79 protein-coding genes and 2 pseudogenes are annotated in these 82,626 nt (G+C 70.1%); 37 read left to right on the top strand and 44 right to left on the bottom strand.

Annotation, left to right across the window (positions count from 1 at the left end):
* Window positions 1-890 precede the first annotated feature (890 nt).
* A complete protein-coding gene (locus AB0M67_RS36445) occupies window positions 891-1,136 on the bottom strand; it encodes a hypothetical protein (protein ID WP_365751896.1) in 246 nt (81 codons plus the stop codon).
* A complete protein-coding gene (locus tag AB0M67_RS36440) occupies window positions 1,133-1,579 on the bottom strand; it encodes an ATP-binding protein (protein WP_365751895.1) in 447 nt (148 codons plus the stop codon). The genes AB0M67_RS36445 and AB0M67_RS36440 overlap by 4 nt, the downstream gene beginning before the upstream one ends.
* Before the next feature lie 262 nt (window positions 1,580-1,841).
* On the opposite strand from AB0M67_RS36440, the gene AB0M67_RS36435 reads away from it, so the two are divergent.
* Together AB0M67_RS36435 and AB0M67_RS36430 are read left to right on the top strand one after the other, a co-directional pair.
* The gene (locus AB0M67_RS36435; protein WP_365751894.1) at window positions 1,842-2,732 is read left to right on the top strand and encodes a helix-turn-helix transcriptional regulator; all 891 of its coding nucleotides are present in this window, start codon (window positions 1,842-1,844) and stop codon (window positions 2,730-2,732) included.
* A complete protein-coding gene (locus tag AB0M67_RS36430; RefSeq protein ID WP_365751892.1) occupies window positions 2,729-2,908 on the top strand; it encodes a DUF397 domain-containing protein in 180 nt (59 codons plus the stop codon). The genes AB0M67_RS36435 and AB0M67_RS36430 overlap by 4 nt, the downstream gene beginning before the upstream one ends.
* Window positions 2,909-2,917: 9 nt before the next feature.
* Here AB0M67_RS36430 and AB0M67_RS36425 read toward each other — a convergent pair whose 3' ends face one another.
* Both AB0M67_RS36425 and AB0M67_RS36420 read right to left on the bottom strand, forming a co-directional pair.
* The gene (locus AB0M67_RS36425) at window positions 2,918-3,850 is read right to left on the bottom strand and encodes a serine hydrolase (RefSeq protein ID WP_365751890.1); all 933 of its coding nucleotides are present in this window, start codon (window positions 3,848-3,850) and stop codon (window positions 2,918-2,920) included.
* Window positions 3,851-3,982: 132 nt separating this feature from the next.
* A complete protein-coding gene (locus AB0M67_RS36420; RefSeq protein ID WP_365751889.1) occupies window positions 3,983-5,014 on the bottom strand; it encodes a Bro-N domain-containing protein in 1,032 nt (343 codons plus the stop codon).
* Between the two features lie 143 nt (window positions 5,015-5,157).
* On the opposite strand from AB0M67_RS36420, the gene AB0M67_RS36415 reads away from it, so the two are divergent.
* The gene (locus AB0M67_RS36415) at window positions 5,158-5,841 is read left to right on the top strand and encodes a GntR family transcriptional regulator (RefSeq protein WP_365751888.1); all 684 of its coding nucleotides are present in this window, start codon (window positions 5,158-5,160) and stop codon (window positions 5,839-5,841) included.
* Window positions 5,838-7,139: an MFS transporter gene (locus AB0M67_RS36410; protein ID WP_365751887.1), complete on the top strand. Its 1,302-nt coding sequence runs from the start codon at window positions 5,838-5,840 to the stop codon at window positions 7,137-7,139. The genes AB0M67_RS36415 and AB0M67_RS36410 overlap by 4 nt, the downstream gene beginning before the upstream one ends.
* A 116-nt stretch (window positions 7,140-7,255) precedes the next feature.
* Here the strand turns inward: AB0M67_RS36410 and AB0M67_RS36405 are convergent, their stop codons facing one another.
* Entirely contained in the window at window positions 7,256-8,080 is an 825-nt protein-coding gene (locus tag AB0M67_RS36405; protein ID WP_365751886.1) for a maleylpyruvate isomerase family mycothiol-dependent enzyme, read from the bottom strand.
* A 170-nt stretch (window positions 8,081-8,250) separates the two neighbouring features.
* On the opposite strand from AB0M67_RS36405, the gene AB0M67_RS36400 reads away from it, so the two are divergent.
* Window positions 8,251-9,126 (top strand): carbon-nitrogen family hydrolase, encoded by an 876-nt coding sequence (locus AB0M67_RS36400; RefSeq protein WP_365751885.1) that lies wholly within the window; start codon window positions 8,251-8,253, stop codon window positions 9,124-9,126.
* 76 nt (window positions 9,127-9,202) lie between these two features.
* On the opposite strand, the gene AB0M67_RS36395 is transcribed toward AB0M67_RS36400, so the two are convergent.
* Entirely contained in the window at window positions 9,203-9,697 is a 495-nt protein-coding gene (locus AB0M67_RS36395; protein WP_365751884.1) for an LURP-one-related family protein, read from the bottom strand.
* A gap of 160 nt (window positions 9,698-9,857) precedes the next feature.
* Between AB0M67_RS36395 and AB0M67_RS36390 the strand changes: the two genes are divergently transcribed.
* A complete protein-coding gene (locus tag AB0M67_RS36390; protein ID WP_365751883.1) occupies window positions 9,858-11,720 on the top strand; it encodes an NHL domain-containing thioredoxin family protein in 1,863 nt (620 codons plus the stop codon).
* 64 nt (window positions 11,721-11,784) lie between these two features.
* On the opposite strand, the gene AB0M67_RS36385 is transcribed toward AB0M67_RS36390, so the two are convergent.
* The 3 genes from AB0M67_RS36385 to AB0M67_RS36375 all read right to left on the bottom strand — a co-directional run bounded on the left by AB0M67_RS36385 (window position 11,785) and on the right by AB0M67_RS36375 (window position 15,536).
* On the bottom strand, window positions 11,785-12,012 hold the full coding sequence (locus AB0M67_RS36385; RefSeq protein ID WP_365751882.1) for a DUF6458 family protein: 228 nt from the start codon (window positions 12,010-12,012) through the stop codon (window positions 11,785-11,787).
* Between the two features lie 104 nt (window positions 12,013-12,116).
* Window positions 12,117-13,418 carry a M18 family aminopeptidase gene (locus AB0M67_RS36380; RefSeq protein ID WP_365751881.1) on the bottom strand — a complete coding sequence of 434 codons (1,302 nt, stop codon included), beginning with the start codon at window positions 13,416-13,418 and terminating at the stop codon, window positions 12,117-12,119.
* A 291-nt stretch (window positions 13,419-13,709) separates the two neighbouring features.
* Window positions 13,710-15,536: an acyl-CoA dehydrogenase gene (locus tag AB0M67_RS36375; protein ID WP_365751880.1), complete on the bottom strand. Its 1,827-nt coding sequence runs from the start codon at window positions 15,534-15,536 to the stop codon at window positions 13,710-13,712.
* A gap of 163 nt (window positions 15,537-15,699) precedes the next feature.
* Here AB0M67_RS36375 and AB0M67_RS36370 point away from each other — a divergent pair, with 163 nt between their 5' ends.
* The 3 genes from AB0M67_RS36370 (at window position 15,700) to AB0M67_RS36360 (ending at window position 18,869) form a co-directional block, all read left to right on the top strand.
* Complete coding sequence (locus AB0M67_RS36370) at window positions 15,700-16,188, top strand: SseB family protein (protein ID WP_129772895.1); 489 nt, start codon at window positions 15,700-15,702, stop codon at window positions 16,186-16,188.
* 144 nt (window positions 16,189-16,332) lie between these two features.
* Window positions 16,333-17,286, top strand: coding sequence for a pirin family protein (locus AB0M67_RS36365; RefSeq protein ID WP_365751879.1), 954 nt, complete (start codon window positions 16,333-16,335; stop codon window positions 17,284-17,286).
* Window positions 17,287-17,795: 509 nt separating this feature from the next.
* Window positions 17,796-18,869 (top strand): AI-2E family transporter, encoded by a 1,074-nt coding sequence (locus AB0M67_RS36360; RefSeq protein ID WP_365751901.1) that lies wholly within the window; start codon window positions 17,796-17,798, stop codon window positions 18,867-18,869.
* On the opposite strand, the gene AB0M67_RS36355 is transcribed toward AB0M67_RS36360, so the two are convergent.
* Entirely contained in the window at window positions 18,830-21,034 is a 2,205-nt protein-coding gene (locus AB0M67_RS36355; protein ID WP_365751878.1) for a SpoIIE family protein phosphatase, read from the bottom strand. The two genes, AB0M67_RS36360 and AB0M67_RS36355, sit on opposite strands and share 40 nt — an antisense overlap.
* A 153-nt stretch (window positions 21,035-21,187) precedes the next feature.
* Here AB0M67_RS36355 and aspS point away from each other — a divergent pair, with 153 nt between their 5' ends.
* The 4 genes from aspS (at window position 21,188) to AB0M67_RS36335 (ending at window position 25,407) form a co-directional block, all read left to right on the top strand.
* Complete coding sequence (aspS, locus tag AB0M67_RS36350) at window positions 21,188-22,960, top strand: aspartate--tRNA ligase (RefSeq protein ID WP_365751877.1); 1,773 nt, start codon at window positions 21,188-21,190, stop codon at window positions 22,958-22,960.
* A 210-nt stretch (window positions 22,961-23,170) separates the two neighbouring features.
* The gene (locus AB0M67_RS36345) at window positions 23,171-23,680 is read left to right on the top strand and encodes a SigE family RNA polymerase sigma factor (protein WP_365751876.1); all 510 of its coding nucleotides are present in this window, start codon (window positions 23,171-23,173) and stop codon (window positions 23,678-23,680) included.
* A complete protein-coding gene (locus AB0M67_RS36340; RefSeq protein WP_365751875.1) occupies window positions 23,664-24,578 on the top strand; it encodes a hypothetical protein in 915 nt (304 codons plus the stop codon). Before AB0M67_RS36345 ends, AB0M67_RS36340 begins: the two co-directional genes overlap by 17 nt.
* Before the next feature lie 13 nt (window positions 24,579-24,591).
* Window positions 24,592-25,407: a L,D-transpeptidase family protein gene (locus AB0M67_RS36335; RefSeq protein ID WP_365751874.1), complete on the top strand. Its 816-nt coding sequence runs from the start codon at window positions 24,592-24,594 to the stop codon at window positions 25,405-25,407.
* 110 nt (window positions 25,408-25,517) lie between these two features.
* Here the strand turns inward: AB0M67_RS36335 and metG are convergent, their stop codons facing one another.
* The gene (metG, locus tag AB0M67_RS36330; protein ID WP_365751873.1) at window positions 25,518-27,239 is read right to left on the bottom strand and encodes a methionine--tRNA ligase; all 1,722 of its coding nucleotides are present in this window, start codon (window positions 27,237-27,239) and stop codon (window positions 25,518-25,520) included.
* 247 nt (window positions 27,240-27,486) lie between these two features.
* Between metG and AB0M67_RS36325 the strand changes: the two genes are divergently transcribed.
* Window positions 27,487-28,140 carry a response regulator transcription factor gene (locus AB0M67_RS36325; RefSeq protein WP_351394535.1) on the top strand — a complete coding sequence of 218 codons (654 nt, stop codon included), beginning with the start codon at window positions 27,487-27,489 and terminating at the stop codon, window positions 28,138-28,140.
* 89 nt (window positions 28,141-28,229) lie between these two features.
* A complete protein-coding gene (locus AB0M67_RS36320) occupies window positions 28,230-29,351 on the top strand; it encodes an ATP-binding protein (protein WP_365751872.1) in 1,122 nt (373 codons plus the stop codon).
* Between the two features lie 123 nt (window positions 29,352-29,474).
* On the opposite strand, the gene AB0M67_RS36315 is transcribed toward AB0M67_RS36320, so the two are convergent.
* Window positions 29,475-30,878: a VWA domain-containing protein gene (locus AB0M67_RS36315; RefSeq protein WP_365751871.1), complete on the bottom strand. Its 1,404-nt coding sequence runs from the start codon at window positions 30,876-30,878 to the stop codon at window positions 29,475-29,477.
* Between the two features lie 330 nt (window positions 30,879-31,208).
* On the opposite strand from AB0M67_RS36315, the gene AB0M67_RS36310 reads away from it, so the two are divergent.
* From AB0M67_RS36310 to AB0M67_RS36300, 3 genes are all read left to right on the top strand, one after another.
* Window positions 31,209-33,290, top strand: a complete 2,082-nt coding sequence (locus AB0M67_RS36310) for a PhoX family protein (protein ID WP_365751870.1) — start codon at window positions 31,209-31,211, stop codon at window positions 33,288-33,290.
* 182 nt (window positions 33,291-33,472) lie between these two features.
* Window positions 33,473-33,880 carry an RNA-binding S4 domain-containing protein gene (locus AB0M67_RS36305; RefSeq protein WP_365751869.1) on the top strand — a complete coding sequence of 136 codons (408 nt, stop codon included), beginning with the start codon at window positions 33,473-33,475 and terminating at the stop codon, window positions 33,878-33,880.
* A gap of 102 nt (window positions 33,881-33,982) precedes the next feature.
* Window positions 33,983-34,429: an ATP-binding protein gene (locus AB0M67_RS36300; RefSeq protein ID WP_365751868.1), complete on the top strand. Its 447-nt coding sequence runs from the start codon at window positions 33,983-33,985 to the stop codon at window positions 34,427-34,429.
* Here the strand turns inward: AB0M67_RS36300 and AB0M67_RS36295 are convergent.
* The 4 genes from AB0M67_RS36295 to AB0M67_RS36280 all read right to left on the bottom strand — a co-directional run bounded on the left by AB0M67_RS36295 (window position 34,410) and on the right by AB0M67_RS36280 (window position 38,444).
* A complete protein-coding gene (locus tag AB0M67_RS36295) occupies window positions 34,410-36,491 on the bottom strand; it encodes an FUSC family protein (RefSeq protein WP_365751867.1) in 2,082 nt (693 codons plus the stop codon). The genes AB0M67_RS36300 and AB0M67_RS36295 overlap by 20 nt on opposite strands.
* 24 nt (window positions 36,492-36,515) lie before the next feature.
* On the bottom strand, window positions 36,516-36,785 hold the full coding sequence (locus tag AB0M67_RS36290; RefSeq protein ID WP_365751866.1) for a DUF2630 family protein: 270 nt from the start codon (window positions 36,783-36,785) through the stop codon (window positions 36,516-36,518).
* A gap of 189 nt (window positions 36,786-36,974) precedes the next feature.
* Window positions 36,975-37,424: a hypothetical protein gene (locus tag AB0M67_RS36285; protein WP_365751865.1), complete on the bottom strand. Its 450-nt coding sequence runs from the start codon at window positions 37,422-37,424 to the stop codon at window positions 36,975-36,977.
* Window positions 37,425-37,565: 141 nt separating this feature from the next.
* On the bottom strand, window positions 37,566-38,444 hold the full coding sequence (locus AB0M67_RS36280) for a hypothetical protein (protein ID WP_365751864.1): 879 nt from the start codon (window positions 38,442-38,444) through the stop codon (window positions 37,566-37,568).
* A gap of 167 nt (window positions 38,445-38,611) precedes the next feature.
* On the opposite strand from AB0M67_RS36280, the gene AB0M67_RS36275 reads away from it, so the two are divergent.
* From AB0M67_RS36275 to AB0M67_RS36260, 4 genes are all read left to right on the top strand, one after another.
* Complete coding sequence (locus AB0M67_RS36275; protein WP_365751863.1) at window positions 38,612-39,163, top strand: hypothetical protein; 552 nt, start codon at window positions 38,612-38,614, stop codon at window positions 39,161-39,163.
* 118 nt (window positions 39,164-39,281) lie between these two features.
* Window positions 39,282-39,491, top strand: coding sequence for a ferredoxin (locus AB0M67_RS36270; RefSeq protein ID WP_365751862.1), 210 nt, complete (start codon window positions 39,282-39,284; stop codon window positions 39,489-39,491).
* Window positions 39,481-40,872, top strand: a complete 1,392-nt coding sequence (locus AB0M67_RS36265; RefSeq protein WP_365751861.1) for an FAD-dependent oxidoreductase — start codon at window positions 39,481-39,483, stop codon at window positions 40,870-40,872. Before AB0M67_RS36270 ends, AB0M67_RS36265 begins: the two co-directional genes overlap by 11 nt.
* A gap of 31 nt (window positions 40,873-40,903) precedes the next feature.
* Complete coding sequence (locus AB0M67_RS36260) at window positions 40,904-42,121, top strand: cytochrome P450 (RefSeq protein ID WP_365751860.1); 1,218 nt, start codon at window positions 40,904-40,906, stop codon at window positions 42,119-42,121.
* A gap of 73 nt (window positions 42,122-42,194) precedes the next feature.
* On the opposite strand, the gene AB0M67_RS36255 is transcribed toward AB0M67_RS36260, so the two are convergent.
* Window positions 42,195-43,070: a glycosyltransferase family 2 protein gene (locus AB0M67_RS36255; RefSeq protein WP_249951363.1), complete on the bottom strand. Its 876-nt coding sequence runs from the start codon at window positions 43,068-43,070 to the stop codon at window positions 42,195-42,197.
* Between the two features lie 330 nt (window positions 43,071-43,400).
* On the opposite strand from AB0M67_RS36255, the gene AB0M67_RS36250 reads away from it, so the two are divergent.
* Complete coding sequence (locus tag AB0M67_RS36250; protein ID WP_365751859.1) at window positions 43,401-44,261, top strand: helix-turn-helix transcriptional regulator; 861 nt, start codon at window positions 43,401-43,403, stop codon at window positions 44,259-44,261.
* Window positions 44,262-44,267: 6 nt separating this feature from the next.
* Window positions 44,268-45,053, top strand: coding sequence for an SAM-dependent methyltransferase (locus tag AB0M67_RS36245; RefSeq protein WP_365751858.1), 786 nt, complete (start codon window positions 44,268-44,270; stop codon window positions 45,051-45,053).
* Here AB0M67_RS36245 and AB0M67_RS36240 read toward each other — a convergent pair.
* From AB0M67_RS36240 to AB0M67_RS36200, 9 genes and pseudogenes are all read right to left on the bottom strand, one after another.
* The gene (locus AB0M67_RS36240) at window positions 45,026-45,568 is read right to left on the bottom strand and encodes a molybdopterin-dependent oxidoreductase (protein WP_365751857.1); all 543 of its coding nucleotides are present in this window, start codon (window positions 45,566-45,568) and stop codon (window positions 45,026-45,028) included. The genes AB0M67_RS36245 and AB0M67_RS36240 overlap by 28 nt on opposite strands.
* A gap of 295 nt (window positions 45,569-45,863) precedes the next feature.
* On the bottom strand, window positions 45,864-47,306 hold the full coding sequence (locus AB0M67_RS36235; protein WP_365751856.1) for an SPFH domain-containing protein: 1,443 nt from the start codon (window positions 47,304-47,306) through the stop codon (window positions 45,864-45,866).
* Window positions 47,307-47,475: 169 nt separating this feature from the next.
* Window positions 47,476-47,991, bottom strand: coding sequence for a hypothetical protein (locus tag AB0M67_RS36230; protein ID WP_365751900.1), 516 nt, complete (start codon window positions 47,989-47,991; stop codon window positions 47,476-47,478).
* A gap of 219 nt (window positions 47,992-48,210) precedes the next feature.
* The gene (locus AB0M67_RS36225) at window positions 48,211-49,299 is read right to left on the bottom strand and encodes a helix-turn-helix domain-containing protein (protein ID WP_365751899.1); all 1,089 of its coding nucleotides are present in this window, start codon (window positions 49,297-49,299) and stop codon (window positions 48,211-48,213) included.
* Window positions 49,300-49,386: 87 nt separating this feature from the next.
* Window positions 49,387-50,165: pseudogene (locus tag AB0M67_RS36220) on the bottom strand (Gfo/Idh/MocA family oxidoreductase); the annotation flags it as partial.
* Window positions 50,166-50,601: 436 nt separating this feature from the next.
* Complete coding sequence (locus AB0M67_RS36215) at window positions 50,602-51,825, bottom strand: methyltransferase domain-containing protein (protein WP_365751855.1); 1,224 nt, start codon at window positions 51,823-51,825, stop codon at window positions 50,602-50,604.
* A gap of 689 nt (window positions 51,826-52,514) precedes the next feature.
* Window positions 52,515-52,715, bottom strand: a complete 201-nt coding sequence (locus tag AB0M67_RS36210) for a DUF397 domain-containing protein (protein ID WP_365751854.1) — start codon at window positions 52,713-52,715, stop codon at window positions 52,515-52,517.
* A gap of 49 nt (window positions 52,716-52,764) precedes the next feature.
* Window positions 52,765-52,962 (bottom strand): DUF397 domain-containing protein, encoded by a 198-nt coding sequence (locus tag AB0M67_RS36205; protein WP_365751853.1) that lies wholly within the window; start codon window positions 52,960-52,962, stop codon window positions 52,765-52,767.
* An 11-nt stretch (window positions 52,963-52,973) separates the two neighbouring features.
* Entirely contained in the window at window positions 52,974-53,828 is an 855-nt protein-coding gene (locus AB0M67_RS36200; RefSeq protein ID WP_365751852.1) for a helix-turn-helix transcriptional regulator, read from the bottom strand.
* Between the two features lie 249 nt (window positions 53,829-54,077).
* On the opposite strand from AB0M67_RS36200, the gene AB0M67_RS36195 reads away from it, so the two are divergent.
* Together AB0M67_RS36195 and AB0M67_RS36190 are read left to right on the top strand one after the other, a co-directional pair.
* Complete coding sequence (locus AB0M67_RS36195) at window positions 54,078-54,560, top strand: ATP-binding protein (protein ID WP_365751851.1); 483 nt, start codon at window positions 54,078-54,080, stop codon at window positions 54,558-54,560.
* Complete coding sequence (locus AB0M67_RS36190) at window positions 54,557-54,820, top strand: hypothetical protein (RefSeq protein ID WP_365751850.1); 264 nt, start codon at window positions 54,557-54,559, stop codon at window positions 54,818-54,820. The genes AB0M67_RS36195 and AB0M67_RS36190 overlap by 4 nt, the downstream gene beginning before the upstream one ends.
* 1,078 nt (window positions 54,821-55,898) lie before the next feature.
* Here the strand turns inward: AB0M67_RS36190 and AB0M67_RS36185 are convergent.
* Window positions 55,899-56,765: a GNAT family N-acetyltransferase gene (locus AB0M67_RS36185; protein ID WP_365751849.1), complete on the bottom strand. Its 867-nt coding sequence runs from the start codon at window positions 56,763-56,765 to the stop codon at window positions 55,899-55,901.
* Between the two features lie 109 nt (window positions 56,766-56,874).
* Between AB0M67_RS36185 and AB0M67_RS36180 the strand changes: the two genes are divergently transcribed.
* The gene (locus AB0M67_RS36180; protein ID WP_365751848.1) at window positions 56,875-57,213 is read left to right on the top strand and encodes a cyclic-phosphate processing receiver domain-containing protein; all 339 of its coding nucleotides are present in this window, start codon (window positions 56,875-56,877) and stop codon (window positions 57,211-57,213) included.
* Here AB0M67_RS36180 and AB0M67_RS36175 read toward each other — a convergent pair.
* On the bottom strand, window positions 57,210-57,806 hold the full coding sequence (locus tag AB0M67_RS36175) for a TetR family transcriptional regulator (protein WP_365751847.1): 597 nt from the start codon (window positions 57,804-57,806) through the stop codon (window positions 57,210-57,212). The two genes, AB0M67_RS36180 and AB0M67_RS36175, sit on opposite strands and share 4 nt — an antisense overlap.
* Window positions 57,807-57,923: 117 nt before the next feature.
* Between AB0M67_RS36175 and AB0M67_RS36170 the strand changes: the two genes are divergently transcribed.
* Window positions 57,924-58,589: a nitroreductase gene (locus tag AB0M67_RS36170; RefSeq protein WP_365751898.1), complete on the top strand. Its 666-nt coding sequence runs from the start codon at window positions 57,924-57,926 to the stop codon at window positions 58,587-58,589.
* Between the two features lie 720 nt (window positions 58,590-59,309).
* Here AB0M67_RS36170 and AB0M67_RS36165 read toward each other — a convergent pair.
* From AB0M67_RS36165 to AB0M67_RS36155, 3 genes are all read right to left on the bottom strand, one after another.
* Window positions 59,310-60,041: an SDR family NAD(P)-dependent oxidoreductase gene (locus AB0M67_RS36165; RefSeq protein WP_365751846.1), complete on the bottom strand. Its 732-nt coding sequence runs from the start codon at window positions 60,039-60,041 to the stop codon at window positions 59,310-59,312.
* Between the two features lie 215 nt (window positions 60,042-60,256).
* Window positions 60,257-60,967, bottom strand: a complete 711-nt coding sequence (locus AB0M67_RS36160) for an SDR family NAD(P)-dependent oxidoreductase (protein ID WP_365751845.1) — start codon at window positions 60,965-60,967, stop codon at window positions 60,257-60,259.
* A gap of 130 nt (window positions 60,968-61,097) precedes the next feature.
* On the bottom strand, window positions 61,098-61,937 hold the full coding sequence (locus AB0M67_RS36155; RefSeq protein WP_365751844.1) for a helix-turn-helix transcriptional regulator: 840 nt from the start codon (window positions 61,935-61,937) through the stop codon (window positions 61,098-61,100).
* A gap of 187 nt (window positions 61,938-62,124) precedes the next feature.
* Between AB0M67_RS36155 and AB0M67_RS36150 the strand changes: the two genes are divergently transcribed.
* Entirely contained in the window at window positions 62,125-62,649 is a 525-nt protein-coding gene (locus AB0M67_RS36150; protein WP_365751843.1) for a hypothetical protein, read from the top strand.
* Between the two features lie 112 nt (window positions 62,650-62,761).
* Here the strand turns inward: AB0M67_RS36150 and AB0M67_RS36145 are convergent, their stop codons facing one another.
* Window positions 62,762-63,409 (bottom strand): TetR/AcrR family transcriptional regulator, encoded by a 648-nt coding sequence (locus tag AB0M67_RS36145; RefSeq protein ID WP_365751842.1) that lies wholly within the window; start codon window positions 63,407-63,409, stop codon window positions 62,762-62,764.
* A 218-nt stretch (window positions 63,410-63,627) separates the two neighbouring features.
* Here AB0M67_RS36145 and AB0M67_RS36140 point away from each other — a divergent pair, with 218 nt between their 5' ends.
* On the top strand, window positions 63,628-63,990 hold the full coding sequence (locus tag AB0M67_RS36140; protein ID WP_365751841.1) for a hypothetical protein: 363 nt from the start codon (window positions 63,628-63,630) through the stop codon (window positions 63,988-63,990).
* A 51-nt stretch (window positions 63,991-64,041) separates the two neighbouring features.
* Here the strand turns inward: AB0M67_RS36140 and AB0M67_RS36135 are convergent, their stop codons facing one another.
* From AB0M67_RS36135 to AB0M67_RS36125, 3 genes are all read right to left on the bottom strand, one after another.
* Window positions 64,042-64,683, bottom strand: a complete 642-nt coding sequence (locus tag AB0M67_RS36135) for a GPP34 family phosphoprotein (RefSeq protein ID WP_365751840.1) — start codon at window positions 64,681-64,683, stop codon at window positions 64,042-64,044.
* A 182-nt stretch (window positions 64,684-64,865) separates the two neighbouring features.
* On the bottom strand, window positions 64,866-65,624 hold the full coding sequence (locus AB0M67_RS36130) for an SDR family oxidoreductase (protein WP_365751839.1): 759 nt from the start codon (window positions 65,622-65,624) through the stop codon (window positions 64,866-64,868).
* A 91-nt stretch (window positions 65,625-65,715) separates the two neighbouring features.
* The gene (locus AB0M67_RS36125) at window positions 65,716-67,113 is read right to left on the bottom strand and encodes an NAD(P)/FAD-dependent oxidoreductase (protein WP_365751838.1); all 1,398 of its coding nucleotides are present in this window, start codon (window positions 67,111-67,113) and stop codon (window positions 65,716-65,718) included.
* 225 nt (window positions 67,114-67,338) lie between these two features.
* Here AB0M67_RS36125 and AB0M67_RS36120 point away from each other — a divergent pair, with 225 nt between their 5' ends.
* Window positions 67,339-68,322, top strand: a complete 984-nt coding sequence (locus AB0M67_RS36120) for an iron-siderophore ABC transporter substrate-binding protein (protein WP_365751837.1) — start codon at window positions 67,339-67,341, stop codon at window positions 68,320-68,322.
* On the opposite strand, the gene AB0M67_RS36115 is transcribed toward AB0M67_RS36120, so the two are convergent.
* The 7 genes from AB0M67_RS36115 to AB0M67_RS36085 all read right to left on the bottom strand — a co-directional run bounded on the left by AB0M67_RS36115 (window position 68,319) and on the right by AB0M67_RS36085 (window position 75,420).
* The gene (locus AB0M67_RS36115; RefSeq protein ID WP_365751835.1) at window positions 68,319-69,845 is read right to left on the bottom strand and encodes a SidA/IucD/PvdA family monooxygenase; all 1,527 of its coding nucleotides are present in this window, start codon (window positions 69,843-69,845) and stop codon (window positions 68,319-68,321) included. The two genes, AB0M67_RS36120 and AB0M67_RS36115, sit on opposite strands and share 4 nt — an antisense overlap.
* Window positions 69,842-70,012 carry a hypothetical protein gene (locus AB0M67_RS36110; protein WP_365751834.1) on the bottom strand — a complete coding sequence of 57 codons (171 nt, stop codon included), beginning with the start codon at window positions 70,010-70,012 and terminating at the stop codon, window positions 69,842-69,844. The genes AB0M67_RS36115 and AB0M67_RS36110 overlap by 4 nt, the downstream gene beginning before the upstream one ends.
* Entirely contained in the window at window positions 70,009-71,586 is a 1,578-nt protein-coding gene (locus AB0M67_RS36105; RefSeq protein WP_365751833.1) for a pyridoxal-dependent decarboxylase, read from the bottom strand. The genes AB0M67_RS36110 and AB0M67_RS36105 overlap by 4 nt, the downstream gene beginning before the upstream one ends.
* 200 nt (window positions 71,587-71,786) lie before the next feature.
* A complete protein-coding gene (locus tag AB0M67_RS36100; protein WP_365751832.1) occupies window positions 71,787-73,187 on the bottom strand; it encodes a diaminobutyrate--2-oxoglutarate transaminase in 1,401 nt (466 codons plus the stop codon).
* Window positions 73,188-73,256: 69 nt separating this feature from the next.
* On the bottom strand, window positions 73,257-73,430 hold the full coding sequence (locus AB0M67_RS36095) for a hypothetical protein (RefSeq protein ID WP_365751831.1): 174 nt from the start codon (window positions 73,428-73,430) through the stop codon (window positions 73,257-73,259).
* A 232-nt stretch (window positions 73,431-73,662) separates the two neighbouring features.
* Entirely contained in the window at window positions 73,663-74,703 is a 1,041-nt protein-coding gene (locus AB0M67_RS36090; RefSeq protein WP_365751830.1) for a hypothetical protein, read from the bottom strand.
* A gap of 72 nt (window positions 74,704-74,775) precedes the next feature.
* A complete protein-coding gene (locus AB0M67_RS36085) occupies window positions 74,776-75,420 on the bottom strand; it encodes a GNAT family N-acetyltransferase (protein WP_365751829.1) in 645 nt (214 codons plus the stop codon).
* 186 nt (window positions 75,421-75,606) lie between these two features.
* Between AB0M67_RS36085 and AB0M67_RS36080 the strand changes: the two genes are divergently transcribed.
* The 6 genes and pseudogenes from AB0M67_RS36080 to AB0M67_RS36055 all read left to right on the top strand — a co-directional run.
* The gene (locus tag AB0M67_RS36080) at window positions 75,607-75,972 is read left to right on the top strand and encodes a hypothetical protein (RefSeq protein ID WP_365751828.1); all 366 of its coding nucleotides are present in this window, start codon (window positions 75,607-75,609) and stop codon (window positions 75,970-75,972) included.
* Window positions 75,973-76,191: 219 nt separating this feature from the next.
* Complete coding sequence (locus AB0M67_RS36075) at window positions 76,192-77,274, top strand: LLM class flavin-dependent oxidoreductase (RefSeq protein ID WP_365751827.1); 1,083 nt, start codon at window positions 76,192-76,194, stop codon at window positions 77,272-77,274.
* Between the two features lie 2 nt (window positions 77,275-77,276).
* On the top strand, window positions 77,277-78,098 hold the full coding sequence (locus tag AB0M67_RS36070) for an FMN reductase (protein WP_365751826.1): 822 nt from the start codon (window positions 77,277-77,279) through the stop codon (window positions 78,096-78,098).
* A 59-nt stretch (window positions 78,099-78,157) separates the two neighbouring features.
* On the top strand, window positions 78,158-78,598 hold the full coding sequence (locus AB0M67_RS36065; protein ID WP_365751825.1) for a universal stress protein: 441 nt from the start codon (window positions 78,158-78,160) through the stop codon (window positions 78,596-78,598).
* Between the two features lie 277 nt (window positions 78,599-78,875).
* On the top strand, window positions 78,876-80,798 hold the full coding sequence (locus AB0M67_RS36060) for an ABC transporter ATP-binding protein (protein WP_365751897.1): 1,923 nt from the start codon (window positions 78,876-78,878) through the stop codon (window positions 80,796-80,798).
* Between the two features lie 66 nt (window positions 80,799-80,864).
* Window positions 80,865-80,999, top strand: a pseudogene (locus tag AB0M67_RS36055) (YciI family protein); the annotation flags it as partial.
* On the opposite strand, the gene AB0M67_RS36050 reads toward AB0M67_RS36055, so the two are convergent.
* On the bottom strand, window positions 81,000-81,506 hold the full coding sequence (locus AB0M67_RS36050; RefSeq protein WP_365751824.1) for a DinB family protein: 507 nt from the start codon (window positions 81,504-81,506) through the stop codon (window positions 81,000-81,002).
* A gap of 9 nt (window positions 81,507-81,515) precedes the next feature.
* Window positions 81,516-82,220 (bottom strand): helix-turn-helix domain-containing protein, encoded by a 705-nt coding sequence (locus tag AB0M67_RS36045; RefSeq protein ID WP_365751823.1) that lies wholly within the window; start codon window positions 82,218-82,220, stop codon window positions 81,516-81,518.
* Between the last annotated feature and the right edge of the window lie 406 nt (window positions 82,221-82,626).

Genomic DNA, 82,626 nt, shown 5'->3' with positions numbered 1-82,626 from the left:
GCTGCGCCGATTGCGCTTCGCTTCACCCTGGACACCCAACCCTCCACCGCAAGTGCAGCTTTGAGGGGGGCGGCCCGGGGGGAGGGGTCCCCGGGAAAGCACCCATGTGCTGGGGGCCGGGTCCCGGCCTCGGGTCGGTGGGTGGGGGCGCGGGAGTGGAGTGGGGCGACCCGGCACCGGCTCAGCGTCTGACCCCCGTGGGCGGCTGGGATTCATGCCCCGCTGGTGGGGGTGTGTGGGTGGTGGGGTGGCTGTGACTCCTGAGGTGCTGATTGGGCCGGTCCAAGGAGGTGATGTGTCGTGGGGACGACTTAACCGAACTCAGGACGCATCACCTGCCCGAGGACCTCGGAATGGCCCGCCAAACTGGGACATAGGGGGTGGGTGGCAGGTCCGTCCGCCTCGGCTGACAGGTGCACCCGTCAATGGACTGTCACCAGCGGGGCATGAGTCCCAACACCCCACCCACATCAGCCCGCTGAACCGGAGCCGGGCCGCCCCACTCCACTCCCGCGCCCCCACCCACGACCCGAGGCCGGGACCCGGCCCCCAGCACATGGGTGCTTCCCCGGGGACCCCTCCCCCCGGGCCGCCCCCCTCAAAGCTGCACTTGCGGTGGAGGGTTGGGTGTCAAGGGTGGAGCGCAGCGGAATCGGCGCAGCCGACGCGACGTAGGAGCGCCCTTGACGCCCAACCCGGAACCGCGAAACTCAAAGATCAGGGGCGGCCCCCACCCGCATCCACACCTTCCGGCCCACCCCGACTACCCCTCGGCACGAACCCACACCCGAAGTCGAACCGCCACCAGCGGGGCATGAATCCCAGCCCCTTCCCGACCGTCAGTCGCTTTGCCGGTGCCGGGCCACCCCACTCCACTCCCGCGCCGCTCCTCACCTCCCCCGGCGTCCGCGTGCGTGCCTGCGCGGGAGTTCGGAGGCGCGGAGCGTGATGTGGATCGGTTCCCGGTGGCAGTAACAGGTGTACGTGTACGCCTCTTCGGCGGCTGCCGGGGCCTGGGGTGGCTCGTGCTCGGGGCGCCAGGTCGCCGCGTACAGAATGCCGATGACCAGCACGATGAGGCTGATGGCGAGCGCGACGACGCCCCACAGGGCTCTGTCTGTGACGGGATCGATCACCGCGCGGTGCCCGTCCGTACGTCGAGCTCGGCATAGACGGTCTTGCCGACGCTGCGGGGCTGGGTGCCCCAGCGGTCCGCGAGCTGCGTGACGATGTGCAGTCCCCGGCCGAAGCATTCGTCGTCCTCGGCGATGCGCAGGCTCGGCAGCCGTTCCCCGCGCGGGTCGCTGACCTCGATACGGAGAGTTTTGGGCCGGAGGGTGGTCCGTACCTGGAAGAGACGGTCGCGCAAGCTGCCGTGCAGCAGGGCGTTGGTGGCGAGTTCGCTGACCACCAGGGCGGTGGACCAGGCGAGTTCGGGGTGCCCCCACTCAGTGACAAGCCTCGTGGCGCGCCGCCGCGCGAGGCTGACGCTGCCGGCGGTGGGGGTGTAGTTCAGCCGGTCCTCCTGGAGAACCGGGGAGAACTCGGGTTCGGACGCCTCTTGTTGGGCTGAGGTCATGGACGCGCACCTTTCCGTGTGCGGCGGGTCTGCCCACACGTGGTGCGCATGGCAGTGGCGATGCCGCGGGCTGCTCTGGCGCAGGGCAGGGCGGTGCACTTCCACCAAGTTGGCGCCGCAGTGCGAGCGGTCGAGTGCTGAACGTAACCGCGTCGGTAACTTGAGAGCAAGATTCCTGGGGAATATATTCCCCGGATGGGTGACGGGGGGCAGTTGAAGGGCACGGACTGCAACACTGTTCGCAAGTCAGCAGGAGGGCGATATGGCGACATCCGGAGCGCGCGCGAATGGCAACCGAGCTTCCACGGTGCTTGGCCGCAGGTTGGGTGGCGAGCTACTCGCTCTGCGAGTGGCTGCGGGCAAGACGCAGCAGGAAGCGGCCCAGATACTGAGCGCGACCGCGACGAAGATCGTCAAGATGGAGCGTGGCTGGGTTCCTATGCGGGATCCGGACATCAAGGCGCTGTGTCAACTGTATGAAGTAAAGGACCCCGAGGCCGTCAACCGGATGCTGGAACTGGCGAAGACGGACCGGGAGCGACGCAAAGTGAAAGGGTGGTGGAACGACACTCCCACCATCGCCACCCAAGTCGAGTACATCGAGATGGAGGACGGAGCGCACAGGGTCAGACAGTGGCAACTGGCGCTCATCCCAGGGCTCTTCCAGACACCGGAATACGTTCGCGCAATGTGCGTCGCGGACATGTCCTGGGATGACATCGACCGTATTGAGGACGTGGTCACGGGACGGGCGAAGCGTCAGGAGCGGCTGTACGGTGAGCAACCGCTGCGGATCCACGCGGTGATTTGGGAGGGGGCGCTCCGGCAGTTGATGGGTGGACCGGAGGTGATGAGTCGGCAACTCGCACACCTTTGTGAGCTGGCAGAACTCCCGAATGTTCAGATTCAGGTGCTGCCTTTCCGGGCTGGTGCGCACCCATGCAGCGGTGGCCCCTTCAACATCCTCTCCTTCGGGGAGGATGAGGCTGTGGACGTCGTGCACATGGACGCCCTTGGGTCCACGATCTGGATTGAAAACGCTGAGGAGAGTGCCGTTTTCGCTACGCTCTTCGACCGAGCGGCCAGGGCGAGTCTGTCGCCCTACGACTCCGTCCGGTTCATTAACAGCATTAGCAAAGGATTGAGCAAGTGATGTTGTTTCAGTTCAAGAAGTCGAGCTACAGCGCCGCGTCCAACGACTGCATCGAGGTCGCCCTCAACCTCCCCGGAACCGTCGCCGTCCGTGACTCCAAAGACTCAGCCGGCCCGGTACTGCTCCTCGCCCCCGCCGCATGGGAGGCGTTCCGGGCCGGCCTGCTCAAGTCGTAGGACCCTGGATCAGTCCCGCTGCGCGTCCGCCGGGAGCGTCCGCAGCTTCATCGTCTTCGCGGTCGCCGTCCCGAAGCCGTAGTCCAGCAGCTTCGCCGCGTCCTTGTAGCGGTCGGGGCCGTTCAGGACGACGCCCACGAGGGTCTTGGTGCCACGCGTGGCGGCGAAGACCAGGCAGGGCCCCGCGGCCGTGCCGGTGCCGGTCTTGATGCCGATGGCGCCCTTGTAGGAGCCCAGCAGCTGATTCGTCTGGTACCAGGTGTAGGTGCGCGTGCCGCCGGTGCTGGTCGGCGCCGTGCTCTTGTACGAGGTGGCCTTGACGACCGCGCGGAAGTTGGAGTTCTTCATCGCGTACTGGGCGATCTTGGCGAGGTCGCGCGGGGTGGTGTAGTTGTTCCCGGCCTGCGATATGCCGTCGAAGGAGTCGAACTTGGTGTTCTTGAGCTTGAGTTCGACGGCCTTCGCGTTCATCTTCGCGATGAACGACTTGGTGCGGGCGGCGTTGGTGGAGCCGGTGCCGAAGGTGTCGGCGAGGGCGTAGGCCGCGTCGCAGCCGGAGGGCAGCATCGTGCCGTACAGCAGCTGCCGCACGGTGACCTTGTCGCCGGTCCGCAGATCCGCCGTGCTCGCGCCCTCCTTGGCGACGTAGTCGCGGTAGGCCTGCTTGACGGTCACCTTGCGGTTGAGGTCGACGCCCTTGGTGCTGAGCACCACGGCGGCGGTCATGATCTTCGTCGTGCTCGCCATCTGGCGCCTGGTGTCGGCGGTCTTGCTGTAGACCGTCGCACCGGACGCGTTGTTGAGTACGAACCCGCCCTTGCCGCTGATGGACGGCGCGGTGGCCGCCTGAGCGGGTGAGGCCAGGGCCGAGACGGCCATGAGCGCGCCGGCGGTGAGGGAGATCACGGCGGCTCTGCGCGCGCCCGGGAGGCTGGGTATCAAGAGAAACGCTCCGAATCCGCGAATGCGAGGGAAAGCACCGAGTGGGGCCGTCTTGGGAAAGGGGCCCCAATAGATGACGCACGAGCGGACCGAAGGGATGCACGTGATACGTGAGGGAATCGGTGATTCAGGTCATGAAGGCTCCGGCTCGGATCGCCGTGGTGGGTCGGTACGGCCCCGCAGCACATAGACCGGTGAGCCGTCCGGGGCCCCGCCCCGCGCCTCGATGCACGCGTGCTTCCGCATGAACCGCAGGCACTCGTTCACCCGGCGGACCGACAGGCCCGTCCTGGCCGCGATGGTCTCCAGCGGCTGGCGCGACTCCCCCTCTTCGGCGAGCGCCGGGGCGATGGTGACGGCGACGGCCCAGACGTCCTCCGTCACGGACATCCGCGTCCTCCAGTCGGCGAGGATCGTCTCGGCGGTGGGGCGCGGGGGCTGGGCGGCCGGTGCCGGGGCGGTGGCCGCCGAACGTTCGGTGAGCAGGCCGTCGAGGCGGTCCGCTATCCGCTCCATCGCGCGCGCGGTGGCCTGATGCGCCGCGAGCGCCTCACGCTGAGTGGCGAGCGATTCGCGTCGTAACGCGAGGGATTCACGCTGTACGTACGCGAACTCCTCGTCCATTCGAACGTTCCGCTCTTCGAGACGGACGATCGCGTCGGCGACCTGTTCGGGCAGCGCGTACGACACGGGTGCCGTCGGCCCCGCCACTACCGCCGTCGCCGCCGGACCGGCCGGCTCCGTTCCGGCTTCGGGGAACGTGTAGGAACCCTCCCGCTGGACCGTCAGGATGACCTCGGTGACCCACTCCTTGAACGGTCTGCACGAGACTTTCGTGCACCCGTTGACGAGAAGAATCAGTCCCTTCAGGTCGATGAGTTGCAAGTCTCGACGCCACTCTCTACCTGCGGGAATGCTGAGACTGTGTCCCCCAGTCACAGTCTCAAGAAAGTCTCGATGGCTCTCCGGGACATGGTCGAGAAGTGCCTTTCTCGTCGTCGTGTACCCAAGCTGCTTGCACACGTCCCCCGCCGGGAACCAGTGACTCCCGTCCGGCATCGTCAGCCGCCGGATCCGGAAGCCCGTCGCCCCGTAGACGAAGTCGTTGATGTCGATCGCCTCGCGCTGTGCGGGTCTGTTCGACTGCCCGCTGGGTCCGTTCATACGAACCACCTCCTTGGCGGAACGTAAAGCGGAGCAAATCGAATATGCCAGCGTGCACAGGCAGATTCATCACTCTGGGTGACTCGCGTCCGAATCCCGGACGCGGCATGCTGTTGCACCTGTGTTGTATCTAAGCTGTGCGCATGCCGCCCGCTCCTGCCCCCGCCCCTGCCGCTCCCGACGCCCCCGTGAAGCAACCGCCCGCCGCGGACCGCGTGTACAGCCATATCAAGGAAGCCGTACTCGACCGCCGTTTCGAAGGCGGCACCCTGCTGACCGAAGGTGAGCTGGCCGAAGCCGTCGGGGTGTCTCGTACGCCCGTGCGGGAGGCGTTGCTCAAGCTGGAGGTCGAGGGGCTGATCAAGCTCTATCCGAAAAAGGGCGCCCTCGTGCTCGCCGTCTCCGCGCAGGAGATCGCGGATGTCGTCGAGACCCGGCTGCTGGTCGAGGAGTTCGCGGTACGGAAGGCCGTGCCCGCGTCCGCGCGGTTGATCGCGCGGCTGGAGGAGGTGCTTGAGGAGCAGCGGCGGCTGGCCGAGGACGGGGATCTCGGCGCCGTCGCCGTCGCCGATCGGTGCTTCCACGCCGAGATCGTGCGCCACGCGGGCAACGAGATCCTCTCCAAGCTCTACGACCAGCTCAGGGACCGTCAGTTGCGGATGGGCGTCGCCGTACTCGAAGCGCACCCCGACCGCATCGCCAAGAACATCACCGAGCACACCGAGATGCTCGACGCCATCAGAACCGGCGACGCGGACGGTGCCGCGCAGTGTGTGCGCCGGCATGTCAGCCGGGTCAAGGTGCTGGTCCGGGGTGAGGCCCGGTGAGCGCCGCCTCGGTCAGCCTCCCCGGCGATCCACCCGGCGGGCGCCGTGCCACCTGGATATGGGGCATAGGCGTCGCCGTCTACTTCGTCGCCGTCATCTTCCGCACGAGCCTGGGCGTGGCCGGCCTCGACGCCGCCGACCGCTTCGGGGTCAACGCCTCGGCCCTGTCGACGTTCTCCATACTTCAGCTGCTCGTGTACGCGGGCATGCAGATACCCGTCGGCCTGATGGTCGACCGGCTCGGCACCAAGAAGGTGCTGACCATCGGCGTCGTGCTGTTCACCGTCGGGCAGCTCGGCTTCGCGCTCTCCCCCTCGTACGGCACCGCCCTCGTCTCGCGCGCGCTCCTCGGCTGCGGTGACGCGATGACCTTCATCAGCGTGCTGCGGCTCGGCACCCGCTGGTTCCCCGCCCGGCGCGGGCCGATGATCGCCCAGGTCGCCGCGCTCTTCGGGATGGCGGGCAATCTCGTCTCCACCATCTTCATCTCCCGCACCCTGAACGGTCTCGGCTGGACCACGACCTTCGCGGGCAGCGCGCTCGCCGGGGTCCTCGTCCTCGTACTGCTGCTGCTCTTCCTCAAGGACCACCCGGAGGGCCACGAGCCGCCGCCCGCCGAGCACGCGGGGGCCGCGTACGTACGGAAGCAGATCGCCGAGTCCTGGCGTGAACCCGGTACCCGGCTGGGGATGTGGGTGCACTTCACCACCCAGTTCCCGGCGATGTTCTTCCTGCTGCTGTGGGGGATGCCGTTCCTCGTCGAGGCGCAGGGCCTGTCCCGCGCCGTCGCGGGTGAACTGCTCACTCTGATCGTGCTGTCCAACATGGTCGTCGGGCTGGTCTACGGGCAGGTCATCGCCCGCCATCACGCGGCCAGGGCGCCACTGGCCCTGGGCACCGTCGGGGCGTCGGCGCTGGCCTGGGCGGTGACGATCGTGTACCCCGGCGACCATGCCCCCATGTGGCTGCTGATCACGCTCTGCGCGGTCCTGGGCGCCTGCGGGCCCGCGTCGATGATCGGCTTCGACTTCGCCAGGCCCGCGAACCCGCCGGAGCGTCAGGGCACGGCCTCCGGAATCGTCAACATGGGCGGTTTCACAGCCTCGATGACAACGCTGTTCGCGGTCGGCGTCCTGCTGGACGCGACCGGCGACAACTACCGGATCGCGTTCTCGACCGTCTTCGTTCTCCAGGCGATCGGGATCGCGCAGATCCTGCGGCTGCGGAACCGCACCGCGCGCCGGGAGCGGGAGCGGCTGGTGGCGAGTCGGGTGGAGGCCGTGCACGTACCGGCGTGACGCCTACGGACGTACCCACGTAACGCCTACGGACGCACCCGCGTGACGCGTACGCGCATACCGGCGTGACGCGTACGTACGGGCCGGGCCCGGTACTGCCGCCGTGCCCGGCTCCGCTACGGCGTGACCGCGAACTCCCGCAGAATCGCGTCGGCCAGATCGAGATCACCGTCGACCTTGACGCGATCCGTCACCGCCGCCGGCCGCACCCGTCCGCACGCCAGCCGGAAGTACGTCTCCCAGTCCGTCGCGAGCGTCACCAGGGGGCCGAGCGAGGGGGAGCCGTCCACCGAACCGCGTCCGTCGGCGTTCACCCTGACCGTACGGAGGAACTCCACCGGCCCGCTGACATCGATGACGACCGCCGAGTTCGGCGGCGCGCCCGCCTTCTTGGCGACGACCTTCGGCAGCGCGGCAAGCAGCACATCGCGGGTGACCACCGCGCCCGGTGAGTCCAGGTTGCCGGGCCGGTTCAGCGTGGTGCGCAGATCCTGCTCATGCACCCAGATGTCGAACGCCCGCGCGCGCATGGCGGCTTCGAGGGTCCACTCGGCGCCCAGCGGGGCGCGGACCATGGTGTCGGGGGAGCGGTTCTCGTTCCGCAACTGCCGGTTGCGGCGGATGATCGTGTACTCCAGTTCGGAGGTCATCTCCGGCGCCGTGTGGTGGCGCCGTACGTCGACCTGCATCTCCATGTAGCGGGTGTGGTCGTCCCGTACGTGGTAGAGGTCGCGCGGCAGCGAGTGGATGGGCCGCGGGTCCCCGAGCATCTCGCATTCCAGGCCGATGACATGCGAGACGATGTCTCGTACGGACCAACCGGGGCACGGTGTGCGGCGGTTCCATTCGCCCTCGACGAGCGGCTGCACCAGCTCGGCTATGGCCTCGATGGAGTGGGTCCAGGCATCGGCGTAGTTTTGAAGGCTGGGATGGACGGTCACGGGACCCCTCGGCGGTTCTGCGGTACGCGGGCTGGCTTGCTGGCGGGCGGGCTGCGGGCTGCGTGGGAGGTTTGGCAGCTAAGTTACGCTGCCCGGTGGCACCCCGGCAGTGCTTTCGTGTGACGATCGTAGGCCCGTGTTGACGGCTCGAATGCCAGGACGGTGGTACTGTGCGCGCCTCGCTGCTCCAGATCGCGGTAGATCCATACGAATCAGCCGATTCGCGCCGGCGGCGCGCGGCGGCGATGGTACGGGAACAGCGGGGCGCCGATCTGGTGGTGCTTCCGGAACTCTGGCCGGTCGGGGCCTTCGCGTACGAGTCGTTCGCCGACGAAGCGGAGGCGGTGGACGGCCCCACGTTCCGGGAGATGTCCGAGGCGGCGCGTGACGCGGGCGTCTGGCTGCACGCGGGATCCATCGTCGAGCGAGCCGAAGACGGGCACGCCTCGGGCAAACGCGCCTCGGACGCACACACCCCGGACGGACCCGCCCCGGACGGACCCGCCCCGGAGGGGATCCTCTACAACACCTCGCTCGTCCTCTCCCCCGCCGGTGAGCTCGTCCGTACCTACCGAAAGATCCACCGCTTCGGCTTCGACAAGGGCGAGGCGACGCTGATGGGCGCGGGCGACGAACTGGTCACCGTCCGGCTGCCGGAGACCACCCTCGGCCTCGCCACCTGCTACGACCTGCGCTTCCCCGAACTGTTCCGCGGGCTGGTCGACGCCGGCGCCGAGACGCTCGTCGTCCCGGCCGGCTGGCCCGCCCGCAGGCGCGCCCACTGGACGCTGCTCGCCCGCGCACGCGCCGTGGAGAACCAGGCGTACGTCCTGGCCTGCGCGAGCGCCGGTACGCACGCCGGGGTGGAGCAGTCCGGGCACAGCATCGTGGTGGACCCCTGGGGCGAGGTGCTCGCGGAGGCGGGGACGGACGAGGAGGTCCTGACCGTCGAGCTCGATCCGGCGTCGGTCGCGACGACCCGCGCGCGCTTCCCGGCACTGAAGGACCGTCGGCTGGGGCTGGAGACGCCGACCGTGACCCGATAGGCGCGCGGCCGGGCCCGCGGCCGAAGGAGCCGGGGCTCACCCCGTTCGGATCAGCTGTCGTCCGGTGCCCTCCGGATCAGCTGTCTTCGTGCTCCTTCTCCGCCATCCTGATCACACACACCGCCACGGCGATCAGCAGCGCGTGGTCGGCATCGTCCCGTACGACATTCACGCCGTATGTCTCCCGCATCCGCAGCCGGCGCCGCGAGACATGGGCCAGCAGTTCGCCGTCGTACTCGATCGCGAACTCCAGATCCAGGATCCGCCCGCTCACATCCAGCTCGGTGCCCTCGGCCAGGGAGACCCGGTAGTGATTGCGCAGCAGCGAGAGCCGCTTTCTGCGGATCGTCGCCAGCGTCCGGTCGTCCCGCTCGATGATCATGGCGTCCCGCAGACTGAGCAGTTTCTGGCGCAGGGTGATCAGCACCTGCCCGGAGGGCGCCTTCAGTTCAAGGGTGTCGCGCAGCCGCAGCGCCTTGCCGTCGACGCGGAAGGCCCGCCTGCCCTGTTCGTCCTCGATCCAGTAGTCGTCGCCGATCGCGAAGATCTTGTCGCGCACGAGATATCTCATGGAGGACGGGTACCCGGGGGAGCGGAGGCGGCGGTCGGCGGGCGCGCAGGTGCACGCATACGAGCGCGGGCGCACGCGTACGGCCGTGCGCGGGGTGCGGCCCCCGCGGTTGTGGGGTCCCTGGCCGCCGGGGCGTTTTCGGTGGTGGCACCCTTGTTTCATGACCGACGCGATCCCCGCCCCCGCTTCACCCCCGACCCGCCGCGCCCGGGTCCGTGCCCCCGAGCTGATCGGCAAGGGCGGCTGGCTCAATACCGGTGAGATGTCGTACACCCTCGCCGACCTGCGCGGACGCATCGTCATTCTCGACTTCTGGACGTTCTGCTGCATCAACTGTCTGCATGTCCTCGACGAGCTGCGGGAGCTGGAGGAGAAGCACCGGGACACGGTCGTGATCATCGGTGTCCACTCGCCGAAGTTCGTGCACGAGGCCGAGCACCAGTCCGTCGTCGACGCCGTCGAGCGGTACGGGGTGCACCATCCGGTGCTGGACGATCCCGAGCTGGCGACCTGGAAGCAGTACGCCGTACGCGCCTGGCCGACGCTGGTCGTCATCGATCCCGAGGGCTATGTCGTGGCCCAGCACGCGGGCGAGGGGCATGCGCACGCCATCGCGAGGCTGGTGGAGGAGCTGGAGACCGAGCATGCCGCGAAGGGGACGCTGCGGCGCGGGGACGGTCCGTATGTACCGCCGGAGCCGGTCGCGACCGGTCTGCGCTTCCCCGGCAAGGCGCTGGTGCTGCCCGGCGGGCACTTCCTCGTCTCGGACTCCACGCGTCATCAGCTGGTCGAGCTGGAGGCGGACGGCGAGACGGTCGTCCGGCGGATCGGCAGCGGTGTGCGCGGCTCGGGACCGGACTCCTTCAGCGAACCGCAGGGGCTCGCGCTGCTCCCCGACGGCAAGGTGATCGTCGCGGACACCGTGAACCACACGCTGCGGACGTACGACCCGGTCAGCGGTGCGGTCGAGACCGTCGCCGGGACCGGCAGGCAGTGGTGGCAGGGCTCGCCGACCGAGGGGCCCGCCCTGGAGGTGGATCTCTCCTCGCCGTGGGACGTCGCGTGGTGGGCGGACCGGGTCTGGATCGCGATGGCCGGGGTGCACCAGCTGTGGACGTACGACCCGGCCGCCGGGACGGTCGCGGTCGCGGCCGGTACGACCAATGAGGGGCTGGTGGACGGGCCCGCCGCCGAGGCGTGGTTCGCTCAGCCGTCCGGGCTCGCGGCGGCCGGGGACCGGCTGTGGATCGCCGACTCGGAGACCAGCGCCCTGCGTTACGTGGAGCGGGCGGGAGCCGGGGAGGGCGAGGGCGACGGCGAGGGCGACGGGTTTGTGATCCGTACGGCCGTCGGCTCCGGGCTCTTCGACTTCGGGCACCGCGACGGCGCCGCGGAACAGGCCCTGCTTCAGCACCCGCTGGGCGTCACCGCCCTGCCGGATGGCTCGGTCGCGGTCTCGGACACGTACAACCACGCGCTGCGCCGCTACGACCCGTCGACCGGGGAAGTGACCACGCTGGCAACGGATCTGCGGGAGCCGAGCGACGCGGTGCTCGTCGGCGAGGACATCGTCGTCGTCGAGTCCGCGCGGCACCGGCTGACCCGGCTGCGGCTGCCCGACGAGGCGGTCAAGGTCGAGGCCGTCGCCCACCGCACCCAGCGGGAGGCCACCGAGGTCGCCCCCGGCGCGCTGACGCTGGAGGTCGTCTTCACGGCGCCGACGGGCCAGAAGCTCGACACGCGCTACGGCCCCTCGACCCGGCTGCTGGTCTCCGCCACCCCGCCCGAACTGCTGGCGGAGGGCGCCGGCGCCGGTACGGATCTCCACCGTGAACTGGTGCTGGCCGACGGGGTCACCGAGGGCGTGCTGCATGTCTCCGCGATGGCCGCCTCCTGCGACGACGACCCGGCGAACGAGTACCCGGCCTGTCACGTCCATCAGCAGGACTGGGGCGTGCCCGTCCGTGTCGGCGACACCGGAACGTCCCGGCTCACGCTCGTACTGGCCGGCCTCGGCGCGTAATCCGACGGCATGACCGGGCCGGACGGAGCCCGGAGGGGGAACGGTACGAGAAGGGGCCGCCGGGTCAGAAGCCGCGGCCCCGGTCGTCCCGTTCCACCACGGTCGGGGCGACCGGCGGGACGATGGCCCGCCGACGGCGGGCGATGCTGGTGAAGGTGGCGATACCGATGATGCCGACCACCATCATGATCAGACCGACCAGGTCGAGATTGACGCTCTCCATCTCCCAGTCGGTCGCGAAGGTGAGGATCGCCCCCACCGCGATAAGACCGATGCATCCGCCAATGCCCATGAATCCCGCCTCCTTGCGTGAGTGGTGACTGTCCGGGCCATGGGATGCGCGTACCCCGGTCCGTAACAGCCATGCGGGAGCCGGGAGTTCGGCCCGGCGGACGCTCACCCCTCCAGGAACGCCACCAGGGCGTTCGCCAGCAGATACGGGTCGTCCGCGCCGCACAGCTCGCGCGCGCTGTGCATCGACAGGATCGCCACGCCGATGTCGACGGTCTGGATGCCGTGTCTCGCCGCGGTGATCGGACCGATCGTCGTGCCGCACGGCATCGAGTTGTTGGAGACGAACGACTGCCAGGGCACGCCGGCCTTCTCGCAGGCGGCGGCGAACACGGCCCGGCCGCTGCCGTCCGTCGCGTACCGCATGTTGACGTTGACCTTGAGGATGGGGCCGCCGTTGGCGCGCGGGTGGTGCGTCGGGTCGTGGCGGTCGCTGTAGTTCGGGTGCACGGCGTGGCCGGTGTCGGACGAGAGGCAGACCGTGCCCGCGAAGGCCCGCGCCCGGTCCTCGTACGTACCGCCGCGGGCGAGCACCGAGCGTTCGAGGACGGTGCCGAGCAGCGGTCCGTCCGCGCCGGTGTCCGACTGGGAGCCGTTCTCCTCGTGGTCGAAGGCGGCGAGCACCGGGATGTACGGAAGCGGCTCGGCGGCGGCGGATGTGGCGACCGCGGCCAGCGCCGCCGTACCCGCGTGCACCGACAGCAGGTTGTCCATCCGGGGCCCGGCGAGCAGTTCGCGGTCGCGGCCGAGATAGGAGGGCGGCTCGATGGCGTGCGGCATCAGGTCCCAGCCGGTGATGTCCGTGGCGTCGACGCCCGCCTCCTGCGCCACGAAGCGGATCAGATCGCCTTCCTGGGGGTCCCCGAGGCCCCAGATCGGCTGCATGTGCCGCTGCCGGTCCAGCTTCAGGCCATCGGTGTTCACGGAGCGGTCCAGATGCACGGCCAGCTGCGGGACCCGGAGCAGGGCGCGGTCGACATTGACCAGCCGGTGCGAGCCGTCGCGCAGGGTGATGCGGCCCGCGAGGCCCAGATCGCGGTCGAGCCAGGTGTTGAGCAGCGTTCCGCCGTAGATCTCCACGGCGATCTGGCGCCAGCCGTACGAGCCGGTGTCCGGCAGCGGCTTCACGCGCAGATTCGGGGAGTCGGTGTGGGCCCCGATGATACGGAAGGGGGTGTGCGGATCGGCGCCTTCCGGTACGAACCAGGCGATGATCGCCCCGCCGCGCAGCACGAACCGCCCGCCCGCCGACCCGTCCCAGGCGTCCGTCTCCCGCAGCTGCCGGAAGCCTGCCTTCTCCAGTCGCTCCGCGGCATTGGCCACCGCGTGATACGGCGAGGGACTGGCCGTCAAGAAGGAGATGAGATCGTCGGTGTGGCCGCGGTCGAAGCGGGCGGAAGTGCTCATGGGGTTCACCATAACGACGGGCCCTGGCACCGGGCCCGTCACCGGTTGGAACGGCATGGAACTGGGCGGGACAAGCTCCGCACATGGGGAGAACAGGCACGCGGGACGGAGCGGCGGGCGGCGGAAAACGGCGGGACGGACCGCGAAGGACGGCGGTACGGACCGAGGGAACAGACCGCGGACAGACCGCGGACAGACCGCGGACGGACGGCGGACAGACGGCAGGACACCTCCCCGCGGAGAGGTGTCCTGCCGTCCTGTTGTCCTGTCGTCGTGATCTGGCGGGCGCGGTCAGAAGGCCGCTTCGTCCAGCTCCATGAGGGAGTCGTCGACGGTCTCGGCGAGCGCGCGCTGCGTCGAGACGTCCGGCAGGACATTCGCGGCGAAGAACTTCGCCGCCGCGATCTTGCCCTGGTAGAACGCCACGTCCTTCGCGGCGGCCGTCTCCAGCTTCTCGGCGGCCACGGCGGCGCCGCGCAGCAGCAGATAGCCGACGACCACATCGCCCGAGGCCATCAGCAGCCGTGTCGTGTTCAGCCCGACCTTGTAGATGTTCTTGACGTCCTCGCCGGTGGAGGTGAGGTCGGTCAGCATCCGGCCGACGATCGCCTCCAGGTCGACGGCCGCCTTGGCGAGCGCGTCGCGGGCCGGGGCCAGCTCCGTACCGCCGGTGCCGACCGCGAGGAACGTCTTGATCTCCTCGGCGAGCGTGTTCAGCGACTGGCCCTGGTCGCGGACGATCTTCCGGAAGAAGAAGTCCTGGCCCTGGATCGCGGTGGTGCCCTCGTAGAGGGTGTCGATCTTGGCGTCCCGGATGTACTGCTCGATCGGGTACTCCTGCAGATAGCCGGAGCCGCCGAAGATCTGGAGGGACTGGGCGAGCTGCTCGTACGACCGCTCCGAGCCGTAGCCCTTCACTATCGGCAGCAGCAGATCGTTCAGCCCGTGCAGCGCCTTCGCGTTCTCGCCCTCGGCCTCCTTGACGGCGATCTCGTCCTGCACGGAGGCGGTGTACATGACGAGGGCGCGCATGCCCTCCGCGTACGCCTTCTGCGTCATCAGCGAGCGGCGCACATCGGGGTGGTGCGTGATGGTGACCTTGGGCGCGGCCTTGTCCATGAACTGCGCCAGGTCGGGGCCCTGGACGCGCTCCTTGGCGTACTCCAGCGCGTTCAGATAGCCGGTGGACAGCGTGGCGATGGCCTTCGTGCCGACCATCATCCGGGCGAACTCGATGATGCGGAACATCTGGCGGATGCCCTCGTGCTTGTCACCGATCAGCCAGCCCTTGGCGGGGTGGCGGTCGCCGAAGGTCATCTCGCAGGTGTTGGAGGCCTTGAGCCCCATCTTGTGCTCGACGTTCGTGGCGTACGCGCCGTTGCGCGCGCCCAGCTCGCCGGTCTCCCAGTCGAACTCGTACTTCGGTACGAGGAAGAGCGACAGGCCCTTGGTGCCGGGGCCGGCGCCCTCGGGGCGGGCGAGGACGTAGTGAAGGATGTTCTCCGACATGTCGTGCTCACCGGAGGTGATGAAGCGCTTCACGCCCTCGATGTGCCAGCTGCCGTCCGCCTGCTCGACGGCCTTCGTACGGCCCGCGCCGACGTCCGAGCCGGCGTCCGGCTCGGTGAGGACCATCGTGGAGCCCCACTGCTTCTCGACGGCGAACGCGGCGACCTTCTTCTGCGCCTCGTTCCCCTCGTCGAAGAGGACCCCGGCGAAGGCGGGGCCCGACGCGTACATCCACACGGCGGGGTTCGCGCCGAGGAGCAGCTCCGCGTACGCCCAGATCAGGGAGCGCGGGGAGGTCGTGCCGCCGATCTCCTCCGGCAGGCCGAGGCGCCAGTACTCGGAGTCCATGTACGCCTGGTAGCTCTTCTTGAAGGCCGCCGGGACCGGAGCCGTGTTGGTCTCCGGGTCGAAGACCGGCGGATTGCGGTCGGCGTCCGCGAACGACTCGGCGAGGTCGGTCTCCGCGAGGCGCGTGACCTCTTCGAGGATGCTCTTGGCGGTCTCCACGTCCATCTCCGCGAACGGTCCGGAGCCGTAGAGCTTGTCGCGTCCGAGGACCTCGAAGAGGTTGAACTCGATGTCGCGCAGATTTGACTTGTAGTGCCCCATGGCGACGACTCCGTAAGGATCGGGGAGGCAGGTTCCTCATACGTGTACCGGTAAGTAGCTACGATGATGCTACCCATGGGTAATAAGGCGCAACCCCGTCCGGGATACTGTGACGAGGCCGACGCGGCTCCCCAGGGCACCATTCCTCAGTACTCTTGCGCTCATGTACGGCTACGACCAGAACCCGGGCGCTCAGCAGCAGTACACGCACCCGCCTCAGCAGCCGCAGCAGCAGCCGATGGGCGGCCCGGGCGCGGGCGGATACGGCGAACAGCCGCTGTATCCGGAGCCCTCGCCCCCGTCGCTCGGGGACGCCGTGCGGGCGTTCACGACGGGGTCGCTCTCGGCCGAGGACTTCCAGCAGATCTTCGCGACATCGAAGGTCTACTGCCCGCGGGGTGACAACCCCGGGTTCCTGGCGCTGCACAACACACAGCAGCCGGTGATCCCCATGTTCAGCACGCTCAAGGAGCTGCGGCGGTACGCGGGCAAGGAGTCGAAGTACTTCGTGATCACCGGCGCCGAGGTGATCGATCTGCTGCCCACGGGATACGGCTTCGTACTGGACATGGAGGGCGACCACCGCATGGTGTTCGACGCGAAGGCGGTCGAGCAGATGGTGGACTTCGCGATGCGCCGTATGTACGGCTAGGTCCTGTCCCCTCCTCCCCGGCTCCTCCTCCGCCGCGGCCCATCCGGCCGCGGCGTACCCATGTCGCCCCTCGGGAATGCGGCGCGCCTTGCCAGATGTTCACTGTTCAACTAAATTGAACGTTGAATCATCAAGGAGGCCCTCATGCCCGCAGTGACCGTCGAAAACCCGCTGACCCTGCCCCGGGTGACGGCTCCGGCCGACGCCGTGGCCCGCCCCGTACTCGCCGTCACGACCGCGCCCGGCGGTTTCGAGGGCGAGGGCTTCCCGGTGCGTCGCGCCTTCGCGGGGATCAAGTACGAGCACCTCGACCCGTTCATCATGATGGATCAGATGGGCGAGGTGGAGTACGCGCCGGGCGAGCCCAAGGGCACGCCGTGGCACCCGCACCGCGGCTTCGAGACCGTCACGTACCTGATCGATGGCACCTTCATCCACCAGGACAGCAACGGTGGCGGCGGCACCATCCAGAACGGTGACACCCAGTGGATGACGGCGGGCTCCGGCCTGCTGCACATCGAGGCTCCGCCGGAGTCGCTGGTCATGTCCGGCGGGCTGTTCCACGGCCTCCAGCTCTGGGTGAACCTCCCGGCGTCCGACAAGATGATGGACCCCCGGTACCAGGACATCCGCGGCGGCCAGGTCCAGCTCCTGACCTCGCACGACGGCGGCGCGCTGCTCCGCGTGATCGCCGGCGCGCTGGACGGACACGAGGGTCCCGGCATCACGCACACCCCGATCACGATGATCCACGCGACGCTGCGGCCGGGTGCGGAGATCAACCTGCCGTGGCGCGAGGACTTCAACGGTCTCGCGTACGTACTGGCGGGGCGCGGCTCGGTCGGTACGGAGAGGCGTCCCGTCCACATGGGGCAGACGGCGGTGTTCGGCGCGGGCGGCGCGCTGAGCGTGCGCGCGGACGAGTCCCAGGACGGGAACACGCCGGACCTGGAGGTCGTGCTGCTGGGCGGGCGCCCGATCAGGGAGCCGATGGCGCACTACGGCCCGTTCGTGATGAACAGTCACGCGGAGCTCAAGCAGGCGTTCGACGACTTCCAGGCGGGCCGCCTGGGAACGGTCCCCGCGGGGCCGGCGTAGCCGGCGGTTGCGGGGTGCGGTGCGCCTCCGGCGCGGGTGCGTTGTGGTGCCGGGGGCCGGGGCCTCCGGAGGTACATGTCCGGACGGCATGATTTACGGCGCGACTCTGGCCAGTCGATGGTTCGGGCGTCCGTGCGCCACAAATCACGCTTTAGTGTCCGGACACGCACCTCCTACGACCCCGACCCCCTCCCGCCCGTGGGCCGCCTCGCGCACGACCGGGCCGCTTGAGCGGGCGGTGAAGGGGGGCGCGCAGGGGTCGTGTCCGGGACGTAGAGCGTGATTTGTGGCGCGCGAACGCCCGAACCATCGACAGGGCAGCTGCGCGCCGTAAATCATGCAGTCCCGGGCGCGAGCCCGGAGCGACCACCGGCAACCACCCGCACCCGGAAACCGGCCCCAGCCGAAACGCACCCGTACCCACGCCCCCCGCCGGACGGCGACGGTCACTCGCGCGGAGCTCAACGCGGGACAGGTCCCCCCTCCCGTGGTCGGGTGGGAGCGTGCAGATCTCGTCGCCGTCCCTCCTCCCCGAGAGCGCCCGGCGCCTCGCCGCCTGGTGCGGTGTGGTGCTGGTGATCGCCGGGGTCGGGGCCGTCGCGATCTGGCTGGTCGTCACTTTCAAGACCGCCGTCACGCCCGTACTGCTCGCCATCCTCGGCACCGCGCTGCTCGGCCCCCTCTACCGCCGCCTCGTCGCACTGCGGTTGAACCGGTCGCTCGCCGCCGGGCTCACCTGCGTCGCCGTCGTGGCCGTGGTCGGCGGCGCGGGGTACATCGTCGTCAGCGCGCTGGTCGACAACGGCGACCAGATCATGACCTCGCTGCGCCAGGCGGCGCGGGACATGGCCCGGCACTTCGGCGCCGCCGGGACCTCGCTCGACGATCTGGCGAAGAACGCCAAGACCCTGATCGGGAAGTTCGGCGCCACCGCCGCCTCCGGGGTCCTCACCGGGATCAGTGTCGTCGGCGAGCTGATCGCCACCGCCGTGCTCGCGCTGCTGCTGATGTTCTTCTTCCTGCGCGACTCCGAGCGCGCGGCCGACGCGCTCAGGGCCTTCGCCCCGCGGACGACCGGGGACACCGTCGAGGCCATGGCCCGCCGTGCCTTCGGTGCCGTCGAGGGGTTCATGCGCGGCACCACCGTCATCGCCCTGATCGACGCGGTCTGCATCACCGTCGGCCTGCTGATCCTGCGTGTCCCCGGCGCCGTCGGGCTCGGTGCGCTCGTCTTCGTCGGGGCGTACATCCCGTATCTCGGCGCCTTTCTCTCCGGTGCCGTCGCCGTGCTGGTCGCCCTCGCCGACCGGGGCCTGGTGATCGGGCTGTGGGCGCTGGGGGTGGTGCTCGCCGTGCAGGTGCTGGAGGGCCATGTGCTCCAGCCGATGATCCAGAGCCGTACGGTCCAGATGCATCCGGCCGTGGTGATACTGGCGATCACCGCGGGCGCCAGCGTGGCCGGGATTCTGGGGATACTGCTCGCCGTACCGCTGACGGCCGCCGCGTTCGGTGTCCTCTCCGAGCTGAGGGACCGCTACGGCCGCTACGACGACGCCCCGGGCCCCGTCCCGCCGCACTCGTAGAGCTCGAACCAGATCGACTTGCCCTCGCCGCGCGGATCCACCCCCCAGGCGTCGGCGAGCACCTCCATCAGCACCAGCCCGCGCCCGCTGGAGGCCAGTTCCCCGGGGTGTCTGCGGTGCGGCAGTTCGTCGCTGGTGTCGGCGACCTCGACGCGCAGGCGCCGGTCGCCCGGCTCGCCGCGTGCCTCCGCGACGAGCAGGGCGTCGCCGTCGGTGTGCACGAGGACGTTGGTGATCATCTCGGAGACCATCAGCTCGGCGGAGTCGATCTGTTCCGCGTCCGCCCAGTCGTGCAGCAGCTCGCGCAGCTGGCGCCGTACGCCCGCGATCCGCTCGGGCTCGGCCTGGGCGACGGTCAGCGCGGTGCGCCGGGGAATCCCGCCGGCGAGCCGGGCCGGCGCGAGGTCCCGGGAGAGCAGCAGGAGCGCGATGTCGTCCTCGCGGCGGTCCACGAGCGGTCCGGTCGTGTAGTGCGAGGTGGGCCCGTGCACGGCCTGGATGAGGGTGTCGGCGAGCTTCTCCAGGGATCCGCCGCTGTCCTGCTCCAGTACGGGCCGCAGCCGCGCCCAGCCGGTCGCGAGATCGTGTCCGCCGGTCTCGATGAGCCCGTCCGTGCACAGCATGAGCGTTTCGCCCGGCCCCAGGACGAGCCGGGTCGTCGGATAGTCGGAGTCGGCCTCGATGCCGAGCGGCAGTCCGCCTTCGGTCTGCCGGACGAACGCGGTCCCGTCCGCCGTACGGATCACCGGGTCGGGATGGCCCGCGCGGGCGATGTCGAGCGTGCCGTTCTCGGGGTCGACTTCCAGATAGAGGCAGGTCGCGAAGCGCGGGCCCGCCACGGAGTACCACTCGTCCATCACGGCGGCCCCCGCGTCCGTGCGCGGTCCGCCGCCGGGGACGGCGCCGCCGTCGCGCCCCGGGTAGTGCTGGAGACCGGCCAGGAAGCGGGAGGCGCGGGAGAGCACCGCGTCGGGCCGGTGGCCCTCGGAGGCGTAGGCGCGCAGGGCGATCCGCAGCTGGCCCATGAGGCCGGCGGCCCGTACGTCATGGCCCTGGACATCCCCGATGACCAGCGCGAAGCGTCCGCCCCAGTGCTCGGAGCGCGCTGTGCCGCCGGGCAGCGGGATCATGTCGTACCAGTCGCCGCCGATCTGGAGGCCGCCGCCGGTCGGTACGTACCTGGCCGCCATGGTCATGCCGGGGATCTCGGGTCCGAGCGTCGGCATCATCGTGCGCTGAAGGCCGAGGGAGAGCTCGCGCTCGGTCTCGGCGACGCTCGCGCGGGCCAGCGCCTGCGCCATCATCCGGGCCACCGTCGTCAGGACGGACCGCTCGTCGGGCGAGAAGGCGACACGGTGTTTGAAGGCGGCCATCCAGGTGCCCAGCGTGCGGCCCGCGACGATCAGCGGGAGGAAGGCCCACGAGTGGCGGCCGAAGCGTTTCACGTACCGCCAGGTGGCGGGGTAGCGGTCGGCGTACGACTCCGGGGTGGGCAGATAGATGGCCCGGCCGGTCCTTACGACCTCGGCCGCCGGGTAGTCGCTGTCCATCGTCATGCCCTCGAACGGCGCCGAGTCCTCCGGGGCGTGCCCGTGGTGGCCGATGATCGTCAGCCGCTCGCCGGAGACGCCGTAGACCGCGAGGCCGTCAGGCGAGAAGCCGGGCATGGAGAGGGAGGCGGCGACCCGCAGCACCTCGGCGGTCGAGCGTGCCTCGGCCAGCGCGCGGCCGGCGTCGAGCAGGAACGCCTCCCGGGAGCGCCGCCAGTCGCCGGTGACGGAGGACCGTTCGACGGTGGTGCCCGGCTGGGGCTCGGTGATCGCCTGGACCGTGCCGATCATCTCGTGGTCCCCCTCGGCCGGGGACGTGCTGACCGGCTTGGCCCTGACCCGTACGGTACGGATCACCCGGCCGCTCTCGTCCACGACCCGCAGCCGGGCTTCGGCGAGGGTCCTCTCGGCGAGCGCGAGATTGAAGATGCCGTCGATCTCGTTCCAGTCGATGGGGTGCAAACAGGAGCGCGCGGCGGACACGGTGAGCGTCACGGGTTCCTCGGGCATGCCGAGCAGCCGGGCCGCCTCCCCGTCGAGGGTGACCGTGTCGGACGCGTTCTCCCAGCGCCATAGACCGGTCGCGATCGCGGCCAGGACATCCTCGGTGCGCATTGTCCCACTTTATGAATATGTGTAGAACAAACGCCACCGAGGGGTGTGTCATGGCCGGGCGGTAACCTGTTACGGCGTACGAGGTAATGCCCTCCACGACGTAGCGCTTCCGTCCGGACAACCCCGACTTGCCAAGAACTGGATGAAACGACGATGCATCGGTACAGGTCCCACACCTGCGGCGAGCTCCGCGCCTCTGACGTCGGTGCCGACGTCCGGCTGAGCGGCTGGCTGCACAATCGCCGAGACCTGGGCGGCATCCTCTTCATCGATCTCCGCGATCACTACGGTCTGGTCCAGCTCGTGGCCCGCCCCGGCACCCCCGCGAACGAGGAGCTGGCCAAGCTCACGAAGGAGACCGTCGTCCGTATCGACGGCAAGGTCTCCGCGCGCGGTGCGGAGAACGTCAACCCGGAGCTGTCGACGGGCGAGATCGAGATCGAGGTCTCCGAGGTCGAGATCCTCGGCGCGGCGGGTCCGCTGCCGTTCACGGTCAACGCCGAGGACGGGGTGAACGAGGAGCGGCGCCTGGAGTACCGCTTCCTCGACCTGCGCCGTGAGCGCATGCACCGCAACATCATGCTGCGGACGGCCGTCATCTCCGCCATCCGGCACAAGATGACCGCGCTGGGCTTCAACGAGATGGCCACGCCCATCCTCACCGCGACCTCCCCCGAGGGCGCCCGCGACTTCGTGGTCCCGTCCCGGTTGAACCCGGGCAGGTTCTACGCGCTGCCGCAGGCACCGCAGCAGTTCAAGCAGCTGCTGATGATCTCGGGCTTCGACCGCTACTTCCAGATCGCGCCGTGCTTCCGCGACGAGGACGCCCGCGCCGACCGCTCGCCCGGCGAGTTCTACCAGCTCGATGTCGAGATGAGCTTCGTCGAGCAGGAGGACGTCTTCCGGCCGATCGAGAAGCTGATGACCGAGCTGTTCGAGGAGTTCGGCAACGGCCGCCATGTCACCTCGCCGTTCCCGCGCATCCCGTTCCGCGAGTCGATGCTGAAGTACGGCAACGACAAGCCGGACCTGCGTGCCAAGCTCGAACTCTCCGACATCTCCGATGTCTTCGAGGGCTCCGAGTTCAAGGCGTTCGCCGGGAAGCACGTCCGCGCCCTGCCGGTGCCGGACACGGCGGGCCAGTCGCGGAAGTTCTTCGACGGGCTCGGTGAGTACGCCGTCGAGCACGGTGCGAAGGGCCTGGCCTGGGTGCGGGTCGGCGAGGACGGCTCGCTGAGCGGCCCGATCGCCAAGTTCCTCACCGAGGAGAACGTCAAGCTGCTCACCGAGCGCCTGGGGCTCGTCCCCGGCCACGCCGTCTTCTTCGGCGCGGGTGAGTTCGACGAGGTCTCCAAGATCATGAGCGCGGTGCGTGTCGAGGCGGCCAAGCGCGCGGGCCACTTCGAGGAGGGCGTCTTCCGGTTCTGCTGGATCGTCGACTTCCCGATGTACGAGAAGGACGAGGAGACCGGGAAGATCGACTTCTCGCACAACCCGTTCTCGATGCCCCAGGGCGGCCTGGAAGACCTGGAGACGAAGGACCCGCTGGACATCCTGGCGTGGCAGTACGACATCGTCTGCAACGGAATCGAGCTGTCCTCCGGCGCGATCCGTAACCACGAGCCCGAGCTGATGATCAAGGCGTTCGAGATCGCCGGCTACGACCGCGAGACCGTCGAGCACGAGTTCGCGGGCATGCTCCGCGCGTTCCGCCTCGGTGCCCCGCCGCACGGCGGCATCGCCCCGGGCGTCGACCGCATCGTGATGCTGCTGGCCGACGAGCCGAACATCCGCGAGACGATCGCCTTCCCGCTCAACGGCAACGCGCAGGACCTGATGATGGGCGCGCCCACGGAGCTGGCCGAGTCCCGCCTCCGCGAGCTGAACATCGCGCTGCGCAAGCCGGCCGCGAAGTCAGGCGAGTAGCCTCCCGGCACACCCGAAGGGGCCCGGAACCGTGTGGTTCCGGGCCCCTTCGCGTGTCCGGCCGCAATGCTCCGATTCAGGACAACGTGAGCCGCGCCCGCCGACCGGACCGGCGTACGCGGAGAAGTTCATGCGTCCGAGGCAACCTGACCGCCGCCCCATCGCGTTCCACTGGCGTGGGAGACCGAACACAAGGGCGAGGGCAGGCCAATGGAGACCGGGGACGGCGACTTCGAGGCATTCGTCGCCGCCCGGGGGCCGCGGCTTCTGCGGATGGCCTGGCTGCTGACCGGGGACGCGCATCTCGCCGAGGATCTGCTCCAGAGCACCCTCGCGAAGGTGTGGCCCAAGTGGCCGCGCATCGCGGGGGACCGGCCGGAGGCGTACGTACGCAAGGCGCTGGTGCATCTGCACGCGTCCTGGTGGCGGCGGCGCTGGCGGGGCGAGCTGCCGTACGGCGATGTCCCGGACGCGGTGGGGACGTTCGACGCGTACGCCGGGGTGGACCTGGAACAGTCGCTGGCCGCCGCCGTGCGCGCACTGCCCGTGCGGCAGCGCGCGGTGGTCGTGCTGCGCTACTTCGAGGACCTGAGCGTCGACGACACCGCGGCGACCCTCGGCTGCACCCCCGGCACCGTCAAGAGCCAGTCGGCGCGTGCGCTGCGCACCCTGCGCGCCGCGCTGCCCGCCTCCGTGGAAGGCGGTGACCGCCGTGGGTGACTTCTGGCCCCTCTGGCCCCGCAAGCCGCACAGGCCCCGTAAGCCGCACAGGACCCATGGGCCGGACGGGACCCATGGGCCGGACAGCGAGACCGGGCCGGGCCGTGAGCCGGGCCCCGAGGACGAGCGGGAGCTGCGGATCCTGCTGGAGAAGGCCGTACCCCGGCTGCCCGCCCCCGAGGGCCGGCTACAGGGGGTACGGGAACGGGTCGCCAGGACCCGCCGTCGGCGCCGTACGGCAGGGACCGCCGCGGCGGCCGTGACCGGGCTGGTCCTCGCCGGGACGCTGCTCCCCGGCGTATCGGGCGTCGGCGAGGAGTCCACCCCACCCGCCTCCGCCGCCCCCTCGCTCACCTCGCCCCCTGACCCCTCGCCCGGCGACGGGCGGGACCGGCGGACGCGCTTCGCACAGGTGGCCGGTCTCACCCTCCGGCTGCCGGACACCTGGCAGGCCCTCGACATGCCGGAGGACGTCCGGGACAAGCAGCCGGCCCGCGGTTTCGTCTCGTCCCAACGGCTCGTCCCGTACGAGCGGCCCTGCCCCGGGAACGACGAGAGCCTGTGCCTTCCGGTGGAGCCCCTCCGGCCCGGCGGTGTCCTGGTCACGCTGGTCGCGCGGAGCGGGATCGACCTGTCGCCCAAGGCCCAGGACCCACCGGAGCTGTATCCGTCGGACAGCCCTTCCCCGGCCTGCCGGAAGATCGCCGGAACCCAGGAGTTCTACGGGCTGATCGGCGGCGTCCCCGCTCCCTACTCGGCGATCACCGTCACCCTGTGCGTCGCGGGCGACTCGCCGGGGACCGTCGAGGACGCCCACGCGATGATCACCGGCGCAGACTTCGGCAGAGGACCTGAGAACGCCCCGCCCCCTACCGGCCATCCCCGGAACGCGAGATGAAAGAGGCCCGTACATGTCCCTGCGCCCTGTCCGCCCCGTCCGCAGAGGACAGCTGATCGCCGCGCTGCTGGCGACCGGCCTGCTGCTCACCGGCTGCTCGGGCCTCACCGGCACCACGGACCATGCGGACAACGTGGGCTCGGCGCCGGGCGGGACGGTCGCCAAGGACAAGGCCGCCGCCGATACCACCGGCGGCGGCGCGGGAGGGCCCGTCCCCGAGTCGGAGGGCGTCAAGCCGGAGGAGATCCCCGATCTCGGTCCCGCGACCCGTGCGGAGATCTCCCCCGAGGCGTCCCAGGCCGTTGTGGTGACCGGCACGGGCCGGGACTCCAGCACGTCCTCGGCCGTCGTCTACGAGCGCGATCCGGTCACCGGCTGGCATGCGGTCTCGGACGTCTGGCCCGCCCACAACGCCGTGCGCGGCTGGACCGACGACCACTTCCAGGGCGATCTGCGTTCCCCCATCGGGGTGTTCGACCTCACCGATGCGGGCGGCAAGCTGCCCGACCCCGGCACGAAGCTCCCGTACGACCGCGGAGCCATCTTCGAGGCGTCGGGCGACGGCTTCGAGGGCGAGGCGCTCGCGGGGTCCTTCGACTATGTGGTCGCGATCAACTACAACCGGCTGGCCGGCACCACACCCCTCGACTGGACCCGGCCGCTCGGCGAGGACAAGGGCGGCGGCATCTGGCTCCATGTGGACCACGGCGGGCCCACCCAGGGGTGTGTCTCGCTGCCGCGCTGGCGGATGAAGGAGCTGCTGAGGATGCTGGACCCGGCGAAGCGGCCGGTCGTGGTGATGGGCGACGCGGAGTCGCTCAGCGACTGACACGCCGTGGGCGACCGGACCCCGACCGACCGTACGCGCGAGGGCCCGGGACCTGCCGTCCCGGGCCCTCTCATGCCATCAGCGGCGGCCGGGCGATACCCGGCCGCGCGTTACGCCGCCGGGTCCTCGCCGCCGAAGCGCTCCCGGTACGCGGCCAGGTCCTCGTCGCTGATCTTCGCGAAGAGCACCGGCGGGACGGTGAACGCCGTACCGGCCGGAACGGACGCCAGCGCCTTCGCCTCCTCGGCCGTGACCCAGCTCGCCGTGTCGTCGGTCAGCGCGAACGCCTCCCGCATGGCCCTGGAGGACGCCGGGATGAACGGCTCGGAGACCACCGCGTACAGATGGATCAGGTTCATCGCCGTCCGCAGGGAGAGCGCCGCGCCCTCCTCGTCGGACTTGATCTCCAGCCACGGAGCCTTCTCCTCCAGATACGAGTTGCCCGCGGACCACAGGGCGCGCAGCGCGGCGGCGGCCTTGCGGAACTGGAGCGTCTCCATGTGGCCCTCGTACTCGGCGAGCAGCCCCGCGATCTCCTCGCCGAGCCGCGCCTCCGCCTCGCCCGCCGGCTTGCCGGCCGGCACGGCGTCACCGAAGCGCTTGCGCGAGAAGGACAGGACGCGGTTCACGAAGTTGCCGAGGGTGTCGGCGAGGTCCTTGTTGACCGTCGTCGTGAAGTGCTCCCAGGAGAAGGACGTGTCGTCCGACTCCGGCGCGTTCGCGATCAGGAAGTAGCGCCAGTAGTCGGCGGGCAGCAGTTCCAGCGCGGCGTCGGTGAAGACGCCCCGCTTCTGCGAGGTGGAGAACTTGCCGCCGTAGTAGGTGAGCCAGTTGAAGGCCTTGACGTAGTCGACCTTCTTCCAGGGCTCGCGGGTGCCGAGCTGGGTGGCCGGGAACATCACCGTGTGGAACGGGACGTTGTCCTTGGCCATGAACTCCGTATAGCGGACGGCGTCGTCGGCCTCGTACCACCAGGACTTCCAGTCTCGGTTCGCCGGGTCCTGGTCCGACCACTCCTTCGTCGCGCCGATGTACTCGATGGGCGCGTCGAACCAGACGTAGAAGACCTTGCCCTCGGCCGCCAGCTCCGGCCAGGTGTCGGCCGGGACCGGTACGCCCCAGTCCAGGTCGCGGGTGATCGCGCGGTCGTGCAGGCCCTCGCTCAGCCACTTGCGGGCGATCGAGGAGGCGAGCTGCGGCCACTCAGCGCTGCTCGCGTCGATCCAGTTCTCGACCTCGCCGGCCAGCTTCGACTGGAGGAGGAAGAGATGCTTGGTCTCGCGGACCTCCAGCTCGCTGCTGCCGCTGATCGCGGAGCGCGGGTTGATCAGATCGGTCGGGTCCAGCACGCGGGTGCAGTTCTCGCACTGGTCGCCGCGGGCCTTGTCGTAGCCGCAGTGCGGGCACGTACCGACGATGTAGCGGTCCGGCAGGAAGCGGTCGTCGGCGATCGAGAAGACCTGGCGGATCGCCCGCTCCTCGATGAAGCCGTTCTCCATGAGGCGGCGCGCGAAGTGCTGGGTGATCTCGCGGTTCTGCGCGGACGAGCTGCGGCCGAAGTAGTCGAAGGCGAGCTCGAAGCCGTCGTAGATCGCCTTCTGGGCGTCGTGCTGCTCGGCGCAGAAGGCGTCGACCGGGACGCCCGCTTCCTTCGCCGCCAGTTCGGCGGGGGTGCCGTGCTCGTCGGTGGCGCAGATGAACAGGACCTCGTGGCCGCGTCGGCGGAGGTACCTGGCGTACACATCCGCCGGGAGCATGGACCCCACCATGTTGCCCAGGTGCTTGATCCCGTTGATATACGGAAGGGCGCTGGTGATGAGGTGTCGAGCCATTGCAGGCTGCTCCCAAGTCGCTACACGGAGTGACCAATTGGTCTACGGAATGTCAATATCGTATCCGACCCGTCGAGCGCGAGTCGCCCCCATTTGCCGGGGGTGCGCAGCGCCGCGCGAGGCGTGTGCGCCGCTGCGCGGGGGAGAGAGCTTTCCGAAACACCCCTTCCCGTAGACAGGCGCATCCCGGGAGAGAAAGGGCATCATGTACGAGGCGGGGCAGGGGACAGGGGCAGGGGACGGCAGCATGCGGGTACTGGTCGCCGAGGACGAGGAGGTCCTGGCCGAGCTGGTGGCCACCGGGCTGCGGCGGGCGGGATTCGCCGTCGACACCGTGTACAGCGGTGACGCCGCCCTCGCCTATCTGGGACTGCACGACTACGACGTGGTCGTCCTCGACCGTGATCTGCCACGTGTCCACGGCGACGACGTCGCGCGCAAGCTGGTCGCCGAGTCGTCCCGTACGCGCATCCTGATGCTGACCGCGTCCGCCTCCATGGAGGAGCGCGTCGAAGGGCTCGATCTGGGCGCCGACGACTATCTGGGCAAGCCCTTCGACTTTCCCGAGCTTGTCTCGCGCGTGCGCGCGCTGCGGCGGCGCAGCGCCAGGCCCGTACCGCCGCAGCTGGAGCGGCACGGCGTACGGCTCGATTCCGTACGGCGGACGGCGTCGCGGGACGGAGTGGCGCTGGACCTCTCGCCGAAGGAGTTCTCGGTGCTGCAGATCCTGCTGGAGGCGGACGGGGCGCCGGTCTCCGCCGAGGAACTGCTGGAGCGGGCCTGGGACGCGCACGCGGATCCGTTCACCGGCGCGGTCCGGGTCTGTCTCAGCAAGCTGCGCGCCAAACTCGGGGATCCGCCGCTGATCCGGACGGTCCAGGGGGTGGGGTACGCGCTGTGATACGCGACGCGAACGTGCGCGCCGCGAAGAGAACGGGGCGGTGCGGGGCGAGGCGGACGCTGGGGCCCGGCTCCACCATCCGTACGCGCATGGCCCTGATCTACGGGGGCGTCTTCGTCGTCCTCGGTGGCTGTCTGCTCGCCGTCGTCAATCTGCTCTCCAGCGCCGGTACGCAGAACGAGGCGCAGGAGATCGCCGCCCGGGTGGCGCCGGCCCAGGTGTCGCCCGAGCTCCCCGCCTCGCCGGGGAGCGGGCTGATCCGCCGGCAGCAGGGCCATTACGTCGCCGTGTATCAGCTCACCGACACGGTCACGGACGCCGCCTCCGACGAGATGATGTTCTGGTCGGTCGCCGCGCTGCTGGTCATGGCGGCGTGCGCGGTCGGGGTCGGCTGGTGGACGGCGGGGCGCGTGCTGCGTCCGGTGCACGCGATGACGGCGAAGGCCCGCCGATTGTCCGAACACAATCTTCACGAACGGATCGGCGCGAGCGGCCCGGACGATGAGCTGAAGGAGCTGGGCGACACCTTGGACGCGCTCCTGGCGCGCCTGCAGAAAGCTTTCGACAGTCAGCGCCGGTTCATCGCGAACGCCTCGCACGAGCTGCGTACCCCGCTGGCGACCCAGCGCGCCGCGATCCAGGTCGGGTTGGACGACCTCTGCACACCGGACGAGCTGGCCCGTACGAAGGAAACCCTGCTCGACAACAACCGGCGCAGTGAACGGCTCATCGAAGGGCTGCTGGTGCTGGCGCGCAGCGAGCGCGAGGTGGAGGACCTGGAGCCGGTCGATCTGGGCGAGGCGGTGGCCGAGGAGACGGCACGTTACGGGCGGCGGGTGTCGCTCAGTGTCGCCGACGCCGACGTGGTGCGCGGAAACCGGCTGCTGCTCGGGCAGTTGGTGGGAAACCTGCTGGCCAACGCGGTGACATACAACGTGCCCGGCGGGACGGTGGACGTTGAGGTGCGGGGTGGGGAGCTGGTGGTGCGCAACACCGGCCCTGTTGTCGCCGAGGCGGACATCCCCGCCCTGTTCGAACCGTTCCGGCGCGGTGAGGGCCGCGATCGGATGGGGCTCGGCGCGGGGCTCGGCCTCTCCATCGTCCGCTCGATCGCGGTGGCGCACGGCGGGACGGTCACGGCGGAGCCGGGCGGTGCGGGCGGAGGGCTGGCGGTGACGGTGTCGCTGCCGAAGGCGGGGGCGCGAGGGTGACTGACGGCGGCCACGGCCACCACCGTGACCTGAGCCGGAACCGGAACCGCCGCCGGCGTCGCGTACGGGACGCGAGCCGACGGCGGTGAGGGCCGGTAAGGCGGTAAGGCGTTACGGGGCGGGTCAGTTGACGGCGGCGGCCGGCTGCCAGGCGGCGAGCAGCTCGCGGTAGAACGCGGTGTCCGGGACCTCGCTGGGCACCGGACCCGCGTGGTAGAAGCCGACGTTGGCGGTGGCCTCGTCCGCGCCGAGCTTGCGCGCGAAGTCGAAGCCCTTGGCGTCCTCCTCGCCGAACGCCACGAACTGCCAGAAGAGCGGCAGCTTCGCGGCCTCGGCGAGAGCCTGCTCGGCGAGGCGTACGGCGCTGGGCGCACCGTCCGTCTGGAAGATCACCAGCGCGGGCCCGGCCGAACCGGACTTCTCGTGGAGCATGACGACCTCTTCGACGGCGCGGTGGTAGTTCGTACGCCCCATGCGCCCGAGGGAGCCGTGCAGTTCGTCGATCTTCCCCTCGTAGTCGGCGAGACCGATCTCGCCGGTCCCGTCGATCTCGGTGGAGAAGAACACGACGGAGACGGTCGCGCTCTCGTCCAGGTGCGCGGCGAGCGCGAGGGCCTGCTCACCGAGGTGCTGGGCGCTGCCGTCCTTGAAGTACGGCCGCATGGAGCCGGACCGGTCGAGAATGAGATAGACGGTGGCCCGCTGCCCGGCGAGGCCGCGCTTCTTGAGGGCGGCGCCGGCGGCCTTGTAGTGGTCGGCGAGGCCGGGGGCACGGGACTTGACGCGGGCGAGGGTGAAGGCGGGGCGGGCGCCGGCGGCGGGGGCCGGTACGGGCTCGGCTTCCGGTACGGGCTCGGCTTCGAGTACGGGCTCGACGTCGGCCTCGACCTCGGCCTTGACCTCGACGGCCTCGACCTCGACGACCTCGGCCTTCGGCTCCGTCTTGATCTCGGGTTCGGGCGCCGGTTCAGGCTCCGCCGGAACAACCGCCCCCCGCACGGGAGTCAGGTCGAGTTCGGGCTCCGCCGTGGCCTGCGCGGGGACCGTGGGCGTGGGGGTGACCGCGGGGGTGACGGCCGGGGCGGGCGTGGCCGTGGCCGTCGACGGCTCCTCGATCGCGCTCGTCCGCGGCAGCTGCGCGGGGACGGCGCGGTCCGGATCGGCCGGCCGGGGGTTGTCGAACGCCGCGGCCACCAGATCCGCCGCCACCCCTCCGACGTCCCTGGGCTCCACCGGGTCCGTGGGCTCCTCCGGGTCCTTGGGCTCCACCTTGGCGGGGGCCGCGGCAGGCGTCGCGTCCAAGGCCGAGGCCGCGTCCGAGGCCGTGGCCGTCGTCGTGGCCCCGGCCGCGTCGTCCGCGGCGGCCGTCGTGTCCGTATCCGAGTCCTTGGGCGTCGGCTCCGCCGGATCCGTACGGTCCGAACGCCCCGCCTGAGACGGTACCGAGGCCGAGACCGGCGCCGACTCGTGGTGCTCCTCCGCACGGTCGCGTCCGAACACCTTGCGCAGCAAGCTCCGAATGCCCATGGGCGAGGCCTTTCAGATGAGTTGGGTGCGGTGTCCGCCGCCGGGGAAACGCGCATCCCTGGCCAGGGCGGATACGTAAGGTTAGCGGCCGCCGCGAATGATCTCCGGCAGGGGCGGTCCACGTGTAGGGCGGGCCCTACGGGCAGGACGGTACCCTCCCCGCCGCCGACGGCATTACACTCCCCCGACCACCCGGTCGGCGCAGGTTCATGTGTCGTTCACCTGGAGGCCGCCACCCTGGTGGCAGCCGCACCTAGCGTCACGAGCCGAGACATCCCGACACCGTGTCGGCGCGGTGCGCGCCGAATACATCGCATTCCGGAGGCGAAAGTGCGCAAACTGCTGCCGCTGCTCAATTCGAGTTCCAGTCCTCACCCGGGCGGGCGTTCGGCTCTGACCTGCCGCTTCCGCTGTGGCGACGCCTGTTTCCACGAGGTCCCGAACAAGAGTGACAACGAGTACGTCGGTGACGTCATCGCCGGGGCCATGACGCGCCGTTCCATGGTGCGTGCGGCAGCCGTCGTGACGGTCGCCACCGCGGCGGGCAGCGCGTTCGCGTTCGGTCCCGGCAATACCCCGGCGTCCGCCGCCGCTGTCGCCGGACACGGCAACGGCAACACCGGTGGGGCGGGTGGCAAGGTCGACGGCGCCCGTGGTCTGCGCTTCACCCCGGTCGCCCCCAACACCGCGGACAAGGTGACGATCCCCTCCGGCTACGCCCAGAACGTGGTCATCCGCTGGGGTGACCCGATCCTGCGCGGTGCGCCGGAGTTCAACCCGGACAAGCAGACCGCCAAGGCGCAGGCCGGCCAGTTCGGTTACAACGTCGACTTCCTGAGCCTGCTCCCGCTGAAGGGCGAGCGCGACCGTCAGGTCCTCGTGGCCAACCACGAGTACACCGACGAGATCCTGATGTTCAAGGGCTACGACTCGGCCAAGCCGACCCGCGAGCAGGTGGAGATCGCCTGGGCCGCCCACGGTCTCTCCGTCGTCGTGGTCGAGGAGGACCGCAAGAGCGGCAAGCTCACCGCCGTCACCCGTCACCAGCTCAACCGTCGTCTCACCGTCACCAGCGAGTTCCGGCTCACCGGCCCGGCCGCGGGCAGCGATCTGCTCCGTACCTCGGCTGACCGTACGGGCAGCAGGGTCCTCGGCACGCTGAACAACTGCGCCGGCGGCACCACCCCCTGGGGCACGACGCTGCACGGCGAGGAGAACTTCAACCAGTACTTCGCCAACGGTTCGAGCGACACGGACAAGCGCTACGGCGTCGGCACCGCCGCCAGCGAGCGCAAGTGGGAGCTGTTCGACAAGCGCTTCGACCTCAAGCAGGAGCCCAACGAGGTCCACCGCCACGGGTGGGTCGTCGAGCTCGACCCGTACGACCCGGACTTCACGCCCCGTAAGCGCACCGCCCTCGGCCGCTTCAAGCACGAGGCCGCGCAGCCCCGGCTGACCGCCGACGGCCGCCCCGTCGTCTACATGGGTGACGACGAGCGCTTCGACTACCTCTACAAGTTCGTCTCGTCGAAGCAGATGAAGAAGGGCACCAGCCGCGCCGCCCACGAGCACAACCTGACGCTGCTCGACGAGGGCACGCTGTACGTGGCCAAGCTGACCGGTGACAGCCCGGCGGGCGAGTTCGACGGCACGGGCAAGCTCCCGAACGACGGCGAGTTCGACGGTTCCGGCGTCTGGATACCGCTGGCGACCGGCGATGTCTCGCACGTGCCCGGCATGAGCGCCGACGAGGTGTACGTCTTCACGCGCCTCGCGGGCGACAAGGTCGGCGCCACCAAGATGGACCGTCCCGAGGACGTCGAGCCGTCGCCGCGCACCGGCCGGGTCTATGTCGCGCTGACGAACAACACCGACCGCGGCAAGGCGGGCAAGGCGGGCGCCGACGAGGCCAACCCCCGTAACGCCAACAAGCACGGTCACATCCTGGAGCTGGCGGAGAACTGGGACGACCCGGCGGGTGACGGCTTCGCCTGGCGCCTCTTCCTGGTCGCGGGTGACCCCGGCGACCCGGCCACCTACTTCGCGGGCTTCCCCAAGGACAAGGTCAGCCCGATCTCCTGCCCGGACAATGTCGCCTTCGACCCGCACGGCAACCTGTGGATCTCGACGGACGGCAACGCGCTCGGCAACCACGACGGTCTGTTCGGTGTCGCCACGCAGGGCGAGCGGCGCGGTGAGCTGAAGCAGTTCCTGACCATGCCGAACGGCGCCGAGACCTGTGGCCCGATCATCCAGGACCGCCGGGTTCTGGTCGCGGTGCAGCACCCGGGGGAGATCGACGGCGCGACCGTCGAGAAGCCGGCGAGCGCGTGGCCCGACGGCCCCGGCAAGATGGTCCGTCCTTCGGTCGTCTCGGTCTGGCGCAAGGACGGCGGCAACATCGGCGTCTGACGCCGACTGATCCGACCCGACCGCGGGGTGGCGCCGTCTCGGACCGGCGTCACCCCGCTCGGCGTTCCAGGCACTCGCCCGGTCGATGACAGAGGCCGGTCGATGACAGAAGCCGGTCGATGACAGCCGGTCGATGACAAAAGAGGGAGAGCCGGCGGGCCGTCCGCGCTTACCCTCGACCTATGACTTCTGAGGCTTCGGACACGGGGACCGCACGGGTCGACTCCTGGATCTGGTCCGTACGGCTCACCAAGACCCGCTCCCAGGCCGCGACCGCCTGCCGCGGCGGCCACGTCCGCGTCAACGGCGAGCGGGTCAAGCCCGCGTACGCGGTCAAGCCGGGCGACGAGGTCCGGCTGCGCCACGCGGGCCGCGACCGGGTCGTGGTGGTCTCGCGCGTCGTGAAGAAGCGGGTGGGCGCGCCGGTCGCCGTGGAGTGCTACGTGGACAACAGCCCGCCGCCCCCGCCGCGCGAACTGACCGTTCCCCTCGTCCTTCGCGACCGGGGGACGGGCCGTCCGACGAAGCGCGACCGCAGGGAGCTGGACCGGCTTCAGGACAGGGCCCAGGACCAGTGGTTTCAGGGCTGACCGGGGAGTTTCGGGACTGTCAGCGAATGGATGAGTTTAGCTGCACACAGTCACCTTTGGTGCACGGAAAGTAAAACCGGCACCACAGGGAAGGTCCTTCCCATGAACCACGACGGTGAACAGCGCGACCAGCAGCACCAGCACACACAGCGCTTCATGTTCCGCCTCCCCAGTCACCCCCGTAGCGTCGGCCGGGCCCGCGAAGTTCTTCATACGAAAGTTGGTCTGCCCGGAGATCCCGGCGAGACCGCCGCCCTCCTGCTCTCGGAGCTCGTCACCAACGCGCTGCGCCACGGCAGCCCGCCGGGCCGGGAGATCGCCGTCACCCTGGAGCGGGCCGAAGGGCTGCTCCGCCTGGAGGTCGAGGACGCGGGGGACTATCTGCCCCGGCCACGCACCCCCGATCTGGAGGACGAGTGCGGGCGGGGGCTCGCGCTGGTGGCCGCGCTCGCCGACGACTGGGGTGTGGCGCCCAGGCGGGGCCCCGGGAAGCGGGTCTGGGTCACGCTCAAAGTGCCCGAGAGATCCCTCAGGGCGTCCGATCAATGAGATCGGTCCCGCGCTGTGGAGAGGTGATCGCCAGGGCCGCCCGGACCTCCTGGCGCAGTGGAGCCAGGACGCCCTTCTCGTCGCCCGGCGGCGGCTCCGCCCGTACCTCCACGAGGACTTCGCTCGACCGCACCCCGGCCGCCAGCTCCCGCAACTGGCGCTCGACGCCGGAGATCTCGGCCGGGGTGGGCGGCTCGGCGCCGTAGTCGACGCGGACCCGGGCCGCCGTCGTCGCGTCCACGACCCGCTCCACCGCGACGACCAGCGGCAACCAGGCCGTGGCGCGCGGTCCGGTGGGCGGCGGCTCGGTCACGGCGCGCTGGAACTCGCTGCGTACGACGGACAGATCGCGGTAGAGACGGCGCCGCATGCGGGCCCGTTCGCCCTGGTCGGGCCCGTACACGAACGCGCGGCGCACATACTCCGCCGTGTCCTCGACCGTGTCCGCGAGCCGGTGCCCGATCCGGCTGCGCCAGCTCTCCGGCCAGAGCAGATAGCCCACGATCAGGGCGATCGCACAGCCCATCATGCTGTCGACGAAGCGTGGAATCACGAGTTCGAATCCCTCGTGGTTGAGGGTGTCGGAGATCAGCAGGATCACCGGCGTGATGGCCGCCGTCTGGAACGCGTACCCCTTCGCGACGAACGCCGGGATCAGCCCCGCGATGACGGGCATGACCGCCACGTCCCACCAGCCGAGGGGCACCGCCGCCAGGATCGCGGCGGAGGTGATGAGGCCGAGCGCCGTGCCGAGCGCGCGCAGCACGGCGCGCGAGAAGACCGAGCCGAAGTCCGGTTTGAGGATGAAGGTGACGGTGAGCGCCACCCAGTACGAGCGGGGTACGGGGATGAGCGACACCAGCGACTGGGCGAGGCCGATACAGAGCGCGAGGCGCAGCCCGTACCGCCAGGACGCCTCGGAGAGCAGTACGTTGCGCGTGGCTCGGCGGGCGCGGACCCACAGCGGGGCGGGGCGGCCGAGCTTGTCGTCGGCGTCGACATCGACGCCGGCATAGGCGGCGCCGGGGTCGTTGTGGATATCGGGGCGGTGCACCACGGCGAACGCGTGCCGCAGCGCGGTGTCGACGGCGCGGGCGCACCGGTCGTCGGGCGCGGGCAGCTCGGGCGGCTCCGGCGGCGGTCCTTCGGTACGGCCCATGGCGACCGCGTCCGCCAACTCCCGTACGGCGGCCGGGATCGCGGCGGGCAGCGGCCGGCCGCGCAGCCGGGCGGCGGGCGCGGCCTCGACCAGCGGGATGATCACATTGAGCTGCGCGAGCAGCCGTACGAGCGGCCTGGAACGGCCGTGTTCGCGGGCACGGCGGGCGAGGACGAGGTCGTAGGAGTGGTTGAGGGATTCGGTGACGGCCAGCCGTTGGGTGTCGTACGTGTCCGTCTTCGCCCTCTCGCTACGCCCGGCCGCCTCCAGCAGACCGGCCACCGCGCGGTAGGTCGCGGCCACGGCGGTCCGCTCCGGCACCCCGCGGCGCAGCGGCCAGGCCAGCAGCGAGAGCGCGAGGACGAACAGCCCGCCGAGAGCGAACAGCAGCGGGGGCTTCCACCAGGGCTGGGGCAGCGGCAGTCCCGCGCCGATCACCGCGTCGAGCAGGAGCAGCAGACCGGCGGACGAGGCCACCGCGCCGATCGAGGAGATCATCCCGGAGACGAGCGCGACCACGGTCAGTACCCCGACGGCGACCCACCCGTGTCCGTACACGAGCGAGCCGATCGTGACGCCGAGGGCGCCGAAGAACTGGGGGACCGCGATGGTGAGGATCCGCATCCGGTACGCGTCCGCGGTGTGGCCGGCGACCGCGAGCAGGGCGCCCAGCGAGACGAGCGCGCCGTAGCCGGGCGCACCGAGCGCGAGACCCGCGGCCAGGGGCACGGTCAGGGCGATGGAGGCGCGGGCGACGGCGGCCCAGGGGATGGGCGCGGACTGCGGGCGCAGCCCGGCGAGCAGCCATTCGGGCGGGGCCAGATGGGAGGCCGGTGCCAGGCGCCGGGACAGGCGCCGCCGGAGCGGCCGGGGTGTCCGCGTCGGGTCTCGGCTGTCTCCCATGTCTCCCATGGAGGTGGGGCGGCGTCAGCCCTGGTAGCCCTCGACCTCGCCCGGGGGCCGTACCGCCGCCTCGTCGGGGTTCTCGCCGAACTCCGACTTGGCGCGCCGCTGCCGCAGCAGATCCCAGCACTGGTCGAGCTGGACCTCGACGGAGCGCAGCCGAGTCTGTTCGTCGGCGCCGAGGCCGAGATGCTCGGACGAGCGTGCGCGCAGGGCCCGTTCCTCCGCGACGAGTGCGCTGATGTTGTCGAGGATCTCGTCGTTCTTGCCGGCGGCGTTGCTGGCTGCGTTCATGGTTCGATCCTCGCGCTCGCGCGGCGCCCTCGCACCTCGGCCCGCACGTCCGTCACCGTACGCACGCGCACGCGCATACGGGCACAGGAGCGAGAGAGCGGCTGTGCCCGTATGCGCGGACGTTGCGTGGTCGAGCCCTTGTTGGTGCGCGGTCGGTCGGTCGGTTCGTCGGGTGGGAGAGGGCGGCCCTCAGTGTCTGTTGCCCGCCCAGGACGTCGCGCGATCCGTGGTCAGTGCCCAGATCACGAACGCGGCCAGCGCCATGCCGACGATCGCCCAGATCGGCGCGTACGGCAGGTACATGAACTGCGAGACCAGGTAGAGCGCCGCCACCCCTATACCGAAGTACCTGGCCATCGGGACGCGCATGAGAATCGCGAGTCCGGTGACGGCGATCAGGATTCCGAGGGCTACGTGGATCCAGCCCCAGGAGCTGAGGTTGAACGTGTAGGCGTAGCCGGTGACTGTGTTGAACACCGCGTCGTGTCGTACGGCCGCCACGCCCTGAAGGATGTCTATCGCTCCCGCGACCAGCATGAGAACACCGGCGAAGAAGCTACCGCCAGTAGCCCAGGCCGCCTTCCTTTCCGCATGTGCGCCGGTATGCGCTCCGGTGCCTGCTCCGGTTCCGGTGCCCATGCCTGTTCCTGTGCCCGTACCTGTGCCCATGCCCGTGGTGGGGGGCCTCTGTGCTGTGTTCTGGCTCATAACCCCATGGTGCTCCAAATGCCTCAAAAGGGACATTCGGTCGAGTGGGATCGGCATAAAGATTTCGTAAAGTCAGACGGGGGAGCGGCTGCGCGGGGCGCTGGGAGCGATATTCGGCGCGTGCGGAGCCCGGGGTAACCGCCTGCTCAGCCAGGCGCCGAGAGCCAGGGCGAGTCCGCCGGCGAGCACGCACCAGCCCGCCGTACGCAACGAGGCCGTCAACGCGTCGAAGATGGCGGCGGCGGCCGACCTGTCCCCGTTGTCCGGCAGGTCCTGGAGGATCGATCCGCGCGCCAGGGCGACCACGAGGAACAGCAGCGCCGCACCGGCCGCGTACGCGAGACCGGTGCCGATGAGCGCGCGGCGCCGGTGGACGGCGAGCAGCACGGCCGCGCCGCTGAGCGCCAGCGTGCCGACGGCGGGCCAGATCCCCGCCGCGCGCAGCCCCTGCGCGACCTCGCGCCAGATGCCGAGTCCGTTGGCCTCCAGGACGATGATCTGCGTATGCCGCACGGGGATCCGGTTGGCGTACGGCACGCTGTCGTCGGTCAGCTGCTTCTTCACCCGCGCGGTGATGGGCGCCAGATCGATCGTCACGGCATTGCCGCCGCCGCTGGTCAGTGCGTGTTCCGCGGTGGCGTGGGCGGCGCGGGTCGCCGTCTTCCACGCGTTCTTGAAGGCATGGGTGGTCTCGAACGACAGCACCGCGTCATGCAGCAGACCGCGTACCCCCTCCTGAAGAAGGGGCCCCACGGGGACCTCGCTCAGCACCTCGTCGGTGATCCGGTCGGCGACGGCGTTCTGTACGTCCGGATCGGAGGCGAGCGGCGCCATGGTGGAGACGAAGCGGTCGGTGTCGCCGATCTCCAGATCGACCCAGGCCGCGACCGCGCTCAGCGGGGCGAGGACCGTCAGCAGGACGATCAGCGCCGTGGAGAGGTAGGTCCGCACTCCTCAAGGGAACGGGCACGGGGCGACGGGCGCGAGCGGTGCGCCGCCGACCCGGTGAGAGAGCGCGGCGGCGCGCTGCTCCCGTGAGGTTGACGCGTACGGCGGGCGGGTGTGCCCTGGAGAAGCGGGGGTGGAAGTGGGGGGTGCGACGGAAGGAGCCCCCTGCCATGGCGACCCGGACACCGACGCCCACTCGGCACCGCACGCCGAGGCCGCATCTCCCGTGGCACGGCGACACACGGCACGGCGACACACGGCACGGCGACGTGCGGCATGACTACGTGCGGCATGACGAGGCACGGCACGGCGGCGCGCGTCCGCCGGACGTGCGGGACACCCGCCCCCAGGACTCCGGGCGGCCCCGTGTCTCGCCACGCCTCGTGGGGAACTCTCTCCTGCTGGGCATCGCCTACGGCGCCTACGCGTCGTACATCGCCCGGGGCGGCGGCCCCGCCACCTTCGGACAGCTCGCCCTGGCCCTGGTCTCCGGCGCGCTCGCGGCCCTTCTGGTCTTCGGCCTCGTCCACGTACAGCGGGGACTGATGCGGGAAGTGCGGGCCGCGGCCTGGGGCGTACTTGTCGGCGGAGGCATGGGCTTCCTCTACAGCCTCACCAACCACAGCGTCCTGCTGTCCTCGGGGATCGGGCTGGCGTTCGGCGCCGCCACGGTCATCGTGGTCTTCTACGCGCTCTACACCAGGGAACCCCGAGAACCCTGACGAATCAGAGGTCACAGAGGTCCACCCCACTCACCCCATCGGCACCCCACCGCTCGCGCCGCTCCCCCACAGGCCATAGGACGGAGTCGGCGGGCGGCGCGCGGAGGAGTGGACCGGCATGCACATCGTTGTTGACCTCAACCGCTGCCAGGCGTACGCGCAGTGCGTGTTCCTCGCCCCTCAGGTGTTCGAGTTGCATGGCGAGGAGGCCCTGATGTTCACGCCGACCGTGCCCGACGATCAGCGTGGACACGTACGCCGGGCCGCGGCGGCGTGTCCGGTGCAGGCCATCCTCGTCGGCGAGCGGGCGGGCCCCGGTGACCGGTGAACCGTGGGACGGCCGGATCGTCATCGTCGGCGCGTCACTGGCCGGTCTGCGCGCCGCCGAGACACTGCGCGACGAGGGCTTCACCGGACCGCTGACGCTGGTCGGGGACGAACCGCACCCCCCGTACGACAGGCCACCGCTGTCCAAACAGGTGCTGCTCGGGCGGGCGGGCGCGGCGGATCTCGGGCTGCCACGCCGCCGCGAGGTGGACGCGCGGTGGAAGCTCGGCGTACGGGCCGGCGGGATCGACCCGATCGAGAAGCGGCTGATCCTCGCCGACGGTGAACTCCTGCCGTACGACCGGCTGCTGATCGCCACCGGAACCCGGGCGCGCCCCTGGCCCGACCCCGCGGAAGCCCGGCTGGACGGCGTGCTGATGCTGCGTACGAGCGACGACGCGGCACAACTCGCGCAGCGGCTCGACGCCGGGCCGCGCCGGGTCCTGGTGATCGGCGCCGGGTTCACCGGCTCGGAGATCGCCTCCGCCTGCCGGGAACGCGGCCTGGAGGTGACCGTCGCAGAACGCGGCCCCGCACCGCTGGTCGGGGCGCTCGGCGGCGCGTTCGGCGCGTTCGCCGCCAGGCTCCAGCGCGCGCACGGCGTCGATCTGCGCTGCGGCGTGACCGTCACCTCCCTGAAAGGCCGCGACGGCCGGCTCACCGGCGCCGAATTCTCCGACGGCAGCCGGATCGAAGCCGATATCGCCGTGGTCGCCCTGGGCGCCGTACGCAATACCGAATGGCTCGCCGAATCGGGTCTGGCGGCGGGCCCCCGGGGGGTGGCCTGCGACGCGGGGTGCCGTGCGTTCAACATGTACGGGATCGTCACCGACGACGTCTTCGTCGCCGGTGACGTGGCGCGCTTCCCGCATCCGCTCTTCGAGTACCAGATGCTGGCACTCGAACACTGGGGCAACGCGGTCGCGCAGGCGGAGGTGGCGGCCCACAACATGGTCAGCACGGGCCCGCACAGGCGCCCGCATCTGGCGGTGCCCGCCTTCTGGTCAAGTCAGTTCGGCCTCAACATCAAGTCCGTCGGCGTGCCGACCTACTCCGACCAAGTGGTCATCGCCCAGGGCTCGTTGCGGGAGCGTCGGCTTGTCGCCGTCTACGGCTACCGGGGACGGATCACCGCGGCGGTCACGGTGAACCGGGCCAAGTGGCTTGAGCACTACGCGTACCTCATCGAGACGGCGGCGCCGTTTCCCCCCGAGACCGGCGCCGCCGACCGGCCCGACTCGGTCGTGCCCGTCCCCTCCGATGTGCCGGACCCCCAACTGCTCTCGCACGGACCGACCGTGGCCCTCACCGGCCATCTGCCGGACCGGCGCCTGACCGTGGTGCGGCACGAACCGATCCCGACCGCCGCCCACCGTCGCTGAGCCGCCCACCCGTCGTTGAGGAGCCCCCCGCATGTCCCCGTCCCCGGACACCCTCTACCAGCGCATCACCGACTACGCGAACCGCGCCGACCCCTATCCGCTCTACGCCGAACTCCGCGAGAACGGGGTGACGCGGCAGGACGACGGCAGCTATCTGGTCGGCACGTACCACGAGATCGCCGCACTGCTCCATGATCCGCGGATCAGCTCGGACACCCGCAACCGCACCGACCAGGCCACGGTCCCGCCGGTCAGACGGCTCGCCCAGGCCTCCTTCATCGCCCTCGACGACCCCGAACACGACCGGCTGCGGCGCATCGCGATGCGCCCCTTCGGGCCGCCCCACACGCCGGGCCGGATCGACGCGCTGCGCGCGGACATCACCCGGATCTCCGACGAACTGATCGACGCGTTCCGGGACAAGGACCATGTCGATGTCATCGAGGAGTTCGCGTACCCGCTCCCCGTCACCGTGATCTGCCGGCTGCTCGGTGTGCCCCACGAGGACGTGCCCCGGATCCGCGCCTGGACGAACGAGATCATCGCCAGTATCGATCTGAAGCCGGGGAGATACGACGACAGCCGGCCCACGGCGGGCATGGACGCCCGGGAGGCGATGGGGGAGTACCTCGGGGATCTCTCCGACAAGCGCCGCGACCACCCCTCGGACGACATGATCTCCGCGCTCGTCCATGACAGCGGCCCCGACGGGCGGCTGACCAGGGCCGAACTGAAGGCGACCGGGACCCTCCTGCTCATCGCCGGGCACGAGACGACGGTCAATCTCATCGGCAACGGCGCGCTCACCTTCCTGCGCTTCCCCGACGCCTACCGGCTCCTGCGCGACAAGCCCGAACTGATGCCCAGGGCGGTCGAGGAACTGCTGCGCTACGAACCGCCCGTCCACCTGCTCCCCCAGCGCACCCCGCTCGCGGACATCGAGGTCTCGGACGTCACCGTCCCCGAGGGCGCCCCGCTGGTCCTCGTACTCGCCGCGGGGAACCGGGACCCGCTGCGGTTCGACGACCCCGACCGCTTCGACCCGACCCGTGAGGACAACCAGCACTTCGGCTTCGGCAGCGGCGTCCACAACTGCTTCGGCGCGCCGCTGGCCCGCGTGGAGACCCAGATCGCCCTGAACGCGCTGCTCCCCCGTCTGGAGGGCTTCCGGCTGTCCGAGGACCCGCCCCCCTACCGGCGCAGCCCGATCCTCCGAGGGCCCCGGCACCTGCCGATCGAGCGGACGTGAGCCGGCGTTCTCGTACGCGCCCGCCCGCCCCGGCTACCCCTCGGCCCTGACCCGACGCCACCCACCCGCCATGTCAGATCACCGGAGGCCGACCCAGCGCCGTCATCCGCCCTACCGTCCGCCACCGCATCGGACGTCGCGTCCCGCACGCCGTCCGTACCCCCTCGAAGAAGCCGCCGAACCACGCGCGCAGCCCGCTCACCGATCGGGTGCGCGCCACGGTGAGCAGAATCCACGTACCGAGATAGAGCGGTACGAGCGGCGCGGGCAGATGCCGGCGTGCCAGCCATACCCGGTTGCGGGCGGTCATCCGGTAGAACTCGGCGTGCCTCGCCGGTGAGGTGCGCGGGTGCTGGAGCACCAGCTCCGGCTCGTACCGGATCGTCCAGTCCGCGTCCAGCGCGCGCCACGCGAGGTCGGTCTCCTCGTGGGTGAAGAAGAACGCGTCGGGCCAGCCGCCCGTCTCCGCCAGCATCGCCATGGACAGCGCGTGTCCGCCGCCGAGGAATGTGGTCACCTCGCCCGCGCGCATCGGATCGTCCACCCGCAGCCGGGGCACATGCCGCCGCTGGGTGAGGCCGGTCTCGTCCGCGATACGGAAGCTGACGATGCCGAGCCGGGGGTGCGCCTCGTACAGATCGGCGACGCGGGTGATCACATCGGCCTCGATGAGCAGGCCGTCGTCGTCCAGGTCCACCAGGACGTCCACGTCGCCGCAGTCGCGGAGCTTCTCCATGGCGACATTGCGCCCTCCGGAGACCCCGAGGTTCTCCGTCAGCTCGACTCCGATGACGCCCTCGGGCAGTTCGGGCAGCGGAGCGCCGTTGCCGACGACCACGATCCGCGTCGGGGCCTCCCGCTGCTTGGCGACGGAGTCCAGCAGAGCCCGCAGTTCGACGGGCCTGTTCCCCATCGTCAGCACGGCCACACCCACACGCGGTCGGGACACGTCCAGATCACTCCAGCTCTCGGTGACGGTAAGGGAAGGGGCGGGGCGGGGGGAGGGCGGATGGAGAAGGGCCAGGGCGGGGCCTGGGCAGGGCCGGGGCAGGGACAGGGCAGGGACAGGACACGGGAACGGCGGGTAGCGAGAAAGTGCCGCGATTCGATGCTAACCGGCGGACGCCATCCTCAGGACACCGGAAGGTATCCCCGTCGACGTCGCGGGTTCATCTTGCCGTCCGGCCGGAACCGCGCCGTCCATCCACGCCGACGCCCCCGTGTGCGTGTTCGGGCCGCTGTGGCAAACTGCCCGCATGCTGGTGGCTGGTGGTGGGGTGTGAGCGAACCGCGGTCTGCCCCGACAATTGGGCAACTCGTCCTGAGCAAGCGGCTCCAGGGGCTGCGCGAGAGAGCCGGTCTCAGCCGCGACCGGGCCGCCGGACTGCTGCATGTCGCCCCCGCGACGATACGGCGCATGGAGATGGCCGAGGTCGCGCTCAAGGTCCCGTACGTACAGCTGCTGCTGCCCGCGTACGGCGTGACGGGCGACGAGGCGACCGCCTTCCTCCAGCTGGTCGACGAGGCCAACAAGCCCGGCTGGTGGCAGCGCTTCCACGACGTTCTGCCGGAGTGGTTCGGCGGTCATGTCAGCCTGGAGGAAGCGGCCAAGACCATACGGTGCTACGAGCCGCATTTCGTGCCGGGGCTCCTCCAGACCGAGGACTACGCCCGCGCGATACTGACCTACGGCGAGGTCGGCCGGAACGACCCGGCGCGCATCGAACGCCATGTGGCGCTGCGCCTGGAGCGCCAGTCGCTGCTGACGAGACCGGAGGCCCCGGTCTTCTGGGTTGTCATGGACGAGACGGTTCTGCACCGCCCCGTCGGCTCGTCCGCCGTGATGCGCGCCCAGATCGACCGGCTGCTGGCCGCGTCCGAGCTGCCGAATGTGACGCTCCAGATAGCCGAGTTCGCCGCCGGGCATCACCCCGGCACCTACAGCCCCTTCGTGCTGTTCCGCTTCGCCATACCCGAATTGCCGGATATGGTCATCGTCGAATATCTGACCGGCGCGCTCTATATCGACAACACCGGTGAGGTCGCGGAGCACATGGAGGCGATGGACCGCATGGTGGCCCACGCGGAATCCGCGCGCCGCACCAAACAGATCCTCGCCGACTTCCGTAAGGAGCTGTGAACCGCGATGACGGTAGGCATACCCAAGCCCCAGATCGACACCAGCAAGCCCCACCCGGCGCGGGTGTACGACTATCTGCTGGGCGGTAAGGACAACTATCCCGTCGACCGGGAGATGGGGGAGCGGTTACCGGAGGACTCCCGGCGCGACTCCCGGCTGAACCGCGCGTTCATGCACCGCGCCGCGGCCTGGATGGCGCGGAGCGGTATGGAGCAGTACCTCGACATCGGTACGGGGATCCCGACCGAGCCGAACCTCCACCAGATCGTCCAGGAGATCGCGCCGGCCTCACGCGTCGTCTACACGGACAACGACCCGATCGTGCTGCGTCACGCCGAGGCCCTGCTGATCAGCACGCCCGAGGGCGCCACCGACTACGTCGAGGCCGATGTCCGCCGGCCGCACGAGATCCTTGAACACGCCCGTGGCTTCCTCGACTTCAGCAGGCCCGTCGCCCTCTCCCTCATCGCCCTGATGCACTTCATCCCGGACGAGGACGACCCGTACGGCATCACCCGCACCCTGGTGGACGCGCTGCCGTCCGGCAGTCTCTTCGTCTTCTCGCAGGGCACCGGCGACTTCCAGCCGGAGAAGGCGGGCCGGGTCACCAACACGTACGGCAAGGGCGGCATCGCGCTCCGGCTGCGTACGCACGCCGAGGTCCTGCGGTTCTTCGACGGGCTGGATCTGGTGGACCCCGGCCTGGTGACGGCCCCGAAGTGGTTCAAGGGGACACCGGCCCCCGAGGACGAGCAGAGTTCCTTCTACGTGGGTGTGGCCCGGGTCCGCTGAGGCGGAACCGCGCACGCGCCCACCCACACGCTGGTGATCGCGCTGATGTAGCGCGCCCCGCAGCGGTCCGTGGGCACCACCAGCTGGCTGCCCGCGGACTCCAGGCTGCGCCCGTCCATGGCCGTGGCCAGCAGGATCGGTACGTTGCCGAAGTCGGCGTCGATCTCCGCCCAGGAGAGCACCGTATGGTGCCCGTCGCCGCCGGTGACGGCGAGCAGGAACCGGGACCTGTCCTTGCGCCGACGGGGGTCGAAGACCGGCTTCGCGTCATCGACCACCTCCCGGAGCAGCGGGCCCTCGAAGGTGTGGTGCCGCGGCCCGCTGGTGGCGCAGTCGAAGACCACCTCGGCGCGGTGCTGCTCCCAGCGCTCCCGCAGATCGGCGACGGTCAGCGAGACCGGACACGCGACCTCTCCGCGGAGGGTGAGGGACGTACGCGCCGGGGCTGCCGGGCCCGGCGACGCGGTCGTGCCCGGCGACGCGCTCTTGCCCGGCGGCAGGCAGGGTCGGCTCATCAGATTCCCCCTCGGGAGGTCCGCTGAGAGGTCCGCGTGGCGGCTGCACCCTGGTGATGCCCCGCTGCCCTGCCGGGGAATCGCGGATACGAGCCGACAGTGCTTCTTTGCCTCGCCTTTGTGAGGTGATTCCGCGCTCAGGCTGGCAAGTGCGTACGCGCTGACGCCAGTTGCCGACGGGGAACGCCGGGGGCCCGGTCGGCTTCCCCGCCGACCGGGCCCCTCGTTGTGGTGAGGACGGAGCGCTCAGACCGCTCGCGCAGTCCGTGACTCAATCCGCGATTCAGTCCGTGACTCAGTCCGTGACCTCGATCTGCCCGTTGGCCTTGGCGGTCTCCGCCGTCCTCGCCACCGCGCCCGCGCCCCCCGTCTTGCCCGCCGCGAGGCCCTTCAGCAGCTCGGCCAGGTCAACTCCGGTGGTGGAGCTGAGCAGTTCGACGCCCTGCGCGACATTGTCGGCGACGGTACGCGCCAGCTGACCGGCGCCGTCCGTCGAGATCACCGTCATCTTGTCCACCGCGCTCAGCGGCTCGGACGCCTTCGCGACGACCGACGGCAGCACCTCCACCAGCATCTGGAGGACGGCCGCGTCCCCGTACCGCGCGAAGGCGTCGGCCTTCTTGTGCATCGCTTCCGCCTCCGCGGCACCCTTGGCGCCGATCGCGGCGGCCTCCGCCTCACCCTCGATCCGTACGGCGGCGGCCAGCGCCGCACGGTGCGCCTTCTCGCCCTCACCGGTGAGCCGGGACCGCTCGGCGTCCGCCTCGGCCTGCTTGACGAGCGCGATCCGCCGCGCCTCGGCCTCCTGCTCGGCCTGGTACCGCGCGGCGTCCGCGGGCTTACGAACCTTGGTGTCCAGCTCGCGGTCGGTCAGCGCGGCCTGGCGCTGGGCCACCTTCTCCTGCTCCATGAGCACGTCCTGCTCGCGCGCCGCCTGGGCCAGCGGTCCCGCCGCCGCCGCGCGCGCCGCGGCCTCGTCCGTCTCGGCCTTGATCTCGGCCTGCTTCAGATAGAAGGTCCGCTGGGCGATCGCGATCTCTTCCTCGGCCTTGAGCCGTGCCTGCTCGGCGGCGCGGCGCGCCACCGCCTCGGCGATGTCGGCCTCCTGCTTGGCACGCGCGGCCTCGGGCCGGCCGAGGTCCTCCAGATACGAGCCCTCGGTGGTGATGTCCTGGATCTGGAAGGCGTCCAGCACCAGGCCCTGCCCTGACAGGCTCGCCTCGGCCTCCTCCGCGACCTGACCGGCGAAGGCCGCGCGGTCGCGGATGATGTCCTCGACCGACATCCGGCCGACGATGGAGCGCAGCGCACCCGAGAGCACTTCCTGGGTGAAGCCGACGATGCCGCCCTGCTGCTGGAGGAAGCGCTGGGCCGCGGCCCGGATGGAGTCCTCGGTGCCGCCGACCTTGACGATGGCGACGCCTTCGAGGTTCGCCTTCACCCCGCGCAGGGTGACCGCGCCGCGCACGGCCACCGGGATGTGCCGGCTGGACAGGTCGAGCGTGAACTTCTGCTGTACGAACGGGACGACGAAGACGCCGCCGCCGACCACGACCTTCTGGCCGCTGGTGTCCATGGACACCCGGCCGGTGGTCGGATCGGTCGACTGCTTGCCGCGCCGGCCGGTGACGATGAACGCCTGGCTGGGCCCGGCGACCTTGTAGCGCGTGATGACGGCGAGTGCCAGCAGGACGACGAGTGCGACGACCCCCAGCACGGCGATGAGAAGTGGGCTCATGGTGCTCTCTCCCTTGCCTCCCGAAGGGACGGCAAATCAAGGTGATTAAGGCGAATAACGATAAATAGGGCGTCTCTGGACAGGGCGAGACGGGACCGGACAGCGCTGGACAGTGCCGGGCGGGGCGGTGCGGTGCGGTGCTGGGCGGTGCTGGGCAGTGCCGGGCCGGTCAGCGCTGGACGGGACGCACCAGGACCGAGGTCGACGAGAGCGTCTCCTCCACCCAGATCTCGGCGCCGTTCTCCACGGGCAGCGCGCTCTTCGCCGAGTACTTCACCGGCTGCCCGCCGAGCCGCAGCAGCACCTCGCCGTAGCCGCCGGCCGGAATCGCCGTGACCACCGTGCCCGCCGACCCCACGAGATCGTCGCCCCGCGGGGTGACGGCTGTCTGGTCACGCATCAGCGCCTTGCTGAACTTCCAGGTGAGCCACCCGGCACCGAACCCGGCCGCCACCCCCGTGACGGCGGCCGGTCCGGTACCGAGCTGCGTGGTGCCCAGCACGATCGCGCCCCCGAAGCCGAGCATCGAGACAAACCCCGCGATCACCGGCAGCGAGAGCAGCCCGTCGAACAGACCGTTCAGCACCCCGACCCCGTCGAAGAGCCCTTCGAGAATGCCGTCGAAGATCAGCGACAGGACGAGCAGCACGATCCCCGCGATGCCGAGACCGAGAAACAAGGTCATCGGATCCATCGGTTCCCCCCTCCCCCTCTGCCGCTGATTTCCTCGGCAGGGCCCCATGATGCCATCTTTGTCCGGAACCGGACATTGCCGTTTTCCGGCAGTCTTAACGCGTTCTTAATGCCGACAGTCGCAGGTCTCCCCGTCCGGAAGGACTCGCGGCGGCTCACGGCGGCTCACCACGGCGACTCGCGGCGGCTCGCGGCCGGAATGCCGCCCGGTTCAGAAGGACTTCGCCGGCCAGTCCATGAGCCTGGCCCCGATCACAGCGGTTTGCAAGGTGTAGCGATGCACCGGATCAGCGGGATCGGCGCCGGTGAGCTTATGGATCCTTTCCAGTCGGTATGTCAGGGCTCGCACGCTCAGCGAGAGCCGCCGCGCCGCCTCCGCCGCCACACACCCCGCGTCGAAGTAGACGGTGAGGGTCTCGATGAGCGGCCGGGCCCCACCGCGCGCCGCCTCCAACGGACCGAGCGCGCTGAGGACCAGCTCCGTCATGGCCTGCCGGTCCCGGGTGAGGACCGGATAGACGAGCAGATCGGCGGCGTGCAGGACGGGATCGTCCAGGTCGAGCCGCTCGGCGAGGTCGAGTACGTTCAGCGCCTCCTCGTACGACTGCACGACCCCGCCCACCCCGGGCCGCGGCCGGCCGATGGCGACCCGGCCGCCGTCCGTGGCGGCGAACGCCTGCTTGGCGAAGTAGGCGAGGACCTCCGGCTGGTCGCCCGGCGCGATACAGACGAGCCGGCCCGTCTTCGTCGTGAGCAGCACGCTGCGATCGCCGAACCGGCCGAGCAGCGCCTGCTCCACCGAGCGCGGAACGGCGTCCTCCTCGTCGTACGGGACGGAGCCCTCCGCGACCGCCACCGCATGTTCGTACGAGAGCCGCAGCCCGAACCGCTCGGCGCGCTCGGCCAGCCGCCCCAGATCGCTGCGCCCGTACAGCAGGTCGTCGATGAACTCCCGGCGCGCGGCGACCTCCTGGCGTACGGCGAGCCGCTGCGCCCGCTCGTACCCCTCGGCGAACGCGTCCACGGCCTGTTCGATGGCGGCGAGCACGCTGTCGGTGGACCCGCCGCCCTGGCCGCCGCCGCTGCCCGGGGTCGCGGTGACGGGCCAGTGGGCGCGGGCCGCGGCGAGATGCGCGCCGACCAGGGCACGCAGCCCGAAGCCGGCCTCCGCGGCCCGCTCACCCATCTCCCGGCGGGCCAGCAACTCGTCCCGGGTGAGCCGGCGGCCCGTCGGGGCGACCGCCGCCAGGATGCGGGCGTACCCGTCCAGATACTCGTCGGGTATCCCGTTCCCTGTCACGCCTGCCCCTGCCCTGGTCTCTCGGTGGCTCTCGATGTACGGATGTCGCGCATCCCCACCATGGTGCACGTGGGGCGATCCGTACGGAGAGGGGGCGGCGAGGCGCGAGTACGGGCTACTCCGGCGCGTCCCCGAAGTCCGGGATCTCCAGTCGCTCCCGCGACCTCGAACAGCGCCGTGGCGTTGGAGAAGTCATTGCCGAACTGGCTGATGTCCTTGTCGAAGACACCGTCCCCCCGGTCGTCGGTGACCCCGATCGCGGACACGCTCACCGCGTGCGTCTGCCAGGCGCCGAGCACCCCGCCGACGGAGTGCGTCGGATACAGCAGCGGCGGATAGCTGGCGGTGGACTTCCACTGCTCGCCGCCGCTGTACTGGTACGCCGCGTAGAAGCCGAGATCCATGTCGTGGACGTAGTCGCCCTCGGCGTAGAAGAGCCGGCCGAAGGCGCCGTCGGCGATCCGGTCGCGGGCGTAGACGGTGGCGGGGTTGTACTGGCTGGTCTCGCCCATCATGTACGTCAGCCCGGTCTCCCGTACGGCGTCGATGATGGCCGCGATCTCGTCGCGGGTCACCGCCATCGGCACCGCCGAGTACACATGCTTGCCCGCGCGCAGGGCTTTGAGGACGAGCGGGCCGTGCGTCCAGCGCTGGGTGAAGACGGCGACCGCGTCGACGTCCGAGTCGAGCAAGGCGTCGAAGGAGGGGAGGGTCCCCGCGAGGTCGTACTCGGCGGCGAGCCGGTCGGCCCGTTCCAGGAGCAGATCGGTCGCGAAGATATCGCCGACGCCCGGGTGGAGCCGCCAGAGCTTCGCGAACTGCCCGGCGAACTGCCCGGCGCCGACGATGCCAAGGGAAAAGGACACGAAACACCCTTCCGATGAGCTCTCTCTTCCGATGAGCTCTCTTCTTGTCTGCTCGGTTCGGCCTGGTTGAGACGGGTTGGGGCGAGTTGGGGGCGAGTTGGGACGGGTCAGTCCGGTTCGACCGGCTCGGTCAATCGTCTTGCGAGAGGATGAGATTGATCTGCCGGTTGGTCGTGGTGAGGCTGTCCACCGGTCTCCCGTTCGCGTACACGTCCTGCATGGCGGGCAACGACTGGGCGCGCGGGGCGGCGGTGCTCGCGATTCGGATTCTGGTGCTGGGCAGGCCGGGGGTGTGAGGCAGGCCGGGGGGTGAGGTAGACCGGGGGGTGAGGCGTCACTTGGCATGAGGTCTCACTTGCAGACGGGGCAACTCACCTTCTTGCGCGCGCCGTCCTGGTGCTCATAGACCCATCCCTTGCCGTGACAGGTGCCGCAGTCAGCCAAGGGAAGCTCCCACCGTCGTCGCTGCCGTGTCCGCTGATCTGTCGGGTGATTTGTTGAGTGATCTGTCGAGAGTGAGGGCGGCGGGTACGGACGGATCGTCGATCCACACGTACTGCCGCTGGGGTGTGACGGTGAAGCCGATACGGTCCAGCCCCGGGCGGTCGTGCTGGGTCCAGGCGCGATGGACGGACTCGGCCTCGTCCCACAGATCGCGCGGCCCGGTCTGCGTCAGCCGGCCGCCGTCCTCGACGGTGGCGCGGGAGACCCCGTCGGTCAGCAGCACGCTGCCGGAAGTGGACGCCCAGGGCTCGTCGCCGACGAGGGAGGCGAGCAGAACCTGAAGGCCGGGGGCGGGGTGGAGCAGGGCCTCGGGGACGGAACCGGAGTCCAGGGAGCGGACGCGGGGGTGGGTGTCGGTCCGGGCGTCGGTACCCGTTGCGCCCTCGTTCGTGCGTTGAGGCAGTCGCTGCGAGCGCAACGGCATATACGAGCACTCCTCCCCGAAACGGCCGGTGGCCGAGCCGTCGTCGAGGACAGTGAGACGCAGGAGCCTGCCGATGGGCGGGTTGTACGGGAGGACGATGTGCCCGCCGGGACGGGTGCGCTCCACCCATACGTACGGGATGTCCGTGACGCCACAGGTGACATACACGCGGTCGAACAGTCCGTCGGAGTGGCTGTGCGGGGTTTGCAGTTCGGTGGCCGCGTCGCCGGTGACGACGTGTGGACGCAGGCCGCAGCGGGCGAGATTCTCGGCGGCGGTCCTGGCCAGCTCGGGATCGATCTCGACGGTGGTGACCAGGGTGTCGTCCTCGGTGAGGTACGCGCACAGGCCGGATGTCCAGCCCGTACCGGTCCCGATGTCGAGGACCCGGTTCCCGGGTCGCACGGCGAGATGCCGTAACCCGGCGGTCACGAGGAGAGGACTGGAGGCGGCGCAGCTCGGCGCGGTCGAGGGAGCGGCGGCGTTGGCCGGGGTGAGCTCGGTCCGGCCGCCGTCGAGCTGAGTGACGATCACGCTGTCGGAATAGACGGCGCGCCACCAGCGATCCGCGTCGCGGTGCTGGTCGATCCAGTACCCGGAGGCAGCGGCGGGAGGGGTTCCGGCGCCCTGGGGTACGGCCCAGGCGCGGGGCGGGATGAACTCGTGGCGGGGGACGCGGATCAACGCGTCGGCGAGTGCGTCGGGTTGGGGCGGGGTGGACGGGGGCGGCATGGCGATCCTTTCGGTCGGGGAGGGCGCTGGGCTGGGGCGGTCACCGGGCTGGGGCGGTCACTGGCTGGGGCGGTCACTGGGTCAGTGGCTGGGGCGGTCACTGCGGTGGCGGGTCCCCGAAGATTCGCCGGAACAGCTCGGCTTCGTCAGGTATGGCCGGAGACGAGTTCGGGCGGGGCTCGGCAATGGCCGGAGACGAGTTCGGGCGCGGCTCGGCCGTGGGGACCATGAGCGTTCCGCGCACACCGAACATGTCGATCAACATGGACAGTCGCTGCCGCGCCTCACTGCCCGTTGTGGGGCTGGGTGGCTTTGGTGGAGGTGCGGGTGCGGGTGCGGGTGTGGGTGTGGGCGGGGATGCGGGTGGGGGTGGGGGTGGAGCCATGGTCTCGGTGCCCTTCTCCTCAGCGCGCGATGCGGGGGCAGAGTTGTCCCCCGCCCAGGCGCCGGCATGACGAGCGGTGGGCGGGGGACAACCCTTCGGGACTCTCCCCAATGGGGCGCGGGACGGGGAGAGTTGCGCCGGTCAGGGCGATGTCCTGCCGAGGACTCGACCCGGACTGGCGACGCACAGCGACGGTAGCGTCACGGAGAGAGGGTGCGCAAGTGTGTACCGGAGCATTTATGCGGGCCCTACGCCGAAGCCCCTCACCATCGGGGGTGAGGGGCGTATGGGCGCGGATGGTTCGTTAGATCAGGTGATCGAACTCTCCGGCCTTGATGCCGAGGAGGAAGGCGCGCAACCTCTCGGGGCTCGTTGTGACAACGGTGTCCGGGGCGTCACTCTCTCGCATCTTGATCTGCCCGTCGACACTGGCCAGTTCGACGCAGTTCGGATTGTTGTCACCGCCTGAGAAGGACGATCTATGCCAGTTCATCTCTGTGCTCATTCCTCTTCCTCTCAGGACGTCGCGAGCGAATGTTGGCACAGGTAGGGGCTCAGTTGGCGAAGTGGTCGAACTCGCCTGCTTTGACGCCCGCGATGAACGCGGCGAACTTGGTCGGGCTGGTGGCGGTAACTACGTTCGGGTCGTCACTCTCGCGCATCAGGATCGCGCCGTCTCGTTCGGCGATCTCAATGCACTGCGGCCCTTCCCCAGAGAAGGACGACTTCTGCCAGCTGATCTCTGCGCTCATGCCTATACCTCTCACAGTTCTCTTGCAATGTGATGGATGAAGCTGCGCGACTCAGCAGGCTCCAGAGAAGCCTGCTCGGCAAAGTCGAGCAGCGTTCGATTCTTCTCCAACTCGGCGGCAGCATCCAAGAAAAGGCCGCTGGAGGGGTTATCAATGTAAACGGTATCGAGCTGTGGAACGACGCCGCCCGTGTAGAGCACGGTTTGGGTGAGGTCGATGAAGTCCTCGTTGGTGAACGGGATGATCCGAAGCATGATCTCTGGCCGTTCGGAGGCCTCGATGAGGTGTTGAAGCTGCTCGCGTGCGACCTTTCGTCCGCCGATGCGCATCCGGAGTGCGGCCTCGTGCACGATGACCTCCAACTCCGGAGGATTCTGACGATCGAAGATGCCTTGCCGCTTCATTCGGTGCTCGACCCGTGCCAGCACCTCGTTGGTGGGCAACTTCGGCAGCACGCTGTTGAACAGCGCCCGTGCGTAATCCTCTGTCTGCAACACGCCAGGAAAGGTCACTGGTTGCAGATAGCGCAGGTATCCGGCGTGATGCTCAAGCTCGGCAATGTCCAGGAAGCCGAGAGGAAGGACGCCGCGATACCCATCCCACCAGTACTGGCCGCGATGCTCGCTCGCAATGGTGCACAGGGCCTCGATCAGCGCGGTGTCGACGCACTCGTAGAAGACTGCCAGCTTGCGGATCCTCTCCTCGCTGATGCCGAGGCGCCCGGACTCGATGTTGCTGATCCTGGCCTGATCCGTCGAGAAGAGGCCGGCCGCTTCGCGGGCCGTCTTGCCTGCGCGAATGCGCATCTTCTTCAACTCCGCGCCGAGGCGGGCCTGGCGTGCGGTCGGGTTGTCCCTTGGCGGCATGTCACCTTCCCCTGTCTGCTCACAGTGTTGCGCGTAACCGGGTCATGGGTCCACCGGCTATCCCCAGTTCGAGTTACAGAGGTGGACCGGTGAATGTATTTACCCTACCGTCGTCACAGCATCGCGTCGCACGTCAGTAAGACCGAAGTGCAGCCGCTCCGGCGCGCCTTGAACCATGTGCCGGTCCGGTCATCGCCACGCATGGCGGGCCACGCGTCAGTTCAGACCGCACTGCGTTGGGAGAACGACATGACCACCGTGACCGTCACCGCAACTCCCGTACCCCCGCCGCCCCCGGGCGCCGAGACCTACCGGCTGGCCCTGCCCAGCACGGCGACCGCGCCGAGGATCGCGCGTGACTTCGTCACGTCGCTCCTCGGGCTCAGCCGGCACCGCAACCTCGTCGACGACGCGCGCCTCTGCGTGACCGAAGTGGTCACCAACGCGCACCGGCACACCCGTACGCCCCTGATCCGCGTCCGTGTGACGGTCAACCGCAAACAGGTCACCGTCTCCGTCGCGGACAACAAACCGTGGGCGCTGCCCACGCCCTCCGCACGCACCGCGCCGGAGGGGCTCCGTGCGGGAGGCGAACAGGATTCGGGGCGTGGCCTTGTCCTCGTGGAGAGTCTGGCCCTCGCGTGGGGGTCGACCATCTACGGGGGATCCTCACCCAGCCACAAGACCGTCTGGTTCACGTTGTCCGAGGTCAGGAATGAGGTGGCTGGGTGATGGAGCCCGTAACGGACCCTGCGTTGTGGGGTGTTGTGTCGATCGCGTTGAGTGCGATCGTGCTGGCGGTGGGGGTGTTGTACGCGGTGATGCCGAGTCCGGAGAGTGCTCTTCCGCCGGTGCCGCTCGACGCGGAGGAGGGGTACACGTACACCTGCTACTGCTGCCCCGATCCGGTGCGTGTGACGGTCCGTGCGCCGCAGGTGCACTTGGTGGGGCGGGCGGCCGGTGGTCGGCGTCAGGTCAGTGCCGAGGGGTAGTCGGGGTGACCCGGGGGGTGTGGATGCGGGTGGGGGCCGCCCCTAGGTTTCAGTTTCGCGGTTCCGGGTCGGGCGTCAAGGGCGCTCCTTTGTCGCGTCGGCTGCGCCGATTCCGCTTCGCTTCACCCTGGACACCCGCCCCTCCACCGCAAGTGCAGCTTTGAGGGGGGCGGCCCGGGGGGGAGGGGTCCCCGGGGAAGCTCGCTTGTTCCGGGGGTCCGTTCCCGGCTTTCAGCCCGGTGGGCCCTGCGGGTCTGCGCGGCAGTGGAGTGGGGCGGCCCGGCACCGGCTCAGCGGGCTGGTGTGGGTGGGTTGTTGGTGCTCATGCCCCGCTGGTGACAGTCCGTTGACGGGTGCACCTGTCGACTGGGGCGGACGGACCCGCCACCCACCCCCTATGTCCCAGTTTGGCGGGCCATTCCGGGGCCCTCGGGCAGGTGATGCGTCCTGGGTTCGGTTAAGTCGTCCCCACGACACATCACCTCCTTGGACCCGCCCACTGGCCGCCTCATGAGTCACAGCCACCCCACCACCCACACACCCCCACCAGCGGGGCATGAATCCCAGCCACCCATGGGGGTCAGACGCTGAGCCGGTGCCGGGCCGCCCCATTCCACTGCTGCGCAGACCACCCACCGGCCCGAGGCCGGGAACGAACCCTCCGCACATGGGTGCTTCCCCGGGGACCCCTCCCCCCGGGCCGCCCCCCCTCAAAGCTGCACTTGCGGTGGAGGGTTGGGTGTCAAGGGTGGGCGCAGCCCATCGGCTTGCCGACGCGACGTAGGAGCGCCCTTGACGCCCGACCCGGAGCCGCGAAACTGAAGCCTGAGGGGCGGCCCCCACCCGCCATCGAACTCTCCGGGTCACCCCGGCTACCCCTCGGCACGAACCCACACCCGAAGTCGAACCGCCACCAGCCGGGCATGAATCCCCGCCCCTCCCCGACCGTCAGACGCTTTGCCGGAGCCAGGCCGCCCCACTCCACTCCTGCGCAGCCCCGCAGGGCCCACCCACCCCCAGTCGGCAACCGGCCCCCGGCCCCCGGCGCATGGGTGCGCCGGTCCGCCTCGGTAGAGGTTCACGCGTTCCTGTACCGGTCCCGTACCTCGGGGCGCTGCTGGAAGCCGGCCGATTTGTAGGTGGCTACGGCGCCTACGTTGGAGCTCGGGGTGCAGACGATCGCGCTCGACGATCCCAGCTTCTGGAGTGTGGCCGCCGCAGCGGCGGTGATCGCCTTTCCGTAGCCGTGGTGGCGATGATCCCGGTGTACGCCCAGCGGTTCGAGCAGCCCGGGCCTGCCCGGGCCGGCCGACCACACCGTCACCGCCGCCACCGCGTTGTCGCGGTCGTCGTACGCGACCAGAGAACGGGCGTCGGCGTAGGGCAACCCCGCCGCCATCGCGTGCCAGCGCTCCTCCGTGAACCACGACCCGTCCCACGCTGCCCGATGTACGGCGGCGAACACGTGTGCCTGCTCCGGCCCGATCACCCCTATCCGCACGCCCGGGTCCTTCACCGGCTCGGTAAGGTCGCGGCGCAGCGGTGTCCATGGCTCGTCGGTGTTCCAGCCGGCCTCGAACAGCAGATCGTGGATCAGGGCACCCACCGGCGCCTCGATGTTCACCTTCCCCCGGGGCAGTACGCCGCGCTCCGGTTCGGTCACGTCCGCCACCAGCCGCTGCGCCAACTCCTCGTCCCGCTGAGCCTCCGGCGCGATCGTCAGCCGCAACAGCCCGGGACCGTCCAGCAGCCCCACGGCGAGAATCTCTCCGTCGCGGCCCCACGTCCTGACCGCTGCGGCGGTCGCTTCCGCACCTGACCGCCAGAACCAGCCCAGGTCCCCCGGATGCAATTGCATCGGCGCCCCGTCGCTCTGCCACTCCCGCAGCACGCCGACGGCCTTGCTCAGTCCGTCGACTTCCAAGGTGCTCAATGCGATCGTCATACCTTCGATCACACACCACCGCACCGGCAGTCCGCACCCGGATTCCGGCCGGCCGACGTGGAGCGGCCCCCATCCGTTCGTACGGTCGCTCCACTGTGATGATGATCAGGTGAAAAAGGACCTGGTCGCACCGACGCCCGTCATCCTCGGCATTGACGATCTCCGGCCGCTGCCCAGGGCCACGCGGGTCGCCCGCACCAGCCGCGAAGGTATCCAGCTCCTTCAAGAACACCGTGACAGCTTCATTGACGAACTCTGGCTTGACCACGATCTCGGCGGCGACGACAGCATCATGCCTGTGGTGACCCTTATGGAAGAAGCCGCCTTCAACGGACGGCCCTTCCACATCGGAACGGTCTTTGTTCACAGCGCCAACCCCATCGGTGCCGAGACCGTCGTCCGGTCGCTCGCACGCTGGAACTACCAAGTCCGGCGGACGGCGGCTTAAGGGCCGGCCGGCGCGAGAGCCCGGCAGAGCAGGATCTCCGCGGCGGCACGCGCGTGCCGGCCGTAGTCGGGCTGATCCAGCACCATCGCACGGCTGGCCGCGCCGTCGGCGAGTGTGACCAACTGTTCGGCGAGCGCGGCGGGTTCGGTGGCGCCCAGCTCCGCCGCCAGCTCGGTGACGAGCTGGGCCATCAGCGTCTTCTGCTCGCGCGCGTACGCGTGGATCGCGCTCCGCGGATCGGGGAACTCGACCGCGGCGTCGATGAACGGGCACCCGCGAACCGGGGACATGTGCGGTGCGGGGAGATCGAACAGCCGGAGAATCCGCTCCCGGGGATCGAGGTCCTCGCGGGTGAGCACGCTTTCCAGGGTCTGTCCGGAGGTGGTCAGCTCCCGCAGGTGGGCCATCACCAGGTCGCTCTTGGCGGGGAAGTGCGCGTAGAGGGTGCGCTTGGACACCGGTGCCGCCTCGGCGATCTGCTCCATACCGGTCGCGTTGATCCCCTGGCCGGCGAACAGCAGGGCGGCTGCCCCCAGGATCCGTTCACGTGCGCCGCGCCCCCGGCGCTGAGTCTTCGTGGTCGTCGCATCCATGAGCTAAGTATACGCATGCGTTTACTTTGGCCTGGACTCCGGTTATGGTCACGACTTAGGTAAACGATTCTGTTTACCTAGGCCGTTCTGAGGAGTACCACCGTGAGCCCGACCGAGATGAGCGATTACGCGGAGACGCTGATCCGTGGCCGCCGCGCGACCCGCGCCTTCCGGCCCGACCCGGTGCCCGAGGAGATCCTGCGCGCGGTCTTCGCACTCGCGGGCGCCGCGCCGTCCAACTCCAATACGCAGCCCTGGCGGGTCGAGGTGGTGAGCGGGGCAATGCGACACCGGCTCGCCGACGCACTGCGGACGGCGCACGCCGCGCGGCGCACCACGGTCGACTTCCCTTACCGCGAGGACATGTACTCCACCGAGCACCAGCGCCGCCGTGCCGCGTTCGGCGCCGAGCTCTACGGTGCGCTGGGTATCGGCCAGAACGACCACGCGGCCCGCGCCGCCTACGACGCCGAGAGCCTTCGCTTCTACGGCGCCCCGCACGTCGCGTTCCTCTTCGTCACCGGAGACGCCGGGGCACGCCTGGCCGCGGATGTCGGCATCTACGCCCAGACACTGCTGCTGGCGATGACCGCGTACGGCCTGGACAGCTGCCCGCAGGGACTACTGAGCTTCTACGCCGACACGGTTCGCGACGAACTCGGCCTGGACAGCGGCAAGCTGCTCGTGGGGATCTCCTTCGGCTACGCCGACGAGGCCGCGCCGGTCAACCACATCACAACCGGCCGGGCCGCCCTCGACACCACCACAACCTTCCACCTCTAGGCTCCGGCGGCCGGTTGCCGGCCCACGGAGTGGGGCGGCCCGGCCCCGGCAAAGCGACTGACTGCATGTGGGAGGCCGGGACTCATGCCCCGCTGGTGACGGTGTGTGGGTGGTGGGGTGGCTGTGACTCAGGAGGCGCCGAGTGGGCCAGTCGGAGGAGGTGATGTGTCGTGGGGACGACTTAACCGAACTCAGGACGCATCACCTGCCTGCGGGCCCCGGAATGGTCCGCCAAACTGGGACATAGGGGGTGGGTGGCGGGTCCGTCCGCCCCAGTCGACAGGTGCACCCGTCAATGGACTGTCACCAGCGGGGCATGAGTCCCAACCACCCACCCACGCTAGGTCGCTGAGCCGGTGCCGGGCCGCCCCATTCGACTGCTGCGCAGACCACCCACCGGCCCGAGGCCGGGAATGGACCCTCCGCACATGGGTGCTTTCCCGGGGACCCCTCGCCCTTGACGCCCGACCCGGAACCGCGAAACTGAAACCTAGGGGCGGCCCCCACCCGCCATGACCGACCCCGGCCCACCCCGACTACCCCTCGGTCCTCACCCACACCCGAAGTCGAACCCCCACCAGCCGGGCATGAATCCCAGCCCCTCCCCGACCGTCAGCCGCTTTGCCGGTGCCAGGCCACCCCACTCCACTCCCGCGTCGCCCCGCAGGGCCCACCCACCTCCAGTCGCCAACCGGCCCCCGGAACAGTGGTGGGGTGGTGTCACCAAGGGGCGGGGCCGGCGGCTTCGAAGAAGCCCGCGGTGGGGCCGTCGGGGCCGGTGGTGGCCAGGCGGACGATGATCTTGGCGGCGTCCTCGGCGCTCTGGATGCCGTACTCGTTGAAATCGATGGGGGTGGCTCCCGGGCTGGTGATCTTGGTGAAATCGGTGGCGGTGAGCCCGGGGTTGACCGCGTTGATCCGCATGTTGGGGTAGGCGACGGCGTACTGGACGGTGACCATGTTGACCGCGCTCTTGGAGGAGGCGTAGGTCAGCATGGGCACCTTGGACTCCATGCTGGTGGGGTCGGTGTTGCGGGCGAGGGAGCCGCCGGTGCTGCTGACGTTCACGATGACGGGGTTGCTGCTGGTGTCCAGGAGTGGCAGGAAGGCGTGGGTGACGCGGACGATGCCGAAGACGTTGGTCGCGTAGACCGTCTCCATATCGGCGGCGGTGTACTCGCCGGCCAGCTTCCAGGCGCCGGAGATGCCGGCGTTGTTGATGAGGACGTCGAGCGTTCCGGCTTCCGCGCGTACGTGTTTCGCTGCGGCCTGGACTGATTCCTCGTCGGTGACGTCGAGTTGTATCGCGTGGGCGCCGATGGGCTTCGCGGCTTCCTGGCCTTGCTTCAGGTCGCGTGCGCCGAGGTAGACGGTATGCCCGGCCCCGGCGAGCTGGCGGGCGGTCTCCAGACCGAGTCCGCGGGTGGCTCCGGTGATCAGTGTGGTGGTCATGAGCTGGTGAAGACGCCGGACCCCATGTCTTGAGGGGCCACGGGTGCCTCCGCCTCCTTCCGGATGTGTTGTTGGTGGTGAGAGAGCCCCGCCCCGGCCGGGGACGCGCGGGACTTCGCGCGGTGTGATGGAGCCCCGGACGTGGTCTGCCGGTCAGTGGTCGGCCGGTCAGTGGTCTGCCAGTCAGTGGTCGGCCGGTCAGTGGTCGGCCGGTCTCACCACGGGACAGGGCCGTCGGCTTCGAGGAAGGTGCCGGTGGGGGTGGCGGGGCCGGTGGGGCCATTGGTACCGGCGTCGGCCATGCGGACGATGAATTCGGCGCACTCTTCGGCGCTCTGGGTGCCGCGCGGATTGAAATCGGTGGCGATGCTTCCTGGGTGGACCGCGTTGATCCGCATCTGCGGGAAGGCGTTGGCGTACTGGACGGTGATCATGTTGACGGCGCTCTTGGACGAGCAGTAGGCCACCATCGGGAAGGTCGCTTCGAGGCTGGTGGGGTCGCTGCAACGGGTGAGGGAGCCGCCGCTGCTGCTGACGTTCACGATGACGGGGTTGCTGCTGGTGTCCAGGAGTGGCAGGAAGGCGTGGGTGACGCGGACGAGGCCGAAGACGTTGGTCGCGTAGACGCTCTCCATGTCGGCGGCGGTGATCTCGGCGGGTGGGTTCCAGGTGCCGGAGATGCCGGCGTTGTTGATGAGGACGTCGAGTGTTCCGGCTTCCGCGCGTACGTGTTTCGCTGCGGCCTGGACTGATTCCTCGTCGGTGACGTCGAGTTGTATCGCGTGGGCGCCGATGGGCTTCGCGGCTTCCTGGCCTTGCTTCAGGTCGCGTGCGCCGAGGTAGACGGTGTGCCCGGCCCCGGCGAGCTGGCGGGCGGTCTCCAGACCGAGTCCGCGGGTGGCTCCGGTGATCAGTGTGGTGGTCATGGGCTGGTGAGGCGCCGGACCCCGCTCATTTCGGGGGTCCCCGCGCCTCGGCCTCCTTCAAAAGGTGTGGCGCATGGTCGTGCCGTGCGCGTTCCTACGGTGTGGCGCGCTCCTACGGTGTGGCGCGTTCTTACGGTGTGCTCAGGGCGATGAGCCGCTGCCTGCTCTCCTCGTCGGAGGCGGGCATGACCACGAGGAACTGGTCGCGTTCCTGGGCGATGGTGAGGACCTGCCAGTCCAGCCGGATCTCGCCGGCCATCGGATGCAGGATCCGCTTGCTGCCGAAACTCCTGCCCGTCACCCGGTGGGTGGCCCACCAGTGCTGGAACTCCGAGTCCGCGGTGCTGAGCTCCTCCACCAGTTCATTGAGACGGGGATCGCTCGGGTGGCGGCCGGCGTCCATCCGCAGATAGGCCACGCATTCACCCGCCGACAGATGCCAGTCCGGAAGCCGCTCGCGCACGCCCGGGTCGAGGAACGTCAGCCAGAGAAAGTTGCGCCGCTCTTCGGGGACGGCGCCGAAATCACACAGCAGCTCGGCCGCGAGAGGGTTCCAGGCCAGGATGTCCGTGAACCGGCCCAGGACCACGGCGGGCGTGGTGCCCAGATCGGCGAGCACGGCCCGTACCGGCCCCGGCACCACCTGCGGCCGGGTACGCCGGCGGCGCCCGGCCGGGGCGAGATCGGCCAGCCGCCGCAGGTAGTCCCGCTGGTCGTCGTCGAGCAGCAGTGCGTGGGCGAGCCCGTCCAGGACACTCGCGGAGGGGGTGGGCAGCCGGCCCTGCTCCAGGCGGGTGTAGTAGTCCACGCTGATCCCGGCCCGGCCCGCCACCTCCTCCCGCCGCAGCCCCGCTACCTTCCGGGACTGCTCCTGCGCGGCCAGCCCGGCCTGCCGAGGGGAGACCTCGCCGCGGCGGGCCCGCAGGAACGCGGCCAATTCACGACGATTGTCATTGTTCGCACCCTTCACACCCTCCACGGTGCCAGGCCCACCGCACGAACGGGAGAGTCACGATCTTCCTGGGAAGAAAATGGCCCCCCAGCGTGGGCCATCGGCCGGGAGTGGACCCTCGGTCCTGACCCCATGGCCCGGACGTCCAACCTTGGATCACCCGTCGTGGTGATCATCGAATCGGGTCGCCGCTCGTTGACGGGACATGACCCGACCGCGCATCGCCGGAGCACTCCTGAGCGCTCTGGCTCTCTCCGTCATCCCCTCCACCGCCGGCGCCGCCGATCCGGAGCCGCCCAGCGGCTGTGAGTCGACCACCGGCTACTCCAAGGACGGCTCCTTCTCGGGAAGGCTGACCATCTGCTTCACCAAGGAGAAGACGTACTCCTCCTCCGAGGGCCGCGAGGGGATGTCTCCGGCCGTCTCCGTGAAGTCGGAGTGCCGGCACAAGACGCTCCTCGCCTGGAGCGATCAGGGATCGTGCAAGTGGACAGGCGACCTGTCGATGAAGAAGGACGGGGTCCAGCGGTGGAAGGAGCGCTGGGGCAAGGCGACTGCGGCGACCCACAAGGGTGACAGGACCACCTGGGGCCCCTACCGGTGCCGGGGGAACGGGATCTACGCCCTCACCCTGGACAACATCGACATGAAGTCGTCCAGCAGTGGCGTCGTCGGCGGGTGGGAGCCGGTGTATCCCAAGCCGGTCACCCTCACCGCCAAGGGCTGCTGAGCTTCTCCTTCGATCTCCCCAGCTCCCCATCTCCGTCTGTGCCGCACGGCCTGTGCCGCACGGCGCAGACGGAGAGGTTCAGACGGAGGCTCAGACGGAGGTTCAGACCGTCTCACCCGGCGGTCAGGTCCTTCAGTTCCGCCGCGTAGAGCAGTGCGGGATCGAACCCCATCCCGGTGAATTGGCCCGCGAGTTCGAGGGACAGGGCGCCGTGCAGCCGGGTCCAGAAGGTCAGGGCCCGGTGGAGGGTCTCGGGTGAGGCGGGGTGGTCGGCCGCCCACTGCCGGTGGTCTTCGAGGTGCGTGGCGAACGGTGTCGTGGGGCGGTCCGAGGGCAGCGCCGTGAAGGCGTCGAGCAAGGTCGTCATGATCTCGGACGAGATGGCGGTGGTGTCGTCGGGCGCCTCGTAGCCCGGGACGGGTGTGCCGTAGATCAGGAAGTACCGGTGGGGGTCGGCCAGCGCCCACGTGCGGAGGGTGTGCGCCAGCCCTGCCACATCGGCGCCGGACTCGTGGGCCGCGCGGAAGGTGTCGGCGAGGCTTCGGTACGCGTCCCTGATGAGTTCGGTGATCAGCTCATCGCGGCCGGCGTAATACCGGTAGAGCGCGGGTCCGCTCATGCCCATCCGCTTGGCGATCGCGTTGAGCGAGAGCGCCGACGCGCCCGCCGTGGCGATCTGCTCCCACGCGCGTTCCTTGATCTCCGCGCGCACCTGGCCGCGGTAGCGCTCGCGCGGGGTCCTTGGGCCTGCTTCTGCCATGGCCTGCCACCTTCCACATCTGCGCGACGACACCTGCGCGACTACATCATCAAGATTTAGTTAGAGGCTATCACGGAAGCTATTGACGTCCCCTTGTCTCGTGAGTTAGAACTTCTAGCGAACGCCAAATCATCTAGCTCGATCGATAACACGGCGCGGGTTCGCAGCCGTGCGCTCACCCACACGAGCCCACACGAGCCCACACGAGAGGGAATGCCATGACAGCCACATCCGAGTCACTCTCATCCGAGTCACCCGTCCACGCCGGCCGGCGTACTTCCCTGCCGGTGACCATCTCCGCCTGGGCGGTTCCCCTCATGGTTCTCGGCCAGTTCGCCCTGCTCGCGATCGTCCCGGTCACGATCGCGCTGGTCGGCGCTCTTCGCGGCGCCCCCGACCGGGCGGTGCGCCGGGCGGCGTCGCTTGTCGCCGTCACGTTCGCCATTCCGCTCGTCGTATGGCTCACGCGGCCCGACGGCGCGGAGAGTCTGTCCAAAGACATTCACCCGGGGTTCGTGGGGCTGATCGTCGCCGCGTCCGCCGCGCTCATCCTCACCATCCACCGAGCCCGCCGGGGCTGAGGGGCGTGGTGCCCTGTCAGTCCCGTCGTCGAGATGTCTCCGAGCGGACGGTCAGTAGCCTCGCCAGATGTTGTCGAAAGCAGCCTGCTCAATGGACCGCCGCTGCCGTACGGCCTCCAGCTCCAGCAACGCCTCATTGACCGCGACGAGTACGGTCTCGACCGCGTCGTCCGGAGTGTCCGGGGCTTCTCCGTCCGGAGTGTCCGGGGCTTCTCCTGCCGCCTCCTCGTCGTTCTTCTCGCGGATCCCGACGGCCGTAGCGAGAGCGGCGAGGACCGGCTCGTTCGATGCCCAGCGTTCCCCCGCCAGCCGGCGATCGGGCGAATCGGCCAGCACCGTCCGGCCGGTACGGAAAGGCAGCCCGCGGCGCCGCTGTCGGGTGAGTTGCCCTTCCGACTCAAGCGCGGCCAGATAAGCCGCGGCCAGGCCGCGGCCTCTGCGCCACAGCCAGTCGGCGACCGGCTCGTACGGTGCTTCTCGGGCGAGTGACTCCGCGGCCTGTTCCAGCGGACGGTCAGCGATGTCCGGCCGGTGGCCGGGGACGATCCGGTCGCCCTCCAGCCTGATGGCCTCGGCCGCCAGAAGGTCGATCAGCTCGGCTCCCGCCAGCGCGAGCGACAGCTCACCGGCCACAGGGGGTGGACTGGGCGCCACGTCCAAGGCGGTGATCATCAGGTCCCGGGCTGTGGTCATAGCGGGCTCCACCTCACTCGATCACTCCACCTCACTGGCATAGGCATAGACGGACAGGCCGCGTCCGGTGTTCCCGGCCGGGTTCAGCAGGCCCCGGCCATCCCCGGCCATCCCCGGCCATCCCCGCCAACCGCAGCCAACCCCAGCCATCCGCAGCCAATCCCCGCCAACCCCAGCCAACCTCAGCCGACGAATTGCTGCCCGCCATCGATGTCGTAGGTCGCCCCGGTAACCGCCGTGTTGGTCATGATGTGGACGGCGAGCGCCGCGACATCGGCCGGTCCGACCACACGGCCGATCGGGAGCGTGGTCCGCAGCTCCTCGCGACGGGCGTCGAGTCCTTCGCCCAGGAGCCCCGCTGACAGCGGTGTGTCGACGAAGCCGGCCGCGATGAGGTTGACGCGGACCGGCGCGAGTTCCAGCGCGAGGCTCGCGGTGAGCGCGGACAACGCGCCGCTGACCGCCGGCGCGATGCCGAGGCCCGGACGGATCCGCCGGCCGCCGGTGCCGCCCATGTGCAGCAGCGTGCCGCCGGGTCGTACCCTGCCGACGGCGTTGCGCGCGACTTCCAGCGGCAGCAGCATGTGTTCGCTCATCGCACGGCGCGCCTGCTCCCAGTCCATGTCGAGGAGCCGCCCGTAGGACGGATGTCCGGCCGTGACCATCACATGGTCGATCTGTTGCGGCAGCCCATGGAAGAACCGCTTCAGCCGCGCCGGGTCGTTCGCGTCGAAGACGGCGGTGCTGAGTGCGTCGACATCCGCCGCCGCGCCCCGCAGCCGTTCGGGGTCCCGGCCGGTCAGAATCACCCCGGCACCCTCGGCGTGCGCGTGCCTGGCCGTCGCGAGCCCGATGCCGGCGCTCCCGCCGATGACGACAACGGTCTGCCCGAGCAGGGCCGGTTCGCGGTGGCTGAGAGAGACAGATGCCGCGGTACTCATGATGACTCCTCCGATCCGCCGGTCCTCTGCCGGTCCTCTGCCGGTCCTCCGCATTCCTCCTCGACCCCGACCTTCGACGTGGCCGTCGCGATCACGCCTCGACCGGCTGCCTCGTCCCCCTGATCTCGGCTCCGAGCGCCTTCAGCGCGGCGGCATGGATCTCCGAGAAGCTGGGGAACGGCTGGATCGTGTCGCGCAGCACATTGAGCGGCACGCGGGCGCGGATCGCCAGCGTGGCCTGCTGCATCCACTCCCCGGCCTCGGGACCGAGCCCGTAGGCGCCGGTCAGCACGTCACCATCGCTGAGCAGCGTCAGAAAGCCGTTCGATTCGGCGTAGGCGTGCGTGTACGTAGCCGTCTTGGCGACCCCCGACAGCGGCGCGGTGGCGCTGAACCGGGCCTCGGTCGCGCCCACCGACGCCGCCTGCGGATCGGTGTACGTGACGCGCGGGACCGCGTCGTAATGGGCCTCGCGGGGTTCGCCGAGGATGTTCGCGGCGACGACCTCGCCCTGGTACTCACCGACGTGGGTCAGCGGCCAGATGCCGGTGACATCGCCGATCGCCCACAACCGCTCGCCCGCCCTCATGCGCGCGTCGACCGGGATTCCCCGGCCGGCCCCGGTGATACCGACGGTCTCCAGCCCGATCCCCTCGACGCGCGGGCGGCGGCCGGTCGCGATGAGCAGACGGTCGCCGCGCACCTCGCGGCCGTCCTCCAGCTCCAGCACGTAGTCCTCGCCGGCACGGCGCGCCTCGGTCGCGTGCACGCCGAGTACGAGCTCGATCCCGTCGCGGCGCAGGGCCTTGCCGAGCGCCTCGCCCAGCGGCGCGGGCTCGCGTGCGAGCAGCTGCGCGGAGGCCTCGACGAGAACGACCTCGCCGCCGAAGCGACGTACCACCTGCGCCAGTTCGACCCCGGCCGGCCCACCGCCGAGTACGAGCAGCCGTGCGGGCACCGCCTTCATGCCGGTCGCCTCGCGCGTGCTCCAGACCCCGTCGAGCTCCCGCAGGCCGGGAAGCGGCGGTACGACGGGATCGGCGCCGTTCGCCAGCACGACGTGCTCGGCCGTGTACCGCACGCCGTCGACCTCCACCACCCCGGTGCCCGCCAGGCGCCCGCGACCCCGCAGCAGAGCGATCCCGTTGTCCGCCAGCCACCGCGCGGCTCCGGCGTCGGAGTAGTCGGAAACCATGTAGTCACGCCAGGCCAGGGCCGCCTTGACCTGGACCTCGGCGCTTCCCGCCGCGTCACGCGCGCCCTGCACCGCCTCGCCGGGGCGCAGCAGCGTCTTCGAGGGAATGCACGCCCAGTAAGTGCACTCGCCGCCGGCCAGGTCGCGCTCCACGACGGCGACGCGCAGGCCGCCCTCGGCGAGCGCACCGGCGGCGTGCTCGCCCGGGGCGCCGCCGCCGAGGACGATCACGTCAAAGTCATAGCCATGGTCATGGGTTTTACCGGTGCCGCTCGTGCCGTCCGTGCCGCTCATCGCGTTCTCCGTTCGAACTCGCGTGCTGCCCCAACGGTCGCTTCTAACCGTCGCTCTTTTCGCGACGCGTCGCACCTTTGATCCGACCGTGACGCGTCGCCCGTACGACCTGTCGCCCCGTACGACCTGTCGCCCGTACGACTTGTTGCCCGGGCGGGGCAAAGATTAGGTTTGCCTTACTTAGGTCGGATGGGTCCGGCCTGTTGTCAGGGAGGCCTCCCCACCGTGTCCAGAACCTTCGCTCGCCGCCGTATCACCGTGGCCGCCGCCGCCACCGCGCTCGCCGTCGCGCTCGCCGGGTGCGGCGGCGACGACCAGGCCGCCGACAAGGGGGGCACGGCCGCCGACGGCGGTGCCGGTACGCACACCGTCAAGACGGTCATGGGTGACGTGAAGGTCAGTGACGCGCCGAAGCGGGTTGTCGTGCTGGACACGGACGCGCTCGACTCGGCCGTCACGCTCGGCGTCACGCCGGTCGGCGCCACCACGGTCGTCGACAAGGCCCCCTTCTCCACGTACCTCCCCGAGGACAAGCTCAAGGGCATCCAGCCCGTCGGGCTGATCGCCGGGGCGAACCTCGAAGCCATCGCCGCGCTCAAGCCGGACCTGATCCTGAGCAGCAAGGTCCGCGACGAGAAGAACTACGCGTCCCTCTCGGCGATCGCCCCGACCGTCTTCTCCGACACCACCGGGCCGGCCTGGCGCGAGAACTTCGAGCTGCACGCGGACGCCCTCGGCAGGAAGAACGAGGCGAAGAAGGTCGTCTCCGACTACGACGCGCACGTCAAGCGGCTGACCGACGCACTGGGCGGCGCCGCGAAGGCGAAGCGGACCAAGGTCGGCTTCGTACGCTTCGTGGAGGGCGCGGACACCCGGCTCTACCTGAACGACACCTTCGTCGGCTCCCTCTTCAAGGACCTCCAGGTCGGCCGGCCCGCCAACCAGGACACCACCGGCTTCTCGGTCGACGTCAGCCCCGAGCAGATCGACAAGGCCGACGCCGACGTCATCTTCTACTCCACGTACGGCGACGCGAAGAAGGCCAAGGAGACCGACACCGTCGGCGGCCCCCTGTGGAAGAACCTGGACGCGGTGAAGCAGGACATGGCCTTCAAGGTCGACGACAACCTGTGGATGCTCGGCATCGGATACACCGGTGCGGGCCAGGTGCTGGACGCGATGGAGAAGAGCTTCGCCACCGCGCGCTAAGTGCGCTGACCCCTGCCGGTGCCGGGCGCCCCGAACGTCGTCCACGCGGCACGCTCCGGCACCCGCAGCACCTCTCGCCCCGCGACCGCGTTGAGGATCGTCGCCGCCCGCCAGGCGCCGAGCGTGAGATCAGGAGCCCCGATGCCGTGCGTGTGCAGCTCCGCGTTCTGCACGTACAGCGCGCCGGACACGCTCGCGTCGAGCGCGACCCGGTAGGCCCCGTCGATCCGGTAGCGGCCCTGCTCGTCCCAGTCCACCAGCTTCGCCATGGCGTCCAGGAAGGCCGGGCGTGCCGCCGCGTATCCGGTGGCCGCCACGATCGCCGACGTACGCACCTCGAACAGCGCGTCCTGCTCCAGATGCCGGCAGGTCAGCAGGTAACCGCCGCCATAGCCGCCATCGCCATCGCCGCCGCGCTCGGGCTCCGCCGCGACGAGGGTGACCCCCGGGTGCAGAGCCGCGCGCGGCTCCGTACCGCCGATGGTCCGCTCGTACAGCTCGTCGTGGATCTCGCCGAGCGTCTCCTCGCTCACGCCCTTGTACAGCTGCCACTGCTCGCGTACGAGCCGCTCACGCCGCTCCTCGGGCAGGGCGCGGAAGTACCGGATGTAGTCGGGCGTGAAGTGCTCAAGGCCGATCTTGGAGTACTCCATCGGCGCGAAGGCGGGGGTACGGGCCAGCCAGCGGACGTACGGGCCGCCCTCGCCTGAACCGTCCTGGTGGCGCAGGAGATCGAGGGCGACCTCGGCGCCGGACTGGCCCGCCCCGAGGACTGTGACATCGGCGAGACCGGCCAGCCGCGCCCGGTGGGTGCGGTAGTCGGAGCTGTGCAGCACGCGCCCCGCGTGCGCGGGGGTGAGCAGGGGGCGCAGCGGCTCGGGGACGACCGGGTTCGTACCGACACCCAGCACGATCTGCCGGGCCCGTACGCGCGAGACCGCGCCGTCGGCCGCGCGGTGGGTGACGGCGAACACCTCGTCGCGTTCGTCCCACTCCACCTCCGTGACGCGCGCGTCGAAGCGGCAGGAGGGCAGGCTTTCGGCGACCCAGCGGCAGTAGTGGTCGTACTCGCGGCGCGGTATGTGGAAGCGCTCGGAGAAGAAGAACGGGAACATCCGGTCGTGTTCCCGCAGATAGTTGAGGTACGACCAGGGGCTGGTCGGGTCGGCCATCGTCACCAGGTCGGCGAGGAAGGGCACTTGGAGGATCGTTCCCTCCATCAGCAGCCCTGGGTGCCAGGAGAAGGCGGGCTTGGCGTCGAGGAAGAGCGTACGGAGCCCCGGAGCGCCGTCGGAGAGAGCGGCCAACGAGAGATTGAACGGCCCGATGCCGACGCCGACCAGGTCATAGGCCTCGTAGGTCTCGCCGACCTCATACGTCTCGTCGACCTCGTAGGTCTTGTCCACCTCGTACGTCTTGTACTCGGGGCCGCGCTGGTGCCGGTGCTGGTGCTGGTTCTCGTGCTGGTTCTCGTGCTGGTTCTCATGGTCATGCTCGCGCGCGTGTATGTCTTCGGTCGTCACCGCTTGGCCTCCGCGAGGGGATGGGGAAGGTCGATGTGGACGCACTGAGTGTGGTTGCCGCGACGGGAGTTGGAGATCCGCGTACCGAGGGACAGTTTCGGCGTGACGTCGACGCCCGGCGGGTGCGGGGTCCGTACGGAGGGTTCGGCTGTCGTCCGTAAGGTCACCGCGCCTCTTCCTCCTCCCCTTCTTCCTCCGCCTCTTCCTCCTCCTCCGCACGCCCCGCCGCCACGACGGCGCCCAGCAGCCGTTCCACCTCGGCGGCGGTGGTGTGCGGGTTGAGCAGCGTGAGCTTGAGCCGTACGCGCCCGGGCCCCTCGCCCGGGAGTTCCGTACGGCCGACGACGGCGCTGCCCTCGCGCAGGAGCCTGCGGCGCAGGGCGGCGTTGACCGCGTCGCAGTGTGCCTCGAACTCGGCCGGAGCGTTCGCCGAAGCAGCCGGGCGCTCCGGCAGATAGCGGAACAGGAAGGCCGTCAGCACCGGTTCGGAGTGCAGCTCCAGCCGTGGATGGTCCGCGACCGCCCGCGCTCCCGATACGGCCAGATCACGGCAGGCGTCGACGAGCCGGCCCAGCCCCTCCCTGCCAAGCGTCCGCAGGGTGACCGCGATCTTGAAGGCGTCTGCCCGGCGTGTCGTACGCAGCGAGAGTCCGAGCAGGCTCGGGTAACCGGCCTCCTCGTCGTCGGCCGGATTGAGATAGACGGCCCGGCGCGCGAGCGAGGCGTACGTCTCCGACCGCCGCACCAGGAAGACGCCCGCCGCGGCCGGCTGCCAGCCCAGCTTGTGCCAGTCGAGCGAGACGGAATCGGCGAGTCCGAGACCGTCCAGGAGCGGCGCGAGCCGGTCCGAGAGCAGGGCGCCGCCCCCGTACGCGGCGTCCACATGCAGCCAGGCGCCGTGCTCGGCGGCGAGCGCCGCGCACGCGCGCAGCGGGTCGATGGAGCCGGTGTCGGTCGTACCGGCGGTGGCGACGATCGCGACCGGCAGCTCCCCGCGCTCGGCGCAGCCTTCCAGGACGGCCGCCAACGCCTCCGTATCCATACGGAGTTGCCGGTCGACCGGGACGGGCAGCACCGCGTCCTCCCCGAGCCCGAGCAGGGCGGCGGCGCGCTGTACGGAGAAGTGCGCGGCGGCGGAGGCGAGGATTCGGGGCCGGGGCGCCCGGTCCGTGCCGGCGCCTGGCACCCCCGTCAGCTCGATCTGCCGGCCGGACGCCGCGCCGAGTACCCGGTCCCTGGCCAGCATCAGGCCCATCAGATTGGACTCCGTACCACCTGAGGTGAGCACCCCGGCGGCTCGCTCGGGCTCGTACCCGACCAGGGCCGCCAACTCCTGGAGCAGCAGGGACTCCAGAGCGGTGGCGGCGGGGGCCTGGTCCCAGGAGTCCTGGGACGGGTTGAGGGCCGAGACCGCCAGGTCGGCGGCGACGGCGATGGCGAGGGGCGGGCAGTGCAGATGGGCGGCGCAGGAGGCGTCCGCCGGGTCGGCGCTGCCGTGCGCGAGGAGTTCGGTGAGCCGGTCGAGCGCCTCGGCACCGGTGACGGCGGCCGGACCGCCGAACACCTCGCCGACCATGGCCGCGACATCCCCGGGCCGACCGGGCGCGATGGGGCCACCGCGCCGCCGGGCGCCCCGGGCGAGGGCGTCCATCACCGTGTCCACGAGCGGCGCCAGGGCGTCGGCGCCGCCGGTCCCGCCGGACAGCGCGGTGCCGCGGGCTCCGTGGTCCTGGCGTGTCACGCGAGCCGACTCCGGTGCCGACTCCGGTACCGACTCCGGTGTCGGCTCGGGTGTCGGTTCTGGTGTCGGTTCTGGTGGTGCCGACTCCGGTGCCGACTGGGGTGACGCCTGAGCCACGAGGCCCGCGCTCACCGCAACACCGGTCGCGGCACCTGCTGCCATGCCCACCGCGGCACCTGCTGCCGTCCCCGTATCCGCCCTCATGAGTGCCGTCCCCGCTGCTGCTCCGACACGTGCGCGATCGCGTCCGTCAGCCGCTCCAGAACCGCTTCCGTCTGCTCGTCCGTGATGACGAGCGGCGGGAGAAGCCGGACGGTCGAGCCGAAACGCCCGCCCAGTTCGACGATCAGCCCGCGGTCGAGGCAGGCCGACCGCACCCGCTCCGCCACCTCAGGGGCGACCGGATGGGCGCCGCACGAGTCCGACTCCCCCTCCGGGTCGACGATCTCGACCCCGATCATCAGCCCGCGGCCCCGGACGTCACCGATCAACGGCAGTGCGGAACGCAGCCTCTCAAGCCGCGCGGTCAGCCGGGCACCGACGACCGCCGCGCGCTCGGCCAGCCCCTCGGCGGCCACGTACCGCAGTGTCGCCGCGCCCGTCGCCATGGCCAGGGTGTTGCCCCGGAACGTTCCCGTATGAGCGCCGGGCAGCCAGCCGTCGTAGTCCTGGTCGTACACGATCACGGCCAGCGGCAGACTCCCCCCGATCGCCTTCGACATGACCATCACGTCCGGGACGATCCCACTGTGCTCGACCGCCCAGAACGCGCCCGTGCGTCCTACACCCGTCTGCACCTCGTCCACGATCAGCGGGATGCTCCGCTCGCCGGTGATCCGCCGCATCTCCCGCAGCCAGCCGTCCGGCGCGGGCACCGCGCCGCCCTCGCCCTGCACCGCTTCGAGGATCATCGCCGCGGGCGGTACGACACCGCCCGACGGATCGTCCAGCAGCCGTTCCGTATACGTGGCGGCCAGTTCGGCGCCACGCGCGCCGCCGACCCCGAACGGGCAGCGGTACGAGTACGGATACGGCAGCCGCGTCACCTCGGCCGCGCCGCCCGCGACCCGCTCCCTGACCGCGACACTGCCGGTCGCCGACAGCGCGCCCGCGGTCATGCCGTGGTACGCGCCGGTGAAGGCGAGCACCCCGCGCCGGCCGGTCGCGGTCTGTGTCAGCTTCAGCGCCGCCTCGACGGCGTCCGTACCGGCGGGCCCGCAGAAGTGGATCCTGGCGCGGTCCGCGAAGGCTTTCGGCAGGGTGGCGAAGAGCGCGTCGGTGAAGTCGTCCTTCTCCGGGGTCGCCAGGTCGAGGACGTGCAGCGGCGCCCCGCTCTCCACCGTGCGCTGGATGGCCTCCAGCACCACGGGGTGGTTGTGGCCGAGTGCGAGGGTCCCCGCGCCGGAGAGACAGTCGAGGTAACGGCGGCCGTCCGTCCCCTCGATCGTCATGCCCTTGGCGCGGGCCGGGACGATCGGGAACGACCGGGCGTAGGTGCGGGCCGACGACTCCCTGGCGCGCTGACGCCGCAGGATGCCGTCCGCGGTGGCGGCGGGGGCGGGCCGCCCACTTGTGGGCAGGGTGACGGGGGGCACGGTCATGTCACGGCTCCGGAGTAGGAGTGGAGAAAGACACACACAGAAAGACACACACAGAGAGAGACGGCGGGCTCAGAGCAGATGGTGCTCGGCGACGGGGCGGCCGAGGAAGGAGTGCACGGCGAACTCCCATCCGTAGGAGCCCTCGTAAGGGAAAACGATCAAGTCGCCCGCGCGTATCCGGTCGATCAGGACATCGCGCGGAAGTGTGTCCTCGGGGGTGGGGGGTGAGGGTGAGGGCGGCACGGACGGCATGGTCCCCCCGGATCGGGCTGAACGGTCGAGCACTACGACAGAACAGGGCGAAGACTTAGGTGAGCCTAACCTAATAGATTCCTGTAGGCGTGCAAGGGTGCCTTGACACCCCGGGCGAGCCGTGAAAGCAGCCCTCACGATCTGTCCGCCACTGATCCGTCCGCCACTGATCTGTCGGCCACTGAGCTGTCAGTCACTGATCTGTCCGCCACGACCGTCCGGCCTACGTGGGATCACCGGAGGCCGATACCGATACCGAAACCGCCACCGATACCGCCGCAGCCACTGCCGTCCTCGCCGCCTTCTCCACCAGCGAGATCCCGGCCTCCTTGCTGGCGTTGCCGCTCGACAGCACGGCCACCAGATAACCGTGCCCGTCCGCCACGATCCGACCGATGCTGTTGATGTCCCACAGCTTGGTCGCGGTCCGCTGGAGCCATCCGTTCTTCAGCCCCGTCACCGAGCCGGCGGCCGACACTCCCCAGTCCTGGTCCGCCGAAACCCCGTTCATCAGGCCCTGGATGTACGTCCGCGAGCGCGAGCCCAGCGGGGAATCGGAGTCGTCGCCGAACACGGCGGAGAGGAGCGCGAGTTGGTCCGCCGCGGTCGACTGCGTAAGGCCCCACAGCGGCCCGCTGCCGCCGGACGTCGCCGTCAGACCGAGCCGCTTGTTCGCCGCGTCCAGACCGTCCGCCCCGCCGATCGCCAGCCACAGGGCGTCCGCCGAGGCGTTGTCGCTCACCTGGATCATCGAGGTCGCGTACTTCTTCTCCTGCGCGGTGAGCACCCGGCCCTGGTCCTGCGCCTTCAGCAGCAGGGCCGCCAGGATGTCGACCTTCACGATGCTGGCCGTGTCGTACGTCTTCCCGGCCTGTACGCCGTAGTCCGCGCTGTCCCCGCCCCCGACGTCGAGCACGGCCACGGAGAGGGAGGCCGTCGTGGCGTTCAGGATCGGGGCGAGCTGCTCGGAGAGCACGTGATCCGGATCGGCGGAGGGCGAGGGCGAGGGCGAGGGCGTGGGGGTGGTGGAGGAGGAAGGAGAAGGGGAGGCCGGGGTGGCGGGTGTCGCGGACCACCCCGGATCACCGGACCGCGCTTTGGCGTCCGAGTCGCCGCCGGACAGCGGCGGGAGGTCCATGGCCACCCAGACGGCCAGGAGTACGACGGCGGCCACGGCCGCGAGTATGGGGAACGCGGCCCGGCTCCGTAGGGAACCGCGGGCTCTGGAGCCGCGGCTCTTGCGCGCGGAACGATGGCGGGACATCCCGCGAGGCTAGAAAGCTTAGATGTGTCCAGAATGTGTCTTGCGTTAACCTTCCATAACGATCCGGCTCGGTCACGACGTCAGCGCGCGGCTCCAGATGTCCGTAACCGTGCCGGAACCGACCACAGGCACCGCGGTGAACGGCACGGTCGCGGCCACCCCGTCCGACGAGACCTCCGACGAGACCTCCGACGGCACATCCGGTGAGATGTCAGGCCGCGCGACCGCCCCCAGCCTCGTCCAGCCCCAGGACCGCAGCGCCCCCACGGCGGCCTCGTTCGCCGGGTCGACCCGCGCGGCCACCAGCGCCGCGTCCGTCCGGATCAGCAACTGCTCGACCAGCCGCGTGGCCACCCCGCCCCGCCGGTGCGCCGGCAGGACCATCAGCCCGGCGAGGGCGAAGACCTGCCCCGAGACGGTCAACTCCTCGATGTCGTAGTCCCACGGCAGCTCGCCGCTCAGCGCGCGCCACCACTCCCCGGCCCGGTCCAGGACGAACCCGTACGCGTACGCCGCCGGCTTGTTTCCGCCACTCGCCACCACCATGTCGAAGCCGGGCCGCTGCATGTCCTCGGCGAAGGTGGCCAGGAACTCATGGCGGTCGCGGGATTCCTCGCCATGGGCACGCGGATACGCCTCGACGTGGACATCGGCGAGGGCTTCCCGCTGCTGTTCGGCCTGCCACCGGCTCAGGCGCCGAATGAATACCTCTGCCATCTGCACTCCCCCCGGCCGGTACCTCGGTGTTCATCGTCCCAGGGGGAGGACCACCACGGGAATACCGAGGTACCGGCCAGGGGCCGGGCAGGGGCCGGGCAGGTGCCGGCCAGGGGCCGGCCATCTTCCGCAGTACGCTGGAAAAGCCGCGAATCCCCGCTCATGCCGGGAGGAGGCGAGGGCAACATGAGCAACTGGATCAGTGTCGTGGTGATCCTGGGCCTGATCGTCGTGGGCGTCATGGTGATCCACCTGGTGAACGGGCAGCACAGGAATCGCATCGCCACTTACAGCTTCGGCCGCTCCCTGTGGGAGCCCCAGAACCGCGCCACCCGAACCGAGGCCACGAAACCCACCGCCCCCGGCGCCCCCACCGCCCCCGGCGCACACCACGCCGCGACGGACGCGGAGGCGGAGGCAGAGGCAGCCGTGGGGGCGGGGGCAGAGGCAGAGGCGAGGGCGGGCACGAGCCACGGTCTTCACCGGCTGAGCGGATTCCTTTCGGGGCGTGGGCGTGGGCGTGCTCGCCGACGTAGAAAAGCAGCCGGATGACCCCACCCCCTCGAAGAGGCCGCCCGAGATATGACTCCGGGTAGTTGAGCCTGTTCATCGTGTGCCCGTATCGGCGGTCGAGCGGCCGGTGCGGGCACACGTCTGTCCGGGGGCGGAGTTCCGGGGGCGGAATAGGGGGCGGTGGTGTGCCGTTGTAGACTTCGGTTGAAGCTTCAACTAATACGAACGCGACTCTGAGAAAGGCGAGAGGTGAGCGCGATGCAGTTCGGGATCTTCACCGTCGGCGATGTCACGCCCGACCCGACCACCGGACGTACGCCGACCGAGCACGAGCGGATCAAGGCGATGGTCGCCATCGCGCGGAAGGCCGAGGAGGTCGGGCTGGATGTCTTCGCCACCGGCGAGCACCACAACCCGCCCTTCGTCCCCTCGTCACCCACCACGATGCTCGGCTATATCGCGGCCACCACCGAGCGGCTGATCCTGTCGACGTCCACCACGCTGATCACCACCAACGACCCGGTGAAGATCGCGGAGGACTTCGCGATGCTCCAGCATCTGGCCGACGGGCGCGTCGATCTGATGATGGGGCGCGGCAACACCGGGCCCGTCTATCCGTGGTTCGGTGAGGACATCCGCCAGGGCATCCCGCTCGCCATCGAGAAGTACGCCCTGCTGCACAGGTTGTGGCGCGAGGATGTCGTCGACTGGGAAGGCAAGTTCCGTACGCCGCTCCAGGGCTTCACCTCGACGCCCCGGCCGCTGGACGGCACCCCGCCGTTCGTCTGGCACGGCTCGATCCGTTCCCCCGAGATCGCCGAGCAGGCCGCCTACTACGGAGACGGCTTCTTCGCGAACAACATCTTCTGGCCCAAGGAGCACTTCCAGAAGCTGATCCGGCTCTACCGGAAGCGGTACGCGCACTACGGGCACGGCACCCCGGAACAGGCCATCGTCGGCCTGGGCGGTCAGGCGTTCATCCGGAAGAACTCGCAGGACGCGGTACGGGAGTTCCGCCCGTACTTCGACAACGCGCCGGTCTACGGGCACGGGCCCTCCCTGGAGGACTTCACGGAGCAGACGCCGCTGGTCGTGGGCAGCCCGCAGGAGGTCATCGAGAAGACCCTGGCCTTCCGTGACGCCTTCGGCGACTACCAGCGCCAGCTGTTCCTGATGGACCACGCGGGGCTGCCGCTGAAGACGGTGCTTGAGCAGCTGGATCTGCTGGGCGAGGAGGTCGTACCCGTCCTGCGCAAGGAGTTCGCGGCCCTGCGGCCGGCCGGGGTCCCGGACGGTCCTGTGCACCCGGCCGCCGTCATGTCGGTGAAGGAGGAGGTCTGACGATGGAGCGTACGGGCAAGGGCACGGCGGTGCGTACGGGCACGGGCACGGGCCCGGCTGCGAGTACGGGCACCGCGACGCGTACGGGCACCGCGACGCGTACGGGCACCGCGACGCGTACGGGCGGCAGCGGGCCCTTGCGGCTCGTCGCCGTATCGGCCGGGCTGAGCAAGCCGTCCTCCACCAGGCTGCTGGCGGACCGGCTGGCGGAGGCGACCAGCCGTGAACTGGCCGCCGAGGACCGGAAGGCCGAGGTCGAGATCGTCGAACTGCGCGATCTCGCCGTCGAGATCGCGAACCACCTGGTCACCGGCTTCCCGGCGACCGCGCTGAGCGCGGCGCTCGATGCGGTGACCGGGGCGGACGGGCTCATTGTCGTGAGCCCGGTCTTCGCCGGCTCGTACAGCGGACTGTTCAAGTCGTTCTTCGATCTGATCGAGCCGGACGCGCTCACCGGAACGCCCGTACTGCTCGCCGCCACCGGCGGCACCGCGCGCCACTCGCTCGTGGTGGAGCACGCGATGCGCCCGCTCTTCTCGTATCTCCACGCGCTCACCCTGCCGACGGCCGTCTTCGCGGCGACCGACGACTGGGGCGCGGGCGCCGACGCGTACGCGGGCGGGCTGCCTGCCCGGATCGACCGCGCCGGTGGCGAGTTCGCCCGGCTGCTGCGCGGGCTGCTGCCCGTGACCGGCGCGACGGGGGTGACGGGGGTGTACGAGGGCGATGGCCCGGACGGGATGGACGAGGCGGACGACGTGGGCGAGGCGGACGACGTGGACGACGTGGTGCCCTTCGAGCAGCTCCTCGCGAACCTTAAGTAGGTTTGTCCCAGAGGGAAAATCAGGACAACAGCGGAAAATCAATCAGCAGGAGGAACGTCATGAGCGGCACCATCGTGGTCGGCGTCGACGGCTCGGAGCCCTCACTGAAGGCGCTGCGCTGGGCCGTACGGCAGGCGAAGCTGACCGGCGACGAGGTGGGCGCGGTGATCGGCTGGGAGTATCCGGCCACCGGCTGGGCGGCCATGCTGCCCGGCATGCCGTCGGAGTTCGACCCGGAGCAGCTGGCCTGGCAGATCCTGGACGAGGCGCTGGACAAGACGCTGGACGCGGACGTCGCGGCCGTGGTCGAACGCCGCGTCGTCGCCGGCCCCGCCGCGCAGGTCCTGCTGGACAGCGCGGAGGGTGCCTCGCTCCTGGTGGTCGGCGACCGTGGATACAGCGGCTTCAAGGCGGCCCTGCTCGGGTCGGTGAGCCTGCATGTCACACAGCACGCGACATGCCCGGTGGTCGTGGTGCGGGGCGAGCTCGCCGAGGACTGACAGCGGTACGGAGACGGCCCGGACGCACCGCTCCTCGCCGGGTCCCGGCAGACGGCGCTCGGCCGGGGGAGTGCGCCGGGTGTGCTCCGTTCACGCCGGGCGAGTTGCCGTGAGCGCCCTTCGGCCTGGGCATCGAACATCCATGGCATCGCGACGGAAACCCCGTACCACCAGTGAGGTACCCAGAGAGGTCCCCAGTGAGGTCCCCAGCGAGACGGAGCGAGTGGAGTCGTCCGAGTCCGAGGAGACGCTGTTCGGCGGTCCGCTGCGGTACGACATGGGCTGGAACAAGCATGACGACGCCTTCCTCCAGCTCAACTTACGGTCCATGGTCACGCGGCTGCCCCGGCTGGTGGGTACGACGGCCCGCTTGGCGTGGGAAGCGGACAGGGCGGCCCTGCGCCTGGTGACCTGCGCGGAGATCGGCCGGGGGGTCAGTCAGGCGATCGGGCTGATCGCCGTGAACCGCGTCCTCGGACATCTCCTGGGCGAGGGCACCACCGCCGAGCGGCTCACCCACGCGGGCCCGGCGCTGGCCGTCGCCGGCGGGACGGCGCTGGCGGGCGCGGTGCTGCGGGCCCTGTCCACCGCCGGTACGGGACAGCTGGAACCGAAGGTCGAACGGGTCGCCACCGAGCGGTACTTGTCACATACCGCCAACGTCGAGCTGGAAGCGGTCGAGGACGACGAATTCCATAAGCTCCTCGACAGCGCCCAGTACGGAGCCGGTTCGGCCCGGCGGATGGTGCAGTACTGCCAGAACGTCCTCAACGCCATGATGTCGCTGATCGCGGCGGCCGGCGTGCTCGCCGTACTGCACCCCGTACTGCTCCCGCTGCTCGTCGCGATGACGCTGCCCAGCGCCTGGGCGGCCCTGTCGATGGCGCGGCGCCGTTACATCTCGTTCCAGGTGTGGGTGCAGCACTCACGGGCCGGGAGTCTGATCAGCCGTCTGCTGATCTCCACCGACGCGGCGCCGGAGATACGGGTCCACAACGTCGGACCGTTTCTGCTGCATCACTTCCGCGAGATGTCGCGGTCTCAGGAGGCGGAGCAGCGGAGGCTCGCCCGGCTCGCCGCCCGTACGGGGCTGATCGCCGCCGGATGGACCGGGCTGGCGGCGGGCGCCGCGTACGCCACGCTCGGCGGGCTGCTGTGGACCGGTGCGATGGCGCTCTCGGTCGGCGGCACCGCCGTACTCGCCATCCGTACCGGCTCCTCCAGCCTGGAGAATCTGGTGCTCCAGGTGAACTACCTGCACGAGGAAAGCCTGTTCGTCGGGGATCTGCACCGGCTGTGCGAGGAGGCCGTCGAGCGCGCGATACCGGTCGGCGGGCTGCCGCTGCCCGAGAAGCCGGAGACGATCACCTTCGAGGATGTCGTCTTCACGTACCGGGGCAAGGACAACAAACGCGCGCTCGACGGCGCCAGTCTCACCATCCCCGCCGGCCGGATCGTCGCGCTGGTGGGGGAGAACGGCAGCGGCAAGTCCACCCTGGTCAAGCTGTTGTGCGGGCTCTACCGGCCGGACTCCGGCCGCATCCTGTGGGACGGGGTCGACGCGGCGGAGGCGGACCGGCAGGAACTGGTCTCGCGGGTCGCGGTGGTGGGCCAGGACTTCTACCGGTGGCCCTTCACCGCCACGGTGAACGTCAGCATCGGACGTCCCGAGGCGCCGGTGAGCCGGGAGCGGCTGGACGCGGCGGTACGGTACGCGGGTGCCGAGGAGCTGATAGCCGAGCTGCCGCGCGGCTGGAAGACGCTGCTGGCCCGGGGGTACAAGGGCGGCCACCAACTGTCCGGTGGCCAGTGGCAGCGGATCGGTATCGGCCGCGCGCACTACCGCGCCGGACAGATCCTCATCGTCGACGAGCCCACCTCGGCGCTCGACGCCAAGGCCGAACAGCAGCTCTTCGAGCAGATCCGCAGCCTCGCGGACTCCGGCCAGACGGTCATCCTGATCACGCACCGGCTCGGCTCGGTACGGGCGGCGGATCTGATCCATGTCCTGGACCAGGGGCGGGTCGTGGAGAGCGGCACCTTCTCGGAACTGCTGTCGGACGGGGGCGAGGGCCCCAAGGTCTTCCGCGGCCTGTACGGGATCCAGGCGGCCCAGTACGCGACGGAGGCGCCGGCCCCGTCGGTTCCGGCCACCCCGTCCGTACCGGCCACCCCGTCCGCACCGTCCGTTCCGCGGTAGCGCCTGTTTCGGAAGCCGGGAGGCGCGTCGGTTCTGAGGGAGGCGTGCGTCGTAGGGTGAAAGGCGGAGAGGCAGCAGGCGAGCGTTGTGGCCACGGACGGGACCGTCACCAACGGCCCGTACCCGGAGACCAAGGCGGTCCTCGGAGGTTTCTCGGTCATCGAGGTGCCCTCACGTGAGGACGCGCTGGAGTGGGCCGCGTCACCTGCCGACGGAACCGTCAGCCTGTTCGCGGAGGATGTCGGCGTGGCCCGCGTGGCGAGCCGTCTCTTCGATCATGTGCACCAGTACCCAACGCATCGATCGCACAGCCCCTGCCTTGCCCGCTGCCCGAGCACACGGACGGTTCATGTCGTCGCACCGCTCGATGATCTCGTTGGACCGCTCGATGGCGTCGCGATAGGCGGCGAGAAGATCGTCCGCGCTGTCACCTTCGGAGAGATCCATACTGAAGTCCGGATGCGCTACGTCGGCGCCCTCGAAGGCCCAGGCGAACCAGTAGAGCTCGGCTGCGGTCAGGTGCTTGACCAGGCCCAAGACGCTGGTGCCGGAGGGGACTCCAGGCGTTCGCCCGTGGCGGTCCTCAAGGCCCTGGGCCTTGGTGGCCACTGCCTCACGGACGTAGTTCAGGAACGCGAGCAGCGTCGACTTCTCGCCGGAGTCGGTGCCGGGAGGGCCTACGTCGTCGCGTCGCTGCGTCACTGTCACCGGGGCACCTTAGCGGGTGCGGTGCGGACCCAAGTCATTCAGGACGCTGCCGAGTTCATCGAGGGTGAGGGGCGGTGCGGGAAGGGGTGCGGGAAGCGGTGCGGCGGTTGCGGCCGGTACGGCGGGTGTCGCCCGCAGTCCGTCGAGGAGAAGGGCGAGGTAGCGCCGCCAGGCATCCGGGGCGGTGGTGGTCAGGGCGGGCACGGCGCGGCCGAGCGCGGCCAGGCTGAAGAGCAGGTCCTCGGTGGTGATGTCGCGACGCATCGTCCCCTGCCGCTGGGCACGCGCCAGGAGGAGGCCGACGGTCTCCCGGTTCTCGGCATGGAGGGCTTCCAGCGAGGGCACGCCCCGTATGCCGGTGGTCATCAGGTCGTTGGCCCCACGGTCGGCGGCCAGCCCCGCGAAGATCGACGAGAGATACGTCGTGAGCCCGGCCCAGGCATCGTCGCTCAGCCGCGCCTCCTCACCGGCGCGCTGTGTCTCACCGAGGGACTGGTGGAAGACGGCCTCGATGAGGGTGGCCCGGTCGGGGAAGTGCCGGTACAGAGTGGCGTTACCGACGCCTGCACGACGCGCGATCTCATCCAGCGACGCGTCGAGTCCCTGCTCGGCGAACACCTCCCGCGCGGAGGCGATCAGCAACTCCCGATTGCGCTGAGCGTCGCGCCGCAGCGGCGCCGATTTCGCCGCTGGTTTCCGCTCGCCGGCTCCCATGACCACCCTTCCAAGGAAAGCGCGGAGCGCTCCCCGATTCAGATGCTACCTGGGGTGGTCGGGGCGGGCCGGGGGGTGCGGTGGCGGGTTGGGGGGAGGGGCCGGTTGCCGACGGCAGGTGGGTGAGCCCTGCGGGGCGCGCGGGAGTGGAGTGGGGCGGCCCGGCCCCGGCAAAGCGGCTGACGGTCGGGGAGGGGCTGGGATTCATGCCCGGCTGGTGGCGGTTCGACTTCGGGTGTGGGTTCGTGCCGAGGGGTAGTCGGGGTGTGCCGGGGGGTTCGGAGACGGGTGGGGGCCGCCCCTGATCTTTGAGTTTCGCGGTTGCGGGTTGGGCGTCAAGGGCGCTCCTTCGTCGCGTCGGCTGCGCCGATTGCGCTTCGCTTCACCCTGGACACCCAACCCTCCA

It is taken from the genome of Streptomyces sp. NPDC051662, assembly GCF_040681655.1.
In the GTDB taxonomy this organism is placed as follows: Bacteria; Actinomycetota; Actinomycetes; order Streptomycetales; family Streptomycetaceae; genus Streptomyces.
Note: the sequence above shows the minus strand (reverse complement) of the source record. Positions and strands in the feature narration are given on the sequence as shown.

What these genes read in the sequence shown, in the direction of transcription:
- AB0M67_RS36205 (WP_365751853.1), bottom strand. Translation starts at nt 52,962, where the DNA reads ATGAGCGCAGAGATCAGCTGGCAGAAGTCGTCCTTCTCTGGGGAAGGG.
- AB0M67_RS36245 (WP_365751858.1), top strand. Translation starts at nt 44,268, where the DNA reads ATGACGGTAGGCATACCCAAGCCCCAGATCGACACCAGCAAGCCCCAC.
- AB0M67_RS36230 (WP_365751900.1), bottom strand. Translation starts at nt 47,991, where the DNA reads ATGACCTTGTTTCTCGGTCTCGGCATCGCGGGGATCGTGCTGCTCGTC.
- AB0M67_RS36385 (WP_365751882.1), bottom strand. Translation starts at nt 12,012, where the DNA reads ATGGGCATTGGCGGATGCATCGGTCTTATCGCGGTGGGGGCGATCCTC.
- AB0M67_RS36300 (WP_365751868.1), top strand. Translation starts at nt 33,983, where the DNA reads ATGAACCACGACGGTGAACAGCGCGACCAGCAGCACCAGCACACACAG.
- AB0M67_RS36240 (WP_365751857.1), bottom strand. Translation starts at nt 45,568, where the DNA reads ATGAGCCGACCCTGCCTGCCGCCGGGCAAGAGCGCGTCGCCGGGCACG.
- AB0M67_RS36140 (WP_365751841.1), top strand. Translation starts at nt 63,628, where the DNA reads ATGACAGCCACATCCGAGTCACTCTCATCCGAGTCACCCGTCCACGCC.
- AB0M67_RS36335 (WP_365751874.1), top strand. Translation starts at nt 24,592, where the DNA reads ATGTCCCTGCGCCCTGTCCGCCCCGTCCGCAGAGGACAGCTGATCGCC.
- AB0M67_RS36075 (WP_365751827.1), top strand. Translation starts at nt 76,192, where the DNA reads ATGCAGTTCGGGATCTTCACCGTCGGCGATGTCACGCCCGACCCGACC.
- AB0M67_RS36290 (WP_365751866.1), bottom strand. Translation starts at nt 36,785, where the DNA reads ATGAACGCAGCCAGCAACGCCGCCGGCAAGAACGACGAGATCCTCGAC.
- AB0M67_RS36345 (WP_365751876.1), top strand. Translation starts at nt 23,171, where the DNA reads ATGGAGACCGGGGACGGCGACTTCGAGGCATTCGTCGCCGCCCGGGGG.
- AB0M67_RS36420 (WP_365751889.1), bottom strand. Translation starts at nt 5,014, where the DNA reads ATGAACGGACCCAGCGGGCAGTCGAACAGACCCGCACAGCGCGAGGCG.
- AB0M67_RS36065 (WP_365751825.1), top strand. Translation starts at nt 78,158, where the DNA reads ATGAGCGGCACCATCGTGGTCGGCGTCGACGGCTCGGAGCCCTCACTG.
- AB0M67_RS36235 (WP_365751856.1), bottom strand. Translation starts at nt 47,306, where the DNA reads ATGAGCCCACTTCTCATCGCCGTGCTGGGGGTCGTCGCACTCGTCGTC.
- AB0M67_RS36045 (WP_365751823.1), bottom strand. Translation starts at nt 82,220, where the DNA reads ATGGGAGCCGGCGAGCGGAAACCAGCGGCGAAATCGGCGCCGCTGCGG.
- AB0M67_RS36090 (WP_365751830.1), bottom strand. Translation starts at nt 74,703, where the DNA reads ATGTCCCGCCATCGTTCCGCGCGCAAGAGCCGCGGCTCCAGAGCCCGC.
- AB0M67_RS36070 (WP_365751826.1), top strand. Translation starts at nt 77,277, where the DNA reads ATGGAGCGTACGGGCAAGGGCACGGCGGTGCGTACGGGCACGGGCACG.
- AB0M67_RS36395 (WP_365751884.1), bottom strand. Translation starts at nt 9,697, where the DNA reads ATGAGATATCTCGTGCGCGACAAGATCTTCGCGATCGGCGACGACTAC.
- AB0M67_RS36130 (WP_365751839.1), bottom strand. Translation starts at nt 65,624, where the DNA reads ATGAGTACCGCGGCATCTGTCTCTCTCAGCCACCGCGAACCGGCCCTG.
- AB0M67_RS36060 (WP_365751897.1), top strand. Translation starts at nt 78,876, where the DNA reads ATGGGCTGGAACAAGCATGACGACGCCTTCCTCCAGCTCAACTTACGG.
- AB0M67_RS36150 (WP_365751843.1), top strand. Translation starts at nt 62,125, where the DNA reads ATGACCCGACCGCGCATCGCCGGAGCACTCCTGAGCGCTCTGGCTCTC.
- AB0M67_RS36145 (WP_365751842.1), bottom strand. Translation starts at nt 63,409, where the DNA reads ATGGCAGAAGCAGGCCCAAGGACCCCGCGCGAGCGCTACCGCGGCCAG.
- AB0M67_RS36435 (WP_365751894.1), top strand. Translation starts at nt 1,842, where the DNA reads ATGGCGACATCCGGAGCGCGCGCGAATGGCAACCGAGCTTCCACGGTG.
- AB0M67_RS36215 (WP_365751855.1), bottom strand. Translation starts at nt 51,825, where the DNA reads ATGCCGCCCCCGTCCACCCCGCCCCAACCCGACGCACTCGCCGACGCG.
- AB0M67_RS36135 (WP_365751840.1), bottom strand. Translation starts at nt 64,683, where the DNA reads ATGACCACAGCCCGGGACCTGATGATCACCGCCTTGGACGTGGCGCCC.
- metG (WP_365751873.1), bottom strand. Translation starts at nt 27,239, where the DNA reads ATGGCTCGACACCTCATCACCAGCGCCCTTCCGTATATCAACGGGATC.
- AB0M67_RS36200 (WP_365751852.1), bottom strand. Translation starts at nt 53,828, where the DNA reads ATGCCGCCAAGGGACAACCCGACCGCACGCCAGGCCCGCCTCGGCGCG.
- aspS (WP_365751877.1), top strand. Translation starts at nt 21,188, where the DNA reads ATGCATCGGTACAGGTCCCACACCTGCGGCGAGCTCCGCGCCTCTGAC.
- AB0M67_RS36125 (WP_365751838.1), bottom strand. Translation starts at nt 67,113, where the DNA reads ATGAGCGGCACGGACGGCACGAGCGGCACCGGTAAAACCCATGACCAT.
- AB0M67_RS36260 (WP_365751860.1), top strand. Translation starts at nt 40,904, where the DNA reads ATGTCCCCGTCCCCGGACACCCTCTACCAGCGCATCACCGACTACGCG.
- AB0M67_RS36370 (WP_129772895.1), top strand. Translation starts at nt 15,700, where the DNA reads ATGTACGGCTACGACCAGAACCCGGGCGCTCAGCAGCAGTACACGCAC.
- AB0M67_RS36320 (WP_365751872.1), top strand. Translation starts at nt 28,230, where the DNA reads ATGGCCCTGATCTACGGGGGCGTCTTCGTCGTCCTCGGTGGCTGTCTG.
- AB0M67_RS36315 (WP_365751871.1), bottom strand. Translation starts at nt 30,878, where the DNA reads ATGGGCATTCGGAGCTTGCTGCGCAAGGTGTTCGGACGCGACCGTGCG.
- AB0M67_RS36085 (WP_365751829.1), bottom strand. Translation starts at nt 75,420, where the DNA reads ATGGCAGAGGTATTCATTCGGCGCCTGAGCCGGTGGCAGGCCGAACAG.
- AB0M67_RS36285 (WP_365751865.1), bottom strand. Translation starts at nt 37,424, where the DNA reads ATGGGCACCGGAACCGGAGCAGGCACCGGAGCGCATACCGGCGCACAT.
- AB0M67_RS36160 (WP_365751845.1), bottom strand. Translation starts at nt 60,967, where the DNA reads ATGACCACCACACTGATCACCGGAGCCACCCGCGGACTCGGTCTGGAG.
- AB0M67_RS36365 (WP_365751879.1), top strand. Translation starts at nt 16,333, where the DNA reads ATGCCCGCAGTGACCGTCGAAAACCCGCTGACCCTGCCCCGGGTGACG.
- AB0M67_RS36440 (WP_365751895.1), bottom strand. Translation starts at nt 1,579, where the DNA reads ATGACCTCAGCCCAACAAGAGGCGTCCGAACCCGAGTTCTCCCCGGTT.
- AB0M67_RS36305 (WP_365751869.1), top strand. Translation starts at nt 33,473, where the DNA reads ATGACTTCTGAGGCTTCGGACACGGGGACCGCACGGGTCGACTCCTGG.
- AB0M67_RS36165 (WP_365751846.1), bottom strand. Translation starts at nt 60,041, where the DNA reads ATGACCACCACACTGATCACCGGAGCCACCCGCGGACTCGGTCTGGAG.
- AB0M67_RS36195 (WP_365751851.1), top strand. Translation starts at nt 54,078, where the DNA reads ATGACCACCGTGACCGTCACCGCAACTCCCGTACCCCCGCCGCCCCCG.
- AB0M67_RS36325 (WP_351394535.1), top strand. Translation starts at nt 27,487, where the DNA reads ATGCGGGTACTGGTCGCCGAGGACGAGGAGGTCCTGGCCGAGCTGGTG.
- AB0M67_RS36375 (WP_365751880.1), bottom strand. Translation starts at nt 15,536, where the DNA reads ATGGGGCACTACAAGTCAAATCTGCGCGACATCGAGTTCAACCTCTTC.
- AB0M67_RS36415 (WP_365751888.1), top strand. Translation starts at nt 5,158, where the DNA reads ATGCCGCCCGCTCCTGCCCCCGCCCCTGCCGCTCCCGACGCCCCCGTG.
- AB0M67_RS36295 (WP_365751867.1), bottom strand. Translation starts at nt 36,491, where the DNA reads ATGGGAGACAGCCGAGACCCGACGCGGACACCCCGGCCGCTCCGGCGG.
- AB0M67_RS36175 (WP_365751847.1), bottom strand. Translation starts at nt 57,806, where the DNA reads ATGGATGCGACGACCACGAAGACTCAGCGCCGGGGGCGCGGCGCACGT.
- AB0M67_RS36275 (WP_365751863.1), top strand. Translation starts at nt 38,612, where the DNA reads ATGGCGACCCGGACACCGACGCCCACTCGGCACCGCACGCCGAGGCCG.
- AB0M67_RS36080 (WP_365751828.1), top strand. Translation starts at nt 75,607, where the DNA reads ATGAGCAACTGGATCAGTGTCGTGGTGATCCTGGGCCTGATCGTCGTG.
- AB0M67_RS36170 (WP_365751898.1), top strand. Translation starts at nt 57,924, where the DNA reads ATGAGCGATTACGCGGAGACGCTGATCCGTGGCCGCCGCGCGACCCGC.
- AB0M67_RS36185 (WP_365751849.1), bottom strand. Translation starts at nt 56,765, where the DNA reads ATGACGATCGCATTGAGCACCTTGGAAGTCGACGGACTGAGCAAGGCC.
- AB0M67_RS36270 (WP_365751862.1), top strand. Translation starts at nt 39,282, where the DNA reads ATGCACATCGTTGTTGACCTCAACCGCTGCCAGGCGTACGCGCAGTGC.
- AB0M67_RS36390 (WP_365751883.1), top strand. Translation starts at nt 9,858, where the DNA reads ATGACCGACGCGATCCCCGCCCCCGCTTCACCCCCGACCCGCCGCGCC.
- AB0M67_RS36100 (WP_365751832.1), bottom strand. Translation starts at nt 73,187, where the DNA reads ATGACCGTGCCCCCCGTCACCCTGCCCACAAGTGGGCGGCCCGCCCCC.
- AB0M67_RS36380 (WP_365751881.1), bottom strand. Translation starts at nt 13,418, where the DNA reads ATGAGCACTTCCGCCCGCTTCGACCGCGGCCACACCGACGATCTCATC.
- AB0M67_RS36355 (WP_365751878.1), bottom strand. Translation starts at nt 21,034, where the DNA reads ATGCGCACCGAGGATGTCCTGGCCGCGATCGCGACCGGTCTATGGCGC.
- AB0M67_RS36210 (WP_365751854.1), bottom strand. Translation starts at nt 52,715, where the DNA reads ATGAGCACAGAGATGAACTGGCATAGATCGTCCTTCTCAGGCGGTGAC.